General features: G+C 36.4%; 103 protein-coding genes (1 of these 103 cut by a window edge). 47 read left to right on the top strand and 56 right to left on the bottom strand.

Annotation, left to right across the window (positions count from 1 at the left end; genetic code table 11):
* Both OMO38_RS03890 and OMO38_RS03885 read right to left on the bottom strand, forming a co-directional pair.
* On the bottom strand, nt 1-1,451 hold the 5' portion of the coding sequence (locus OMO38_RS03890) for a TAT-variant-translocated molybdopterin oxidoreductase (protein WP_264748909.1). 1,594 nt of this gene lie to the left of the window's left edge; 1,451 of the gene's 3,045 nt are visible here — the first part of the coding sequence; the start codon lies at nt 1,449-1,451; the stop codon falls past the left edge of the window.
* 23 nt (nt 1,452-1,474) lie between these two features.
* The gene (locus OMO38_RS03885; protein ID WP_264748908.1) at nt 1,475-2,833 is read right to left on the bottom strand and encodes a c-type cytochrome; all 1,359 of its coding nucleotides are present in this window, start codon (nt 2,831-2,833) and stop codon (nt 1,475-1,477) included.
* A 183-nt stretch (nt 2,834-3,016) separates the two neighbouring features.
* Between OMO38_RS03885 and OMO38_RS03880 the strand changes: the two genes are divergently transcribed.
* A complete protein-coding gene (locus OMO38_RS03880) occupies nt 3,017-3,547 on the top strand; it encodes an SPOR domain-containing protein (RefSeq protein WP_264748907.1) in 531 nt (176 codons plus the stop codon).
* A gap of 55 nt (nt 3,548-3,602) precedes the next feature.
* Here OMO38_RS03880 and OMO38_RS03875 read toward each other — a convergent pair whose 3' ends face one another.
* The 5 genes from OMO38_RS03875 to OMO38_RS03855 form a co-directional block, all read right to left on the bottom strand.
* Nucleotides 3,603-4,877 (bottom strand): DUF6080 domain-containing protein, encoded by a 1,275-nt coding sequence (locus OMO38_RS03875; protein ID WP_264748906.1) that lies wholly within the window; start codon nt 4,875-4,877, stop codon nt 3,603-3,605.
* A gap of 84 nt (nt 4,878-4,961) precedes the next feature.
* The gene (locus OMO38_RS03870) at nt 4,962-6,503 is read right to left on the bottom strand and encodes a protein adenylyltransferase SelO (protein WP_264748905.1); all 1,542 of its coding nucleotides are present in this window, start codon (nt 6,501-6,503) and stop codon (nt 4,962-4,964) included.
* A 76-nt stretch (nt 6,504-6,579) separates the two neighbouring features.
* Entirely contained in the window at nt 6,580-8,961 is a 2,382-nt protein-coding gene (locus OMO38_RS03865; protein WP_264748904.1) for a transglycosylase domain-containing protein, read from the bottom strand.
* A gap of 6 nt (nt 8,962-8,967) precedes the next feature.
* Nucleotides 8,968-9,429, bottom strand: coding sequence for a gliding motility lipoprotein GldH (locus OMO38_RS03860; protein ID WP_264748903.1), 462 nt, complete (start codon nt 9,427-9,429; stop codon nt 8,968-8,970).
* Complete coding sequence (locus OMO38_RS03855; protein WP_264748902.1) at nt 9,422-10,882, bottom strand: PSP1 domain-containing protein; 1,461 nt, start codon at nt 10,880-10,882, stop codon at nt 9,422-9,424. The genes OMO38_RS03860 and OMO38_RS03855 overlap by 8 nt, the downstream gene beginning before the upstream one ends.
* A 279-nt stretch (nt 10,883-11,161) precedes the next feature.
* On the opposite strand from OMO38_RS03855, the gene OMO38_RS03850 reads away from it, so the two are divergent.
* From OMO38_RS03850 to OMO38_RS03825, 6 genes are all read left to right on the top strand, one after another.
* On the top strand, nt 11,162-12,400 hold the full coding sequence (locus tag OMO38_RS03850) for an OmpP1/FadL family transporter (protein ID WP_264748901.1): 1,239 nt from the start codon (nt 11,162-11,164) through the stop codon (nt 12,398-12,400).
* Between the two features lie 9 nt (nt 12,401-12,409).
* Nucleotides 12,410-13,942, top strand: a complete 1,533-nt coding sequence (locus tag OMO38_RS03845) for an SGNH/GDSL hydrolase family protein (RefSeq protein WP_264748900.1) — start codon at nt 12,410-12,412, stop codon at nt 13,940-13,942.
* 84 nt (nt 13,943-14,026) lie between these two features.
* Entirely contained in the window at nt 14,027-14,965 is a 939-nt protein-coding gene (locus tag OMO38_RS03840; protein WP_264748899.1) for a ribose-phosphate pyrophosphokinase, read from the top strand.
* Between the two features lie 54 nt (nt 14,966-15,019).
* Nucleotides 15,020-15,661 (top strand): 50S ribosomal protein L25/general stress protein Ctc, encoded by a 642-nt coding sequence (locus OMO38_RS03835; protein ID WP_264748898.1) that lies wholly within the window; start codon nt 15,020-15,022, stop codon nt 15,659-15,661.
* 163 nt (nt 15,662-15,824) lie between these two features.
* Nucleotides 15,825-17,045 carry an aminotransferase class V-fold PLP-dependent enzyme gene (locus OMO38_RS03830; protein ID WP_264748897.1) on the top strand — a complete coding sequence of 407 codons (1,221 nt, stop codon included), beginning with the start codon at nt 15,825-15,827 and terminating at the stop codon, nt 17,043-17,045.
* Between the two features lie 47 nt (nt 17,046-17,092).
* Nucleotides 17,093-18,208, top strand: a complete 1,116-nt coding sequence (locus OMO38_RS03825) for a retropepsin-like aspartic protease (RefSeq protein WP_264748896.1) — start codon at nt 17,093-17,095, stop codon at nt 18,206-18,208.
* 194 nt (nt 18,209-18,402) lie between these two features.
* Here the strand turns inward: OMO38_RS03825 and hemE are convergent, their stop codons facing one another.
* From hemE to hemA, 6 genes are all read right to left on the bottom strand, one after another.
* Nucleotides 18,403-19,434: a uroporphyrinogen decarboxylase gene (gene hemE, locus OMO38_RS03820; RefSeq protein WP_264748895.1), complete on the bottom strand. Its 1,032-nt coding sequence runs from the start codon at nt 19,432-19,434 to the stop codon at nt 18,403-18,405.
* 43 nt (nt 19,435-19,477) lie between these two features.
* Nucleotides 19,478-20,158 (bottom strand): uroporphyrinogen-III synthase, encoded by a 681-nt coding sequence (locus OMO38_RS03815; RefSeq protein ID WP_264748894.1) that lies wholly within the window; start codon nt 20,156-20,158, stop codon nt 19,478-19,480.
* Between the two features lie 157 nt (nt 20,159-20,315).
* Nucleotides 20,316-20,978 (bottom strand): peptidoglycan recognition protein family protein, encoded by a 663-nt coding sequence (locus OMO38_RS03810; RefSeq protein WP_264748893.1) that lies wholly within the window; start codon nt 20,976-20,978, stop codon nt 20,316-20,318.
* A 5-nt stretch (nt 20,979-20,983) separates the two neighbouring features.
* Nucleotides 20,984-21,565 carry a DUF1287 domain-containing protein gene (locus OMO38_RS03805; RefSeq protein ID WP_264748892.1) on the bottom strand — a complete coding sequence of 194 codons (582 nt, stop codon included), beginning with the start codon at nt 21,563-21,565 and terminating at the stop codon, nt 20,984-20,986.
* A gap of 169 nt (nt 21,566-21,734) precedes the next feature.
* A complete protein-coding gene (gene hemC / locus OMO38_RS03800; RefSeq protein ID WP_264748891.1) occupies nt 21,735-22,643 on the bottom strand; it encodes a hydroxymethylbilane synthase in 909 nt (302 codons plus the stop codon).
* Complete coding sequence (hemA, locus tag OMO38_RS03795; RefSeq protein ID WP_264748890.1) at nt 22,630-23,904, bottom strand: glutamyl-tRNA reductase; 1,275 nt, start codon at nt 23,902-23,904, stop codon at nt 22,630-22,632. Before hemA ends, hemC begins: the two co-directional genes overlap by 14 nt.
* A gap of 226 nt (nt 23,905-24,130) precedes the next feature.
* On the opposite strand from hemA, the gene OMO38_RS03790 reads away from it, so the two are divergent.
* From OMO38_RS03790 to OMO38_RS03765, 6 genes are all read left to right on the top strand, one after another.
* Nucleotides 24,131-25,156 carry a rod shape-determining protein gene (locus OMO38_RS03790; protein ID WP_050378070.1) on the top strand — a complete coding sequence of 342 codons (1,026 nt, stop codon included), beginning with the start codon at nt 24,131-24,133 and terminating at the stop codon, nt 25,154-25,156.
* 28 nt (nt 25,157-25,184) lie between these two features.
* Nucleotides 25,185-26,039 (top strand): rod shape-determining protein MreC, encoded by an 855-nt coding sequence (gene mreC / locus OMO38_RS03785; protein ID WP_264748889.1) that lies wholly within the window; start codon nt 25,185-25,187, stop codon nt 26,037-26,039.
* A complete protein-coding gene (locus OMO38_RS03780; protein ID WP_264748888.1) occupies nt 26,032-26,538 on the top strand; it encodes a rod shape-determining protein MreD in 507 nt (168 codons plus the stop codon). The genes mreC and OMO38_RS03780 overlap by 8 nt, the downstream gene beginning before the upstream one ends.
* Nucleotides 26,535-28,562, top strand: a complete 2,028-nt coding sequence (locus OMO38_RS03775) for a penicillin-binding transpeptidase domain-containing protein (RefSeq protein ID WP_264748887.1) — start codon at nt 26,535-26,537, stop codon at nt 28,560-28,562. Before OMO38_RS03780 ends, OMO38_RS03775 begins: the two co-directional genes overlap by 4 nt.
* Complete coding sequence (gene rodA / locus OMO38_RS03770; protein WP_264748886.1) at nt 28,559-29,806, top strand: rod shape-determining protein RodA; 1,248 nt, start codon at nt 28,559-28,561, stop codon at nt 29,804-29,806. Before OMO38_RS03775 ends, rodA begins: the two co-directional genes overlap by 4 nt.
* Before the next feature lie 132 nt (nt 29,807-29,938).
* Nucleotides 29,939-30,520 carry a pentapeptide repeat-containing protein gene (locus tag OMO38_RS03765; RefSeq protein ID WP_264748885.1) on the top strand — a complete coding sequence of 194 codons (582 nt, stop codon included), beginning with the start codon at nt 29,939-29,941 and terminating at the stop codon, nt 30,518-30,520.
* Between the two features lie 281 nt (nt 30,521-30,801).
* Here the strand turns inward: OMO38_RS03765 and OMO38_RS03760 are convergent, their stop codons facing one another.
* Complete coding sequence (locus OMO38_RS03760; RefSeq protein WP_264748884.1) at nt 30,802-31,491, bottom strand: C40 family peptidase; 690 nt, start codon at nt 31,489-31,491, stop codon at nt 30,802-30,804.
* A 340-nt stretch (nt 31,492-31,831) separates the two neighbouring features.
* Nucleotides 31,832-34,027, bottom strand: a complete 2,196-nt coding sequence (locus OMO38_RS03755) for a glutamine synthetase III family protein (RefSeq protein WP_264748883.1) — start codon at nt 34,025-34,027, stop codon at nt 31,832-31,834.
* A gap of 316 nt (nt 34,028-34,343) precedes the next feature.
* Between OMO38_RS03755 and OMO38_RS03750 the strand changes: the two genes are divergently transcribed.
* Together OMO38_RS03750 and OMO38_RS03745 are read left to right on the top strand one after the other, a co-directional pair.
* Nucleotides 34,344-36,833 carry a toxin-antitoxin system YwqK family antitoxin gene (locus tag OMO38_RS03750; RefSeq protein WP_264748882.1) on the top strand — a complete coding sequence of 830 codons (2,490 nt, stop codon included), beginning with the start codon at nt 34,344-34,346 and terminating at the stop codon, nt 36,831-36,833.
* A gap of 398 nt (nt 36,834-37,231) precedes the next feature.
* On the top strand, nt 37,232-38,923 hold the full coding sequence (locus OMO38_RS03745) for a DUF6909 family protein (protein ID WP_264748881.1): 1,692 nt from the start codon (nt 37,232-37,234) through the stop codon (nt 38,921-38,923).
* A gap of 94 nt (nt 38,924-39,017) precedes the next feature.
* Here the strand turns inward: OMO38_RS03745 and OMO38_RS03740 are convergent, their stop codons facing one another.
* Nucleotides 39,018-39,947, bottom strand: coding sequence for a hypothetical protein (locus OMO38_RS03740; protein WP_264748880.1), 930 nt, complete (start codon nt 39,945-39,947; stop codon nt 39,018-39,020).
* Nucleotides 39,948-40,285: 338 nt separating this feature from the next.
* Between OMO38_RS03740 and OMO38_RS03735 the strand changes: the two genes are divergently transcribed.
* Together OMO38_RS03735 and OMO38_RS03730 are read left to right on the top strand one after the other, a co-directional pair.
* Nucleotides 40,286-40,762: a DinB family protein gene (locus OMO38_RS03735; protein WP_264748879.1), complete on the top strand. Its 477-nt coding sequence runs from the start codon at nt 40,286-40,288 to the stop codon at nt 40,760-40,762.
* A 169-nt stretch (nt 40,763-40,931) separates the two neighbouring features.
* Nucleotides 40,932-42,773: a M1 family metallopeptidase gene (locus tag OMO38_RS03730; protein WP_264748878.1), complete on the top strand. Its 1,842-nt coding sequence runs from the start codon at nt 40,932-40,934 to the stop codon at nt 42,771-42,773.
* Nucleotides 42,774-43,083: 310 nt separating this feature from the next.
* On the opposite strand, the gene OMO38_RS03725 is transcribed toward OMO38_RS03730, so the two are convergent.
* From OMO38_RS03725 to OMO38_RS03715, 3 genes are all read right to left on the bottom strand, one after another.
* Nucleotides 43,084-43,686, bottom strand: coding sequence for a hypothetical protein (locus OMO38_RS03725; RefSeq protein WP_264748877.1), 603 nt, complete (start codon nt 43,684-43,686; stop codon nt 43,084-43,086).
* Nucleotides 43,687-43,818: 132 nt separating this feature from the next.
* On the bottom strand, nt 43,819-44,307 hold the full coding sequence (locus OMO38_RS03720) for a hypothetical protein (RefSeq protein WP_264748876.1): 489 nt from the start codon (nt 44,305-44,307) through the stop codon (nt 43,819-43,821).
* A 21-nt stretch (nt 44,308-44,328) separates the two neighbouring features.
* Nucleotides 44,329-45,162, bottom strand: a complete 834-nt coding sequence (locus OMO38_RS03715) for a M23 family metallopeptidase (protein ID WP_264748875.1) — start codon at nt 45,160-45,162, stop codon at nt 44,329-44,331.
* A gap of 108 nt (nt 45,163-45,270) precedes the next feature.
* On the opposite strand from OMO38_RS03715, the gene OMO38_RS03710 reads away from it, so the two are divergent.
* Together OMO38_RS03710 and OMO38_RS03705 are read left to right on the top strand one after the other, a co-directional pair.
* Nucleotides 45,271-46,029: a type III pantothenate kinase gene (locus OMO38_RS03710; RefSeq protein WP_264748874.1), complete on the top strand. Its 759-nt coding sequence runs from the start codon at nt 45,271-45,273 to the stop codon at nt 46,027-46,029.
* Nucleotides 46,030-46,035: 6 nt separating this feature from the next.
* Nucleotides 46,036-46,572, top strand: a complete 537-nt coding sequence (locus tag OMO38_RS03705) for a GNAT family N-acetyltransferase (RefSeq protein ID WP_264748873.1) — start codon at nt 46,036-46,038, stop codon at nt 46,570-46,572.
* On the opposite strand, the gene OMO38_RS03700 is transcribed toward OMO38_RS03705, so the two are convergent.
* The 6 genes from OMO38_RS03700 to OMO38_RS03675 form a co-directional block, all read right to left on the bottom strand.
* On the bottom strand, nt 46,569-47,000 hold the full coding sequence (locus tag OMO38_RS03700; RefSeq protein ID WP_264748872.1) for a nucleoside deaminase: 432 nt from the start codon (nt 46,998-47,000) through the stop codon (nt 46,569-46,571). The two genes, OMO38_RS03705 and OMO38_RS03700, sit on opposite strands and share 4 nt — an antisense overlap.
* Before the next feature lie 54 nt (nt 47,001-47,054).
* Nucleotides 47,055-47,621 (bottom strand): DUF3575 domain-containing protein, encoded by a 567-nt coding sequence (locus OMO38_RS03695; RefSeq protein ID WP_264748871.1) that lies wholly within the window; start codon nt 47,619-47,621, stop codon nt 47,055-47,057.
* A 55-nt stretch (nt 47,622-47,676) separates the two neighbouring features.
* Entirely contained in the window at nt 47,677-48,306 is a 630-nt protein-coding gene (locus tag OMO38_RS03690) for an energy transducer TonB (protein WP_264748870.1), read from the bottom strand.
* Between the two features lie 45 nt (nt 48,307-48,351).
* Nucleotides 48,352-49,275, bottom strand: coding sequence for a helix-turn-helix transcriptional regulator (locus OMO38_RS03685; RefSeq protein ID WP_264748869.1), 924 nt, complete (start codon nt 49,273-49,275; stop codon nt 48,352-48,354).
* A 143-nt stretch (nt 49,276-49,418) separates the two neighbouring features.
* Nucleotides 49,419-50,477 carry a patatin-like phospholipase family protein gene (locus OMO38_RS03680; RefSeq protein ID WP_264748868.1) on the bottom strand — a complete coding sequence of 353 codons (1,059 nt, stop codon included), beginning with the start codon at nt 50,475-50,477 and terminating at the stop codon, nt 49,419-49,421.
* Between the two features lie 344 nt (nt 50,478-50,821).
* Nucleotides 50,822-51,592 (bottom strand): XRE family transcriptional regulator, encoded by a 771-nt coding sequence (locus OMO38_RS03675; RefSeq protein ID WP_264748867.1) that lies wholly within the window; start codon nt 51,590-51,592, stop codon nt 50,822-50,824.
* 61 nt (nt 51,593-51,653) lie between these two features.
* Here OMO38_RS03675 and dinB point away from each other — a divergent pair, with 61 nt between their 5' ends.
* Nucleotides 51,654-52,802: a DNA polymerase IV gene (dinB, locus tag OMO38_RS03670; RefSeq protein WP_264748866.1), complete on the top strand. Its 1,149-nt coding sequence runs from the start codon at nt 51,654-51,656 to the stop codon at nt 52,800-52,802.
* Nucleotides 52,803-52,821: 19 nt separating this feature from the next.
* Nucleotides 52,822-55,890: a DNA polymerase III subunit alpha gene (locus OMO38_RS03665; protein WP_264748865.1), complete on the top strand. Its 3,069-nt coding sequence runs from the start codon at nt 52,822-52,824 to the stop codon at nt 55,888-55,890.
* Nucleotides 55,891-56,337: 447 nt separating this feature from the next.
* On the opposite strand, the gene OMO38_RS03660 is transcribed toward OMO38_RS03665, so the two are convergent.
* Together OMO38_RS03660 and OMO38_RS03655 are read right to left on the bottom strand one after the other, a co-directional pair.
* Nucleotides 56,338-56,949 carry a YdeI/OmpD-associated family protein gene (locus OMO38_RS03660; RefSeq protein WP_264748864.1) on the bottom strand — a complete coding sequence of 204 codons (612 nt, stop codon included), beginning with the start codon at nt 56,947-56,949 and terminating at the stop codon, nt 56,338-56,340.
* Nucleotides 56,950-57,102: 153 nt separating this feature from the next.
* Nucleotides 57,103-58,236, bottom strand: coding sequence for a serine hydrolase domain-containing protein (locus OMO38_RS03655; RefSeq protein WP_264748863.1), 1,134 nt, complete (start codon nt 58,234-58,236; stop codon nt 57,103-57,105).
* An 83-nt stretch (nt 58,237-58,319) separates the two neighbouring features.
* On the opposite strand from OMO38_RS03655, the gene OMO38_RS03650 reads away from it, so the two are divergent.
* Nucleotides 58,320-59,618, top strand: a complete 1,299-nt coding sequence (locus OMO38_RS03650; RefSeq protein ID WP_264748862.1) for a M48 family metallopeptidase — start codon at nt 58,320-58,322, stop codon at nt 59,616-59,618.
* Nucleotides 59,619-59,672: 54 nt separating this feature from the next.
* Here OMO38_RS03650 and OMO38_RS03645 read toward each other — a convergent pair whose 3' ends face one another.
* A complete protein-coding gene (locus tag OMO38_RS03645) occupies nt 59,673-61,199 on the bottom strand; it encodes a hypothetical protein (protein ID WP_264748861.1) in 1,527 nt (508 codons plus the stop codon).
* Between the two features lie 287 nt (nt 61,200-61,486).
* On the bottom strand, nt 61,487-63,028 hold the full coding sequence (locus OMO38_RS03640; RefSeq protein ID WP_264748860.1) for a glycine--tRNA ligase: 1,542 nt from the start codon (nt 63,026-63,028) through the stop codon (nt 61,487-61,489).
* A 245-nt stretch (nt 63,029-63,273) separates the two neighbouring features.
* Here OMO38_RS03640 and OMO38_RS03635 point away from each other — a divergent pair, with 245 nt between their 5' ends.
* From OMO38_RS03635 to OMO38_RS03620, 4 genes are all read left to right on the top strand, one after another.
* Entirely contained in the window at nt 63,274-64,155 is an 882-nt protein-coding gene (locus OMO38_RS03635) for an alpha/beta hydrolase (RefSeq protein WP_264748859.1), read from the top strand.
* A 44-nt stretch (nt 64,156-64,199) separates the two neighbouring features.
* On the top strand, nt 64,200-64,328 hold the full coding sequence (locus OMO38_RS03630) for a hypothetical protein (RefSeq protein ID WP_264748858.1): 129 nt from the start codon (nt 64,200-64,202) through the stop codon (nt 64,326-64,328).
* 24 nt (nt 64,329-64,352) lie between these two features.
* On the top strand, nt 64,353-65,048 hold the full coding sequence (locus tag OMO38_RS03625) for a pseudouridine synthase (protein WP_264748857.1): 696 nt from the start codon (nt 64,353-64,355) through the stop codon (nt 65,046-65,048).
* Between the two features lie 325 nt (nt 65,049-65,373).
* On the top strand, nt 65,374-66,411 hold the full coding sequence (locus OMO38_RS03620) for a quinone-dependent dihydroorotate dehydrogenase (RefSeq protein WP_264748856.1): 1,038 nt from the start codon (nt 65,374-65,376) through the stop codon (nt 66,409-66,411).
* Between the two features lie 402 nt (nt 66,412-66,813).
* Here the strand turns inward: OMO38_RS03620 and OMO38_RS03615 are convergent, their stop codons facing one another.
* Nucleotides 66,814-67,248, bottom strand: coding sequence for a winged helix-turn-helix transcriptional regulator (locus tag OMO38_RS03615; protein WP_264748855.1), 435 nt, complete (start codon nt 67,246-67,248; stop codon nt 66,814-66,816).
* A 250-nt stretch (nt 67,249-67,498) separates the two neighbouring features.
* Between OMO38_RS03615 and OMO38_RS03610 the strand changes: the two genes are divergently transcribed.
* Complete coding sequence (locus OMO38_RS03610; protein WP_264748854.1) at nt 67,499-68,464, top strand: zinc-dependent alcohol dehydrogenase family protein; 966 nt, start codon at nt 67,499-67,501, stop codon at nt 68,462-68,464.
* Between the two features lie 92 nt (nt 68,465-68,556).
* Nucleotides 68,557-69,177 (top strand): NADPH-dependent F420 reductase, encoded by a 621-nt coding sequence (locus OMO38_RS03605; RefSeq protein ID WP_264748853.1) that lies wholly within the window; start codon nt 68,557-68,559, stop codon nt 69,175-69,177.
* A gap of 49 nt (nt 69,178-69,226) precedes the next feature.
* Here the strand turns inward: OMO38_RS03605 and OMO38_RS03600 are convergent, their stop codons facing one another.
* On the bottom strand, nt 69,227-70,471 hold the full coding sequence (locus tag OMO38_RS03600) for a DUF445 domain-containing protein (RefSeq protein ID WP_264748852.1): 1,245 nt from the start codon (nt 70,469-70,471) through the stop codon (nt 69,227-69,229).
* A 146-nt stretch (nt 70,472-70,617) separates the two neighbouring features.
* Here OMO38_RS03600 and msrB point away from each other — a divergent pair, with 146 nt between their 5' ends.
* The 3 genes from msrB to OMO38_RS03585 all read left to right on the top strand — a co-directional run bounded on the left by msrB (nt 70,618) and on the right by OMO38_RS03585 (nt 73,655).
* Nucleotides 70,618-71,103, top strand: coding sequence for a peptide-methionine (R)-S-oxide reductase MsrB (gene msrB / locus OMO38_RS03595; protein WP_264749123.1), 486 nt, complete (start codon nt 70,618-70,620; stop codon nt 71,101-71,103).
* A 127-nt stretch (nt 71,104-71,230) separates the two neighbouring features.
* Entirely contained in the window at nt 71,231-71,986 is a 756-nt protein-coding gene (locus OMO38_RS03590) for a murein L,D-transpeptidase catalytic domain family protein (RefSeq protein WP_264748851.1), read from the top strand.
* A 97-nt stretch (nt 71,987-72,083) separates the two neighbouring features.
* Entirely contained in the window at nt 72,084-73,655 is a 1,572-nt protein-coding gene (locus tag OMO38_RS03585) for a hypothetical protein (RefSeq protein WP_264748850.1), read from the top strand.
* Between the two features lie 70 nt (nt 73,656-73,725).
* On the opposite strand, the gene fabF is transcribed toward OMO38_RS03585, so the two are convergent.
* From fabF to OMO38_RS03540, 9 genes are all read right to left on the bottom strand, one after another.
* On the bottom strand, nt 73,726-74,967 hold the full coding sequence (fabF, locus tag OMO38_RS03580) for a beta-ketoacyl-ACP synthase II (RefSeq protein ID WP_264748849.1): 1,242 nt from the start codon (nt 74,965-74,967) through the stop codon (nt 73,726-73,728).
* A gap of 138 nt (nt 74,968-75,105) precedes the next feature.
* A complete protein-coding gene (locus OMO38_RS03575) occupies nt 75,106-75,531 on the bottom strand; it encodes a PaaI family thioesterase (RefSeq protein WP_264748848.1) in 426 nt (141 codons plus the stop codon).
* On the bottom strand, nt 75,524-76,147 hold the full coding sequence (locus OMO38_RS03570) for a TetR/AcrR family transcriptional regulator (RefSeq protein WP_264748847.1): 624 nt from the start codon (nt 76,145-76,147) through the stop codon (nt 75,524-75,526). The genes OMO38_RS03575 and OMO38_RS03570 overlap by 8 nt, the downstream gene beginning before the upstream one ends.
* Nucleotides 76,148-76,275: 128 nt before the next feature.
* Nucleotides 76,276-76,692: an OsmC family protein gene (locus OMO38_RS03565; RefSeq protein WP_264748846.1), complete on the bottom strand. Its 417-nt coding sequence runs from the start codon at nt 76,690-76,692 to the stop codon at nt 76,276-76,278.
* Nucleotides 76,693-76,831: 139 nt separating this feature from the next.
* Nucleotides 76,832-79,525: a TonB-dependent receptor domain-containing protein gene (locus tag OMO38_RS03560; RefSeq protein WP_264748845.1), complete on the bottom strand. Its 2,694-nt coding sequence runs from the start codon at nt 79,523-79,525 to the stop codon at nt 76,832-76,834.
* A 110-nt stretch (nt 79,526-79,635) separates the two neighbouring features.
* Nucleotides 79,636-79,992: a hypothetical protein gene (locus tag OMO38_RS03555; protein ID WP_264748844.1), complete on the bottom strand. Its 357-nt coding sequence runs from the start codon at nt 79,990-79,992 to the stop codon at nt 79,636-79,638.
* Nucleotides 79,993-80,014: 22 nt separating this feature from the next.
* Nucleotides 80,015-80,674 (bottom strand): hypothetical protein, encoded by a 660-nt coding sequence (locus OMO38_RS03550; RefSeq protein WP_264748843.1) that lies wholly within the window; start codon nt 80,672-80,674, stop codon nt 80,015-80,017.
* Nucleotides 80,675-80,762: 88 nt separating this feature from the next.
* Complete coding sequence (locus OMO38_RS03545; protein WP_047443171.1) at nt 80,763-81,449, bottom strand: response regulator transcription factor; 687 nt, start codon at nt 81,447-81,449, stop codon at nt 80,763-80,765.
* 64 nt (nt 81,450-81,513) lie between these two features.
* Nucleotides 81,514-83,061: a sensor histidine kinase gene (locus tag OMO38_RS03540; protein ID WP_264748842.1), complete on the bottom strand. Its 1,548-nt coding sequence runs from the start codon at nt 83,059-83,061 to the stop codon at nt 81,514-81,516.
* Nucleotides 83,062-83,259: 198 nt separating this feature from the next.
* On the opposite strand from OMO38_RS03540, the gene OMO38_RS03535 reads away from it, so the two are divergent.
* A complete protein-coding gene (locus OMO38_RS03535; RefSeq protein ID WP_264748841.1) occupies nt 83,260-83,757 on the top strand; it encodes an SRPBCC family protein in 498 nt (165 codons plus the stop codon).
* 102 nt (nt 83,758-83,859) lie between these two features.
* On the opposite strand, the gene OMO38_RS03530 is transcribed toward OMO38_RS03535, so the two are convergent.
* From OMO38_RS03530 to OMO38_RS03515, 4 genes are all read right to left on the bottom strand, one after another.
* Complete coding sequence (locus OMO38_RS03530; protein ID WP_047443168.1) at nt 83,860-84,201, bottom strand: hypothetical protein; 342 nt, start codon at nt 84,199-84,201, stop codon at nt 83,860-83,862.
* 55 nt (nt 84,202-84,256) lie between these two features.
* Nucleotides 84,257-86,302 carry a S9 family peptidase gene (locus OMO38_RS03525; RefSeq protein ID WP_264748840.1) on the bottom strand — a complete coding sequence of 682 codons (2,046 nt, stop codon included), beginning with the start codon at nt 86,300-86,302 and terminating at the stop codon, nt 84,257-84,259.
* 157 nt (nt 86,303-86,459) lie between these two features.
* Nucleotides 86,460-87,200 carry a uroporphyrinogen-III synthase gene (locus OMO38_RS03520; RefSeq protein ID WP_264749122.1) on the bottom strand — a complete coding sequence of 247 codons (741 nt, stop codon included), beginning with the start codon at nt 87,198-87,200 and terminating at the stop codon, nt 86,460-86,462.
* Nucleotides 87,201-87,212: 12 nt separating this feature from the next.
* Nucleotides 87,213-87,881 (bottom strand): DUF4271 domain-containing protein, encoded by a 669-nt coding sequence (locus OMO38_RS03515; RefSeq protein WP_406567274.1) that lies wholly within the window; start codon nt 87,879-87,881, stop codon nt 87,213-87,215.
* Nucleotides 87,882-87,957: 76 nt separating this feature from the next.
* Between OMO38_RS03515 and OMO38_RS03510 the strand changes: the two genes are divergently transcribed.
* The 4 genes from OMO38_RS03510 to OMO38_RS03495 are packed head-to-tail and all read left to right on the top strand — an operon-like array spanning nt 87,958 to nt 91,297.
* Nucleotides 87,958-88,674, top strand: coding sequence for a polyprenol monophosphomannose synthase (locus OMO38_RS03510; RefSeq protein ID WP_264748838.1), 717 nt, complete (start codon nt 87,958-87,960; stop codon nt 88,672-88,674).
* Complete coding sequence (locus OMO38_RS03505) at nt 88,671-89,039, top strand: DUF4296 domain-containing protein (RefSeq protein ID WP_264748837.1); 369 nt, start codon at nt 88,671-88,673, stop codon at nt 89,037-89,039. Before OMO38_RS03510 ends, OMO38_RS03505 begins: the two co-directional genes overlap by 4 nt.
* Nucleotides 89,040-89,041: 2 nt before the next feature.
* Complete coding sequence (tgt, locus tag OMO38_RS03500; RefSeq protein ID WP_264748836.1) at nt 89,042-90,175, top strand: tRNA guanosine(34) transglycosylase Tgt; 1,134 nt, start codon at nt 89,042-89,044, stop codon at nt 90,173-90,175.
* A 9-nt stretch (nt 90,176-90,184) separates the two neighbouring features.
* Nucleotides 90,185-91,297, top strand: coding sequence for an LptF/LptG family permease (locus OMO38_RS03495; RefSeq protein ID WP_264748835.1), 1,113 nt, complete (start codon nt 90,185-90,187; stop codon nt 91,295-91,297).
* Here the strand turns inward: OMO38_RS03495 and OMO38_RS03490 are convergent.
* Nucleotides 91,291-92,004, bottom strand: coding sequence for a biotin--[acetyl-CoA-carboxylase] ligase (locus tag OMO38_RS03490; protein WP_264748834.1), 714 nt, complete (start codon nt 92,002-92,004; stop codon nt 91,291-91,293). The genes OMO38_RS03495 and OMO38_RS03490 overlap by 7 nt on opposite strands.
* 86 nt (nt 92,005-92,090) lie before the next feature.
* Between OMO38_RS03490 and rsfS the strand changes: the two genes are divergently transcribed.
* The 5 genes from rsfS to OMO38_RS03465 all read left to right on the top strand — a co-directional run bounded on the left by rsfS (nt 92,091) and on the right by OMO38_RS03465 (nt 96,727).
* On the top strand, nt 92,091-92,459 hold the full coding sequence (rsfS, locus tag OMO38_RS03485) for a ribosome silencing factor (protein ID WP_129535260.1): 369 nt from the start codon (nt 92,091-92,093) through the stop codon (nt 92,457-92,459).
* Between the two features lie 16 nt (nt 92,460-92,475).
* A complete protein-coding gene (gene ftsH, locus OMO38_RS03480) occupies nt 92,476-94,458 on the top strand; it encodes an ATP-dependent zinc metalloprotease FtsH (RefSeq protein ID WP_264748833.1) in 1,983 nt (660 codons plus the stop codon).
* Nucleotides 94,459-94,591: 133 nt separating this feature from the next.
* Nucleotides 94,592-95,173 carry a lactate utilization protein gene (locus OMO38_RS03475; protein WP_264748832.1) on the top strand — a complete coding sequence of 194 codons (582 nt, stop codon included), beginning with the start codon at nt 94,592-94,594 and terminating at the stop codon, nt 95,171-95,173.
* A gap of 24 nt (nt 95,174-95,197) precedes the next feature.
* The gene (locus OMO38_RS03470) at nt 95,198-96,070 is read left to right on the top strand and encodes a phosphatidate cytidylyltransferase (protein WP_264748831.1); all 873 of its coding nucleotides are present in this window, start codon (nt 95,198-95,200) and stop codon (nt 96,068-96,070) included.
* 3 nt (nt 96,071-96,073) lie between these two features.
* Nucleotides 96,074-96,727, top strand: coding sequence for a phosphatidylserine decarboxylase family protein (locus tag OMO38_RS03465; protein WP_264748830.1), 654 nt, complete (start codon nt 96,074-96,076; stop codon nt 96,725-96,727).
* Nucleotides 96,728-96,895: 168 nt separating this feature from the next.
* On the opposite strand, the gene OMO38_RS03460 is transcribed toward OMO38_RS03465, so the two are convergent.
* From OMO38_RS03460 to OMO38_RS03445, 4 genes are all read right to left on the bottom strand, one after another.
* Nucleotides 96,896-97,243: a DUF1801 domain-containing protein gene (locus OMO38_RS03460; RefSeq protein WP_264748829.1), complete on the bottom strand. Its 348-nt coding sequence runs from the start codon at nt 97,241-97,243 to the stop codon at nt 96,896-96,898.
* A gap of 21 nt (nt 97,244-97,264) precedes the next feature.
* Nucleotides 97,265-99,103, bottom strand: a complete 1,839-nt coding sequence (locus OMO38_RS03455; RefSeq protein WP_264748828.1) for an ABC transporter ATP-binding protein — start codon at nt 99,101-99,103, stop codon at nt 97,265-97,267.
* A gap of 50 nt (nt 99,104-99,153) precedes the next feature.
* Nucleotides 99,154-100,080 carry a M28 family peptidase gene (locus OMO38_RS03450; protein ID WP_264748827.1) on the bottom strand — a complete coding sequence of 309 codons (927 nt, stop codon included), beginning with the start codon at nt 100,078-100,080 and terminating at the stop codon, nt 99,154-99,156.
* 322 nt (nt 100,081-100,402) lie between these two features.
* Nucleotides 100,403-100,792, bottom strand: a complete 390-nt coding sequence (locus tag OMO38_RS03445; RefSeq protein ID WP_264748826.1) for a DUF4293 domain-containing protein — start codon at nt 100,790-100,792, stop codon at nt 100,403-100,405.
* A gap of 145 nt (nt 100,793-100,937) precedes the next feature.
* Here OMO38_RS03445 and rho point away from each other — a divergent pair, with 145 nt between their 5' ends.
* Nucleotides 100,938-102,803: a transcription termination factor Rho gene (rho, locus tag OMO38_RS03440; protein WP_264748825.1), complete on the top strand. Its 1,866-nt coding sequence runs from the start codon at nt 100,938-100,940 to the stop codon at nt 102,801-102,803.
* Between the two features lie 416 nt (nt 102,804-103,219).
* Entirely contained in the window at nt 103,220-103,816 is a 597-nt protein-coding gene (locus OMO38_RS03435) for a superoxide dismutase (RefSeq protein ID WP_264748824.1), read from the top strand.
* Nucleotides 103,817-103,869: 53 nt separating this feature from the next.
* Here the strand turns inward: OMO38_RS03435 and OMO38_RS03430 are convergent, their stop codons facing one another.
* Entirely contained in the window at nt 103,870-104,292 is a 423-nt protein-coding gene (locus tag OMO38_RS03430) for a DUF6146 family protein (RefSeq protein ID WP_264748823.1), read from the bottom strand.
* A 44-nt stretch (nt 104,293-104,336) separates the two neighbouring features.
* Entirely contained in the window at nt 104,337-105,536 is a 1,200-nt protein-coding gene (locus tag OMO38_RS03425; RefSeq protein ID WP_264748822.1) for an endonuclease/exonuclease/phosphatase family protein, read from the bottom strand.
* 209 nt (nt 105,537-105,745) lie between these two features.
* Between OMO38_RS03425 and OMO38_RS03420 the strand changes: the two genes are divergently transcribed.
* Nucleotides 105,746-108,490: a TonB-dependent receptor gene (locus OMO38_RS03420; RefSeq protein WP_264748821.1), complete on the top strand. Its 2,745-nt coding sequence runs from the start codon at nt 105,746-105,748 to the stop codon at nt 108,488-108,490.
* A 10-nt stretch (nt 108,491-108,500) separates the two neighbouring features.
* Nucleotides 108,501-110,564 carry a DUF5689 domain-containing protein gene (locus OMO38_RS03415; RefSeq protein ID WP_264748820.1) on the top strand — a complete coding sequence of 688 codons (2,064 nt, stop codon included), beginning with the start codon at nt 108,501-108,503 and terminating at the stop codon, nt 110,562-110,564.
* Between the two features lie 137 nt (nt 110,565-110,701).
* Here the strand turns inward: OMO38_RS03415 and OMO38_RS03410 are convergent, their stop codons facing one another.
* From OMO38_RS03410 to OMO38_RS03390, 5 genes are all read right to left on the bottom strand, one after another.
* Nucleotides 110,702-111,172 carry a DUF6702 family protein gene (locus tag OMO38_RS03410; protein WP_264748819.1) on the bottom strand — a complete coding sequence of 157 codons (471 nt, stop codon included), beginning with the start codon at nt 111,170-111,172 and terminating at the stop codon, nt 110,702-110,704.
* A 58-nt stretch (nt 111,173-111,230) separates the two neighbouring features.
* Nucleotides 111,231-111,983, bottom strand: coding sequence for an LOG family protein (locus OMO38_RS03405; protein WP_264748818.1), 753 nt, complete (start codon nt 111,981-111,983; stop codon nt 111,231-111,233).
* Nucleotides 111,984-111,989: 6 nt separating this feature from the next.
* Nucleotides 111,990-112,703, bottom strand: a complete 714-nt coding sequence (locus tag OMO38_RS03400) for a nucleotidyltransferase family protein (protein ID WP_264748817.1) — start codon at nt 112,701-112,703, stop codon at nt 111,990-111,992.
* A 65-nt stretch (nt 112,704-112,768) separates the two neighbouring features.
* The gene (locus OMO38_RS03395; RefSeq protein WP_129535241.1) at nt 112,769-113,179 is read right to left on the bottom strand and encodes a RapZ C-terminal domain-containing protein; all 411 of its coding nucleotides are present in this window, start codon (nt 113,177-113,179) and stop codon (nt 112,769-112,771) included.
* 114 nt (nt 113,180-113,293) lie between these two features.
* The gene (locus OMO38_RS03390) at nt 113,294-114,325 is read right to left on the bottom strand and encodes an aminoglycoside phosphotransferase family protein (RefSeq protein ID WP_264748816.1); all 1,032 of its coding nucleotides are present in this window, start codon (nt 114,323-114,325) and stop codon (nt 113,294-113,296) included.
* A gap of 50 nt (nt 114,326-114,375) precedes the next feature.
* Here OMO38_RS03390 and xrtF point away from each other — a divergent pair, with 50 nt between their 5' ends.
* Together xrtF and OMO38_RS03380 are read left to right on the top strand one after the other, a co-directional pair.
* Nucleotides 114,376-114,906 carry an exosortase family protein XrtF gene (xrtF, locus tag OMO38_RS03385; protein ID WP_264748815.1) on the top strand — a complete coding sequence of 177 codons (531 nt, stop codon included), beginning with the start codon at nt 114,376-114,378 and terminating at the stop codon, nt 114,904-114,906.
* A complete protein-coding gene (locus tag OMO38_RS03380; RefSeq protein WP_264748814.1) occupies nt 114,893-115,339 on the top strand; it encodes an exosortase F system-associated membrane protein in 447 nt (148 codons plus the stop codon). The genes xrtF and OMO38_RS03380 overlap by 14 nt, the downstream gene beginning before the upstream one ends.
* The last annotated feature ends 4 nt before the right edge of the window (nt 115,340-115,343 follow it).

The following is a 115,343-nucleotide window of genomic DNA, read 5'->3' as shown; positions in this document are numbered from 1 at the left end:
TTTCCGTTTTTCCAAACCAATAGAGATTCTTCGATCTGTCTTGATTTGTAAATTTTCTGGATCGTTGGCTGCATCAATGAATAAACTCCAGACTGAGGCTCAATATCACCCCAAGATTCTAGCCAGTTAGCTACCGGAATTACAGCTTTCGCTGCCTTATACATTTCGTTTTTCTTGTCTGCAACAGCAATAACGTAAGGAACTTTAGTCAAAGATTTTTTGAAATCCTGTCCTTTGTGGTGAGAATAAATTGGGTCAACATTGTTTGTAATTAAAACACCAACCTGTCCACCATTCACCCAACCTAGAAATTCCTGGAATCTTACTTTATCAAACTCTTTAAGGAAGTTTGCTTTACCAGTGAAAGCTACTGAACCTAATTTTTGGTTGATTAAGTGAGCTAAAACCTGAGCACCTTTAGAACCGTCAGCGAAAACAACAGCTTTGCTGCCTTTTGCTGACAATTCTTTAGCAAGCTCGTTAGCTAATTTATCTGAAGAGCCACCTGCAACGATTGCGTTATAAACTTCAACCAAAGTTTTGTTTACAGCACTTGGCTTTAATCTGTATCTAGAATCTGCATTAGCACCAGTTAAAGACATGTTTGATTCCACTTGGATGTGTCTCAACATGTTTGCTCCCGGCTTTCTTGCTGCAGCATAAGAAGTTTCTAAACTTGCTGCATTGTATTCTCCTAAGAAATCTGCCTGGAAAGCAACCACCAATTCAGAACCTTTAAGGTCATAAACAGGTAAAGCTCTCTGTCCGAATACTTCCTGTGCAGCATCCAAAGAAGCGGCGTAAGGAATTGCATCGTAAGTTACCAGTTCAGCGGTAGGATATTTAGCTTTAAATTCAGCAAATAATTTTTTGAATGTAGGCGAAGCAAAAGAGTGAGATAATAAGACAATTCTTTTACCTGAAGCTTTAGCTTCTTCTAAACCTTTGATTACGTAATCATCTACTTTATCAAAAGTTTCGTCTTTACCTTCAAACTTAGGCTGCTTTACTTTATCGTTATCATAAAGAGAAAGTACACTTGCCTGAGCTCTTGCGTTAGTTTTACCTAAATCACCTGCTGCCGGGTTCGGATCAATTTTGATTGGTCTTCCTTCTCTGGTTTTAACTAAAACGCTTGCGAAATCGAAACCGTCAAAATATGTTGAAGCGTAATAGTTAGGAACTCCCGGAATAATATCATGCGGCTTTACCACATAAGGAATTGTTTTGATTACCGGTGCCTCACAAGCTGCTAAAGTAACTGCTGCAGTAGAGAAACCTAATAACTTCAAGAAATCTCTTCTTGTTGTACTAGCATCACTTTTCTCAGCATCACCTAAGAAATCTTCTACCGGAATTTCTTCTTGGAACTCTTTAAGAGCCAGCTTACCGTTTAGGGAAGGGTCTTTAAGTTCGTGAATACTTCTAAATTGTATTTTGTTTGAAGCCATTTATACTTCTGATTTTTTAGTTATTAATAATGACATTTACCACACTCAAGACCTCCAATCGCATCTACAGTAATCTTACCGCCATCCTGAGGGTATTGCTTCTTAAGCTTTTCGTGTAGATTCTTGAAGTATTCTTTATTATAACCGTTGTTCATATCAATTTCAGTCGTTCTGTGACATTCGATACACCATCCCATAGTGAAGTCGTTTGCCATCTGTACCACATTCATTGTATCAATTTTTCCGTGACATGCTTTGCATACAACATCAATTTTGTTGTCTGGATTCTTTTTGTTGAAAGAATTGATAATCGCCTGTTCACCTGCTACAACGTGTTGTGAGTGGTTGAAGTAAACGAAGTCTGGCATATTGTGAATTCTTGTCCATTCTACAGGAGATGTTTTACCTGTATACTGTTGTTTTTCAGAATCCCAACCAGTGTGCTCGTAAATCTTTTTGATTTCGCCGTCATAGAATGCTTTGTCTTTTCCTGGCTCAAGGTACTTACCGTTGTATTCAGAAATTGTTCTGTGACAGTTCATACAAACGTTCATGGAAGGAATTTCAGAAACCTTACCGTATTTAGCACTTGAGTGACACAATTGACAGTCGATTTTATTTTCGCCAGCGTGAATTTTGTGAGAGAAGTAGATAGGCTGTTCAGGCTTATACCCTTTGTAAACACCGATCCACATGATCCAGTTCCATACTCCGTAAGTCGCTAATATAGCCAAAACAGCTAGAAGACCTTTACCGATGTAGTGGTATTTCTCGTAGATTTCGCTGAAAGATTTTACTCTGCTTTCGTTAAGACCTGCTAAATCTTCAGACTGACCCATTTTCACAAGCTGTCTAAGTTTGACTAAGATCCAAACCAATAAACCGGCAATTGCCAAAAGCGAAATGATTACAATGCTTGAAGTAGTGTTGTTAGCCGGTGCAGCAGTCGCCGCATCAGCAGTAGTTCCTGCTGCAGCTTCTGGAGCTGGTTCCGGAGCCGGAGGATTAGTTGTGTACGCTAAAATATCATCAATATCCTTGTCTGCAAGATTAGGAAAGACCTGCATTTCAGTCTTATTGTACTTTTCAAAAACTTCATTGGCGTACTTGTCGCCAGAAGCTCTGAGTGCTTTGTTGTCTTTAATCCACTTGTGAAGCCATTCTGTATCCAGTCCCTGCTCAGACTTAAGTCTTTCTACCACACCTTTCAGTGCCGGTCCTACAACTTGTTTGTCTAAAGCGTGACATGCTGTACAATTTGCCTTAAAAAGTTTCTCACCATTTTTAGGATCGCCGTCTTGCCCGTAAATTGAAGCACTTGTTGATAGCAATAAACCTATCGCAATCAGCCCTTTTTTATAATGCTTTCTCCAACTAATCATTTAAATTATCTTATGTTAGTAAATATTGAAACTGTAATCAATCCCGCAAAAATAATATTTTTAACAGGAATTTAACGGTATAACTAAAGGGGAAAATGTCATTAACGTTTAATTTGTAATTATTCTAAATAACTATGGTTGCTGTATTTTTAAATTATTCTAAATTTGCAGAAACAAGTTTAAATGAGAAATTTCATTAAAATATTTTCGATACTTTCTATCTTTGGTTTTTATACCATTGATGCCCAACAGGTTGTAAAGAGAGATACTTTATCCGGTACAGAACTGGTAATGACGATGGACTCGCGTGTGAGTGACGCGATGAGCAGTTTGGAGGAAAAATGTGCAAGAGTTGCAGTCGTAAAATCTGTAGATAATGACGATGTTCCTGCAAGACCTGCCAAGATTTTTGTGCCTAACAGAGAATTGACGAATGCAGAAGTTTGCCGTAAGAATCCAAGGATTTTAGGATTTAAAATTCAGATCACTACAGTGAAAAGTAACGATGAAGCCAACGAAATCAAAGCATATTTCAGAAAGAGATTTCCAAATTTGAAAGTTGAGACAGACGCGTCCCTGAGACCGAATTACAAGATTTTGGCAGGAAGTTATTTTACAAAGCAAAGTGCCGCTTCGGATCTTTCAAGAGTGAGAGAGTATTTCAAATCTGCAGTTGCAGTACAGTACAGAATTTTCTGTGCCGAAGCTAAGTAGGTTTTTACAATAAAATAAAAAAAGGGCTGAGAAATAAATTTTCTCAGCCCTTTTTTTAGATATAATATTTGTTTAGAAAATCGAAGAAATCAATCATTCTGTGGTAATTGTTCAGCAGTAAATAAACAGTCAAAATCCCGGTTGTAGCGGTCAGGAAAGATAAGGTTTTTGGTGAATTGCCATAGGCGAAAAACAGCCAGCCCAACAGAAGTGGATATACAAAAACGTAGTGTCCTCCGTATATGTAAGACGTATGCAGGCCAAACCTAAAGATGCAGTGAATAGCAATATCCACCAGGAAAGAAAGTACGAGAATCTGCACCAGTTTGTTTTTGAAATTCTTACAGTAGCTCCATAATGCAAGTCCTAAAATCAGTGCGATGAAAACATAGGCAAGCGCGGTAGAGTAGGTCTCCATGAAGATGGCTTTAAAGTAAAAACCTTTCATATTATGTTTTTCGCGGATGAAAAAACTTGGGAAAAGAATATTTCCGCCAAAAAAATAGGAATAAATCATATCCCAGGTTGGTGTCGATTTCACATTGGAGAACTTTTCGTACTGTTCGCCTGATTTTGAAAGTATGTTTTGATATTTAAAATCGATTCGGTTCAGGTATAAAAGAACAAAAACACCAACGGAAAGGACTACTCTGAAAGCTGCATTTCCAAATTTTTTCCAGCTTTTAAACAGTCCTTTTTCGAAGATAACTGGAATGAAAATTTTCACAATATTCGTTACGGTTAATCCTCCGATTGTCACTCCTGCCAGTACTAAGGCTGATCCGGCAATTTTACCGTCCTTTTTAAATTTTATTGCTGTATAATGATTAAACAAAACCAACAGAAACAAAGTGTAAGTATAGGTTTCCGGAGTGAATGAAAGAAGGATATTTGTTGAAAATAAACTGAAAAAGAAGACAATCAGGAGACTGATCAGCAGTGGAAGTCGGATAATATTTTTCAGATATTTATAGACCTGAACCAAACTTAAACTGATGATGAAATTACTTAACCAGGCCAAAATCAGTCTGAAATTTACATCCGTTTTTCCGTTTGTGAAGAGCAGAATAGAATCCTTCATCCAGTTGAAAAAATAATATGACAGAGGATGTCTTTCAAAGCTTCCGCCTGTAGTGACAATCGCTTTATTATCAAAACTGAAATATGCATCCCAAGGAATTCTGCTGTCGAAAATAATTCTGTAATTGACCGCAATATAAGAACCCAAAATTCCGTAGACTGATAAAAAGAAGATGAAAATTCCTAATTCTACAAACGTGGAAGGAAAAAGAATTTTAAAAAAGTTTAAAAATTTTGATTTTATAGACACCGTTTTAATTTTGTGCAAAAATAAAGTAAAAAACTCACCAATGAAGATGAGTTTTATATTTAATTCTATTATTTTCCTACGGTTTTAAGAGCTGCAGGAAAGCATTGAGCAGCCGGAAATGTCATCGTAATTTGAAGGTCTTTTAGCCGAAAATTCGGGGTAAATTTCTTGGTAAGGATTTTCTAAAGCTTTGGTTAATTTTTCCAGCATTTCAGTTTTGCCCTCGTTAATTTCTTCAATACATTCAAATAAAAGATAGTTTCGCAAAAGAAATTTTGGGTTGTTGTTCTTCATTAAATTTACAGATTCGTCTTTCTCAATCGTATTTTTTTTCAAACGTAACTGATATTGTCTGATGAAATCTTCAAGTTTTCTTACTTTTTTTTCATCTAAAATGGTATACGAGATTTTTTGAAATTCTGTTTTTAGATCAGAAACAGTATCAATTTTCTCAATCAAATTAAAAAACAGAGTATAGTCTAACTGAAGTTCCTGCATTAATCCCTGCCAATTAGTGAAAAATTCTTCGTCATTTTCTTTCACTCCATCAAAGCCGAATTTTCGGGAGAGCATGGCGTCATGGGCTTTCCAGAAATAAGTTCCGTAAGAATTCAAAGTTTCTTCCAGGAATTTTTCATCTTTGATCAGAGCAAAAAGTGCATTGGCGAGTTGCCAAAGATTCCACTGTGAAATTTGTCCCTGTTTGCCAAAAGCATATCGTCTTCCCGGAAGATCTGTGGTATTTGGGGTGAAATTAAGATCATATTCATCCATCATAGAAAACGGTCCGAAGTCAATCGTTAATCCTAAAATCGACATATTATCGGTATTCATAACACCGTGTACAAAACCAACTCTAAACCATTCCACCATTAAATCTGCAGTTTTGGTGCAGACCGCTTGAAAAAAGTCTTTGTATTTCTGTTCGCCTTCGGAAGTAATTTCAGGAAAATAATTTTTGATGGTGAAATCTGTCAGTTTCTGTAAAGTATCAATTTCCTTTTGTGCAGACATCAGTTCAAAATGACCAAAACGCAGGAAGCTTTCGGCTGTTCTTACTACAACGGCTCCTTTTTCTTCCTGTGGATTACCACTGTACATCATATCCCGAACTACATTTTCACCTGTAAAGCTTAAGCTTAAACCTCTGGTTGTTGGAATACCAAGATGGTGCATGGCTTCACTCATCAGATACTCTCTTACGGACGATCTCAAAACTGCTCTTCCATCTGCATGTCTGGAATAGGGTGTCGCTCCTGCGCCTTTCCACTGAATCTCAGTTTTCTGTCCTTCAGGATTTTGTATTTCTCCGGCAATAATTGCTCTTCCGTCACCCAATTGTCCTGCCCAGTTTCCAAACTGATGTCCGGCATAAGCTGTTGCGTAGGTTTTTATATTTTCAGGTAAATTATTTCCGACAAGAAAATCAAGATCAGTATCATTGAATTTTTCCAAACCTATTTCTTCAGAAAGTTTTTCATTAAAGACAATCAGCTTCGGATGATCAAATCCTACAGGATCAATGGTTGAAAACAAAACTTTTGGGGTGTTTCTCTGTATTGGATTTTTAGAAAAATCTCCTGGGAAATTTTCGAGAAAAGGTTGTTTGATATTCTTAAGATTCATAATTCAAATATATTAAAACAGAGACAAAAAAAGACCTTTCAGTGATTGAAAGGTCTTATAATAATTATTAAAGAATTTATTTATTAAAATCTATATCTTCTCCCGTATTCAGGTTTTCATTGACGTTTTCGTCCTTTTTACCTGCATTATTTTTAGGTGTGGGATCAGCCGGTCTAGGATTTTTGATCTGATCAATAGTCTGTAAACCACCATCATCACCGTAACCGCCACCAAGCCCCTGAAGATTGGTACAGCCATCTTTCCAGTCGCCTGGTTTTACAAATTTATCATCTGTAGAAATTTTCAGAGATTTGTCTGCCCATACTTTTTTCATATAGATTGCCCAGATTGGCAATGCCATTTTAGCACCCTGACCTTCACCGGTTCCGTAGAAGTGAGTTGCTCTGTCTTCCCATCCAACCCAAGCGCCAGTTGCCAGTTTCGGTGTAATCCCCATAAACCAACCGTCTGAGTTATTTTGGGTAGTTCCTGTTTTACCAGCAATCTCCACATCCTTAGAGATTCCTTTTCTTCCCAATTCACCGGAAGCTGTACCAAATTGTGCCACACCTTTCATCAATTCGATCATGGTGTATGCATAATTAGGGTTCATTACTTCTTTAGGTTCTGCATTTACTTCTTTTATTACTCTACCGTTGGCATCTTCAATTCTCCAGATCATTTCCGGTTTATTGTAGTTTCCGTAGTTGGCAAATGTACTGTAAGCACCCACCATTTCGTAAATGGTAATATCTGATGATCCCAAAGCCATTGGTAAGCTTGTAGAAATTTCCTGTGTAACGCCTAAGTCTCGAGCAGTCTGAATAACACTTTGAGTACCTGTCATCTCAGCAAGTCTCAATGCCACGGGGTTTTGTGATTGCGCCAATGCATCTTTCAGTGTAAGCATTCCTCCTCTTCCCGGAACGTGATAAGTACCTTTGTTGAAGCTCGCGTTAGATATTGTAGAACAAGGTGTTAAACCTAATTTCATAATTGCAGTAGCATATACAAATGGTTTAAATGTAGACCCTACCTGTCTTTTTCCCTGTTTGATGTGATCATACTGGAAGTGCTGCCAGTCGATACCACCAACCCAGGCTTTTATTTCACCTGTTCCCGGAACTACAGACATCAATCCGGCCTGTGCAATCTGCTTGTGCCATCTGATAGAATCCCAAGGAGACATTTCAACTTCCTCTTCACCAGCCCATGTAAAACGTGATGTTTTAATCGGCTTCTTAAATTCCATCATTATTGAATCTTCGGGAACATTGTCAGCCACCAACTGTTTGTAACGACCGGTTCTTCTTACAGCCTGCATCATTACATCATTTGCCTGCTTGTCATTAAGAAAATAAAAAGGTCTGTTTTTTCTTCCTCTCTGCTCTGCATCAAATCTTTTCTGAAGGTCAGTTAAATGTTCTTTGATAGCCTCTTCAGCATATTGCTGCATTTTAGAATCCAGCGTTACGTAGATTTTAAGACCGTCTTTATAGAGATTCAGCTTTTTACCTTTTTCTTTTTCATAATCCTCTAGATATCTGTCAATCTCTTTTTTCAGATAAAACTTATAGTAAGCAGAGTGATTGTCGTTAATATTCTTTATTGGATGATAATCTAAAGTAATCGGCGTTGAAACGGCTTTGTCAAATGTTGCCTGATCAATATATCCTGTTTTTAACATTTGATCTAAAACCACATCTCTACGGGTTTTAGCTCTATCCATGTTACGCATCGGATTGTTCTTGTTCGGATTTTCGAGCATAGCTACAAACATTGCTGCCTCAGGAAGAGTAAGCTCTTTTGTAGATTTATTAAAGTAAATTTTCGCTGCCATCTCGATTCCGTTGGCATTGTATAGGAAATCAAACTTGTTGAAATACAAAGTGATGATTTCTTCTTTTGTATATCTTTTCTCAAGACTTACAGCTACCACCCATTCTTTAAGCTTTTGGAAAGCTCTTGAAATTTTATTCTGAGAAGCTCCTCCTGTAAAAAGTAATTTTGCAAGCTGTTGAGTAATAGTAGATCCACCGCCTCGGCCACCACCATAGACTACCGCTCGCGCTACAGACTGCAAATCAATACCTGAATGTTCTTTAAAACGCTCATCTTCTTTTGCCTGCAAAGCATAGATAATATAAGGCGGAAGGTCCTGATAAGCAATTGGCTGGGTTTTTTCCTTTTCAAATCTACCCAAAACAACACCATCTGATGAGATGATCTGAGATGCTACATAAATGTCTGGGTTCTCCAGTTCTTTTACATCCGGCATGTCTCCAAGAAAACCTTGGGATACCGAAAAGAAAAGTCCTGAAATCCCTAAAACTACTGCAATAAAACCAATCCAGATGAATTTAACCCATCTTTTCCAGGCAGTACTTTTACCATTTTTTTTAGGCGGAAGAGGGAATGTTCTTCCCTTATTTCCTGTATTTTGATTGTTTACTTCCATGTATAATTACGGTTTAGCCGTTTCTACTTTTATACCAATGTCTTCAATTCCCGGTAGATCGTCGTTTCTCATCGCCTGAGTTACCCCGATCTCATAAGTTCCTTTTTCCGGAAATTTATAATTTGTTCTGTACTGAAATAAAGTTTCCTTTGTTTCTCCAAATCCTGTCCCAAGCCACTCGCCGTTTGGTTTTGCCAAAATATAATTTAAGGTGTCTACCTGAGCGGTTTTGCTTTTTGGGTTTTTAAAATTAACAATAAATCTAATATTGCTGTAAGGATAATCATTATTATTCCTTACAACAAATATAATATTTTTAGGATTTTGCGAATCCGTAATTTCAAGTTTAAATTTCTGTTCGGCTTTTTTGCTCCATTTATTATTAATAGGTTTCATCATGACATCTTCACCCGAAGTGCTGCATCCTACTAAAAAAATAAGCATCATTACCCCTAAAATTCTATGCATTGTTGTCTTTTTTGGGCGGAAATTTCTTTTTAAATTTCTTTTTTGGAGGCTGTTGTGGTTTTTGCTCAGCATTAACATTTGCCTCTGCTTTTTCTAACTGAACCTTCGGCTGCTGTGGCTGTTGTTGCTTTGGCGGTCGTTGGTTTGTATTTTGGTTTGGGTTAGATTTCGCGTTCGGGTTTGTATTCTTTGGTCTGTCAGAATTTGCCGGTCGCTCATTTGAAGGGCGATCCGTTTTCTGAGGTCTGTCATTTCTGTCATTCCTTTCCGGACGGTCTTTTCTTGGTCCCTGATTGTTATTCGGTCTGTTCTGATTAGGGTTCTGACCCTGACCCTGATTTCTGTTTTTGTTGAAACCTCCTCTGTTCTTTTTCTCAAATCGATCTACACTGTTCTCCTGGATAAGGTCAACGCTCGGCAAAGCAATATCCGGCACTTTCAACTCCTCCAATGGAAGTATTCTTTCGCCTTTTTTGTTTTGAGCAATGAGTTTTTTTACTAAATCGATATCGAAATCATACCAGGCCATCGAACTGTCAACGTAGGCAAACCACATTTTCTTTTTGAAAACATCGATTTTTATACAGAAAGCTCGTCCTTTTTCTGTATCCAACATCGTAGATGAAGAAGGAAAGTGGCTCAACGCATCCAGATAACTGTCTAATTCGTAATTTAAACAACATTTCAGTTTTCCGCATTGTCCGGCCAATTTCTGAGGATTGATGCTTAACTGCTGATATCTTGCCACGTTGGTATTCACTGATCTGAAATCTGTTAACCATGTAGAACAGCATAATTCTCTTCCGCAAGAACCGATTCCACCGATTTTTGCAGCTTCCTGTCTGAAACCGATTTGTTTCATGTCGATTTTGGTTCTGAAAGTTCCTGCGAACTCCTTAATCAACATTCTGAAATCTACGCGGTTATCGGCCGTGTAGTAGAACGTGACTTTCGATCCGTCACCCTGATATTCCACATCCGTGATCTTCATTTCAAGACCTAACCTGTGAGATATTTTTCGGGCGTCAACCTTTACGGTTTCTTCTTTTTTTCTTGCTTCCTGCCAGACTTCGATGTCTTTTTGGTTAGCCAGTCTGTATATTTTAAGTGGGTCTTCAGTTGAAAATCTTTTCTTTTTCATCTGGATTTTTACCAATTCTCCTGAGAGACTTACCACTCCTACATCGTGTCCGGGGCTAGATTCTACTGTTACTACGCTACCTATATGTAAAGGGATATTGTTTACATTTTTATAAAACGATTTTCTGTCATTTTTAAACCTAACTTCCACAAAATCAAACCGGTTAGATGCCGGGTTTTGTACGTTAGATAACCAATCGAAAACACTTAATTTATAACTATTACCACAGGTATTTACACTTTCACAGCCATTCGCGGATTTCGTTCCGCAAGAATGTGCAGAATCGCCGGATGTTTTGCATCCACAACTCATATATTATAATTTATTTAATCTTGCAAATTTATTGATTTTTATCTTTACACAATTCCAAAAATACTAAATCTTTATTTTGTAAAATGTTTAAACTTAAACGCAAGATAATATATGATCGTATTTATTTTCTAATGTCTTTAATAATAGTCACTTAATGGGGGATTTATAGAAAGTGTTATTTTAAACATAATTTTCTTTTATGAGTTTGTTTAAAATATTAAGAATAATTAACAACTGTAGTCAAAATAATTTTATATTTGGATTATATAATAAATGTCTATGAAAAAAATATTAGTATCAACCGCTTTGTTGGCTGGGGTTCTATCTTATGCAGGAGGCTTTAGGGTTTCTTTGCAAGGGGTAAAGCAATTGGCGATGGCACATACCAGTGCTCATGCTGAAGATGCGAGTGTTGCATTCTTTAACCCTGCCGGTATGTCATTCATTCCTTCGAAACTGAGTATCGTTGCAGGAGGTTTTGGTGCAAGTAACAAAGTTACTTTTCAAAATCTAAATACTTTACAGAGTACAGAAACCGATAATCCTATCGGAACTCCTATCTATGCTGCGATTGCATATAAGCCAATTGATAAATTGTCTGTTGGTTTCAGTTTTTCAACGCCATTCGGAAGTACTATTCAGTATCCTTACGATTGGGAGGGAAGAGAAATGGTACAGAAGCTTGAACTGAAAAGTTTTTATTTTCAGCCTATGGTTTCTGTGAAAATGGCAGATTGGCTGTCTTTCGGGGCGAGCTACATTTATGCTAAAGGACAGGTAAACTGGGACAAAGCAGTTACACAATTTGGAGGTACAGTTAATATCAATGATGAGAAAGCAAGTGGCCACGGTTACGGTTTCGGTTTTTATTTCAGACCAGATCCAAAGTTTGATATGAGTATTGCTTACCGTTCACCTGTTGATATGAAAGCTAAAAAAGGAACTGCTACATTCACAGTTCCTGCACAAAATACTGTTAACGGATTGCTGGGATTAAACAGTGCCGGACAGGACGGTTTTACCGCAACCTTACCATTGGTTGAAGAATATACAGTAGGTTTAACATACAAGGTTACACCAAAATGGTTGATTTCGGCAGATTTTAATTATCACGGATGGGAAAGATACAGCAGGCTGACTTTAGATTTTGCCAATGCCCCGATCGGAAATCAGACCGATGCTACAATTCTGGTTGCTCCTAAAAACTTCAGAAATTCTAAGACATTCAGATTAGGAACACAGTATATGTTTAACGATATGGTTTTCGGACGTTTGGGTGCTTACTATGACGAGTCTCCGTATACTGATGAAAATTTCATTCCTGAAACACCATCTTTCGATTCTTTCGTACTTACCGGAGGGGTAGGGTTTAAGTTCAAGCAATTTGGAGTTGACATTGCTGGAGGTTATGTAATGCCACAGAGCAGAGAGGTGAATAATAAATACTTAGGTTTCTATGGTCAGGCAAAAGCACAAGCATTCTACGTGGGTCTAGGTTTATCTTACAATCCTTTTTAATTTGAAATTATGAAAAAAATAATAATATCTACACTTGCTGTTTCTGCGCTGTTCTTTACAACAAGCTGCGAAACAGATTTTGATACAGACGTACAAGATATCGCCGTAACTAGAGGTGAGGCAGATTTTTCTAACTATGTTTCTTTAGGAAATTCATTGACTTCAGGATACAGAGATAATGCATTATATATTGATGGGCAAAATGAATCTTATCCTAATATTGTAGCTGGTCAAATGAGATTAGCTGGTGGAGGAAGTTTCGTGCAGCCACTGATGGCAGACAATAACGGAGGACTTCTTCTTGGTACAACTGCTATTCAGGCTACAAAACTTTATATTCAGTCTTTTGTAAACGGTTCTCCCAACATTACGAATGTTGCGGCAACACCAACAACAAATATTGCGAATAAAGTAACAGGTGCTCTGAACAATTTCGGGGTTCCCGGAGCAAAATCATTTCACTTAGTAGCACCTGGCTATGGAAACATTGCGGGAGTTTTGACGGGAACTGCAAATCCTTATTACGTAAGGTTTTCTACAAGCGCAACTTCAAGTGTTGTAGATGATGCAGTATTAAAGAAGCCTACGTTTTTTTCTTACTGGATCGGAAATAACGATGTATTAAGCTATGCTACAAGCGGCGGGGTTGGTGTAAACCAAACCGGAAATATTAATCCTGCTACTTATGGAGCAAATGATATTTCTGATCCTAACGTTGTTGCAGCGGCAATCAAAGCAGGTCTTGATAAATTAAAAGTAGGAGGAACAACAAAAGGGGTGATCGCAAACATTCCTTATGTAACATCAATTCCTTATTTTACCACAGTTCCTTACAATCCGCTTACACCGGCAGCTTTAGGCGCAAATCTTACAACTTTAAACACAAGTTTATACGGTCCGCTAAAACAGGCTTTGACAGCTTTTGGAGCGGGGAACAGAATTAATCCGCTTTCAGCAACTTCTGCAAACCCAGTTTTAATTAAAGATGCTTCTCTTACGGATCTAAGTGCACAACTGACTGCAGCACTTACACCATCATTAGGTCTTCCTACAGCAACTGCTTTCGGACAGATCTACGGACAGGCAAGACAAACCACTGCTGAAGATTATATTCTTCTTACAACAAGAGGAGTTATCGGAACTACAGCGCCAGGAGTGCCGTCTTCAATCAATGTGTACGGAATCTCATATCCGTTACAGAATCAGCATGTACTGACTAAAACTGAAGCTACAGCAGTGAAGACCGCAGTAGATGCCTACAATACTTCGATTAGAACATTAGCAGATACTTACGGATTGGCTTTTGTTGATGCAAATAAAAAAATGGTTGAACTTAACGGTCAGTCAGGAATTTCATTTGACGGAGTAAAATACACTGCTAAATTCGTAACAGGAGGAACATTCTCTTTAGACGGTGTACACCTTACGGGTAGAGGTTATGCGATTGTTGCCAATGAATTCATCAAGGCAATTAATTTAAAGTATAAATCAACTTTACCGCAAGTAGATGTAAATAAATATTCGGGAGTTACATTTCCTTAAAATTTAATAAAAATAAAAAACGAAACCACAGGATTGATTCTTGTGGTTTTTTTTTAAATTTGCAAAATCTTTTAAAAAGTAAAAATGGCCGAGCAACAAAGTTATCTATTTTCGACAAGAACTAGTAAGGAGCTAGCAGAAAAAATTGCCCATCATTATGGGAAAGAATTGGGAAAAATCATCATCCAGGAATTCAGCGATGGTGAATTTGAACCTGTGCTTGACGAATCTGTAAGAGGAGGACGTGTTTTTCTTATCGCTTCTACATTTCCGCCGGCAGACAATCTTTTGGAGCTTCTTTTAATGATTGATGCAGCAAAAAGAGCTTCTGCTAAAAGCATTACCGTAGTACTTCCGTACTTCGGGTTGGCAAGACAAGACAGAAAAGACAAGCCAAGAGCGCCGATCGGAGCAAAATTGGTAGCCAATCTTTTAACTGCTGCTGGTGCTACAAGAATCATGACGATGGATCTGCATGCGGATCAGATTCAAGGGTTCTTTGAAATTCCAGTTGATCACCTGTATGCTTCTACAATCTTTGTAGATTACATCAGAGATATGAATCTTGATAATCTGACCATTGCTTCTCCGGACATGGGTGGAGCGAAAAGAGCGAAAAACTACGCAGGTCACCTGGGTGCTGATGTGGTAATTGCTTATAAAGAAAGAAAAAAGGCAAATGTTGTAGAAGAAATGTTCCTGATCGGAGACGTGGAAGGCAAAAACGTAATTCTTATCGATGATATGATTGATACTGCCGGAACGCTTTGCAAAGCTGCCGGGATCTTAATGGAAAAAGGAGCAAAATCTGTTCGCGCAATGGCAACTCACGGAGTGCTTTCAGGTAAGGCTTATGAGAATATTGAGAACTCACAATTGTTGGAAGTTATTGTAACTGACTCAATTCCTGTGAAAACTAATTTGTCATCTAAAATAAAAGTGCTATCTTGCGCCCCATTATTTGCTGATGTTATGAAGATGGTGCACGAGCATCAGTCGATTAGCAGTAAGTTTGTTATCTAATTGATAATTAATCGATTGCAAATTAAAACAAAACAATTTTTTAAATTTTTATAAATGAAATCTATTACAATTCAAGGTACAAAAAGAGAAAGCGTGGGCAAAAAGTCGACAAAAGCTTTACGTGATGCTGAATTAGTTCCTTGTGTTGTTTACGGAGGTGGCGAGCCATTGAACTTCTCTGCATTAGAGAAAGCGTTCAAAGGTTTAGTGTATACTCCTGAAGCACACACGGTATCTATTGAAGTTGACGGACAGGTAATTCCTGCAGTTCTTCAGGATATTCAGTTCCACCCAATTACAGACAAGATCATTCACGCAGACTTCTACAGATTATCTGACGATAAGCCAGTGATTATGGAAGTTCCTGTAAGATTGACAGGTCGTTCTAAAGGTGTTGTAGCTGGTGGTGTTTTACGTCAGTCTTTCAGAAAATTGAGAGTGAAAGCTATTCCTGCAAACTTGCCAGACGAGATCGTAGTTGATATTACTTCTCTTAAAATTGGTAACAAACTTTATGTTGGTACAATCAAAGCTGAAGGTTATTCTTTCGTGCACCCAGACAATGCAGTGGTAGTAGCTGTTAAAATGTCTAGAAATGCAGCTAAAGGTGGCGCTATGGCAGATGATGACGATGAAGAAGAAGTTGCAACAGCTGAAGGTGAAGCTCCTGCAACTGAAGAAGCAGCAGCTGAATAAGAAATTTCTTAATCAAAATAGAAAAACCTGTCAATTTATTTTGGCAGGTTTTTTTGTTCTTAGATGAAATCTATCACTCTATTAATCCGGCAGACTTTTGGATAAAAAGTCGTAAATTTGAGCTGTTCTAAATTAGAACGTTTAATAATAAAAAATATAATAAATGTTTGACATTCAGGAAATAAGAAGTCAGTTTTCTATATTAAACCAGCAGGTGAACGGTAAGCCATTGGTGTACCTAGATAATGCAGCAACATCGCAGAAACCAAATTCAGTTCTTGAAGTTTGGAATCAATACTATACAGAGTTTAATGCTAACGTCCATAGAGGAATTCATACATTGAGCCAGCTGGCAACTGAGGAAATGGAACTTTCGAGAAGAAAAATTCAGAAGTTCATCAATGCTGAACACGATTTTGAGGTCATTTTCACCAAAGGAACTACCGAAGGAATCAACCTGATCGCCTATATTTTAACTCAAAAGCTTAAAAAAGACGACGAAATAATCATTTCTTACCTGGAGCATCACTCGAATATCGTTCCGTGGCAATTGTTATGTGAAAGAACCGGAGCAAAACTTCGTGTTATCCCAATTGATGAAAACGGAGTCCTGCAGTTGGATTATTTAGACGAATTTTTAAGTGAAAAAACGAAAGTTGTTTCCGTAAATCAAGTTTCCAATGCTTTGGGAATTGTAAATCCGATTGAGGAAATTATTGCGAAAACAAGAGCTAATTCAGATGCTTATATCGTAATTGACGGCGCTCAGTCAGCGCCACATTTTAAAATTGATGTTCAGGCTTTAGACTGCGATTTTTTTGTCTTTTCTGGGCATAAAATGTACGCTCCAATGGGAACCGGCATTTTATACGGGAAGCAGGCAGTTCTTGAAGATCTGCCACCTTTCCACGGTGGAGGAGAGATGATTGCAGTTTGCTCATTCGACAGGACGACGTATGCTGGTTTACCTTTTAAATATGAAGCCGGAACACCAAATGTGGGCGGGAATATCGCTCTCGGTGCTGCCGTTGACTTCATCAATAAGGTCGGTCATGAAAACATACAGAATCACGAAAATGCTCTGCTTCAATATGCTCAGAAACATCTGTTGGAAATTGAAGGATTAAAAGTGTATGGTGAAAATGCGAACAGAACCGGAGTTGTTTCATTTAATCTAATTGGAATGGGTATTTCTTCTGATGTCGGAATGATTCTCGATAAAATGGGTGTGGCCGTAAGAACAGGTCATCATTGTACTCAGCCGATTATGGATTTCTTTGATATCGCAGGAACGGTAAGAGCAAGTTTTGCGGTTTACAATACTTTTGAGGAAATTGATCTGTTGGTAGAAGGTGTAAAAAAAGCACAGAGAATGCTTTCTTAATAACTCAAAGACTGTTTATCCGAAGCAGTCTTTATTTTTATACTGTGATGAAATATAAAAATCTTTATGCTCTTGCATTTTTAATCATTCCGTTATTTTTAAGTGCAACGACCATTCCTTTTGAATATATCGACGGGAAAATGATCATTAATGTGGATATTAAAAATAAGAAGCACAATTTTATTTTTGATACCGGTGCTTTAACGATAATTTCTTCTGAACTAAAGGGTTCGTTGAATGCAAAGAAAAGCAATATCATTTTTGAAGCTACAGACGCTAACAACTCCAAATCTACAATGGATGTTTTCTCAACCAATGACTTGAAGGTATCTGATTTGAAATTTAAAAATGTAGATTTTTCATTTGCTGATATTGGTTGGATGGATTCTCGTGCATGTAGAAAAATCAGCGGAATTTTCGGAGCCAATATGATGAACAATAAAGTATGGAGTCTTGATTTTACAGCCAAGACAATTATTATTTCGGATAAAGTTGTTCAAAGTTCTGCACAATCAGTATTAATTCCTTTTTCTGAGGAAAGTTTCACTCATGTTCCAACTATCAATCTCAATATAAGAAGCCAAAATTTCAATGTATTTTTTGATACTGGAGCAGGCTCAGGATTTACGCTCGATTCAAAATCTTATCAATTGGTAAAAGATAATAATTTTCTGACTTTTGAAGGACTTTTGTCGCAGTCCTTGAGTAGCGTGAGTAAAGGAGAAAGGTATCTTGATTTGATGAAAATTGAAATAAGCCAAACTGACTTAGGCAATCAGATTATTGATACCAGTTCAGATTCCCGAAATTTAGTGGGCACGAAATTTATGGAGAACTACCTCATTGAATTAGATTTTATTAACAAAAAAATTGTTCTTCATACAACGGATAAAACTCCAGAATACAATAGTTTCGGAATTGCTTTTGCTCCCGTAGAAAATCATTTAGTTATTGTAAATAAATTAAAAATACCTCAATTGTCAGAATTGAATGTAGGAGATAAAATTATTAAAATAAATAATATTAACACGACCAATATAAATAGTGTTACTTTTTGTCAGGTTAAAAGAACGAGAGACAGTAGCACGATCATCACATTTCAGGTTGACTCTGGAAAAGAATTTAAACTTGAAAAGAAAAATATTTTAGAATATTTGAATTAGAATGATAAAATAAAATCCCTTTCGCAAAAAGTTGAAAGGGATTTTGTTTTATTAATTTGAGCTTAAGTGATATATTTTGTTTGTCATTCCGTAGGAATCTAAACTGTGAATTTTATATAAAACTATTTACTTCTAAGCTTAGATTCCTGCGGAATGACAAAGATGCTGTATAATATCTGTGCTAGATAAAATGATTAATTATTCGGCTTCCAATCCACCACCGCTCTAATAAACGCTTCTGCATTTTCCAAAGGGATATTCGGTAGAATTCCGTGACCAAGGTTGGCAATATATCGGTCTTTGCCAAAACGGTTAATCATCTCGTTCACCATTTTTTTAATGGTTTCAGGAGTGGAATGTAATCTTGCAGGATCAAAATTTCCTTGCAGCGTCATTGTATGATTGGTTAATGTTCTAGCCAATTCCGGTTTAATCGTCCAGTCTACACCCAAAGCAGAAACCGGTGACATCGTCATGTCTTCCAAGGCAAACCAGCACCCTTTCCCGAATACGACAACGTGCGTCAGTGGAGCTAAAGCTTCAACAATCTGGTTGATGTACTGCCACGAGAATTCCTGATAATCCTGTGGAGAAAGCATTCCACCCCAGGAATCGAAAACCTGAACTGCAGAAACACCTTTTTCCACTTTTCTTTTCAGGTAAGCAATCGTAGTATCGGTAATTTTCTGAAGTAACAAATGTGCAGCTTCCGGCTGCTGGAAACAGAAAGATTTTGCAATATCAAACGCCTTACTTCCTTTTCCTTCTACGCAATAACAAAGTAATGTCCATGGAGAACCCGCAAAACCAATCAATGGAATTTCGTTGTCTAATTTAATTAAAGTCAGTTCGATGGCATCAAAAACATAACCTAAAGTATCATTCACATCCGGAACAATAACATTCTGCACGTCTTCCATTGTTCTGATGGGATTATCCAACCACGGACCGACATTTTCTTTCATTTTAAAATCAATTCCCATTGCCTGAGGAACCACTAAGATGTCGGAAAATAAGATCGCAGCATCCAAAGGATATCTTCTGATCGGCTGAACAGTAATCTCAGAAGCCAGTTCGGGAGTCTGACATCTTGTGAAAAAATCGTATTTGTCACGAAGTGCAATGAATTCCGGTAGGTATCTTCCGGCCTGTCTCATCATCCAAACCGGTGGTCTTTCTACGGTTTCACCACGGAGTGCTTTTAAATATAGGTCGTTTTTAATCATAATCTTAGTTGGTAGTTGTTGGTTTTCAGCAGATTGCTTTAAATTAATGATTACTTAAAGCATCTTTGATAATCAGCAACAGGTTTGATAAAGTATTTTTTTTACTTGTAAAAATATCTGATTTTGTATGTTTTCTCAGTTCTTTAGAGGTAGTTTCTCCAATTGAAAAAAGAAGCATATTGTCTAAAGAATTATTTTTCGCAAAACTACGAACTCCACTTGGGCTAAAAAAAACTATTGCATGATATTTTTCAGGTATCACAGGATTGATTTCTTTTGTTGTGTAAACAGTGACTTTCCGGTAACTGATATTTTGCAGTGGAAGGCTTTTATCTAACACATCAATGGCAAGATTTCCACAGAAATGAATAAATTTCTCATGCTGACAATGCTCGATAATGAATTTAGAAAGTGTTTCCGCGTTTTTTAAAACCTTAAAAGTTCCGAAACCGTTTTTCCTAAGCTCTTTTTTTGTTTTCTCACCAACGCAGTAGATTTTATTGTAATTTTTAGTCGCAAAATCTTCGTTTGGTTTAAACTGGTTCTCAAAAAAAGATTTAACGCCATTTAAGCTGGTAAAAATCAGGGAGTGATCTTTTAAATCAAATGCCTCAACGTTCAGATTTTCAATTTGAATTACCTCAACACAGTCAAAAGAGATATCGCCTCCCAATTCTTTGGAAAGCAATTCTGAATCTATGTTTTTGGTAAATAAAATGTTCATTTAAATATTGATCTTTGATAATGCAGAAGCTTCTAACGCAAAGAGCGCAAAGATTTTTTAATACTAACTGTTTTTAAATTCGCAAAACGAAGTTTAGCCGATTCAAAAATAATAATTTGAGGCAAAGACATTTCACTTACCAAAGCCTATAAAGTTTTTAATTAACGGGCTTGTCTTTTAATTTTAAATCAGCGACCTGAAGCCTTACTTTGCTCATAAAATCTTTGCCGGGATCTTCTTTTCCTGTAAAATATTTCGGATCAGATTCTTTCCAGAGATTAGAATTTCTGAAAACTCCGTATTCTGAATGTCCGATTAGATATTCGATCTTGTATTTTTTAGTTAAATATCTTACCAGCTGTGCATTTGCGGCAACTTGCTTTTCTGTCAGTGGCTGTTTTTTACTTCCGATATTTTCCACTCCGATGGCGCAGTAATTTAGGCCGATAGTGTGTCTTGCAAACATGTTGGGTTCCATCAGTTGATAAATCGTGCCATCGCGGTCGACGATGTATTGTGAAGAAACGTTGAGTGTGCTTTGCTTTTTTAAAGTATTTCTGGCGTTCTCAAGATGGGTTTTGTTGAAATATTTGTGGTTGCTCTCTATCGTTCCGCCTGCCGTGTAATGCAGAACAATCATTTTCGGTACAATCGTAGGTGTTTTTTGAGTTAAGCCGTGATGATCTTTCAGATATTCTAAGCTAAGACGAACTCTCTCCTCAGAATAATTGATGGGCTTATTGACAATTTTAAAATCGCTTAGCTGTGCAGAAGAAAAATTTAAGATCAATAAAAATAAAACGCAGATAAGATTCTTCATGAAAGTTATTTTTGATATTGATAATGTCCTGTGATGTTAAATTTAAACAGACAGTCTTCTATCACCTGTCCGCCGCCAATGTTGTGGACGATCAGATATCTTTTCCCATCGGCCGATTTTTTATTGACTACAATTCCGATGTGCGCTAAATTTCCCGGAAGAAGCCATGTTACGATGTCGCCTGGAGCATAAAGTGCCGGGTTAATCTCTGTAGATTTTGATTTCCCGAATTTCGCAAAAAAAACTCTCAGATTGGGAACCCTTCTGTGGTCGATATTGGTATCGGGTCTTTTCAGACCCCAGTTTTTCGGGTATTTGGAAAAGTTTTGCTTCATGTCTTCATGTACTTCCTTCTGAAGATCGATCCCCATTTTCCGATACGCACGAATAACCACGTCTGTACATACGCCTTTATCTGCAGGAACATCACCGTTGGGATATTTTATGCTGAAATAAGTCGGGTCGTAGGTAACTCTGTCTCTGGTTAAACTCAAAGCAGCATCAGATAGTTTTTGGGCAAACTGATTCTGTGCATTTGCCGTAAAAACAAAAAGCAGAATAATGAGAATAGAAAAGTACTTTTTCATCGGCTTGAAACTTTTGAATTAAAAACAATTCTGTAAAGTTCAAAAATTAATTCTAAACACTGAGATACTTTAGACATAAAGAAATGTTAAGATTCGTAAAAATCTCAATTCGCGCGTTTGCCAAACAAATTCTTTAGAAATTATAAATTTAAGTGGTGAATGTTCAAAATTACAGCTGACTTTTAATCTCGGCCATTAATTCTCTTCCGCCATTTTCCAGTACAATGTTGGCAAATTTTTCACCGAAATTTTCTTCTTCATTATATTCAAAGCTTTCGTCGATGGCGATGTAGTTTTTGCCATCAAGTGAGCAGAGGGCTCCTTTAAAACGAATTTGGTTTTCAATTTTCTCAGCAAAAGCACCAATCGGAGCCGTACAGCCACCTTCCAGTGTGCTCAGGAAATTTCTTTCCATCTCTACACATATTTGGGTCTGCTTATGATTGATAGACTGTAAAATTTCGTTGATCTCAGGTTTTTCAGAATGTCCGGCAATGGCAATAACGCCCTGTGCAGCCGCAGGAATCATTACGGGAAGCATCTCGTAGTTGATATCCATTTTCATTCTCTTGATTCCGGCTAATGACAGGATGGTTGCATCGAAGTCCTGCTCTTCCAGTTTTTGTAATCTCGTCTGGATATTTCCTCTGATGTCAAAAAACTGAGTGTCAGGATAATGTTTTGACCAAAAGGCACGTCTTCTCAAACTACTTGTTGCCAATTTCAGCTCGTGAAACTCTTTGTCTTTTGCAGATTGTCTTCTTATTAAAACATCCTGCGGATAATCTCTTTCAAGATGGGCGATCAATTCGATATTGTGTGGAAGCTGTGTAGGGATGTCCTTCAGAGAGTGTACAGCAATATCTATTTCGTCATTCAGCAATGCGATATCAAGATCTCTTGTAAAAACACCTGTTATTCCTAAAGAGTATAATGGTTGATTTAAATTTTTGTCTCCCGAAGAAACGATGGGAGTAATCTCTGTAAGGTAATTGTGGTTCTGTAAGTGCCTCGCAACTTCTCTGGCCTGCCAAAGGGCAAGTGCCGAATTTCTGGTTCCTATCCTAATGCTTTTCATTGAATTCATTATTGGGTTGTTCAACTAATATTTCGTGCATTAATTTACTAATTTCTTCGGCTTTTAGAGGATTATCGATGATATATTTTGCAAAACGATTGGTAATTTTCTGAATCATTTTCTCAGAAAGCTCCATGTCGTTGATATTGATGTACTTATTTTTTCTGTAGAAATTGTGCATCTCATTGCGCTCCATATTTTTTAAGACTGCTTTGAAATGATGAATGTTGGGCGCCAGTTTTCTCTTTTTTTCCCATTCAAGAAAGTCCTTGGTCATTTCCTTGATGATTTTTTCAGCTTTCGGAATTTCTTTTTCCCGTTGCTGGATGGTTTGCTGAATCTGTTTCGAAAGTTCATCCACATCAATTAAAGTCACATGACTCAATTCAGAAACATTTTTATCAACATTATGCGGAATTGAAAGATCAATCACCAGAGTTTCTCTTCCATTTTGAAAATGAGATTTGTTGATGATTGGAGTCTTTGCGCCGGTTGCCACAATCAAAATGTCAGTATTCTCAATTTCCTGATCGAAATCTGCGTAATCAATATTTGGAATATTATATTTTTCTGAAATTTTTGCTGCTGTTTCCTGCGTACGGTTGGCAATTTTAATTTTGGGCTGATATACGTGTTTTACCAAATTTTCAACCGTGTTTTGTCCGATTTCGCCTACTCCGAGAAGAAGGATGTTTTTTTCGGTCAGTTTTTTCTGATTATTTAGAATATAATGCACTGCCGCATAAGAAACTGAAGCTGCTCCGTTGGAAATTCCTGTCTCGTTTTTGATTCTTTTTGAAATCTGAATCGCAGAGTTGATAGAACGCTCAAGATAAGGATTCGAATTCTGTCTTTCTTTTTTAAATCGGGCGTAAGCTTTCTTAATCTGTCCGATAATTTCAAAATCACCGATGATCTGACTTTCTAAACCGGCCGCCACTCTGAACAGATGTTTAAGCGCTTCCTCTTTTGTTAAAATATTGGCAAAAGGCAAAAAATCTGATAGGTTAACACCAATCGTTTTGCAGTATTCTTCAGCCACAAAAAGATAGTTGGATGTCGTTGTATAAATCTCTGTTCTGTTGCACGTGGAAACCACAAAAGCGTCCCCAAGATTTTCGTTATGAATTCGGGTAACAAAGTTTTTGATGTTTTCGTCGAAGAAGGCAAATTTGCCCCTCGTTTCTACATCTGCCTTCTCATAACTCACTGAAAGCACAGCGAAATTTGTCGTCTGATGTATGTTAGAATACTGTATCATAAGCATTGCAAATTTAAGTATTTTTAAATTAAGCCTCTGCTGATATTGTATATGATAAATATCGTGAAAAGCTATAAATAAATGTGCAAATGCCGTAAGAATTAGAGAAACAAAAGGTTAATGAAAAATTTAAATTTTAATAAAATTTTAACCAAATTATATTAACTAAATTATTCATTAGTAGTCTTAAATTTATATCTTTGTAAACTTAAATCAGGACAAAATTATGAGTTTATTCGATATGTTTACGCAAGAAATTGCGATAGACCTTGGAACTGCCAACACGCTTATTATCCATAATAATAAAATTGTTATCGATCAGCCTTCAATTGTAGCGATTGAGCGTTCTACGGGGAGACCGATAGCGGTGGGGGAGCAGGCAAAACATATGCAGGGTAAAACTCATGAAGATATAAAAACGATCCGTCCTTTGAAAGACGGTGTTATTGCAGATTTCCATGCTTCTGAGCATATGATTAAGGAATTTATTAAGAAAATTCCGGGAATCAAAGGCAGATTTATTCAGCCGGCTTTAAGAATCGTAATCTGTATTCCTTCCGGAATTACAGAGGTTGAGAAAAGAGCGGTAAGAGATTCTGCACAGAAAGTAAACGCAAAAGAAGTAAGATTGATTTATGAGCCAATGGCTGCTGCAATAGGAGTAGGTATTGATGTACAGAAACCTGAAGGGAATATGATTATCGACATAGGTGGTGGTACCACCGAAATCGCTGTTGTCGCTTTGGGAGGTATTGTTTGTGATAAATCTGTGAAAATTGCGGGTGACGTATTTACCAATGATATTGCTTATTTCTTAAGAACACACCACAATCTTTATATCGGTGAAAGAACTGCTGAGAGAGTAAAAATCGAAGTAGGTTCTGCTGTTGAAGATCTTGATGTAGATATCGATGATATTCCGGTACAGGGTAGAGATCTCATTACCGGTAAGCCAAAAGAAATTATGGTTGGGTACAAAGAAATTGCTCGTGCTCTGGATAAATCAATTATCAGAATTGAAGATTCTGTAATGGAAACTCTTTCTCTGACTCCTCCGGAACTTGCTGCCGATATTTACAAAACAGGTATTTATCTTGCAGGCGGTGGTGCTCTGCTAAGAGGTCTTGCAGACAGGCTTCACAAGAAAACAGGTCTTCCGGTTTTCGTAGCTGAAGATCCTTTGAGAGCCGTTGTACGTGGTACAGGTATCGCACTTAAGAATATGGATAAATTCAATTTCTTAATTAAATAATTTTAACTTTTTACGACTCTTTATCTGAATGGGATTTTTGCTGAGATTATTTTCAAAGAATGCTCTATTTGTCTTCTTTATCTTTCTGCAAATTATTGCTCTCATTCTTATATTCTCTAAAAATGCAATGCAGAGATCGTGGCTTGCGGGCGAAACTGCTGCTTTCAATTCGTGGGTGTCAGGATACATTGATGAAGGAGTTTCTTATCTGAAACTGAAGCAGACTAACGAAGGTCTCGTAGCGCAGAATAAAGCCTTAATGATTGAGCTGTACGGAAAGCAGGGTGGTAAAAATCCCGTTTTCCGAAAAGTGCATGATACCTTAGGAGGCGGACAAATCTATACATTCGTAGACGGTGAAATTGTTTTCAACAGTATCAACCGACGAAACAATTACTTTACCATCAATCGCGGAAAGCGAGACGGTGTTCTTCCACAGATGGGCGTTATGGCTCCTAAAGGAATCGCAGGAATCGTCATCAATTCTACAGACAGTTATGCTTTGGTACAGTCTGTTTTAAGTGTCAATAAAATCAGAATTAATGCTGCTCTCAAAAAATCAGGGTATTTTGGTACTTTAACCTGGAGGGGCGACAACTCACGCGTGATGCATCTTTCAGATGTTCCTAAATATGTTTCATTAAAAATTGGAGATACGATTATAACAGACGGCAAATCAGCTATTTTTCCTAAAGGCGTGATGATCGGAACTGTAGCAGGATATTCTGTTGACAACCAGACCGGTTTTTGGGATATTTCTGTGGAATTGAGTGAGAAAATGGGCGCTCTGAATAAAGTGTATGTCGTTAAAAATCTGAAGAAAGCTGAAGTGCAGAAAATAAGCGATACCATGCAGGCTGTAATAAAAAAAGAAAATGATTAGCAGAACTTTGTTTACAGATCTTTTGATCATGATGTTTCTTGTGGCGTTACAGATATTTGTACTGAACAGGATTACCTTATTTGGTAAATACACTCCGGTCTTATATCCGGTGTTCGTTATGTTTTATCCTTTTTTTAGAAATAAATTTCAGTTTTTAGCGTTAAGCTTCTTAATAGGTTTGTCTATTGACGCTTTTCTGTATTCGTGGGGAATCAATGCTTTGGCGACGACGGTAATTGCCTATTTCAGAACTTTAATATTCAGAACTTCTACAGATACTTCTACAGATTTCTTCTCGTTTCAATCATTACAGTGGACACAGTTTTTATTGTTCCTCTCTTCAAGTATATTTTTGCATCAGCTTTTGGTGCAGTATGTTGAATTTTTTAAATTCAGCAGAATTTTCGAAATCTTGCTTAATGTGTTGGTAACTAGTGCAATTTCTTTTATATTTATCATAGTTTACGCATTAATTTTTAAAATCAAACAGAAAGTTTGAACACACGCCATATAAAAATCTTATCTGTTCTCATCATTCTTGCTATCATTTTTGTGGCAAGACTTTCTTATTTACAGTTGTTTACGGATCGGTACGCACTCAATGCTGCCAATACTTCAATTAAAACCGAATACGTCATTCCTCAACGTGGAGTTATTTTCGACAGAAACGGAAAAATTATGGTGGGAAACCAGCCTGCTTATGAGATTTCTTTCACTCAGGCATTGATGAAACCTGACTTTGATACCCTGTCTTTCTGCAGTTTAATGAAAATTGATAAAAGAGATTTTATTAAAAAAATTAATTTAATTAAGAAAGAAAAATACTATTCTAAACTGACTCCGATGACTTTCATCAAAGACCTCAGCAGAGAAGAAATTGCGAGAGTTCAGGAGATTATATTTAAATACCCCGCTTTCAGTATTGTTCAGCGTCCGCAAAGGCAATATGAAGTTTCCACATCAGGGAACCTTCTGGGATACACCAGTGAAGTCAATGACAGAGAGATTAAAAAAGATTCTACCTACTATCTTCCTGGTGACCTCATCGGAAAAACAGGAATTGAGAAATCTTACGAAAAGGAACTTCGCGGTGTAAAGGGAATAAAATACATTCAGAAAGATATTAAACTTCGAAATGTAGGTCCGTATAAAAACGGAACCTTAGACCGTGATGTGATCACAGGAAAAGATATCACTTTGACCATCGATTATGACCTTCAGAGAATTGCTGAAGAGATGATGGTAAATAAACATGGGGCAATCGTCGCAATAGATCCAAATAACGGTGAAGTCTTGGTTGCCGCAACCGGACCGGATATTGATCCCAATCTTTTCACCGGACCTAACAAGTCTAAAAATTTATACGCTCTTTCAAAAGATACGATCTACGAAAACAAACCAACGTTTGACAGATCGCTACAGGCAGGTTATCCTCCAGGCTCTACATTTAAATTGTTAACAGCTCTGGCAGCAATGCAGATGGGCGTAATGGATGAAAAAACAATTTTCCCTTGTGGTGGTGGTTTTTATTACAAAGGAAAAAGAATTAAAGGTCACGGTGGAGCAGATCCATTAATCCCTTCTATTCAGGTTTCAAGTAACTGTTTTTTCACCTATGCTTTTATCGCTATCATCAAAAAATATCCGGGAAATCCTTCCAAAGGTGTAGATGAATGGAAAAAGATAATGAGCAGTTTCGGAGTAGGAGAATACTTAAATAATGATTTTGCGGTAGGTGCAAAAGGCAGAATTCCTTCAGGAGATTTTTACGAAAGAAGATTTAAAGCCATTATTAAAGCAAACGGTTCTACGAAAGCCGATTATAAAAATTGGGACGAAATGTCTACCGGAGCCATTTACAACGGGATGGGCCAAGGTGACGTTATGGTAACTCCGCTGCAGTTAGCCAATTATGTTTCTGCTATTGCCAATAGAGGATGGTACTACACTCCACATATTGTAAAATCGATTGACGGTAAACCCAATCCGGATCCCAGATTTAAGGTGAAACATAAAACGCTGGTTGATCCCAAACATTTTGATCCTGTCTTAAAAGGGATGGAAGCTGTGGTTTTGAGAGGTACAGCAAGAGGTCTGAAATCAAATGATTTTACGCAGTTGGCAAAAACAGGAACTGCACAGGTTCCTCAGGGAAAAGATAACTCGATTTTTGTGTTAATTGCTCCTGCAGACAAACCGAAAATTGTTGTAGTTGCCGTAATGGAACACGCCGGATTTGGTGCCACCTGGGCCGGACCCGCATCCACAGTAATTGCCGAAAAATTTATTACTGGAGATCTGAAAAGAGAACAGCTCTATAAAAAAATGGTCACGGCGAGTTTCATGCCTGAATATAAAAGACAGTGGGTCGCAGATTTAAAAAGAAAAGGACTTTATAAAGAACCTAAACCTGATTCTGTAAAGCTTAAAAGAATACAGGACAGCTTAAATCTGATAAAAAAAGCTAAAGAAAAATTAGAAGCTAAGAAGAAAGTTGAATCTAAAAAACCTTTGAAACAATGAAGTGGACAGAAGGAATAGACAAATTAGGTCTCGGCTTATACTTGATGCTCTGTATTTTTGCAATTGCCAATATCTACAGTGTAGATGAAGGCTTAGGGAAAAAACAATTGATCTTTTTCGGAATTTCTTTATTTGTTGGGTTGATTATATTTTTCAGCCGAAGCAAATTTTTCGAAAATATGTCTGGAATCATTTATATTGGTGGGGTTATTCTTCTTGCCGGTCTTCATGTTTTCGGAACTGAAATCTTAGGTCAGAAAAACTGGTACAAATTCGGAAGTTTTACCATGCAGCCTGTAGAATTTTCGAAGATTGGAGTAGCTTTAATGCTGGCTAATTATGTTTCAGGATCTGAATTTAATTTAAAAAACAGAACATCGCTTATAGCAGTTCTGGCCATAATAGGCATTCCTGCAATTGTGGTGCTTTCAATTCCTGATGTTGGTTCACTATTGGTATTTACGGCATTTTTTATCGCTTTATACCGTGAAGGTCTCAGTGGGAAACTCTTTCTCGTTGGGGGACTTTTCGGAATTGTTTTCCTTTTAGCCAATTATCTCAACGATCCTCTGGAATGGAGTCTTTGGTATTTTACATTATTTATTATTGTAGTAGGTGGACTGTGGTTTGCATTTAACGCAGCTTTTCTTCGTAAAAATATTTACACACTTTTACCGGGTGTCGGGATAATTCTGCTATTGGCCGCATTGTCATTCATTTCGCCCGTTATTTTTGAGAAGCTCCCTAAGCACCAGCAGGAAAGGGTTGAAGTTCTCTACAAGGGAGAACGCGAATTCCGTGATACTTCCGGATATAACCTTCTTTATTCTAAAACAGCCATCGGTTCCGGTGGAATGTTCGGAAAAGGTTTTCGTGAAGGTTCCGTAACTCAGGGAAAATTTGTTCCAGAGCAGGAAACCGATTATATTTTTTGTACCGTAGGTGAAGAATGGGGATTTCTTGGCAGTACCATACTTGTTCTATCATACATGGTTTACATTGGGAGAATCTATTACCTCGCAGAAAAGCAGAAATCTACCTTTAACAGAGTTTTTGGGTATTCGTTTGCCTCCATTCTTCTCATGCACTTTTCGATCAATTTAGGCATGGTTATGGGTCTGTTTCCAACCGTAGGTATTCCATTGCCTTATTTTAGTTATGGAGGAAGTTCATTGCTCGCTTTTTCGATGCTGACTTTTATTTTCTTTAAATTGAATTACGCTGATAAAAACAGTCTGGTTTAGAGCTGGGAGTTGGAAGAAGGATGATTGAAAGTGACTTTCTTTCTGGATTTTTTAATTTGAACCTACAAAATCTGCACAATCAGCGGAATCAGATTTCTATTAATATTTCATTATATAAAATCTTTATAGTTGATGAACGAAGCTTACTCGGTAGATCAGAATTATAACCAAATAACTTTTGCTGAAACACCACTACAAACAGGTGAATACGAAAACTGCAGTTTTCAGAACTGTAATTTTGAATACGCTGACCTATCTCAATTTAAGTTTACAGATTGCGAATTTACCGACTGCAATTTAAGCATGACTAAACTGACAGGAACCGCTTTCCGCGATGTCATTTTCCGGGACTGCAAAATGTTCGGAATGCATTTCGATGACTGTAACGAGTTTGGAATGTCGTTCAGATTTGAAGGATGTGCCTTAAATAATTCTGTTTTTTATAAAACGTCCATCAAAAGAACGCTTTTTAAAAATTGCAAACTGATTGAAGTAGATTTTGCTGAATCTAACCTGTCAAATTCTGTGCTGTCGAACTGTGATTTAAACGGCGCGACCTTCGAAAGAACAAATCTGGAGAAGGCCGATCTTAGGTCATCATTCAGTTATACAATTAATCCGGATTCAAACAGGCTAAAGAAGACGAAATTTTCACTTTCTGAAGTTCAGGGTCTCTTACGTCGTTTTGATATAGAAATCGATAAAAACAGCTGATTACAATTATTTAAAACGAAAGTTTATTTGCCATACGAATCATTGGCCGGCTATCTGAGTCCGTTTTAAAAAAAATACCGCTCGGAAAATAGCTTTAATCCCCAATTTATAATCTTATTCAAGGTTTTGGTTAAAGCTAATTTTTGAAGCAAATGCTCAATCAGGCTAATGTGCGATTATGTGTAAGAGTATTTAATGCTTAATGGTAAGCTCCATTTGTAACCAAAAATTAAAGCCATCAAATTTTGATGGCTTCGTTTATATAAATCAATTATTTAAGACTAAAATCTAGTAGAGGCTAAGTTGTTGTAGCTTTCTCCGTTCTCATTGATCACTCTTTTGGCAAACCTGAATTTAGGTCCCCAGTAAGAATCATTCAGTGAAGAGATCATTACTCCTTTTGAAGTGGCTGCGTGGATGAATTTTACCTCTCCTTCTTCAGTTACGTCTTCCACAATTCCTACGTGAGAAATTCTTTTGCCGTGAGAGAAGAAAATTAAGTCTCCTTTCTGAAGGTTTTCTTTGTCGATAGCTTCCCCTTCCTGAGACTGAGATGCTGCAACTCTTGGTAAAGTAAGACCGGCTGCTGCTCCGAATACTGATAATACAAATGCTGAACAGTCGATTCCGTTTCTTGTGGTTCCTCCGTATCTGTAAGGAGTTCCTAAGTACGTTGAAGCTTCTGTTAAGATGTTATCAATCGTCTTATTGTGTTTAATCGCTTTTGCGATTTCAGAATTTTTTAAAGAGGTTTTTGCGTTTGCGATGGCCACTGCTTTTTCAGAGATGAAAGAGTTGATTAACAACTTTTTATCACTCTCGATCTTAGTGTCTATTGCAGCTAGTTTGGCATCTGTTTTGTATTCCTTAGTGTAAGTTGCCGGTTTTGAAACTACGTAATTCGTAACGCATGATTGTAGTGATATTGTAGAAACAAAAGCAACTAAATAAAACAAAACTCTTTTCTTCATATTTTTTAATTTCCGGTTGAAAAAGAAATATTTATTTCTCTAAAGCCCTACAAAAGTAGATATTCCATATAAGACAGCCTCGATATGATTATTGTCATGTTTGTGTTTTAACACATTTTAACATCTAATAGATGTATGTTAAAGAAAAAGTAGCTGCTAAGCGCCTGTTTTGGTGAATGTGGCGTTTTTTTTATTAAGATTTTTTAACATAATATATTTACTTTCCTTTATTAATCGGAGTTCCTTAAAATCACCCAATTAGATTTTTTCTGTTAAAAAGACATAAAAAAAGTCCCCCGCGCAAACGGGGAACCTTCACTAATATGGAACTTTACAGATGTTATCTTGTAAATAACATTTCTCTATATTTCGTCATCGGCCAAAGCTCATCATCAACCATCATTTCAAGATCGTCAGATGCTTCTCTGATCGGATCAAATAACGGAATAACGCTTGTGCAGTATAGTTCTGCCTGCTTTTGGCTTTCAGACGTTGCTTTTGCAGCTTCTCTCGCTTTCATAAGATCTTCAACACCTAATTTAATTTTAGAAATGTTTCCGGAAATCTGTGTGATTAAGCTCATCTGCTCTTTAGCAAGAGTTTTGAATTCTTTATCATCAAAAATTTCTTTAAGACCTCTTACGTTTTCAATCAGTCTGTTCTGATAGTTTAAAGCCGAAGGTATGATGTGGTTTCTTGCAATATCACTTAATACTCTTGCCTCAATATCGATTACTGTTGAATATTTTTCTAATTTAATTTCGTTTCTTGCTTCAACTTCTCTGTGATTGAAGATTCCGATTTCTTCATAAAGGTCAAGGAATTTCTGGTTCATTTCCTGCTTCAAAGCTTCAGGAGTAGTTTTCCAGTTGTTTAAGCCTCTTTTTTCAGCCTCTAAAGCCCAGTCGTCAGAATATCCGTCTCCTTCAAACATAATGTTTTTACACTGCTTGATGTATTCTCTCAATACATTGAAAATCGCTTCATCTTTTTTAAGACCAGTTTCAATTAAAGCATCTACTTCTATTTTGAAATCGCTTAACTGTTTTGCGGCAATCGTGTTCATTACGGTCATAGATTCTGCACAGTTTGCAGAAGAACCTACCGCTCTGATCTCGAATTTATTTCCTGTAAATGCAAATGGAGAAGTTCTGTTTCTGTCAGTATTATCCAACAGAATTTCTGGGATTTTTCCAACTACATTTAATTTAAGATCTGTTTTTTCGTCCGGTGAAAGTTTCCCTTCTGTTACTTTTTCAAGCTCTTCCAAAACTCTGAACAGTTGGCTTCCGATAAATACAGAAATAATTGCCGGTGGAGCTTCGTTTGCACCCAATCTGTGATCGTTGCTTGCAGAAGCAATACTTGCTCTTAAAAGATCTGCGTACTCATGAACAGCTTTAATTGTATTTACGAAGAATGTTAAAAACTGTAAGTTTTTCTTTGGGTTTTTTCCCGGGCTCAAAAGGTTTTCACCTGTATCAGTTGCCAAAGACCAGTTGTTGTGTTTTCCGCTTCCGTTTACACCTGCGAAAGGTTTTTCGTGGAATAAAATGTGGAAATGGTGTCTGTGAGCAATTCTTGCCATAACGTCCATCAATAAAGAATTGTGATCAACAGCAACGTTTACTTCTTCAAACATCGGAGCCAGCTCAAATTGGTTTGGAGCCACCTCGTTGTGTCTTGTAGTAACCGGAATTCCCAGTTTCATACATTCAACTTCCAGTTCTTTCATGAAATTCATGACTCTCGTAGGAATCGAACCGAAATAGTGGTCATCCAACTGCTGTCCTTTAGCAGGAGAGTGTCCTAATAAAGTTTTACCAGTTAAAACCAGATCCGGACGGGATTGATACAATGCTGAATCAACCAGGAAATATTCTTGCTCCCAACCTAAAGTAGGAGTTACTTTCGTTACATTTTTGTCGAAATACTGCATTACGTTTGTTGCAGCCTCGTCTACAGCGTGCAAAGCTCTCAATAAAGGTGCTTTGTAATCTAAAGTTTCTCCTGTGTAAGAGATAAAGATTGAAGGGATACATAAAGTTGTTCCCATAATAAATGCAGGAGATGTAGGATCCCAAGCCGTATAACCTCTTGCTTCAAACGTGTTTCTGATACCACCGTTCGGGAAAGAAGATGCATCAGGCTCCTGCTGAATCAATAAGTTTCCGCTGAATCTTTCGATCGCTCTACCACCTTCGATAGGAGTAAAGAATGAATCATGCTTTTCTGCAGTGCTTCCAGTTAATGGCTGAAACCAGTGCGTGTAGTGAGTAACTCCTTTGCTCATTGCCCAGTCTTTCATAGCTACTGCTACCTGATCTGCAATTAGTCTCTGGATTTTACTTCCTTTTTTAATAGCATCCATGATAGATTGGAATGCTTCTTTTGTTAAATATTCTCTCATTGTGTTTTCAGAGAATACATTTTCACAAAATAATTCTGATAACTTAGCAGGAATTTCTACTGAATTATCTTTTCTAAAGTCCTTGAATGGTAAAGTTTCTAAAGCTTTAAATCTTAAAGTTGACATATAGTGTTGAATTTTATGGCGCAAATTTACGAAAAAAATGAATCGAAAAGAAAATACCCCTAATTTTTTTAGACTATTTGATAAATTGTTTTATTGTGAACTATTAAATACCCCTATTTCAATATGGGGGTTGTTGAGATTAAATTAATTTTTATTTAAAAGAAATATAAAACATTGCGTTGAAGAATAGTTTTGTCTGTTAAAATGCTTTTCAAAACACACTTCAATAATTTCTGCGATGGAAGTTCAACAAATCTTCTGAATATATAAGTACATCATGCTTTAGAATCCTTATTTTTGAATAAATCAAAACCAAATGATAAAAAAATTGATTCTAACTGTTTCCTGCCTTTGCGTGCAGATGCTGTTTTCTCAAAAAGCAGATCCTATCTATTATGACAAAGATTGGGAAGTGACAACGAAGGCAAGTGCTTCATTCTACCGTCCTATGCCGCTGAAGGGAAGTGGCGATCTCGTTTTGCTTCAAGATTTTTATATGAACGGAACACCACAGTTTGAAGGCTATACCTTGAAAGAAAATGAGCATTCCTACGTTGGAGATGTGATCTGGTATGACGCAAACGGGAATGACGAGAATTTCAGACAGTACCGTAACGACACCAACAGCGCTACCTTATTATATTACCACACTAATGGTAAAATCCGCAAAAAAGTTCAGTACAAAAATGGTGTGAAGGATGGTGAAGCCATAATCTACGCAAACGATGGAACGGTTTTAATGAAAGGGATTTATGCAAAAGGTAAACCCGAAAGCGGAAGTTTTGAAAGAGTAAGACAAAGTGATGACTACGATTATAATTCAACTAGTGAAGAAGTTACAGACGTTAAAATTCTGGAGACGACCGAAGGGGTAATGGTTTCGTCTCCGCCTCCGGTAGTTGTTCAGACAACAACTGTTGAACCTCAAAAGGTAGAAATGGCAGTCTATCAAGGTGAAAATCTTTCGAAAAGCACGAAAAACAGAAAAACCGTTTCAGAAAAAATATTTTGGGTCAACTCAAAGCAATTGGCTCAGGAAACGGTTTATGAAATCGGCGCGTATGATTTTAAACCTACTGCTAGAAAAAATTACGATAAAACCGGGAAATTGATTCAGTCTTTAAATGAAACTCAGTTCAAACAATATGGAAATGACATTGAAAACGGCGCTGAATATCGATATTATCTTCAAAATAACTTTGCGACCGGTATTAAGTCTGTTTCAGATTTTAGTAAAGGTGAAAAGTCAGGGAAAGAGATCGTTTATTTTCCAAATGGAAATGTTTCTTTCGAAACCAATTATAAAACCGGATATAAAGAAGGTGTAGAAACCGTCTTTAACGAAAATGGATCTGTGAAAAGCAAAAGAGTGTATAAAAAAAACGAACCATTTAACGGAAATTTCGACGTGAGAGTAGGCGGAATGCTTGTCAATCAAAATTACACAAACGGTATAAGAGAAGGAGAAGCGGTCGTGAAAAATGAAAACGGGGAAGTTGTTGCAAAAGGAATTTACAAAAACGGAAAACCTTTTAACGGAACTTTTATTGAAGATAATGAAAACCGTTCTGACACCTATGAATTAATCAATGTTGAAAATTTTAAAAAAACCGGTCTGCAGAAAGTGTTTGGTTACAGACTGGAGAATTTAGAAAAAACCTACACCATCCAAAATGAAAAACTCAACGGAATCACTACTTTCTATGATGACGGAAAAGTTGTGGGAGCTTTAGAGTATAAAAATGATGAGCCATACAGCGGAACCTTGATTGAAAGTGAGAAAACTTCGGTTTTCAAAAACGGAAAAATTACAGAAGAGACGTATTTTAAAGATACATATAATAAGGATAACATTCGGAAGCAAAAACTGTATGAAAATGGAATCCTCGTAAAGGTTAAAGATTTTTCTTTTGATATTTCAGAAAGGCCACAAAGTTCTTATGAAGGTGTTTTTAAAAATGGCAAACCGTTCTCAGGATATTTTGAAACAGATGATAACCGTGAATTTAAGCAGGTCAATTATTACGAAAATGGGATTCTGAAATTTCAGTATTCAAACGATTATCTGAAAAACATGGATAATTACAGACATCAGAATTACAACATTAAATCAACCTACAAAGAAGGAAAAATAACTGATGGTGTAGAATACAAACTAAATGAAAAGCAGTTTACCACAAAATACTGGAAAAGCGGAGTGTTGCAGGCGTTCGACTGGGATTTGTTTGCAATGCATTATTTTAACAGGCTTCATTTTGAAATGAAAAATAATACGATTGAAATTAGCGATATGCAGGCAAACAGAAAGGCTGAAATTAAAATTGACCCATCCAAAAACACGTTTAACAAACAGCTTTCTATCGATGGAAGAGTAGTTGACGGTACCAGAAAAGATTATTTAGATTCAAAGTATAAAGAAAGCATTATTGTTTATCACGAGAAAGACGGAAAAATTGTCTCAAGTACTGTAAATCCGGTTGATGAATCGATGGAGCCGATGGAAGGAACTGAGTTGTTCTACAAAGTTTATACGATGGTGAATGAAACTTCAGGTCTTCAGGAGAACTTCAATAGGTTGGCAGAGAAAATTTCAGGCAACAAATTTATTGAAGACACCGACGAAAACCGTATCATCACGGGAATTCAGATGGATGCTGAAGGAAAACCCAAAGACGGAATTCTGATTACTCCCACACAAAATAATACGTATACTGTACAATTCTATATGAATAGAAAACTGATGAAAACCGTAGAGAAAGTCACCGTAGAAAAAATGGAGACTATCATTAAGAATATAGATAATTAATCGCAACTGCATTTTGAAGCTTTGTATTTCGGAAATAAGTGAAACGGCATTGTTTAGCTTAGTCTCAATGCTTATTCTCATGAATTCTTTGTGTATCCCTGCGTTTTAAAAACAAAAGCATTTCAAGTATAAATTTTACAATTTCCAAAATTATAAAGTTAGCAACTAAATGCGGTGGAGATCTTGAGGTTAAAATTTGACGCATATTTAAGATCGATTAATGCGTAGAAGCAATATGAATAAAACTTATTCCAAAATTCTTTCTCAACAGAAACGTAAATATTAATTTTAAATCGTTTAAAAATTTAGTTTAAAAGGTAATTGTTTGTTTTAAAGCTTTTTAAATCATTAAAATTATTTTCCGTAACTTAGCAGACTTTTTATAAAAAAATTAATATATGACAAATTCTAGAGCAAGAGAAACCACCGAGGCAATTGAAAGACTATACATTTCTATGAGACACCTGTTTTATAGAGGTTTTTTCAAGCCAAGCGGAGTTTCCGGAGAAAGCATTAGAAGTTTGTTGAAAACGATCAATCCCGAAATTTACGGTACCATGAGCGTTCCAAGCAAATTGGAGCTTGATGGTTTGATGTATGTTTTAGACAGACTTCCGGAAGGTATAGAAGAATGTGCTTTCATTCATCTTACATCAGACGAAGGTTTTGATAAAGGGAGTTTCGAGCCGATTGTTCCCAAAAAGAGAAGAAGAAACTGTTACCGTATCGACGAACATCAGATGAACATTGAAGTTCTTTTGGGGCGTTCAGAAATCTACGATATCCTTACCCACTTAACGTTCTTATTTATAGAAGCCGATAAAATCCGTAATCTCGCATTTATTCAGGATGAAAACTGGAAGCCGACACGTGCTTTCAAAATCATCGAAGAAGTGGTAAAAGGCGAGAAAAAATTCAGCAGAAGAGAAAAAGAAGTCGCACTGATTCATCTGTCTTCTTTAATAGGAAGAACTTTTGATGAGACCTTAAATGCCTACAACACTTTTGGTGACGATGAAAATCCGGACAGATTATTCAAAATCATCTACCATTTAGGAAAAGTGAGTCTGGAAGATGCCAAACAAAGCCGTGAGCGCGAGATTTATTTCAGTGCTATTTTAAAGGAAAGAGTTGGGCATCATTATTTCGGTGAAAAATGGGCTCACAAAGTAAAAGAAGTTTTATTCGAAAACGACCTTCACATGCGTCCGTTACACATTATTTCTGCGAATATGCATTCGGTGAAAAATATGCTGTACAGCAATGATGCTTTAAAGAAAAAAGATCCGAAAGACGTTGATTACAAACTTTACGGAGAAATTTCAGATAAAAAAGATCTTCGCGACAAAGTTTCAAAATACGCTTTGGAAGAAGGTTTAATTTATATCAACGACAAAAGCGGAAGTAACATCGACGTTCAGATCATTGATTTAAGCAAAACCAATCTTAAAAATACGCCATTCGGTCACTTGAAATACTATGGTGACGATGTGATCATGGTTTTCGATTATGCTTTTGGCGAACAGGCCTTTGAGGTAATGGATGAATTGCTGAGACCTTTCGAACAGAAAGGAGAAGTATATATGATGAAAGTAAAATCTGTTTCTATCATGGGGAAAGCGGGAATTCTCGCTGGTGGAAAAGGCGATATTATGATCCCAACTTCGCACATCTTTGAAGGAACGGCAGATAATTATCCGTTTGAAAATGCTCTGAAGCTGGAAGATTTTAAAGATGATGAACTGCAGGCATTCGAAGGACCGATGATTACCGTTTTGGGAACGTCACTTCAAAACAGAGACATTCTTTCTTATTTTATGAACACTTCCTGGAAAGCCATCGGACTTGAAATGGAAGGTGCACATTATCAAAAAGCTATTCAGGTAGCATCGAAAATCAGACATCATATTGCGCCGGATTTATTTGTAAGCTACGCGTACTACGCTTCAGATAATCCTTTGGAAACGGGAGCTACCCTTTCTTCCGGAGGTTTAGGATTAACAGGGGTAAAACCGACGTATCTGATTACTTTAAGAATCCTGGAAAAGATTTTACAAAGCGGAAAGAAAGAAATTTCTTCGAAAAAATAAGTCTGATCACTCAGTATACATTAAACCTTCAAGGTTTCTAAAACCTTGAGGGTTTTTTTGTTATATCGCTAAAGATCTGTGGTTATTCACTGATTTATTCAACGTAAAATTCTTTCAGCATTTTTTCAAAATTGTGAGCACTTTCGTCATTTGCAAAACTATCAATTCTGGCAATTGGGTAGTAGAATGAATAATCAGAAAAATCTTTATTTCTGTATGCTTTTCTTGTTATTTCGAGAAAGTTTATAAAATCATTTTTATATTCCAACTGAAGAAAATCTTCTTTAAGATAGTACAAAATATTTTTGTGTTCTATAATAGGCATCAGATTATAATCCATACTGTTGTAATATAATATTCTTTCGAGCTCATTGTTTTTTGATTTTACATTAAAATAACTATTCGGCAAATGGGATTGGTAACTATGTCTGTACAAAACAACGAAGCTTGGTCTCGATGAATATATCGTGTCATTCCTCAAATTGATTCCGGTATTTTCCTCACTTATTTTTCCATATTTTTTTTCTAAAAAGAATAACTTTTTATCAATTTCTTCTGTCAGATTATAAACTTTTGTATTTGGGTCTTGCTTTAATTTTACAAAGAGATTTTGATCAGTTCTTGTAAGTGAATCCAAACTTTTTATCAGTTGTTGATTGACCGAATTTTTTATTTGTAATCGTTTTAGTTTCTCAAAAAACAGTGTACCCCTATATTCGTCAAATTTACGCTGATTGAAAAATCTTAAACTTGCTCCTTTTTCTAAAAACAATTTCCCCCAATAATTCACTTCTTCCCATCTTTTAGCTTTATTAGCACAAATCAGAGCGTTGTATATTTCTCTACTGAAAATATATTTCTCTTTTTTCAATTCTTCGTAATGGGATAAGGCCTTGGCATTTTCTTTATTGGTAATAGCTCTTTCAGCATTATTAACAACTTTGCTGTAAGAATTAGATCCTTGTGCATTGAAAATATTGATTGCTACAGTAAATAAAATAATAAAGGATAATGTGTTTTTCATTTGTGCTAATTATAATTCCCAAATCTAAATAATATTTCGGATTTATGATAATTATAAAAAAAAGCAAATATCGAAAATAAGGGTGGCTTTAACCATAACAAGTAACTGTGTAAAAGCTTCTGAACTCTAAGTCCAACTTTCAATCTAATGTAACGATTTATTAATCCTGTTGTTTCAATCAATTAACCTTGTCAAGATTAATTAGAATAGATGGTACCGTTTCATTCGTCAATTCGTGGCAATAATCATTTTGCTGTTTTTAAAAAAAATCTGTGAAATCAGTGTAATCTGTGTGAACTCAAAAAATATTATCTTTAAGATATTTAAATGTAAAAGAAATGAGCACACCCTCACAATTAGCCAAAAGATTCCGTGAAGTTGTATTGGATGGAAAATGGATTGCCAATACCAATTTTAAAGATCAACTTTCAGATGTAACCTGGCATCAGGCAAACACGAAAATTGCCGATCTTAACACCATTGCAATGCTCACATTTCACATCGACTATTATATTGCAGGTATTCTCAATGTTTTCGAAGGTGGAAATTTGGAAATCAAAGATCAGTTCAGCTATGATCTTCCACCAATTGAATCTCAGCAGCAATGGGAAGAACTTTTAAATAAATTAGGGAGCGATTCTGAAAAGTTCGCAAAATTATTAGAACAGATGCCTGATTCTAAAATGGATGAAGTTTTTGTTGATGAAAAATACGGAACACATTTAAGAAATATTGACGGAATGATTGAACATGCTTATTATCATTTGGGGCAAATTGCTTTGATTAAAAAAATGATTTTGTTTAAACACAAATAGCACTAATGATTTGTGTAATTAGTGAAGATTCATTCGTGAAATTAGTGGTTTAAAAATTCCCCACAGATCTCGCAGATTTTCACAGATTCCTATGCGCAATCATCTGTGAAAATCCGTGTAATCCGTGGGAAATAAAAATTTACTTACCTTTAAAAAAAATAAATCTTCAATGAAAAAATCGTTTGCAATACTCTTTGCTTTGATCATTTCGCAGTTTCAGGCGCAGCAGAACGCTTATTATCAGCAGGCTGCCCAATACAAAATGGATATTGATGTCAATGCAGAAAAATTTACCTACGAAGGAAATCAGACTTTAAATTATTCCAACAACTCACCGGACGAACTTAATGTCGTGTATTTCCATTTGTATTGGAATGCTTTTAAACCCAATTCAATGATGGACCAAAGAGTTGCCGGACAGGGAAAAAACGGGGATTCGAGATTGCAGAAAGATGGAATTTCAAGACTGGCATCGATCCCGAAGGATCAGGAAGGCGCACAAAATATTCACTGGATCAAACAAAACGGAAAGAATCTGAAGTTTGAAATTCAGGAAACCGTGATGAAGGTTTATTTAAATGAACCTCTAAAACCCAATTCCAAAACCACTTTTACCATGGAGTGGGATGCTGTAATTCCTCAGCAGATCAGACGCAGCGGAAGAAATAACCGTGAAGGTGTTGATATGACGATGTCTCAATGGTATCCGAAAATTGCCGAATACGATTACGATGGCTGGGCAACTTTCGATTATGTGGGAAGAGAATTTCATGCACCGTTTGCGGATTTTGATGTTACCATTAAAATCAACAAAGATTATGTAGTAGGAGCAGGCGGAACGCTTTTAAATCCTACAGAAGTGAAAGGTTACGACGCTTCAGCAAAAATTAAAGCAGATAAAAACAAAGCTACATGGAAATGGTCAGCCAAAAATATGCTCGACTTCGCATGGGCAGCAGACAAAGACTATTCGGTAGAAAGTTTTGATGTTCCGCAAGGCCCGAAAGTGTTTTTTGTATATCAGAAAAATGATAAAACTAAAGTCTGGGGCGAGGCAAAACCTTTAGTCACTAAATATTTCCAGATTATGAATTCCCGTTTCGGGAAATACGCTTATCCATCTTATGCATTCATTCAGGGCGGCGATGGCGGAATGGAATACGGAATGTGTACGATGATCTTAGGTGAAGCAAAAAACATCGAAGACCTGATGGGGCTGATGGTTCACGAAGGTTCTCACTCATGGTATCAGCAGATGCTGGCAACCAACGAGCCTCTGAGACCGTGGATGGACGAAGGTTTTACAAGTTATGCCGAAAGCATTGTAATGCATCAGCTTTTTCCTCCAAAAGACGAGAGACCGAATCCTTTCGTAGATAAGATCAATGCGTACAGAAGTATTGTACAAAGAGGAATTGAAGAACCTGCAGTTTGGTTGGGCGATCATCATGACAACGGTACAGCGTACAGTTTTGCAAGTTATGTGAAAGGCGAATTGTATCTGGTGCAGTTGGGCTATATCGTTGGTGAGCAGAATTTAGAAAAAATAATGAAAGAATATTTTGATCAATGGGCAATGAAACATCCTACAGACAGAGATTTCCTTCATATCGCACAGAAAGTTTCGGGTATGGATTTAAAATGGTTTCATCATTACTGGATCAACACGACCAAGACCATCGACTACGGAATTAAAGATGTGAAGTACGACGCAAAATCTACAACGGTCACTTTGCTGAACAACAGTCAGATTCCTATGCCTATCGACTTTAGCGTGATGACTGCAGATAAAAAGATTATCACCTATTACATCCCAATGAATATGACCCATACCTGGAAGGAGAAAGATGGCTACGGTGATTTTAAAACAGAAAAATACTGGCCGTGGACGCAGAAAGAATATACCCTTACGATTCCTTATACCAAATCTCAACTGTCATTGTTAGGCATAGATTTCAGCCAGAGAATGGCAGATGTAAATCCTGAAAACAATTTTGTTGAAGTGAAATAGTTTGGTTTAAATCAATACATAATCCCCGAAGAGTTTTTCTTTGGGGATTTTGTTTTGTATCAATGCAAACTGCATTTGGTTACAAACAGATGTGTTTGGGTCTTCTGTATGTTGCATTTTGTTTCCCGCAACTTGCGGGAGACTTCATGCAGTTGCATTTTGTTTAAAACAGGTTTGCGGGGGACTTCCTGTGGATGCATTTTGTTTCCCACAACTTGCGGGAGTCTTCATGCAGTTGCATTTTGTTTAAAACGGATGGATTTGGTTTTTACTAAATTTAAAAACCACTAAACTTTACTAAATTGGAGAATTACGGAACCATACTTAAATATCCTTCATCAGATAGTATAAGCTGATAGTGACAAGTTTCGGAAGAGTTGCCATTGCGGTCATTATCATAAGAATGAAACACTTTAACATTGAAAATAGAATCAGATATTTTTTTTGTTTCTACATTCTCACCACCATAACCGGAGTTGTAATTAGAATGAGCTGAAAACATTGAGGTTATTTTGTTGTCTACCTGATTGATGATATATAAAGATGAGTTCTGTCCAATATGAAGACCAAATACCAGGTACTGTTTAATATTGTTATTCTGAACAAATCCTAGAACGTAGAGTGGAATCTCTCCTTTACGGTCAGGAATTTGAAAAAACTCACTTTCCGGGACAAATACTATTTGATCCTTTTTAATTTTTTCAAAATTATCACCGCTATCAAGATAAGAAATGAACGATTGCTCATCTATTTCCTTAAGATTTGGGATGTCTTTTATCTGCTGTAGGGCGTCGTTACTTTTATAATTATAGTAAAATGAATAGTCATTGCAGTTTGACGTTGTTCGTGTTTTTTTGCTGACGCAGCTTAAGTTAATGAGTAAAAGAATAAGTATTGTGAAAGAATATTTCATTGTTTATCATTATCTGTTTGAAATATTAAAAAATATTATATCAAAAATGTGTTAGTAGCTTATAGAAGAGTTCTCTTCAAATTTCCCCAATTATTAATTGTTGAAATGAGTTGACAATCGTGAAATCACTTATTATCTTACCATGAGTTGTATTGTGCCTATCTCGTAATCTGTTTTGGCATTTTTTACTGTTAATGTTATGTTTTCAGATACTTTTGCATCAAGATGTCCGATGTAGAATGCTTCTCCTAAATAATTGTCGTCTTTATCAACGATGATCCAGTTTCGTCCTGCAGAAAGTTGAGTGGGTTCATCCCAAATAATTCTTCTGTAGTTTTCATCTTCTTTGTTTATTGAAAATAAAAAACCATAAAATTTTTGATATGTTGATTGAGTTGAGAAAAATTTTTCATGAAGGTTTTTTATTCTTTTTAAAGAATCCCCCTCAATTTTTAGCTCCAAGTTATTAGATATTAAAGTACCTTCTTTCTTAGATTCTGATAAAGAATTGTAAGAATAATCATGTTCTTGAATAAAGGTTCCCCTAAAAATGATTATGCTTATAATATAGTATAAAGCGGCTATAGAGAGGAATACAATTAGAATAGTTTTAAATCTCATAATAAATTCAATTGGTATTCACTAATACCCTCTCGCATAAGATTTGCCTTCCTCCAAATACTGCACCTTATCCCCATGTCCGGTTTTAAAAAGCGTCTTCACCGTAATTCTGTTCTTGTCTGCCGTCGCACTTGAGATATATACATTAAAGTGGAGGTGTGGCCCGCTGCTCCAGCCGGTATTTCCGCTGTAGGCGATAAATTGTCCTTTCGTTACGCTTTCTCCAAGTTTTACCTGAACACCATTTTGCTCTAAATGATAGTATTGTGCAATCGTTCCATCGGGATGCAATATCGAAACGTAATTCCCGAAAGGTGCACAGCTTCTTGTAGGGCAACTTCTGTTATTGCTCTGTACAATATCGATGACCTTGCCTTCTCGTGCTGCTAAAACTTCCGTGCCCTCGGGCATAATGAAGTCTAAAGAATTTTCATTTTGGTGAGAGAATGTTCCGTTGTATCCCTGATGAATCCACAATGCTTTCCCCTTTCCGAAAGGTAAATCGTAGACATATTGAGTGTCATAATTTTTGATGGTGATGTCGCCCATGTAGGATTGATAGCCTGGCATTTTTTTGATTCCCCAGCCTTTATTTTTATCGGTTACCACGAAATAAGTTACTTTCTGCTTCACCGTTTTAGCAGGAATAACCTGAATGGTTTTAAACAGTTCAGGCTTTTTTAAATTATTAATTTCCGGCTGACCGTTAAAAACTAATGATACGGGATAAATCTCCTGATTGTCGACATAAAATGTGATCGTGTCGCCTTTTCGCTCGTTGTACATTTTGATGTTTTTCTGAGCGAAGATGATCATAAAGTGACTGATAAATATGAGGGTGATAAGTTTTTTCATTGGTATCTGGTGCTTAATCAATTGTTTTTACAATGATAAACCATTTTGCCAAATATTAAAAGGCTCTTTTTATTAAAATTGTTAAATTTACCACCGAAAAGCTATTCAATGAATTCTATCGTAATCAATGTTGGAAACAGCAATATCAGATTTGGCCTTTTTGATGATGAAAACTGTGATATATCATGGGTGATCAATACAAAGCCGTACCGTACAGCCGATGAACTGCACGGTCAGATGCTGATTTTATATCAAACTTATAAAGTTGATCCTAAGAAAATAGAGAAAATCATTATTGGCTCTGTAGTTCCCCAGCTAACCAGGGAAATTACCTCTGCGATAAGAAAAATTCACGGAATTGTTCCGATTATGGTAAACCGCACTACACCTTCAGAAGTTATTGCCAAGTCTAAGCAAATGGGAACGGATATCTACGCCAACCTTGTGGCAGCACATAATATGTACCCCGACAGAAAGAAAATTGTGCTTGATTTCGGAACTGCGCTTACCGCAAGCTGTGTCGCTGAAAACGGTGAAACATTGGGCGTTATCATTGCTCCGGGAATCGTGACTTCATTAAATTCTTTGATTAGCCAAACAGCCCAGCTTCCCGAAATTGAATTGATAAAACCGAAATCTGTCTTAGGTTTAGATACCATCAGCTGTATGCAAAGCGGGATGGTCTATGGTTTCCTCGGAATGGTAGAGGGTTTTATTGACCGTATCAATGATGAGGTAAACGACGACTGTTTCGTTATCGCAACCGGCGGTGTTTCTCATGTTTATAAACCATTAACCGATAAAATACACATTGCAGACAGGCTTCATACTCTCAAAGGGCTTTATTTTTTAGGAAAAGATCTATAAAATTAAATGATGAAGCAATTTCCGGTTTTAGAAACAGAACGCCTTATTCTTTCTCAGTTAAAAGATGAAGATATTCCTTGCGTTGTAAGCTATCTGCAAGATAAAATATTTTCAGACCTTACAACCAATATTCCTTATCCTTATGGTAAAGAAGATGCTGAATTTTGGATTAAAATTTCAAAAGAAGCCTTTGAAAATAATCAAGGATATACTTTTGCAATTCGGAATAAAGATGAAAAAATCATGGGAGCGATTGGCATTCATGATGAAGGTTTTGATAAAGCAGAAATGGGATATTGGTTGGCAAAATCTTTTTGGAATAACGGTTATGTAACCGAAGCTGCAAAAGCTGTTATTCATTTCTGTTTTACAGAATTGAAATATAATAAAATTTTCGCCACACATCTTCCTCAGAATCCTGCGTCTGGTGTTGTAATGCAAAAAGCAGGTATGCAAAAAGAGGCTGTACTTAAACAGCATATAAAGAAAGACGGAGTATATTTGGATGTTTCTCTTTATTCCATTTTCAGGAATGGCTTCTAGCGTTTAGATTTAAAAAACTCTTTTACAATAGAAGAGCATTCATTCTCCATAATTCCGGTGACGATTTCTGTTTTGGGATGAAGGCTTAGATTTTTATTGATAAAGCCGCGCTGCTCATCTCTTGCACCAATCACCACTTTTGAAATCTGCGACCATGAAAGAGCTCCCGAACACATCACGCAAGGCTCTAAAGTGACGTATAAAGTACAGTTGATGAGGTATTTTCCTCCCAAATAATTGGCAGCAGAAGTGATGGCCTGCATTTCAGCGTGAGCGGTAACATCGTTTAAAGTTTCGGTAAGATTATGCGCTCTTGCAATCACCCGATTGTTAGAAACTACTACACATCCAATCGGAACCTCATCTTTTTCGAAGGCAATCTCGGCTTCCTGAAAAGCCATTTTCATAAAATATTCGTCGGTAAACATAAAAAATAAAAGCTTAGTGCAAAACTAAGCTTTTCAGTATATATCTTTTAAAATTTAGAATCGATATCCGATACCGCCCATAATTTTTCCGGTAACAGGCCCAATATCGTAATTGTCAAAATCACCGAATCTTCTTGCGATACCTCCGCTGGCTTCTATTACGAGACGGTCTTTAATGATCCATTTTCCACCAACACCGAATCCTACCCCTACAGTTGTTGTATTTTTTTTAGCATTGTTGATGTAATAATAACTGTTGGTGTAATCATCATACTGATAACTGTAGTACGCATCATTCTGCAAGGTTACCGGAACAAAACCTTCGAAGAAAAATCCTGAAGCATATTTTTTGCCCATATAATATCTGAAGTAGGGTGAAAACTGTTTGAAATCATCCACTTCATCGCTTAAAGTGACCATTGCATTAACCCCGATCCCCATATCTTTATTGATTAATCTTTCGTAAGAAACATTAATCATAGGAACTGCAATTAGTAAAATAGGATCAAGGATGATGTCATTTTTCCGTTCGGAGCCGCTTTCCTGGTTAGAATTAAGTTCCTGAGCACGAAGTGAAAAGATGGTTATAAAAACCGTTAAAATGGTAAAGAGTTTTTTCATGGAATTTTTTTCTCAAAAATAATATTAAAAATGAGATGGCCAAAAAAAAATTCAATCATTCAAGATTTAAAGTTAAAGGAAGCCTGAAACGGTATCTTACAGGATCGCCGTTGATCACCGCTGGAGAAAATTTTCTTGAAAGAGAATACAATGCGATCTCTGCCTGGCGGTTAAAAGTGAAATTATCTCCTTCTGCTCGTACATTGGTGATCTTACCGTTTTTTTCAACCACGAAAGCTACATTGGTTTTTACAGGGTTAGTGTCAGAAAATACGGCTTCGCTGTAAAAAAGATTGGCAACTTCCTGTCTCAAAGCATTAATGCCACCAGGATAATCTGCGTTTTTATCTGTGAAAGGAAAAATTTCGCTGTGATCGGCAGTGGGATTTGGTTTCTTTTCTAAATTAAGATTGCCCAGATCTTCGATATTTCTCACTTTTAGCAAAGCACCCACCAATGCCGTATTCTCAATGCTGTCCATCTTTTTCATGAAGAATAAGAAATCCTGTTTGATGGAAGTTTTAATGATATTATTTGTTTCTGCATCAAATTTTTTCTTGAACTCATTATTCAACATAGTCCGGTGCTGATTGTAATAATTTTTCACCTGCTTAAATTCTTCCGTCTGCTGAGAAAAGCAAAAGGTAGATATGAAAAACAAAAGAAAGAGAAAAAGTGATTTCAATCGTGGATATTTATGTAAATGTAATCAAAAAATGAATATCGAAGTCTATTCATCCTCAGAATAGTTGCCTAGAGATTCCTGTAAATGTTTTTTAATTTCTTCGACTAATTTTTTAGGTTCTAAAACTTTTACTTCTTTTCCGTAAGATAAAATCTCCTGCATAAAGTCGTAAGTAGGATGCAGGAAAAATTCAAAAACAATTTCTTCCGGAGTTTCTATAATCTCCTTCTGAGACTGATGAAGTGCGAAGCTCCGAATGTATTCTCCCTGATGTCTGCTGCATTTCAAGACAATTTTCTGAGGGTTTTGTTCGGTAAGATTCATCACTCCGAAAGCATTTTTAAAATGTTCTCTGAAGTTATACTTGTACTTTTCTCTGAACTTATTTTTATTAACATCCAGATAATTGATTCTGTCTAAACCAAATGACTTTAAAGCTTTGTCTTTGGTGTCTATTGCGATCAGGTACCATCGATCTTTAGATTCTTTCAGCGCCAAAGGATGAACTTTTCTTGAAGTCATCAGCTTATTTTTGTAATTGTAATGTTCAAAAGTCACCACCCGTTTATTACGAATGGCAAAGAAAATTTCATAAAAATGTTCAACACCCGTCGGTTTTCTGCTTTCAAAAAAAATAAAATCTGCAAAATCCGGATGATGATTAACAGCGTTACTTACCTGAAAAGATTCCAGTAATTTCTGATTGTATTCGTCAACTTCCAAAATCGGACGGCTCTCGATGTAGTAACGGTTGTCACCTTTCTTTTTATTGTGAATAGAAAGATTGAATAGATTGGAAATTTCACGGATATCCCGCTGCAAAGTACGGATGGAGTAGCTCTTAATATCTGCATCCTGAAATTCAAAAGAATTCAAAAGATAATCCTCAAGCTGAGAGTACGTTGCGGGAGCACTTTCTAATTTCTTAATAATCAGGGCGTATCGGGTGAGGTAAAAATCTTTTTTCATGGATGAATTTTATATGACAAATATAGTATGTTAGTGCGACAAGATGTGTCGTGTTTTAAAAATTTAAGACAAAAACCGCTCTGATGATGAGCGGTTTTTTATAATCAATAAAGCTTATATCTACTCATTATAAGTAAAAAACCTTATATTTTGTTTCTGATCAGTTTCTGAACAATTTGATTTAAAACTTCTCTGTTATCATCAATATAACTCAATCCGGCCTGTATCAGATTTTCAATATTCGATCTTCTCACGTTATCCATTGCTGGAGAAGCGTTTTTTAATGAAGGATTGATTCTGTAATAATTCTTCTGATTTCTCTGTCCTAAAGTCTGAAACATTTGACACAGCTGATAATCTACGGTTTCAGCATTTGCCGACATCAGAATATCAATAATCGGTGAAACCCAACCCAATTTTCCTGCCTTCTGAAGTTTTTTAAAAGAATAACTTTTAGATTCAATTCCGGTTCCTATAGAAACGATGATCATGTCATTTACTGTCGGATGATTGGCTTTCTGGTGATTTTTCAGCACTTCAGCAAAAGGGATTTTTCTAGCTTCTGCATAGGCGCACAATGCTGGGTTGTTGGCGTACATTCCACCGTCAATCAGACTGAAGATCTGTCCGTACATCGATTTAATCTGTACCGGGCTGAAATACGTGGGCGCGGCAGAAGTAGCCCGGCAAATATCTCTTACATAAAAGTTATCCGTACTCAAACCTGCATTCCAGGAGTTAAACAATTTTGCTCTGCGGTTCTCGATGTCATAGCTGGTAATTAAACACGGTTTTAGAAATTCTTTTAATTCTAAATTTCCGAAAAAGTCGATAAGATTTTTTTCTAAAACACTCTGAGATATTTTTTCGTTAAATAAACCGTACGGATTGATCAGTCTTTCCCAAAATGATACCTGAAAGATGCTTTCTCCCTTTTCTGCGTAGAGTTCTAAACCTTTCTGTATTGAGTGTTTTGCTTTTCTGTTTTCGTCAGGACACAAAATGATCGATGCGATCAAAGCGCCAGTGCTGCTGCCTGCAACCAGATCAAAATAGTCTCCCAATTTTGCGTTGGGATGGTCATGATGCTGTAGTTGCTCCTCTATGTAACGTAAAATAATACAGGTAATAATTCCTCTTATTCCGCCGCCGTCTAAAGAAAGTAAGGTTACTTTTTTCATTGCTTTTTTGGTGATTTTCATTAAAGCAAATGTAGGCTTGGGAAGCGACAGAAGTTGTCGTATTATAATTCGGATTCAAATATATTTTTTTATGTTAAGTATTTTATACGCTATTTTGAAATCCTGTTTTTCAGGTTTTAAGTCAATGTTTTTACTGATCGATAGGGTAAATACTTACCAATTTTTTTCTGTTAAAAATCAAATTAAAATGATTTATAATTGAAGTATTTTGTACTTGTTTGATAAGTTTACGCCTCTATATATTTTAAAACAGTAACAATTTAAAATTCCTTATTTCCCTTTGCAACAAATACGTATTCTGGAAAAATAACGGATATTCCGTTTAATTTTTAGTCTTACTAAAATTATTTAAACATCTTATTTTCCAGATTTTTAATATCCTTCCTCAATTCCAAAAATAAATCTTTCACATTATAATTCTGAGGATGATCTGCTTCAAATTCTTCAGGGAAAATACCGGATGCATACTGCCAGACTTCAACAATATTTTTCAGATCAATATCATACGGATAATAAAATTCATTGTCGGCACTTACGGTAATTAAATTTTCTTTTTTAGCTTTAAATCTTTTATAGGTAATTCCATCATCCAGCGTAATGAAAATGTAGCTTTTGTTTGGTTTTAAATCCTCAATATTTTCAATGTACTTTCCAATAATGTAGGAACCATCTCTGAACGGTGGCATAGAATCTCCCTGCGCCGGAAACGCCCGGTATTTTCCGTTGGTAAGAAACGGTAATGAAATCCGCTGTAAATTTTCGATATATTCAGGATCGCTGTAGCCGGACAAATAACCCATTGATGCTTTCTGTGGAATAATTTCAATGCTGTTGTTTCCTGACTGATCGACGATGATGGGCAGCACAATTCTGTTGTCCGGAAGTTGCAGAATTTCGTCTAACGGATATTTTTTAATATCAACAGTAAGAAGAAGATCAATACTGATATGAAAGTGTTTAGATATATTAATCAATACATCATATGAGGGCTCAGAGCGACCATTTTCATATTTTGAATACCGATCACGACTGAGATTAAGCTTATCGGCAAAACCTTGTTGGGATAAATCTTTCTTAGCCCTTAAAAACCTGATGTTATCTGAAAAAATTGACATTGGGACAAATTGTATCCACAAATATAATAATTTTGGGACAAATAGTATCTAATTTTGTAAAATGAAACGTGCAATTGTTCATATGGATATGGATACTTTTTTTGTGTCTTGTGAAAGACTACAAAATAGAGAACTCAAAGGAATTCCTCTTATCATCGGTGGAGGAGACCGTGGGGTTGTGGCGTCATGTTCCTATGAAGCACGGAAATTTGGAGTCCGTTCAGCAATGCCGATGAGGATGGCGTTAAGGCTTTGCCCTGATGCAAAAGTAGTTAAGGGAGATTATGAACTGTATTCCAGATTATCACATCTGGTCACCGAAGTTATTCAGGAAAGAGTTCCTGTAGTGGAAAAAGCAAGTATCGATGAGTTTTATCTTGACCTCTCCGGGATGGATAAGTTTTTCGGCTGTTATCAGTGGACCAAAGAAATTTCTGCCGCCGTGACCAAAGAAACCGGTTTGCCGATAAGTTTTGCATTGTCCACCAACAAAACCGTTTCAAAGATCGGAACCGGAGAATCCAAGCCTGTCGGGAAGTTAGAAATCAAAGAATCAGAAATTAAACCTTTCCTGAATCCGCTGTCGGTAAAGAAGATTCCGATGGTGGGCGACAAAACGTTTCAGCTTTTATCGAGAATCGGCATTAGAACCATTCAGACTCTGTCGGAAGTTCCTGTTTTGGTTTTACAGCAAATGATCGGCGTCAACGGAAAAGAATTGTGGAAAAAAGCCAACGGAATTGATGAAAATCCTGTTGTTCCCTATTCCGAAAGAAAATCGATTTCCACAGAAAGAACATTCAGCACCGATACTATGGATCTGCTGGAACTGAAAAGACTGATTTCAGGCATGGCAGAAAAATTAGCCTATCAGTTAAGACAGGAAAAATGGCTGACTTCTACCATTGTTATTAAGATCCGCTATGCCAATTTCGATACCGAAACCAAACAGCATAGAGTAGCTTACACTTCTGCTGATCACACGTTGTCGAGAATTGCGCTGGAACTTTTTAATAAAGTCTATACAAGAAGAATGCGCCTCAGACTCGTGGGTTTGCGCTTTACAGATCTTGTACACGGAAATCATCAGATGAATCTGTTTGAAGATACCGAAGAGCAAATGAACCTTTACCAAACCATGGATTATCTTAAAAACCGCTTCGGGGCAGATGCTGTCGGCAGAGCTTCAGGATTTGACTTCGGAAAATAATTTTAAAAATTTTTATACAATGTTTCTCAATTGCCATTCTTTTCACAGTCTTCGCTACGGTACTTTATCGGTCACAGAACTGGTGAGGCAGGCTGAGGAACTGGGAATTAAAGAATTGGTTTTAACGGATATCAATACGATAACTGCTATTTATGAATTTAAAAAAGAATGTGAAAATGTTGGGATAAAACCCATTGCCGGAATTGAGGTAAGGAAAGAGAATAAACTTTTGTATATCGCCATTGCCAAAGAATTCAGCGGCATTGGTGAAGTCAATAAAATACTGACTGCTCACAATTGCTATGGCGTTGAACTTTCTGAAATGGCTCCCGAATTCAAGCAGGTTTTTGTCATTTATCCTTTAAGCAATATTCCGGAAAATTTAAAAGAAAATGAATTTATAGGCATCAGAGAAGAAGAATTGAATTTATTGATTCGCCCTGAATTTAAAGATAAAAGTCATAAAATGGTGGTGTTGCATCCGGTAACATTTAGCACCAAAAAAGAGTACAATCTGCACAGAATTTTAAGAGCCATCGATAACAACACGATTCTTTCAAAACTTAGTGAAGATGATGTCTGCCGAAAGTCTGAGTATTTTACTTCTGAATTAAATTTAATAAAATCATTCGTACACTATCCTGAAATCATCAATAACACCACAGAAATTCTTGCGAAATGTGGTTTTGATTTTACCTATAAAGAACGCGGAAGTACAGAAAATAAGAATAAGAAATACTATTTAGAATCCCGGGAAGAAGATATAGCGCTTTTAAATACGCTCGCCTATGAAGGATTAGAAAAACGATATGGCTTAGAAAATGAGGTTGCCAGAAAAAGGGTTGAAAAAGAACTGAAAGTTATCGGTGATCTCAATTTCTCGGCCTATTTTCTGATCACCTGGGATATTGTGCAGCACAGCAACAAAATGGGCTTTATGCACGTTGGGAGAGGAAGCGGCGCCAACTCTATTGTAAGTTATTGCCTCGGGATTACAGATATTTGTCCGCTCGAGTTGGATTTATATTTTGAACGTTTTTTAAATCTTAACCGTACCGCACCTCCCGATTTCGACCTCGACTGGAGTTGGCAGGATCGTGATGCAATGCTCGAATATATTTTTACAAAGTATGATAAAGAACACGTGGCTTTCTGCGGAACCAATGTAGAGTTTAAATACAAATCAATTTTTCGCGAGGTTGGAAAAGCTTTTGGCCTACCGAAAGAAGAACTGGATATTCTCGCCACAAAATCAGTAAACGAGCATCATTCGGATAAAATTGTAAAACAGGTATATGAATACGGAAAGTTACTGGAAAAATATCCCAATCAGCGAAGTATGCACGCCTGTGGAATTTTGATTTCTGAGGAGCCCATTACTAATTACACCGCTCTCGAGATGCCGCCAAAAGGATTTCCAATCGTTCAGTTTGATATGTATGTGGCGGAAGATATTGGTCTGGAAAAATTTGATATTCTTTCCCAAAGAGGCCTCGGAACTATTAATGACACGGTAAAGCTTATCAAAGAAACACAAGGGATTGATGTTGATATTCGGGATACGACACTTTCAAAAAACGAATCGGTTTGCAACGAATATTTGTCAGTCGGGAAAACGATTGGCTGTTTTTACATAGAATCTCCCGCCATGCGCGGACTTTTGCGGAGATTAAAATGCGAAGATTATATTACACTGGTTGCGGCTTCATCTATTATCCGTCCTGGTGTTGCACAAAGCGGAATGATGCGGGAGTATATTTTCCGGCACAATCATCCCGACGAGTTTGAATATTTCCATCCTATTTTTGAAGAACACCTCAAAGATACGTATGGCATTATGGTGTATCAGGAGGATGTTCTCAAAATCGCACAGTATTTTGGTGGATTAAGCTTAGGCGATGGCGATATTCTGCGAAGAGCGATGAGTGGAAAAGGAAGATCTCTGTCTGCACTTCAGAAAGTGAAAACGCATTTCTTTAAATCATGCATCGCAAAAGGGCATTCTATTGAGCTTACGACCGAAGCTTACCGGCAAATTGAATCTTTCGCAGGATATTCTTTCTGTAAAGCGCACTCGGCTTCTTATGCCGTGGAAAGTTATCAGAGTTTATATTTAAAAGTGTATTACCCTTTAGAATTCATGGTTTCGGTGATTAACAATCAGGGCGGATTTTACCGTACCGAAGTTTATATTCACGAAGCGAGAATGTCGGGAGCGATCGTGCAGAATCCCTGTGTGAATACAAGCGAATTTCAGACGGTTTTAAAAGGAAAAGAAATTTATCTGGGCTTTATGGTTTTGCAGTCACTCGAAACTAAAGTTGCTCAAATGATTTCTGAAGAGCGTGATAACAACGGCTGTTACAAATCTTTGGAAGACTTTATCAAACGCATTCCGATTGGTATTGAAACCATTCAGATCCTTATTTTTATTGGTGCTTTCAGATTTACCGGAAAGCAGAAAAATGAACTGTTGATCGAGGCGAGATTGCTGCTGATCAATTTCAAACCTGAAAATCGAAATTTAATGCTCATCGAAGAACCTGTGCAGGATTATAAACTTCCGGAACTTAAAAGGGAACGCTTTGAAGATGCCTTTGATGAACTGGAAATTATAGGATTTCCCGTTTCCTGCAGTCCGTTTGATTTGCTGGAAACAAAATACCGCGGAGCTGTTTTCGTAAAAGATCTGTTGAAATTTCACAAACGACAGGTTAAAATGCTTGCTTATTTGATTTCGAGAAAACACGTCCCCACCAAAAAAGGATCCATGTTTTTCGGAACGTGGATCGATGTGAACGGAGATTATTTCGATACCGCCCATTTTCCAGATAGTCTGAAACAATACGATTTTCAGGGTGGCGGATGTTATCTTTTGCTCGGAACAGTGGAAGTCGATTATCATTTTCCGACCATCACCATTCACAAGATGGCAAAAATGCCAATGATTCCAGATCCGCGATATGCTTATGACGAACAGAAAAAATATGATGCGCACCGGTTGGTTCGTGAAGACGTCAGCATGACCTCAAGAAAACCTTATCCGCAGGCGCATGAAATCAATTTGCCGAGACAGAAATTCAATTAATGTTTATAGCTTATCTAAAAGTTATTTTAACCACAAAAGTCACAAAAGTTAATGCTGAAATTAAAGTTAATATAGGTTGAAGAGAAGTTAAAATAAGCTTTGGATTTCAATTTTATGAATTTTTTCTTCAAAAAAATCAACTTAAAGAATCCTTTGGATTTTTTTGACTTTGTCGAAAAAGCATTCATCAACTTTGAGGAAATTATTGATTTGCTGTGACGGATTTGTTGTTTAAATAAATGTCCGTTTCATCATAATAAAAAGTCAACAGTTTGTTTGTCATTCCGTAGGAATCTCAACAAACTGAAAATAAAACAGCTTAAATTCCTCCGGAATGACAATCATACTGGTGAAAACTATGTTATTACTGATTAGCGATATCCGATAATATTTAAAAAAGGGTTTCAGGTTAAAAAATATTTTCAAGCCGGTCAGCTTCCGGCTCCATTACTTTTTCTCATACTTCCAGTTTCTCCCTTTTCCTTCTGCGATCCATTCCAAAGCCTGTTCAATTCTTTTAATTCTTGTTGTTTCTGTTTTAGCATCAACAATCCAATTGACATATTCTTTTCTGAATGAGGGTGATGCTTTTCCGAAAACTTCAAGAGCTTTTTTGTTTTGGCTTAAAGCATTTTGAAAATATTTAGGAACTTCAATTTCGGTTTTTGAAGGTGCGGATTTTTTCAATTTAACGCCCATGTCGGTCAGTTCCATAGCTTCGAGAATAATTTTCTTGAGCTGAGGCCGCTTAGGAAGTTCTTCCATTTTGGTAATCTTGCCAAGGCTGAACATGTTGGTTTGTTCGGCATCAGTTTCAAGATTTTTTATCGTCTGCATTTCACCGTGCAGCCAAAATCCCATGCTGCAATATTGTTTAAATGAAACCATTGAGCAAAGAATTTTCCCTTTGTACATAAATGTCGGGAACTTCCACTTGATGGCTTCTTCAATTTCCGGAGAACATTCGTGTACGACTTCTCTGATGAGGTTTAAAATCGGTCTTGCAAAATCAGGTGCTTTTTCAATATACTCATCAACTTTCGGATTGTATTTTTCCATGATTTTAATTTTAATAAAGTTGAAATAGTAAGGACTTTTAGTTTTCGGTATCAGATGCATCTGAAATTAGTGAACTGCTTAAAATGTCTTTAAATATTTCCTTAATTTTTTATTTAAACTTCGTGGTTAACATTTTTAACCTCAACTTCAACCTTAACTTAAAAACTTCACCGTTTCATTCACCAAAAACCTCACCTGATCCGGTCTTCCTCTGTCTGTTTTGGGCAAATTATTATAGCTTCCTGTTCTCACAATCACCATATTATGTTCAGGGACCATGATGATGTATTGCCCTTGAAGTCCGAGAAAATAATAATGTTTAATCGGGTTGTCATTATTGATCCAGAATCCCATTCCGTAAATTTCACTGGATTTTTTGGTCGGGCTTTTCATTTCACTGATGAATTCGCGATTGAGTAATTGCTGCCCATCAAATTCCCCGTCATTCAAAAATAGCTGTCCAAGCTTGGCAAAATCTCTGGAAGTCGCGTGAATACAGCAATAGGTCTTTTCCATACCGCTTTGATCGGTGCTCCAGATGGCATTCTGTTCCATTCCCAGTGGAATCCAGAATTTTTCAGATAAATAACTCGAAAGCGTTTGTCCAATAGCTTTTTTTATCGCAAATCCCAGAAGTTGAGTAGATCCACTTTGGTACTCAAATCTTTCTCCTGATTTTTCTTTAAATTTTCTTGTAAACGTAGCATTGATGAGACTTTTTCCATAATATGCCTTGGCATTGGGACGGAAAGGATTTTTATAATCTTCATCCCAATCTAAACCGGATTCCATCTGAGCCAGATTTTTTAAAGTTAAATTTTCAGCTGATGTTTTGGTTTTAAATTCATCAAAATAATCTGAAAATTTACCGTTGATATTTTTTATTTTTCCTTCCTCCAAAGCTTTCCCCAAAAGCATCACCGTAACAGCTTTTGCCATCGAAAAAGAATTGGTCAGAGAAATTTTGTTATAGCCTTTCCAATACTGTTCGTGCACCAGTTTTCCGTCTTTAATCACTAAGAATGAAGCAGTGTTGCCAATATTCAAATCATCAACTATATTTTTCGGTAGATCGGTTTTGTTGTAATTGTCAGCTTTTACCCAAGGTTTTGGAGATTTCGTTTCAATAACATTTTTACTGAAGAATTTACCATCGTCAATGTGAGCACTGGCTTTGCCTTTCAGATAAGTTTTGGAAATTCCGTTGATGAGATAACCGTAGTCAAGTATGTAGACAATTGCTGTCAACACAATTAAAAATACAATGAAATATGTGAAAATAGCCATAAAAAATGTTCCTGAAACAAATTTAAACTAATTTTAAAATATTGACTGAAAATGATTTATTTTTGTGAATATGTGATGATTTTATGATTAAAAAATTGATGTTCCTCCTGTCTGTTTTTTACGTTGTAACGTGTTTCGGACAAGCCTATAAAGCAATTGATACCGCAGATTATCTTCAGCGAAAAGAATTTTTGAAAACTTTTACTCTCAATACCGATAATCTGATTAAGAAAAATAAAACAGATTATCCGGGACGAAAGGGCAGTGAACTGGCAAAAATCTACAAAGGTTTTGAAAAAGATTTTTCTGAAAAAGTAAAAGATAAAGACTTTGTTTTCAATTCTGTTTTTGATGATAAGGTAAACGGTCTTATTAATGGTTTACGAAAAAATAACAGTCAGATTCCTCAAAATTTAAAAATTCTGATAGCAAGAGACAATACGCCGAATGCCTACTGTTTTGCTGACGGCACTTTTGTAATCAATATGGGGCTTTTCAACTGGCTGAATAACGACGACCAGCTGGCGGCAGTCATTGCACACGAGTTGGGACACAAAATTGCAGATCATACTTTGAAGGCTTTTATCAATTTAATAGATCAAAATCAAACCGACAGATTGGTAGTTCAGAATATCAAATCAAACAAAGAAAACCGCAACAAACGGGCTTTTGATGTTCTGAAAAACAGAGTTTACAAAGAAGGAGTTGAGAACAGAAAGCAGGAAATGCAGGCAGACTCTCTAGGGTATGCTATTTTTAAGAAAAGCAATTTCAAACCGGCGGAATTTGTCAATACTTTAAAAAGACTCGAAGATTTTGATACAATTTCTCCCCGAACATTGAAAGTGGAAACCTATAAAAAATACTTCAGTATTCCGAATCAGGAATTTAAAGAAAACTGGCTTAAAAAGGAAGATTTCTCGCTTTACAATTACAATCACTATAAGCAAAAGCTTGATAAAGATTCTCTACGCTCGCATCCGGAAATTTCATTAAGAATAGAAAACCTGAAAAAGTTCTTCCCTGAACTGAAAAATGAGGAGATAGATGGAAAAGCATCAGAATCTTACACCAAAATCGAAAAAATTGCAAGAATGGAGACTTTACCCAATTTTTACTATTCTGAAGATTACGGAGTAGGAATATACACAAGTCTGCAGTTTCTGCAGGATGGCGAAGAGGAAAAGTATTACAAAGGCTGGCTTGGGAAGTGTTTTTCTAGAATTTACGAAGCACGAAAAAACTATAATTTAAACCGGTATTTAGATAGAGTAGACCCGAAAAATCAAAGTGAAAGCTATCAGCAATTTTTGAATTTCATGTGGAATTTAAGTCTGGATGAAATTAAAAACATTGCAGATTATTATAAAAAAGAATCCTGAAACTTATTAAACCCTCAAGGTTTTTGAAACCTTGAGGGTTTGTATTTTTACTATTTAGTAATTCAATCTTTCCAAACGTACCTTATTAAATTTCTCCTTCTCATTGTACTCACGAAGCAAAATATATCCTTCCTTCGCAACAAACGGTGTAACAACAAAATTATCTTTCTCAGAGATCGGGATCGTTTCCTGCTTAAATTTCCCGTTGATTACGGTGTTGATAAACAGATTCCATTTTTTTTCTTTCGTTACCTGATCTTTCTGATAATCTCTAAAAAAGAAAACAACATCTTTTCCGTCATTTAAGTATTGCGAAAAAAGATAATCGCTGTTGACCCATTTAGATTTTGCTTTTTCAAAAATCTGAACATCTTTTACTTTAAAATCTTTGTCGGTATTGATGTAAACTAAATCTGTAGTTTTGGGAGCGCTATACTGTCCTTCGGGTTTGAATTTTTCGGATAAAATCCCCACACTTCCGTCACTCATGAAATAAACGTCTTTGGTCTGAAGAAAATATCCGCTTTCTACACCTCCATCTGCACTCAATTTAGGAATGTGCGCTGAAAGATCTGGTTTGTAACTGATTGTTTTTAAATCGACATTATAGCTTTTTTTATCCAACATCAGTCGGGCAAAACCTTTATCGCCTTTTTCATAATTTCTGCCTAAATATAGTACTTTATCGTCAAAAGTTTTATCGTTATCAATTTTCTTTCCGCTTGAGTACAGAACATCAATATTATAAATGGTTTCAGGCGAAAGTCCGGTCAATGGCTTGTTGGATACTTCCTTTCCGGTTTTCATATCGAGAACAAGAACAGAAAAGGTTTTGTCATCATCATTTACTTTTCTCAGAATTCCGTAGAGATGATTTTCGTCTCTTTCAAGAACGGTAAGATCAGAAAATACTTTTTTGCTTCCGTCGGTATTATAGCTGTATTTCCAGACTTGCTTTTTATTTTCGTCGAAACGTATGATGCTGTTTTTGTTGACGTATTTTCCGTAATCGTTCAGTTCTACAGCTAGATAACCACCTTCTTTTATTTCCGAAACTGTTGAAACGTAATTGTAACCTTTATCTTTTTTCTCCGCACGGTTTTCCTTTCTTTCTTCTTTAAAAGATTTTGGCTGAGTGATTTCTACAAAAGTTCCGTTTTCCTGATAATCGTAATAAACCTTTGGTTTTACGGTATTGGTTTTAGGATCAATTACCATCGAAACAGGCATTGAAGCACCTTTTGATAAAGCTTGCAACACATTAAAATCGTAAGGCTGAAGTATAATCTGACCTTTAAAATCTACATATCCAAAATAATTCCCAACAATCATGTTGGCTTCGAATTCTTTGTTAGCAACTGGGTTTAGGTTTTTATCTAAAAGCACATATTCGAATTTCTGAGTTTTCTTGTCGGTTTTTCCTAGAGAATACATCGAAACATAGCCGTACAGGTTATCTTTTGTGTCGAAAAGGGCATTCATCCCGATATTTTGTCCGGAAGCTAAAGTCGCAAGATCCTGAGTTTGGGAGAAAGCAAATGTCTGGATAAGACCAAACATCAAAAGAGAAATTTTCTTCATAGTTATTTTTTGAAATCCAAATGTAATGAATTAAAGGATGTTATAAATATGCTGAAGAAAATATTTTTATGTTAAATTTTTATTGAAGATTATTCAATAATTTGACCCTTAGTCATATCAGATTATGAATTAACTTGAGGATGTATTTGAGCAAATGAGTCAAAAACCAAAGATTTAAATTATTGCGGACTGTAGTCCACTCTCATCAAATTTTTGCAGATTGGCTTTAGCCAAAACTTAGGAATATTAAAACATCAAAAAAGCCCTGATTTCTCAAGGCTTCCAATTTATATTTTAGAAAGTAAATTTCTGAAATTCGTTTTCTCATCGATAATCCGTCTCAGTTCAGAAACCGGAACTCTTTCCTGCTGCATTGTGTCTCTGTCTCTGATCGTCACGGTGTGGTCTGTTAAAGAATCGTGATCAATCGTGATACAGTAAGGCGTTCCGATGGCATCCTGTCTTCTGTAACGTTTTCCGATAGCGTCTTTTTCTTCGTAGAATAAATTGAAATCATATTTCAGATCATTGAAGATATTTTCTGCATATTCTGCCAAACCGTCTTTTTTCATCAAAGGAAGAATAGCTGCTTTTACCGGAGCCAAGGCTGGAGGTAGAGATAAAACTGTTCTTTCCGAACCGTCTTCCAAAACTTCGTCTTTCAGACAGTGAGAGAAAATAGAAAGGAATAACCGGTCTAAACCAACTGAGGTTTCAACTACATACGGAACGTAGTTTTCATTTCTTTCAGGATCGAAAAACTGTAATTTTCGTCCTGAATGCTTCTCATGCGCCTTCAAATCGAAATCAGTTCTCGAGTGAATACCCTCAAGTTCCTTAAATCCAAATGGGAAATTAAATTCAATATCTGCTGCAGCATTTGCATAATGTGCCAGTTTCTCATGATCATGGAATCTGTAGTTGTCATTTCCTAAACCAAGAGCTAAATGCCAGTTAAGACGTTTTTGCTTCCACTGTTCGTAGAATTCCAATTCAGTTCCCGGAGCCACAAAAAACTGCATTTCCATCTGTTCAAATTCACGCATTCTGAAAATAAACTGTCTCGCAACAATCTCATTTCTAAATGCTTTACCAATTTGTGCAATACCAAACGGAAGTCTGTGGCGGGATGTTTTCTGTACATTCAAAAAGTTAACGAAAATTCCCTGTGCCGTTTCCGGTCTTAGGTATAGATCCATCGCAGAATCTGCTGACGCACCCAGTTTGGTTCCAAACATCAGGTTGAACTGTCTTACCTCAGTCCAGTTTTTTGAACCGGTATCAGGATCAGCAATTTCCAGTTCTTCAATCAAAGCTTTTACATCAGCCAAATCTTCATTTTCTAAAGATTTTGCCAACCGGGATAAAATTTGTTCTCTTTTTGCTCTGTATTCTAAAATTTTGGGATTCGTCGCAACAAACTGTGCTTTATCGAAAGACTCACCAAATCTTTTGGCAGCTTTTTCAATTTCTTTATTTTCTTTATCCTCGATTTTCGCACAGTAATCTTCCACCAAAACATCCGCTCTGAAACGTTTTTTAGAATCTTTATTGTCAATCAGAGGATCATTAAAAGCATCAACGTGGCCCGAAGCTTTCCAGGTAGTCGGGTGCATTAAGATCGCTGAATCAATACCCACAATATTTTCGTTCAGCTGTACCATCGCTTTCCACCAGTATTGTTTGATATTGTTTTTCAGTTCTGCACCATTCTGTCCATAGTCATAAACAGCTGATAAACCGTCGTAGATCTCACTGGAAGGGAAAATAAACCCATATTCTTTAGCGTGGGAAATCACTTTCTTGAAAACATCGTCTTGCTTTGCCATAAATTTTTCGTCTTACCTGCAAAAATAGTGAAAATGTAGGAAGTTAAAAGCGGGATGACAGAAGTTTTTAATCCTGAAATTATTAGGAGCCGGGAACCTGCTGGTAATTTATCCTGAGCTTGTCGAAGGATTGTATCTTTTTTATGGCGGTCTCCATCAGGGCTAATGACTGGAAAATAAGTTTAGTCATTATTGTCTTTTTTTGAGACAATTTACCGAGATTTGTTTTACTTAAAAATTTCACAATGAAAAAATCCGGTTTTCTATTATTCATTTTTGTTTTGTGTGCTCAGTTTTTACCGGCTCAAGGTATTCCTGAAGGAAAAGTTGTGACACAGTATATTACAGCGAAGACTTTAAAAAACAAGGCCGGAGAAAATGCCAAACGTAGAGTTACTGTTTATTTGCCTCCAGATTACGAGTATTCGTCTAAGAAATATCCTGTAATTTATTACTTACATGGCTTTTTTTGGAGTGACAGTTTGTTGATAAACAACGATAAGATAAATCATATTTTGGATCGGGCAATTTATTTTAAAAAGATAAGATCCGTTATTGTTGTTATGGCTGATCAAAGTACAGTATTTAAAGGAAGTTTTTATGCCAATTCAAGATCATCCGGAAACTGGTCAGATTTCACTTCTATCGAACTCGTCAATTTTATTGATAAAAATTACCGGACAATTGCCAATAAAGAAAGTCGTGCAATATCCGGTCATTCGATGGGTGGAAATGGAGCTTTGAGAAATGCAATTCTTCATCCCGAAGTTTTTTCTTCGGTCTACGCACTTTCTCCCGGAATTTTAGATGCTCGATATTTTGCTTTGACACAAATTGATTTTTACAGAGATTTAGAGAATATTAAAGAGGTCAAAGACTTATCAAAGCCGGAAAATGCAAGAGCAAATATTATTTTCGCCATCGCAAGAGCTTACAGTGGAAACGAAAAAAAGCCACCGTTTTATGCAGATTTTCCATTTTCATTTAAAGATAATCAATTAACTGTTAATGAATCTGTCGTCGAAGACTTAAAAAGAAATTCTACATCAGAACTGCCATTTTCATATTATGAAAACCTAAAGAAATTAAAAGCCATCAAATTTGACTGGGAAGAAATGATGAACTGAAACATATTCCGCCAAGCTGCTTAGCTTTCAGTAAAACTCTGGAAATGTTACATATTAAACACGAAGCAGAAGAGTATATCGGCACCCACGGAAGTGAGGTAAGCAAAAAAAACGGAAGAATAGAAAACCAGATGCTGCCCTATTTTAATGAACATCTCAAATTTGAGGAATAGTGAGAAAACCTCTACTTTTGCCAAATGTTAGAAATTCTTTATCGAGACGAACATCTTATTGCCATCAATAAACCCAGCGGACTGTTGGTTCACAAATCTTTTTATTCCGGAGAGGCAGACACGTATGCGATTCAGGAATTACGAAAGCAAATCGGGCAGAAAGTGTATCCTGTTCACCGTTTAGACAGAAAAACTTCGGGCGTTTTGTTGTTTACTTTGGATAAAGAAACGTTGAGAACCATGAGCGAACAGTTTGCATCGCGTGAAGTCGAAAAGAGATACATCGCCATTCTCCGTGGCTGGGCGAAAGAAGAAGAGACCATCGATTACGATTTGGTAAACGAAAATGAAGTTAAACAAAATGCTGTCACATATTATCGTCGCCTGCAGACTTCGGAAATAGATTTGCCTTTTTTAAAACATCAGACTTCGAGGTACTGTTTGGTAGAAGCCATTCCTGAAACGGGAAGATTCCATCAGTTGAGAAAGCATTTTAAACATATTCTGCATCCAATTTTAGGCTGTAGAAAACATGGCTGTAACAAGCAAAACAAATTGTGGCTTCAGGCATTTGAGATTAACAAAATGACACTTCATGCCCATCAGTTAATCTTTAATCATCCTGTTTCTAACGAAAAAATTATGGTCAATGCCACTATAGATGATGAGTTCAAAAGGGTAGGAGATATTTTAAATTTTGATTTAAGTATTTATCATTGATAATTTAATGGAAATTATTTAAACGCAAAGATTTATTTTCAATATTGCAAGACTTAAGAAAGCAAAAAAGAATCAACGAGTTGATTTTTGAAGCTAACGTTCAAGCTTCGCGAAGCAAATTTATTTGCCTTTGCATCCCTAAAAATAAGAAGCCTATTTAATAAAACTTTGCGTTAAAAATATCTCCCAGATTTTAAATGTTATTTAGTGAAAAACATTTGTACAATTGGTGTTTAATACAACAAATAATCTCCATTTAAATAAATTATCACATATCAAGAATTCATTAATTTGAAAATGAGTATTTTTGTAAAACTTTTTTTCAATGTACAAATCGCTTATTCGCCCTATCCTTTTCAAATTTGATCCTGAAGAAGTTCATCACTTTACTTTTTCGATGCTTAAAAATTTCGGATTTTTAACCAAATTATTCCTTCCAAAACCTATCGTTGACAAACGTCTTGAAAGAGAAGTTTTCGGACTGAAATTTAAAAATCCAGTTGGTTTAGCTGCAGGTTTCGATAAAAATGCGGTTTTATTCAACGAATTAGGCGACTTAGGATTCGGATTTGTAGAAATCGGGACGGTTACTCCCAAAGCGCAGGCTGGAAATCCTAAGAAAAGACTCTTCCGTTTGATTGAAGATGGTGGAATCATCAACAGAATGGGTTTCAACAACGACGGTCTGGAAGCAGCGATTGAAAAACTGAAAGGTAACAAAGGAAAAATCATCATCGGCGGAAACATCGGAAAAAATACCAACACAACCCCTGAAAATTACACTCAGGATTATCTTGACTGTTTCGAGGGTCTGCATCCTTACGTAGATTATTTTGTTTTAAATGTAAGCTGTCCAAACGTCGGAAGCCACGCCAAACTGGAAGATGTTGAATATCTGAGAGAGCTGATTACTGCCGTAAAAGAAATTAATCAAACTAAACCGACCCAAAAACCAATTCTTTTAAAAATTGCTCCGGATTTAAACAACCAGCAATTGGACGAGATTATCGAACTGATTGCAGATACAAAAATCGACGGAATTGTGGTTTCAAATACATCAGTAAACAGAGAAGGTTTAAAAACTTCTGCAGAAACTTTAGCAGAAATCGGGAACGGTGGTTTAAGTGGAAAACCGATTCGTGAGCGAAGCACAAAAATGATTAAATATCTTTCAGAAAAAAGTAACCGCGCATTCCCAATTATCGGTGTAGGAGGAATTCACTCGGCAAAAGATGCGATTGAAAAGCTGAATGCGGGAGCAAGTTTGGTTCAGTTATACACAGGTTTTATTTATGAAGGACCGCAACTAATCAATGATATTAATAAGGAAATTTTAACGATAGCAAGTAGAATTTCGAAGTAACTTGAAAATTTTTATAGAAAATATTGAAAAGCAAAACTGATAAGGTTTTGCTTTTTTTTAGATACCTACAGGCTCTACTGAAATTTCCTTTTTAAATTTTTTTAATCTGAAGAAGTTTTCTGTATTGATAGTCTATTCATTTTAAAACACTATTTATCTCTAATTTTAGAAAGTAGACACTGGAAATTAATCCTTTTTTATAAATAACCAAATAGTATTGTTCATCTACTTACCGTGTAGTTTTTAGGTCGTTACTAAGCTGATAAATATATTAACTGCTTTTTGTATTTCTAAATAGGATGGAAATCTCAACAGGGAAGTTACTTAGATTGACAGTCTTTCCGTTTGTTGTACAACAATTGGAAACTTACTGCAGTGTCTGATCTAATTAAATTAAGAAAATTACATCATTTCTGGAAATGCTTCATTTCTCGCGGTAATCATTTCTGCACGGAGATCTTCAATCGTTTTATTTATATTTTTTTTTATTTTTTCCAGCCAATATTTTGAGCCGCCTTCGAGGTGATAAGTTGATCCGAATTCCATCAGATCGACCATCAGTGGGATTAAATCTAATCCTTTATTGGTAAGATAATACAAAAATTTAGACGCATTTTTTTCTGAAACTTTTTTCATAATTACCCCTTCGTTGGTTAGAAGATTTACTCTGTCTGTCAATACGCTTGGCGCAATGCCTTCATACGCATTCTTCCATTCCAGCCAGGAATTTTTTTTGCTAAAGATCATATCTCTCAGTATTAATAAGGTCCATTTGTCTCCAAATAAATCTAATGAATAGCTTATCGCACAGGTTGATCGTTTTCCAATCTCTTTCATAAAAAAAATATTTTAAGTAATATTAATTTAGTACTACTTTTTTATTTACATTTGCAGTATTAAATTGATACTACAAATTTAAGAAATATTTATTTTAAAGCGCTTTAGAACAAATAGATTTTAGATTGAAGTATTTGAGTTATTTCTATAAATGCTAAAATATTGCTAAGTATCTGTTGCTAAGATTTCTGGGTTACTCTAGATATGACAGGAAAAAATAAAATTAACATCAATCAAAAATTAAAATAAAATGAAAGCAATTCATTTAACAGCCTATGGCGATCCATTAAAAAATTTACAACTTTTAGACATTCCCGAACCCTCCAAACCTGATGTGGGAGAAGTTATTATCCGAATGGAATACAGCCCGATCGATCCCAGTGATTTATTACTTGCCAAAGGGATTTATGCCATACGACCGGAATTACCAGCCGTAATTGGCGGACAAGGAATTGGTATTGTGGAAGAGCTTGGCACTGAAGTTACGAATGTGAAAATAGGTGATCGTGTAAGTTTGCCATTTGGAACTTATGCCTGGTCAGAAAAAGTAAAAGCTAAAGCTGCAGAATTATTTGTTATTTCGGAAGAACTTAACGTACAGCAAGCAGCAATGATTGCCATCAATCCGCCAACTGCTGTTTTACTTTTGGATGAATTTGTAAAACTTTCAGCAGGAGATTGGATAGTCATTAATGCAGCCAATTCCAGTGTTGCAAATACAATTATTACAGTTGCTAAATCTCGTGGAATAAAAACATTGGGCATTGTCAGACGTGCTGATGCAGTTCATACAGCTTTAAAAGCAGGTGCAGATATTGTTTTGGTAGAATCTGAAACGGTTGTAGAAGAAGCGAAAATTGCTACTGATAATGCAAATGTTCGTCTAGGGCTTGATGCGGTTAGCGGAGAAGCTTCCGGAATACTTGCCCAAATTTTGGGTCTTGACAGCCATCTTGTGACTTATGCTGTGCTGAGTCTTCAGCCGATGGTGATTAGTGCTGTCGACATTATTTTTAAACGCATTACACTGCACGGATTTTGGATGTTTCTGCCACAATACCTTCCGAAATTACACAAAGCGAAAGAGGAAGCGGCAAAATTAATTGCAGATGGTAGTCTTAATGTTCCAATTGCTTCAATTTACCGGTTAGATCAAATTGCTGAAGCAGTAGCACATACAGAAAAAGGTGAAAAAGTGTTGCTCAGTTTTGAATAGAACTTAGCAATCAAATTAATAGCGGTTCGAATTAAATCTCGTAAAAAAGATTGAGCCGCTATATTTTTTTATGAATAAATAAAATTTAAGATATGAACATAGGTTTTATAGGTGCAGGTAAAGTTGCATCAAAATTGGGAGAATTGCTGGAGAATGCCGGGCACACTGTGAAATATGGAGTAAGAACTCCCGTGGAAAATAAGTTATCCATTACCGAGGTTACCGGATTTGGAGAAATTATTTTTTTAGCTATTCCGTACGTGTCAGTTGCAGAATTTTTAAGAAATAAAATAAATTTGTTGCAAGGAAAGATTATTGTAGATGTTACAAATCCTGTCAATGAAGACTGGAGTCCAATTTTTTTAGGAGAAGATAGCAGTGGTGAACAAACCGCAAGATTATTGCCAAAAAGTAGAATCGTCAAGGCTTTTAGTACAGTATTTGCCGAAACAATGGAACAAGACAAAATAAACTACAAGGGACTAAAAATGACAGTGTTCATCGCATCTTCCGATGATGAGGCAGCAGAATTGGTCAAAAATCTGGCCGAAGAAATGGGTTTTAACGGTTTAGTTTTAAAGGGAATTGAAAATTCGCGATACATGGATGCTCTTTCCAACATTAATTTAGGATTGGCGCTGAATGGCGGTGGAACTGATTCTGGGATTATTTATTTTCAAAGATCAAAAAACAATAGTTTTAAAATTATCTGAAGCTTTAAGGTATTCAAAATAGAATTATTAACTATCCGCCCTTTATCATTTAAAGAAAAAAATGCGAAATCGTATAAATAATCAAACCCACCAAACCACCTACCAAAGTTCCGTTCACACGGATGAACTGCAGGTCTTTACCAACTTCTAATTCAAGTTTTTCGCTCAGTTCTTTTCCCTGCCAGTTTCCGACGGTGGAGCTGATGAGGTTTCCGGCTTGGTGTGTGTTTTTCAGAATATATTTGTAGGCGGTAACTCTTACCCAATTATCAATTTTATTCTGAAGTTTTTCGTCGGTTTTTAAGTTTTCAGAAAACTGGTTGAGGTTTTTGGTGATGTATTTTTTTAATGATGATTCTTCTTCCTGAAGTTCTGTGCTCAATGTTTTTTTAATGGAAACCCAGATGTCATTCGAGTATTCATCCAGCTTTTGATTGTTTAAAAAATCGTTTTTCATGCTATTAAACTCATCAATCCATTTCGGATCTTCCTTCAAATCATTTGAAAAATCATAAATTTTTTCCGTAATTAAAGTTCTGATTTCGTGATTGGTATCTTCCTCAATTTCACGGAAGAAATCAGAAAGTCCGCTTGCAATTTTCTCAGCTATCTTTTTGTCTACAAACGATGGAATAAAAGAATAACTTCCTTTTTTCACCCTTTCTTTAATCATTTCATCATTTTCGATGAGATATTCTTTGATTTGTTTTGAAAGATTGGTTACTATTTTCTGATGATCATTTTTATCCAGAAGATAAATAATTCCGTTGCCTAAAATTTTATTTAACTGAATATCATCCGTCATCTCGCTCACTTTTTTGCTGATAAAACGGCTGACTTCAGCATCATCGAGTTTATTCAAAATATCCAATATTATGTCAGAAAGATTTTTAATTAAAGCTTCCTGATTTCTCTCTTTCGTCAACCATTCCCCGACAAAATTGGAGATTTTAATTTTTTGTATGTATGGACGGATCGTCTGAGGTGATAAGAAATTTGATACAACAAAACTTCCGAGATTATCACCGAGTTTCTCTTTACTGTTTTCAATCAGATTCGTGTGCGGGATCGGAAGCCCAAGTGGATGACGAAAAAGTGCAGTAACGGCAAACCAATCTGCCAAAGCACCAACCATTGCGGCCTCAGAAAAAGCACGGACGTAGCCAATCCAATGTGATTCGTGAGTTTTCTGCAGGATCGTTGTAATTACAAAAATCACAGCCATCAGAACAAAAAGTCCTGTGGCAAAAGCCTTGTATTTATTGAGTTGTTTTCGTTTCAGTTCATCATTCATAGTCTCAAATTTAGTAAATTTGAAATTGGAAAATGGTATAAAATTAGATGGAAGATGATTGCGGATTAAAATTTGCATTCATCTTGAAGTTTTTAAAACTCATTATGAAATTTTTAATTCCCATATTATTATTAACCTTTCTGCAAATGTGTTCGCAGACTCAAAAACCTGTTAAATCAACTCCTATGGAAAATACTGAAGCAAAAAACAATCCATATTACTCAAGAACTGACCGCACTAAACTGAATGTATCCAATGATGAATGGAAGAAAATTCTTTCTCCAGATCTATACGCCATTGCACGGGAAGCAGCTACAGAAAGACCATTTACCGGAAAATACAATGAATTTGATGAGTTGGGAGAATATTACTGCGCGGTTTGTGGTAATCATTTATTCCGTTCAGATTCTAAATTCTCATCAACATGCGGATGGCCAAGTTTTTTTGAAGCGGATAAACAGGGGACTGCTTACAACCGAGATTCTTCTCATGGGATGGAAAGGATAGAGGTGGTTTGCAAGCGTTGCGATTCGCATTTGGGTCACGTCTTTAACGACGGTCCGGCACCTACGGGAACGCGTTACTGCATGAATTCTGTAAGTTTAGAATTTGTTCCCGACTCAGAAAAATAATTGCTTAGTATCAGATAATCATTACGTTAAACTTTCTTAAATTCAGTTAAACTTTTGAGTTTTTAACTGTTACTCCGTTATGTTTTTATAATTTTGCTCGACCAATTTTTAATTAACATAATATTTAATGAAAGGATTTTATAGCGTATTAGGCATTGTGTACTTGATTTCAACTTCTTTTTATCTTGCTCCCAAAAAAGCAGAAAATTCTAGAAGTACAAAGAACACAGACAAAATAGAAACTATAGTTGAAGCAAAATCTTTAAATACCACCAAAGTGAGTTCTTCTGAAGAACTTTATCAATCTATTTCTTTCGAGAATACCAATAAACTTCAGTTTGATGTTTTTGCAAAAGCATTATTAGGTTTTGAAAATCTTAAAAGAGCAGGCAAGTTAAGCCAGGAAGCTCATTTACTGACGGTGTGCGATTTCTCATTATCTTCAAATGTAAAGAGACTTTGGGTAATTGATACTGAACAGAGAAAAGTTCTATTCAATTCATTGGTTGCTCACGGAAAAAATACAGGTGAAGAATTTGCTACAAATTTTTCCAATACAGAGAGTTCACTGCAAAGCAGCATGGGTTTTTATATCACAGAATCAACTTATAATGGAGACAACGGATATTCTCTGAAGCTATTGGGAATGGACAAAGGCTTTAATGATGCAGCATACAGAAGAGCTGTTGTAATGCATGGAGCCGATTATGTGAGCGAGGAATTTGCTTCGGCACACAAAAGAATCGGAAGAAGCTGGGGTTGCCCTGCCATTCCTAGAAGTTTGACAGAGCCAATCATCAATACTATTAAAGGTAAAAACTGTCTCTTCATTTATTATCCTGATGAAAACTATCTTTCATCTTCGGAATGGCTGAGAGCTTAAACGAATAAATATCAAAACCTTACATTTATTGTAAGGTTTTTTTATGCAGAGCATTTTTATTTTCGAATTTTTTGTTAGTTTTGTTGCAAACAAACAAATGATGATTAGACAAAGTATATTCGCAGCTGCGATAATCAGCACGTGCTATTCTTATGCACAAGTTGGGATCAACAACTCAGACCCAAAAGCAACTCTTGATATCACTAAAAGCGCATCTGGCGTTAGCGGTTTGCTTATTCCAAGACTCACCAATACTGAGGTTACCGGAATGACCATGACCGCTGCACAAAACAGCATGATGGTCTATCTGACTACAGCCGTACCGTTGGCAAGCCGAACGGGAGCTTATATCAATATGGATTCTCCTGCGCATTACTATTACAGCAGCACCGGGAATGTCTGGTTAAAAATTATAGATACCAATACAAAACCTACAGGTCTGGAAAGAATTTCTGCGTCAGCAACCAATTTCGGATGGAGATTTATTGGTGCAACCCCGGCTAACTACGGACCGCTCGGAAAGTATGCCGCTGATTTATCCTGGAACCCGACCAATTTAACAGAATCTTTTCCTTACGTAGGAACGTATGCTGCAGCTTTAGCTGCAACCTCGCTTACATCAGCAGATATGGGAGCTTTAGGACAGGGTTCGTTTGTTACAGGCGCATTTAATTCAGCAAAAGGTGGTTTTTCCACATTATTGGGAGCCTCAAATAAATCTTTAACCAATGCTCATTTTTCAGTGGCTTTAGGTGGTATGAATACGGTTACAGGATTAGGATCTGTCAGCATTGGCGCTCAAAATTCTTCTACCAGTAACTCAGCTATTTCTATAGGATTAAGCAACACTGCATCAGGTGAATCGAGTATAGCAATGGGAATTACTTCTGAGGCAACCAATCAAAACTCTATTGCAATGGGTCAGGCGGCGAAATCTTCGGGTGTGGGATCTGTAGCAATTGGTTCTGCTTCGAATTCTTCAGGTATAAATTCTTTTGCCTTAGGAGCTGACACTAAAGCCAGCGGAAATTATTCTTTTGCCATGGGAAACAGCAGTGAGGCCACAAATACATCTTCATTGGCAATAGGTTATCAGAACAAAGCAACAGGAGAATATGCTACCGCATTAGGACTGGGAACAACTGCCGGAAACCAGGGTAATACTGTAATTGGTGAATTTAATGCAGGCGACGCAAGCCCGGAACCCAACTCATCAATTGACCGAAACAAAAAACTCTTTGTTGTAGGTAATGGTACAAGCAACACCAACAGATCAGATGCTTTTGCTGTACTCCGAAACGGAAAAGTGGGAGTGAACGCTTCTGACTTTCACATCTTATCTCAGGCTAGCGATGCTATTTTGCAGGTGAACGGAAATACAAAAACCAATGGTTTAGTGGCAAATTTTAAATTTGGAACTACAATAAATGCAGATGATTATACAGTTGTTTTAAGTGGTGATGCAACACTTCCGGCATCAACTGCTAACAATAAAGGTAGAATTTTAAATATTTGCAGTGACGGCAATGCAAGAACATTAACTGGTAATATGCAGGACTCTGGTGGAGCATATCCATCTGTTATTCTTGGTACTGCAGGTGGTGGGAGATGCTTTACGCTACAATCGACCGCTGATGCTGGTCGCTGGTGGATTATTAGTAGAAACTAAATTGTGTAATTTAATTATAAAAAATGCCGCTTCAATAATTTTGAAACGGCATTTTTATTTGATCTATAATTTAAGAAAACTTCTTGAAAACCAGCGTCGCGTTGTGTCCTCCAAAACCAAAGGCATTACTCAAAGCGTAATTAATTTCTTTTTCTTTCGCCTCATTAAATACGATATTGATATCTCTGGGAATTCTCTCATCAATACTGTGCATATTAATCGTCGGAGGAATAATTCCATTCTGAATAGCTTTAATAGAAAGAATGGCTTCAGCCGCACCGGCAGCTCCCAATAAATGGCCTGTCATTGATTTTGTTGCACTGATATCTAAATTGGTATTCCCTTTAAATACTTTAGTAATTGCATTCAGCTCAATCAAATCTCCAAGTGGAGTAGAGGTTGCGTGTGGATTGATATAATTGATATCCTCAGCGTTGGCGCCGGCTTCTTCCAGAGCAAGTTGCATCGCTTTGATGGCTCCTGCTCCGTCAGGATGTGGGGCGGTCATATGGTAGGCATCGGCAGTCATTGCGGCTCCCACCAATTCGGCGTAAATTTTTGCCCCACGGGCTTTCGCGTGTTCATATTCTTCAAGAACCAGAGAGCCGGCGCCTTCACCCATTACAAAGCCATCTCTGTCGGCATCATACGGTCGGCTTGCTGATGCGAAATCGTCATTTCTTGTAGACATCGCTTTCATGATAGAAAATCCTCCAACGGATGCCGGAGTAATGGCTGCTTCAGAACCACCGCTGATGATAACTTTCGCTTTTCCCAATCTGATATAGTTGAATGCGTCCATGATGGCAGTATTTCCGGTAGCGCATGCGGAAACGGTAGTGTAATTAATTCCCTGAAGCCCAAACTTCATAGAAATCATTCCAGATGCCATATTTGCGATAAATTTAGGAACGAAAAAAGGATTGAAACGTGGGTTTTCTCCTCCTTTTGCGAATTCCATTACTTCGTGTTCAAAAGTCCACATTCCGCCCTGTCCGGTGCCCCAGATAACGCCGGTGTCGAATGGATCCATCTTTTCAAAATCCAATCCAGAATCCTGAATCGCTTCTGCAGAAGAATACATTGCATATTGAGTAAAGAGGTCGCTTCTTTTTATTTCGTTGTGGGTAAGATGAATTTTGGGATCAAATTTTTTCACTTCACAGGCAAAATGAACCTTGAATTTTTCTGTGTCAAAATGTTTGATTAAATCTGCACCGCTTTTTCCGTTGATGCTGTTTTGCCAAAAATCTTCGACATTGTTTCCCAAAGGTGTTACTGCACCCAATCCTGTAATGACAACTCTTTTCATAAGTTTATGCTGTTATTTTTAAGTGTATGCTATCGTAAGTGTTTCAGAAACTGGTAACGACAGCATAATTAAATTTATTCTTTTTTAAAGGTCAAATAATAGTATCAAAAGTGTGCCTAAATATTGACGGTTTTATGTTTAGTTATTGATTTTAAATAAATTAGAGGTTCCTCTTGCAATCAGGCGAGTTTTATCTTCATTCCAGATTTCGCACTGTGTATTCACAAATTGTTTACCTCTTTTAATGATTTTGGTTTCTGCTATGATGTGATCATTTTCTTTTGCGGTCGAGAAATAGTCAATGGTGTTGTTGACGGTTACGATAAAAGTTTTTTCATTCAGAGAAAACATAGTTGCACCGATGATATCATCCATAATTGCTGCAGTTACTCCACCGTGTAAATTTCCCATAGGATTCAGCCATTCTGGTCTTACAGTATACTGAAATTCAATTTGACCTTCCTCAGCAGAAACTACAACAGGATTTAGCCACCTCATGAATGGAGAAGGAGATTCTGTGAATTCTTTACCAACGAATGCCTGCAGCTGTGCCAGTTTATCCATAATCCCAATTTTTTAATGATGGTGATTTTATCTCTCGGTCGATAATTGAAATTACTCTGTCTAAAGCAAGATTAAGATATTTTTCATCATCTGTAGTTTTTGAAAGGAGAATACCACCTTCAATCAGCATAATGAAAAGGGATGCATATTCTTCTGCACTTATTTTTTTATTAAATTCTCCGGTATCCTGACCTTTTATAATAATTTTTGAAACGGTTTTCTTCCAGTTTTCAAAGGAAATAGCAACCTGCTTTTTAAGATTTGGGAAAGTGTCATCAGATTCTGTTGCCGCATTCATAATCGGGCAGCCTCCGTTCGCGAAAACAAAATGCCAGTTTTTTCGGTAGAAAGCGACAAATGCATACAGTTTATCGAGTAGAGTGGGGAATTCATCGCCAAAAGATCTCAGTAAATTTTTTCCAAGCAGACCGGAATTGAATTTGTAAACTTCTATGGCCAGTTCATCTCTGTTTTCAAAATTTCCATAGATGCTTCCTTTGGTTAGGCCGGTCGCTTCAGAAATGTCGGATAGAGATGTTCTTGTATAGCCTTTGCTGTTGAACAAGGCTGCGGTTTTCTCGATGATGAACTGCTTGGTTTTATCTGCTTTAGACATTTTTACCTAAAAACGGTATGCAAATATAGTAAAAATATACCAATCGGTATATTTTATTTCAAAAATAAAGTCTGAGAATAATTTTGTTCTCAGACTTTATCTGTTTGTTGGTTAATTTTATTTAAAACTTAAGCTAAAGTTGCGTTCAAAGTTATTTCAAAACTAAAAGCCTGGCTTACAGGGCATCCTTCTTCTGCGATTTTAGCGTATTTCTGAAAATCTTCTTCAGAAATTCCAGGAACTTTTGCCGTTAGAGTCAATTCAGATTTAGTGATTTTTCCGATGCTCGGGTCAAGAGTGATGACAGATTTTGTAGTCAGTTCGTCAGGTGTAAAACCTGCTTGAGAAAGTTCTGCGCTCAGTTTCATTGTAAAACATCCTGCGTGTGCTGCTGCCAACAATTCTTCAGGATTTGTTCCTACACCGTCTTCAAAACGGCTGCCGAACGAATATTGAGTTTGATTTAAGGTTGTGCTTTGAGTCGTGATGTGACCTTTTCCTTCTTTTACGGTACCGTTCCAAACGGCTGTTGCGTTACGTTTCATATAATATTTTATGTTTAAAAATTTAAAGATAAAAATACGAAAAAGCATGATGACAACTGTATTAATTTGTTGAAATCATGCTTTATTTTAATTTGAAAATTTGGAAGTGAGATAATTTGAAAATTATGCAACCACCAGATTAAAAACTCACATCCAGTCCTAGATAGAAATTGGCTTTCATTATCGGTGCGTATACCATTCCGCCGTCAAAATAATTTCCGAAAGGATTTCTGAAGTCTACAATTGCATTTTTTTGATGATAAGATGTCAGATTCTCTCCTCCTACATAAGCTCTGATTTTCTGATTGAAATTTCTTGAAATCTGCGCGTTGACGATGGCATAAGATTCCGAATACGTTGGAATTTGGAATTCTGCAGGATTACTTGCTGTATTGGGAAGTCTTTGTTTTCCGACCACATTCAGTGTTGTATCAAAGCTCCAAAATCCTCCTTTTGTATTCTTGTTGGTAGTATACGCAAGATTTACAAATCCTCTGTGCTTCGCCATAAACGGAATTTCTCTTCTTCCATCCATGTAATCTGCCTGTACGTCGTAATATTTGTAGGCCAGTCTAATATCAAAATTTTTGAAAGGGGTAAAATCCCACTGGGTCTGAAATGAATTGGCAAAAGATTTTCCTTCTAAATTATAAAAAGTCAGTTGCTGAGGTGAACGGTCAAGATCTACCAAAACCTGATCCTGAAAATCTGTTCTGAAAAAATCTGCCATTAAGGTTGATTTTCTTCCAAATAATTTGAATTCCTGCTGTAAACTTGCTCCGTAATTCCATGCTATTTCCGGTCTTAATCCATAAATATCTCCGCCATTCTGTAGAATCTGAATATTTCTGTTGGATGCAAAATACTGCTGGTTCTCTGCAAAAACTGAAGCCGTTCTGAAGCCTCGTCCTGCAGATAATCTCAGGATAGTTTGCGGAGTAAAATCATACTTAAAATTTAATCTTGGTGTAAACTGTGTACCTGCCAAATTATGAAAATCAGCTCTCGCACCCGCAACTAAAGTGTATTTCAAACCTGTTAAAGTATATTCTGCAAAAATTCCGGGAACAATTTCGTTTCTTTTGAAATTGTCTGTAAGATAGTCTTCATTGTATGTGTCATACATAAAGCTCGCTCCGGTTTTATACTTGTGGTTTGTATTTCCAATGATGCTTTCAAAAATTAAATTTGAATAATACGTATGTTGCTGTCCGGCGTAATTTCTAAGTCCAAAAAAGCTGTCCTGCTGATGATACACATATTGGTTCATCCAGCCTAAACTCTGATAGGGTTTTCCTTTGAAAACATATCCTGTCTTGTTCCAAACCTGAAATCTTGAGATGTCGATCCCGACTCCGTAAGCAGTTTGTTTGTCCTGTGAAAGTTTTTTATCGAAACCGATCTGTCCTGCAGTTCTTTCGTCCTTCACAAAATTGATTCCGAAATGTGAGCCGAATCCGGAGTGTTCTAAGTCATTAAAATTCAATAAATAAGCTGCATTTAACTGTGTTCCTTTCGGTCGGTCCAGAAAACCGTCGTCATTCATGTCGGTGTCTCCGAAAGTTCCGTTACCGTGAAGAAGAAAAGTTTGAGTCCAGTGATCGTTAATAGGTTCAACGTGCGTAATATTAGCTTCCGCTCTTCCGTTAAAGTCTGAAAACAAATTTAAAGAAGTCTCAGATTTTTCAGAATGTTTGATAAGTTCGGTATTGATTTGTCCTGTAATGCTTTCATAGCCACTGGTCACGGTACTTCCACCTTTTGTCAATTGGATACTTTCAATCCATCTACCAGGAATAAAATTTAAGCCGTAGGCAGAAGCTAAACCTCTGATCTCAGGTAACAGCTCTTTTGTAAGACTCGTGTATTTCTGATCCAGTCCCAACATCTTAAGTTGCTTTGTTCCGGTTACCGCATTACTGAAAGATACATCTACGGTAGCATTGGTTTCAAAACTTTCTGATAAATTACAGCAGGCTGCCTTTAATAATTCTTTAGAATCAATATTAAATACCAGACCAGCTTCTTTTTTATTGATTGACGTTGTTGCTTTCGATACCGATAGTTTAACTTCTTCAATGTTCTTAGCTTTTCCATCGTGCTGATGATTTGGGTCTGAGTGGTCGTGTTTTTCTGAATTCTGCTCCTTAACAGCTTGATCAGAATGTACGTTCACATTCTTTTCTCCAAATTCAGTTTCACGGTCATACAGGCAGCATCCTGGAAGATTTTTGTAAACGTCATCGGTGGTTTTATACTTTTCGTTATCATGTCCCACTTCGGCAATTTTTTTCAAAATTTGATCTGCTGAAGTTTTCGAGGAATCGAAATCCAATGTAACGGTTTGTTTCTCTGCGTTCCAGTCTGCAGATTTTGCTCCTGCAGATTTCGCTGCTTTTTCAATTCTGGCCTTACAAGATTCGCAGTTTCCTTTCACGAAATATTCATTTTCATTTTTAGTATGATCATGATTTTCTGTCGCTGGAGTTACTGTAGTTTGCTCTTCTCTGTTGTAGAGGCAGCATCCCGGCAGTTTCTGATAGTTTTCATCAGTCGCTTTAAATTTTTCATTATCGTGCCCTGCGTCTGCAACTTTTTTAAGTATATCATCAGATGAAACGCTGTCTGAAGTTTCCAAAGTAAGCGTCTGTGAATCAATTGAATATCTCGCTGCATTAGCTCCTGCTTTAAGTGCAGCAGATTCTATTCTTTCTTTACACATTTCGCAGTTACCTTTTACCTGAAACTGGCTTTTATGAAGATTCTGAGCGAAAATAAAGGGGGTAAATAACAGGAATAAGCCAAGGAATATCTTGGTAGTATATGATTTCATTTTGTTTAAAAATTTAGATTAATTGAATTAATGTAACAATCTTCACAACGTAATAGCATAACAATCAGTGGCAGATTGGTATACGGATACATCGGTACATTTTTTTTTAATTAACCTAACTTCGGCGGTTGCCAAATGTCTTTTAAACTGTCTGAAATATGAGGGTCAGAATATTGAAATTCTAATTTTCTCTCCGTTTTGAAAGGAGAATGATTGAAAAATAAAGTCTTTGCGGATAGATTCTCTACGAAAGTATGGCACGTCATACAGAAAGAGCAACAATCGTCATTGCAAGAAGATTTTCCGTCTTTCGAATCGTGACTGTTGTGGTCTTTGTCGCAGCAGCTGTCTGCTTTTGAGTCGGTTTTACAACAGTTTTCCTGTGAGGCCTGAGCATAGAAATTATCTTTAGGAATCAAGAAAATTCCTAAACAAAAGATAATTAATAAGATCTGAATGTGCTTCACAGTGCAAACTTACGAAAAAAAATTATAGTGCCTCGCCAACTTTTTTAGCACAGTCATGCCAAGGCTCGCCATGTGCAGGATTCAATTTTGGTTTCGGACCTGTATTATTTGCTACAGATTGAGTTGCCGGCATTGGCTGCGGAGCCTGTACCTGAGTTGTCTGTGCAGTTGGTTGATTAGCCGCTGCAGGTTTACTGTTTAAAGGCTGTCCCACAGGAATATCGCATCTGTGACCTGGCTGACCGTGAGGAGGGTTCATTCCCGGCGCTGTTTTTACCTGCTTACCGTTTTGATCTATCATTATTTTTCCCGGGCTCACCGCATTTGGGTCTATCTGCACAGAATTGTTACCGTTTACTGTAACATTTTGTGTAGAAGGGCTCGCTGACTGTGCAGGTGTACCGCCAGCTCCGTTGAGTGGCTGACCAACTGGAATGTCGCATCTGTGTCCAGGCTCTCCGTGAGGAGGATTCATTCCCGGTGCCGTAGCAACTGACGGCGAACTTGGTGCAGCAGTTGGAATTCCGGCTTGATTCAGTAATGATGGTTGTGGAGTATTATTCACTGTCGCTACAGATTGCTGAGCTCCAGTTTCGTCTTTTATGTAAGTGGGTTTTTCATCTTTTTTGCATGAAATTACTACCAATCCTGCAACGATGATCCCTAAAAATGTATTTTTCATATGACAGTTAATCGTAAAAAACAAAATTAGCAAAACATTTTCAAATGCTTTGCTAATTTGGATATTATATTGGTATTTTAACGTTTGGTTAGTTCTTAACCAAAAGTCTGAAACCTTCGCCGTGAACGTTAATAATTTCTAAGCCGTCATCATCCTTCAGGAGTTTTCTCAGTTTGGCAATGTATACGTCCATACTTCTTGCAGTAAAGTAATTCTCTTTCTTCCAGATTTTTCTTAAAGCCAGATCTCTCGGCATAAAATCGTTTCTGTGGAGACATAGTAACTTCAGTAGTTCATTTTCCTTAGGTGAAAGTTTGTATTCATTGTCTCCAACTCTCAACTGTCTCAACATTGAGTCAAAGAAAATGTTGCTGATTTTAAACTGTTCCTGCTCTTCATTTTCCAGAGTAGAACTTCTCTGAAGTATCGCCTTGATTTTGTATAAAAGTAATTCAGTATCAAATGGTTTTGTGATATAATCGTCAGCACCCAACTGGTAACCCTTCAATATGTCTTCTCTCATATTTCTTGCGGTAAGAAATATGATCGGTGTATTTTTATCAATTTTTTTTACGTCTTCAGCCAAAGAAAAACCATCTTTTTTCGGCATCATTACGTCGAATATACAGATGTCGAATTCATTTTCGGTAAATTCTTTAAGTCCCTGTTCACCGTCAACTGCCAATGTTACTTCAAAATTATTAATCGAAAGGTAGTCTTTCAAAACAGCTCCGAAACTTTGGTCGTCTTCTACTAATAATATTCTGTTACTCATATCTTTTATTTGTTTAATTATTTAAATTTTTCAATATTGATCAATTATCGTTGACCATTTATCATTACGCCATTGGAAGTTTAATAATAAACTTACTTCCTTTGTCTTTTTCCGAATCTACAATGACCTGACCTTTATGCAGTTCAATGATTTTCTTTACGTATGAAAGTCCCAGTCCCTGTCCTTTTACATTATGGATATTTCCGGTTTCTTCACGGAAGAATTTTTCAAAAATTCTGGTCTTGTTTTCAGTTTCCATTCCCATTCCTTTATCAGAAATTTCAATGACGTACCAGTTGCCTTCGTTTTTAGTTTTCACATCTATTTCCGGTGCTTCGGGAGAATATTTATTGGCGTTATCCAAAAGGTTGACCAGCATATTTGAAATGTGAAATTCATCAATTTTAAAAGTGTACTTGCTGGCATTAAACTCCTGTCTCAATGTACCGTTTCTCTGCGAAACAATAAGTCCGAAAGATTCTGTTGTTCTTTTGATAAGTTCTCTTACATTGGTTTCTTTCAGGAATAATTTTACCTCATTCCTTTCAAGTTTAGACATATTGAGAACGTTCTCCACCTGCTTTTTCATTCTCAGGTTTTCCTGTTTAATAAGGCTGGAATAATATCTTACTTTCTCGGGATTGGTGGCAATTTTGTCATTCGCCAGAGAATCTGTTGCTACTGAAATTGTTGCCAGCGGAGTTTTAAACTCATGAGACATATTGTTGATAAAGTCAGTTTTGATCTCGGCGATCTTCTTCTGCTTCATCATATAATTAATGGAAATAATATAAATTCCCAAAATCGTCAGCAGCGAAAGAAAAGTTCCAAGAAGCATCGGCCAGTTGTTCATTGCCAAAGAATATTCCTTTTTAGGGAAAACTAAAGACAATGTGTAAAGCGTACGGTCTTTGGTATCTGTAAATAGCGGGTAAGAATACGTATTGCCCTCTTTTTTATCTTTAAAAATTTTGTTAACGACGTTGGTTAATTTATTGTTTTTATCCATGACACCATAACCGAAATTGGCAGAAATACCCTTCATACTCAATTCTTTGGTAATGATAGAATCTAATATTTTTGAGTCAACACGTTTGGTGATCGGTAAATTGTTTCCGTTGACCTTCACAAATTCCCTCATTCCCCAGTCGCCGCTTTGGATGTCCTGATTAATCTCAGAAGTTAACTGCTCTCTTTTAGTAGTGTCTTTTTTTATTTTGTAGGCAGCTTCATCCGTGTAAAGGGTAGTCAAACTCAAAGAATCTCCTCTTTTGGAAATGGGAAGTTGCTTTTGCTCAATTAGATTTTTAGAATATATAATAGATCGCTGCGTTCCTGAATCTATAGACTGCTGAATAGTCGTTAATGAAGGTTGCTTATTATTAGCTAAAACATTGTCTCTGAAATTGTCATAATTTTCATTTAAAATCTTATTAACTTCTAAGTCAGAAACTGTTTTGGTGGTATTTTCCAGAGCGGTATACACTTTGTTGGAAAACTCCTGTTCCAGTGCTCCATAGTAACCTTTAAGCCAATAAAACTGCAGTGTAACAAAGACAATTAGTGAGATCGTCATAAACACTGAGATTATTGGGATGAACTTGTTATTCATTGAATATAATAATTTGTAATTACAAATGTTAAAATTAAATATTTTACGACGATATAAACAAAAAATGCGCCAAAAAATTGCATTCATTTTCTTAAAATCGTGTTTTTTAACATTTTTTTACGAATTGTAGGTTTTTTGTTGGGAAATATTTAGTGGTTTCTAAGTTTAAATTTCTAATTTTAAATAAAAATATACCTAATGAGTTCAGAAATTGTTTTTAATAAAGATTTTGATTCTAAAAGTATCTACGTTATGAAAGTTTACGATGCTGAAGTTTCAAAAGTTTGGGATTATTTTACCCAGGCAGAATTGCTCGATCAATGGTGGGCTCCGAAGCCCTGGAAATGTACTACAGAAAATCTCAATTTTGAAGAAGGAGGAATTTGGTTCTATTCAATGAATGGTCCCGACGGTGAGAAAATGTATTCTCAGGTAAAATATGGCGAAATCAATGATGGAAGAAGTTTTGACGGAATCGATGCCTTCTGTGACGCAGACGGAAAAATTGATGAAAGTTTCCCACAGACCAAATGGTTATTAGGATTTACGGGAGTTGAAGAAGGTACAAAGCTGTCGGTCAATATGCATTTTCAGACTGAAGAAGATATGAAAAAGCAATTGGAAATGGGTTTTGAAGAAGGTTTCAAAATGGGTTTAAATCAGTTGGAAGAAATTCTTAATAATCTAAAAATTTGATTTTGAAGTGATTTGAATATTTCATTCTGTTTACTAAATAAAAAGATGGAAAGTAAGTGTACTTTCCATCTTTTATAATGAATAATTTTAAATTGCTCATTTTCAAATCAATTCCTCTTCCTGAAAATAATGAATAATCGCTTTTTTCATCAAAAGCTGTTGCTCGTTAGGTTTCAGTTCCGGAAGTTTTTCCACTTCCTCGAAATGTGGATATCCGTCTTTGTCGTAATGAGAAAATTTGAAGTAACCAAAAGGTTCTAATAACCTGCACACTGCAATGTGAAGAATGTTGAGCTTGTCGTCTTTTGTATATTTTTGTTGTCCGCTTCCCAGTTCCTGAACGCCAATTAAAAATAAAATGGTGTCAATCTGCGGATGCTTCTCTGTGTCGAAATTGATTACGAAAAATTCTTCAACCTTAGCCCATAATTCTGCTTCTGTCATCTTTTAAGAATTTATTTTATTGTGATTAAATCAAAGGTTTTACGTTTGATTTTAATTAAATTTTATGTTCAAGTTTCATCAAAAACGCATATTCCAGTGCGTCTTCCTTTAAGGATTCAAATCTTCCGCTGGCACCGCCATGGCCGGAGCTCATATCGGTTTTAAATAATAAAAGATTATCATCAGTCTTCAGCTCTCGTAATTTTGCAACCCATTTTGCAGGTTCCCAATACTGAACTTGCGAGTCATGAAAGCCTGTCGTAATCAGCATATTCGGATAATCTTTAGCTTCTACATTGTCGTATGGCGAGTAATCTTTCATATAATGATAATACTCTTCATCATTCGGATTTCCCCATTCATCATATTCTCCGGTCGTCAGAGGAATTGTTTCATCGAGCATGGTTGTCACCACATCTACAAAAGGTACCTGGGCAACAATTCCGTTGAATAATTGAGGTTCATAATTAACGACAGCTCCTACCAACAAACCGCCCGCACTTCCGCCCATTGCATAAAGGTGTCTTGATGAAGTATAATTTTCTCTAATTAAATATTTTCCGGCATCGATGAAATCGAAAAACGTGTTCTTTTTGAAAAGCATTTTCCCGTCTTCGTACCATTCTCTTCCCAAATATTCTCCACCGCGGATATGTGCAATGGCATAGATAAAACCGCGATCTAAAAGAGAAAGTCTTACATTAGAAAAACTTGCATCAACCGTGTGCCCGTAACTTCCGTAACCATATAAAAGAACCGGAGTATCGGCTGTTTTTTTTGTGTCTTTATGATAAACCAGAGAAATAGGAATTCTCTCCTCTCCGTCTCTTGAGTCTGCCCAAATTCTTTCTGAAATATAGTTTTCTGCCACAAATTTTCCGCCCAAAACTTCCTGTTGTTTCAAAAGTTTGGTGGTTTTGTCTTTCATATTATACTCAAATGTAGAACTCGGAACCGTAAGCGAAGTGTATCCGTATCGCAGAATCTCAGTATTAAATTCTAAATTTAAACCGATATAAGCGGTGTAAGTTGGATCAGAAAAAGGTAGATCATATGTTTCTCCATTCTTCTCGTTGATGATTTTAATCTGTAAAAGCCCTTCCTCTCTTTCTTCCAGGACAAGATAATCTTTAAAAATCTCAAAACCTTCCAGTAAAACTTCGGCGCGGTGCGGGATTACATCCACCCAGTTTTCCATTCCACAATTGTCGATCTTAGTTTTAACAATTTTGAAATTGGTAGCGTCGTCTGCGTTGGTGATAATGTAAAATTCATCCTCATAATGTTCGACAGAATATTCTAAATCGTCAATTCTTGACTGAATAACTTTCCACTCTGCAAAAACGTTATCAGAAGGGATGAAATGATGCTCATCTGAAATCGTGCTCGAGCTCGCTAGAAAAATGTATTCTAAAGATTTGGTTTTAAAAACATTCACGTCAAAAGTTTCATCTTCTTCATGAAAAATCAAAACATCGTCGGAAGGATTTGTTCCAAGCTCATGTCGGTACACTTTGTATGCACGAAGACTTTCGTCTTTTCTAATATAAAAAACGTGCCTGTTATCATTTGCCCAAACGGCTTTTCCTGTTGTATTTTCTATCTTGTCTGGAAGAATTTCTCCAGTTTTTAAATCTTTAAAATTTAAGCTGTAAATTCTTCTTCCAACATTATCTTCTGAGAATGAAGCCAACTCATTATTCGGGCTTACCGCAACATTAGCCACTTCAAAAAACTCATGACCTTCTGCCAAAATGTTGACATCTAGAATAATTTCTTCAGGATTTTCCATGGTTTGGAATCTTCTGCAGAAAATAGGATATTCTTTACCTTCTTCGTAACGTACGATATACCAGTATTCATTAAAGAAATAGGGAAGAGACTCATCGTCTTTTTTATAACGGGCTTTCATTTCCTCGTAAAGGTCTTCCTGAAAAGCTTCCGTTTCTTTCATCATCGCCTCTTCGTAAGCATTTTCCTCTTCAAGATATTTAATGACTTCAGGATTTTCTCGGTCGTTCATCCAAAAGTAATTGTCAATTCTTTTGTCGCCGTGAATTTCGAGTATATTTTCTATTTTTTTTGCCTGTGGAGCTTTCATCAGAAATTTTTAATTTTAAATTGAATAATTTTTAATGCAGAAAAATGAGCATTTAAAATGATAATTATTCAATATTAATTTTTGTTCAAATTTAATTAAAAAAAAGCCATCTTTCCTTTGATCGAAAAGACGGCTGTATGATTTAAAGTTTTAAAAACTATTTGTGTAAACTTTTAATATATTTTTCAAGAGCCATCGTCATAGATGGGTTTTCTTTTGTAGGAGCCATTAGATCTACTTTTAGACCTGCTTCTTCAGCTGCTGCAGAAGTTGTGGGACCAAAAACTCCGATTTTAGTTTCTTCCTGCTTGAAATTGGGGAAGTTTTGCTGTAAAGATTTGATTCCCTGTGGGCTGAAGAAAATCAACATGTCGTAATCATTAATGTTGATATCTGTCAAATCACTGCAAACCGTTCTGTACATAATTGCTCTTGTCCACTGAATATTTGCTGAATCCAAAGTTTTCGGAATATCCGGGCTTAATACGTCAGATGACGGGAGTAAATATTTTTCAGTAGGGAATTTCTTAAACAGAGGCAAAAGATCTGCAAAATTTTTCTCTCCAAAGCTGATTTTTCTCTTTCTGTAAACGATGTGTTTTTGAAGATAATTTGCGATAGCTTCAGACTGGCAGATGTATCTCATCGTGTCAGGAACAGAAAATCTAAGCTCTTCTGCTAACCTGAAGTAATGGTCTACTGCATTTTTACTGGTAAAAATAATACCCGTATACTGCGTTAAATCTATTTTCTGAGTTCTGAGTTCTTTGTTGTCAACTCCTGCGACGTGGATAAAAGGACGGAAATCAATCTTTATTTTTTCCTTCTTTGCAATTTCCAAATACGGAGAAGACTCACTAGGTGATGGTTGAGAAACCAATATAGACTTTATTCTCATCATGTACTTTTATTAAATAAATAATAACTTCCATAGCAACAAAAGAGGTGCTATTTGAAGCGTGCAAATATACAAAAATTTATAATACCATTTTTGGGGTAAGATGTTGTTTCTGTGAAATAAGTAGAAAAAAATCTTGAAAATAAAAACAAACACAAAAAAGTAAAAATAGTATACAAACGCATTATTTCTGTCGATTGGGAAATAATAGTGGGTTACACAGAGTGTTATGATTAAAATAGAGAGGATAAAGTTGAATTTTGTAGAGGTAAAATAAAATATAGTCCACTTTTTCCCATCGCCTATACTTTGGTAGAACAAAAAGCCGAGAGCAGTTCTCAGAAAGTAAAATAATGAAACTGCAGTCAGGCTGTACCCAAATTTGTTCATTTGATATCCGAAAATCTGCAGTTTTGCAGCGTATTCGGGTACCACCGGAACGTATTGTGAGATTAATACTGCCAAACTTAGGATGATGACGCATGATGTAATGATCCAACTCGGCAGGTTATTGCTCGAGTCAAAGTATTTCTGAAGAAGAAAATCTTTCAGGTTGGCTTCTCTTTCTATGACGTTCATCATAAAGATGTAAAGGAAGAGGCATCCTATCAATATAAAAACTACCCAATCATTACTTTCGGGTATTCTTATTTGGTTGGTAAAATCTTGAGATTGTGGCAACGGGTAATTTTTTGCAAAATTATAGATTATTTTGTATAAAATAAAAAGCTTAAATAACTTATCTTTGCAAATTGAAATGAAAAAACTCGTCATCATTCCAACTTACAACGAAAAGGAGAATATCGAAAAGATAATTTCTGCTGTTTTTGCATTGGATCAAGAGTTTCATGTTTTGGTTGTAGATGATTCTTCGCCCGACAAAACGGCAGATATCGTCAAAGAATTACAGAAAAAGCATCCTCACACCCTGCATTTGTCAATAAGACACATCAAAGATGGATTAGGAAAAGCCTATATCCATGGTTTTAAATGGGCATTGCAAAACAACTACGACTACATTTTTGAGATGGATGCAGATTTTTCTCACAATCCCAACGATTTGCCTAAACTCTTTGAAGCTTGTCTCAACGCAGACATGGCGGTCGGTTCAAGGTATTCTAAAGGTGTTAATGTTGTCAATTGGCCAATGGGAAGAGTTTTGCTTTCATATTTCGCTTCAAAGTACGTGAGATTTATTCTCGGGTTATCTATTCACGATACGACAGCGGGCTTTGTGTGTTTTTCAAGAAAAGTTTTAGAAGAAATCGGTTTAGATAATGTAAAGTTAAAAGGTTACGGCTTTCAGATTGAAATGAAATTCAGAACTTTTAAAAAAGGTTTTAAAATCGTAGAAGTCCCAATCATTTTCACCAACCGAGAATTAGGCGAAAGTAAAATGAACGGCGGCATTATTCATGAAGCTGTTTTTGGTGTTTTAAATTTAAAATGGAAATCAATTATCAACAGGTTATGAGAAAGATAATTGCGCTTTTTACGTTCTTATTTTTGGTTTCCTGCAACGAATACATTGACAAACCAAAAAATCTCCTCGATAAAAGTACGATGTCTGAGGTCATGGCAGATTTAGCTATGAACGATCAGGTGACTACAGTATTTCAGGGTAAAAATTTAGAAAGCGGAACTAGATATATCCTAAAAACCCATAATATAAAAGCTGACGATTTTATAGAAAGCTATAAATATTATGTAGTGAAAGGAAAAATGGATCAAATTGTGGATGACGCAAAGGAAATTCTCTTAGAGAAAGATCCAAAAGCAAAAGGTTTTGTGGAAGGCAAATCTAAACCCAACACAAAACTTCCGAAATTAGAAAGATAAAAATGCAGCAATTTTTTAAAATAGAAAAAACTTCGCAGGGAAAAGCGAGAGCAGGAGAATTGGTAACAGATCATGGCGTTGTACAGACTCCGATTTTTATGCCGGTAGGAACTGTTGCAAGTGTGAAAACCGTACATCAGCGAGAGTTAAAAGATGATATTAAAGCTCAGATTATTTTGGGAAATACCTATCATTTATACCTTCGTCCCGGCATGGAAGTGATGGAGGAAGCAGGAGGTTTGCATAAATTTATGAACTGGGATCTTCCTATTCTTACCGATTCAGGTGGCTTTCAGGTTTTTTCACTTTCGGGGACAAGAAAAATGTCCGAAGAAGGCGTAAAATTTAAATCTCACATCGACGGAAGTGTACACTTATTTACTCCGGAGAAATCAATGGAAATTCAGAGACAGATTGGTGCAGATATTTTTATGGCTTTTGACGAATGTGTTGCATATCCCGCACATTACAATCAGGTAAAAAAATCCATGGAAATGACCCACCGCTGGTTAAAAAGGTGCATGGACTGGAATGAGCAAAATCCTGAATTATACGGTTACAAACAAAGATTCTTTCCAATTGTTCAGGGTTCTACCTATTCAGATTTAAGAAAAATTTCTGCGGAAGTTATTGCCGAAGCAGGTGCTGAAGGAAATGCCATTGGAGGGCTTTCTGTCGGCGAGCCTGAAGATGAACTGTACAGAATTACTGATGAGGTGACCGATATTCTGCCTAAAGATAAACCAAGATACTTAATGGGAGTAGGAACTCCATGGAATATTTTAGAATCAATCGGTTTGGGAATCGATATGATGGATTGTGTGATGCCTACCAGAAATGCCAGAAATGCAATGCTTTTCACATGGCAGGGTGTGATGAATCTGAAAAACGAGAAATGGAAGAAAGATTTTTCGCCATTGGATGAGTTTGGGACAAGTTTTGTTGACAGAGAATATTCTAAAGCATATGTGCGTCACTTATTCGTTTCAAAAGAGTATTTGGCAAAACAGATCGCTTCTATTCATAATCTAGCATTTTACTTAGATTTGGTAAAAGTTGCAAGAGAACATATTTTAGCTGGAGATTTCTACGAGTGGAAAAATTCTGTAGTGCCTGTTTTAAGACAAAGACTGTAAAATTTTAGGATGTTTAAAATTGTAGACGGATATATCATTAAAAAATATCTTGGAACCTTTGGTTTCATGCTGATTTTGCTGTCTACAGTGGTTTTGGTAATTGATGTTCAGCAGAAAATTCCGAGAATTGAAAATGCAACAGCAATTGATCCGAAATTAGATTTAACCTATTTTCTAATCCATTTTTATCCCTTCTGGATTATTAATCTTGTCGTTACATTTCTGGCAATTCTGGTTTTTATTTCGGTGATTTATTTCACGTCTAGAATGGCAAATAATACCGAGATTGTTGCAATTATCAGTAGTGGTGCAAGTTTTCACAGATTTGCAAAGCCTTATCTGTTTACATCATTATTTATTGCTTTGATATCGCTTACGGTGAATCATTTTGTGCTTCCGTGGGCCAATATTAAAAAAAATGAGCTCGAAGCCTACACGTACAATGCCGCCAATAAAGAGAAAATACTAGGTACGGCTCCTGTTTCTGCGCAATTAAGTAAAACCGAATATATCTTCGTGAATTCGTGGAACAAACGTGAGAAAAGAGGTTACGGATTTGTTTATCAGAAATTTAACAAAGACAGAAGAATGGTCTACGAACTTAAGGCCAACGATGCATTTTGGGACGCTGAAAAAAAACAGTTTGTACTCAATACTTATTTGGAAAAGACCATCAATAAAGATGATACTGAAAAACTGGGACAGGGTTTTGAGCTTAGAAAGAGTTACGGACAGGCTCCGGAAGAATTATTTCCAAACGAACTTTTAGGACAGAATAAAACCACGCCCGAGCTTATAAAATTTATTGACAGAGAAAAAGAAAAAGGAAACAGCAACCTGAATGCGCACCTCAATGAATTTCATCAGAGAACTTCAATGCCTGTTTCTATTATTTTGCTGACGTTTTTAGCACTGTCGCTCTCTTCCCAAAAGAAACGAGGTGGTCTGGGAATTAACCTTGCACTGGGAATTTCCCTGGCGTTTGTATTTGTGTTTTCTTTTGAAGCTTTAAAAGTTGTTTCAGAGAACAAAAGTATGTCTCCGGCGTTGGCGATGTGGTTTCCCAATATTATCTTTTTTCCGTTGACCTTAATTCTCTACATCAGAAGAGCCAATCAGTAAAGAAGTTTTATTTCTTTGTGATAGAACGACTGTAATCCATCTTCGAATTCAATCCAGATTTCACCTTTCTCATCAGCTTTTCGGATGATGCCATTTTGTCTGTTTCCGCCAATCTCGAAAACGGAGATTTCATCTTTTCTGAATAAGTTTAAATTAAAATCACCCAGAACATTGCTTTCGGAAGTGATGTGTTTAAATTTTCCGACTAAAAATTCGTGCAGATTCTCCGTGAAATTTTTTAAGTCAAGTCTTTCTCCAGTCTGTGTAAAAACAGAACCAGCATTAGAAATTTCATCAAATTTTTCCTGTAAAATGTTGATTCCTGCTCCTATGATAAAGTACTGTTCACCATTGATTTTTTTCTTCTCAATTAAAATGCCGGCAATTTTTTTATTCTTCAGGATGAGGTCGTTCGGCCATTTAATTTTTACGGGTTTTTGAGTCAAATTGGCAATGTAGTTCCGAATTGCTATCGCGGTATAATAATTGAACATAAAATCGGTGAGTGTAATGTTCTCTGTTTTTACAGCTAGTGTGTAAGCGAGATTCTCCTCAGGTCTGGAAGCCCAGCTGTTTCCATACTGTCCTCTTCCTTTTGTCTGATTAAAAGTATAGAGACCGACAAAATTTGAATGTGGGTAAAGTAAAACCTGAGATATTTCGTCATTAGTAGAAGAACACTCTTTTTGATAAAACAGTTCACTCATTTAAGAAAACTTTAAGACATTAAGACCCTAAAAGTAAGGTTAAAGTAAAAGAAAAACAATAAATTTGCAGATTATAGTATATTTTAATGAACAAAACAGTAGAAAAGCAAGCGCTAATAGATAAAATTGTAGAAGCTATCCAGGATGTAAAGGGTGAAGACATTATGATTTTCGACCTTTCAAAAATTGAAAATTCGGTAGCAGAAACATTTATAATTTGTAGTGGTAACTCAAATACACAGGTTTCGGCATTAGCTGGAAGTGTAGAAAAGAAAGTAAGAAACGATCTTCAGGACAGACCTTGGCACGTTGAAGGTACAGAAAACTCAATGTGGGTCTTGGTAGATTATGTAACCGTTGTCGTACATATCTTCCAAAAAGAAACTCGTCAGTATTACGATATTGAAGAACTTTGGGGTGATGCAAAAATCACCAAAATAGAAAGTGAAGTATAAATTTTAAAAGTATTAAATGAATAATAAAGGATTTAACTGGTTTTTCCCAATCGCAATAATTGCCCTTTTGTTATTTTTCGGCTCAAATTTTTTGGGTGACAACAATGCAAAAACTATTGACGAAGATGCTTTCTTCAGAGAAATGCAGACAGGAAAAGTTCAGAATGTGTTGATTGATAAGCAGGCGCAGAAAGCGGAAGTATTTTTAACACAAGCTGCTAAGACAGCGACCGTAAAAAAAGAAGATAAAGCAAATCCTTTTTCAAATTTAGGTATGTCTTCAAAAGCTGATTATAGCCTGAAATATGGTGATCTACAGCTTTTTTTAGAGAAATTTGAAACCATTAAAAAAGATAATCCAGCGATAAAAACTTCTAAAGATTATGCTGAAGGAAAAAGTCCGTTCACGGAAATTTTGTTCTCAGCTTTAATCTGGATAGCAATTTTAGGATTATTCTATTTCATCCTTTTCAGAAAAATGGGAGGCGGTGGAGGCCCTGGAGGACAGATATTCTCTATTGGTAAATCTAAAGCCAAATTATTTGACGAAAAAGAAAAAATTCAGACAACATTTAAAGATGTTGCAGGTTTAGAAGGCGCTAAAGAAGAGGTGCAGGAAGTGGTAGATTTCCTGAAAAACTCTGAAAAATACACGAAATTGGGAGGTAAAATTCCTAAAGGTGTACTATTGGTTGGCCCTCCGGGAACTGGTAAAACGTTATTGGCGAAAGCTGTAGCAGGTGAAGCTAAAGTTCCTTTCTTCTCATTGTCAGGTTCAGATTTTGTTGAAATGTTTGTTGGGGTAGGAGCTTCAAGAGTAAGAGATTTGTTTGCTCAGGCAAAAGCAAAATCTCCTGCAATCATCTTCATTGATGAGATTGACGCAATTGGACGTGCAAGAGGTAAAAACAATTTCTCAGGCGGAAACGACGAAAGAGAAAATACATTGAACCAGTTGCTTACAGAAATGGACGGTTTCGGAACCGACGTGAATGTAATCGTAATGGCGGCAACCAACAGAGCTGATATTTTGGATAAAGCATTGATGAGAGCTGGCCGTTTTGACCGTTCAGTTTATGTAGATCTTCCGGAATTGCATGAAAGAAGAGAGATTTTTGATGTTCATTTAAGGAAGATCAAACTTGATGAAAGTATAGACAGAGAATTCCTGGCAAAACAGACTCCTGGTTTCAGTGGTGCTGATATTGCAAATGTATGTAACGAGGCAGCATTGATTGCAGCAAGAAACAGTCATGAATTTGTAAATAAACAGGATTTCTTAGACGCCGTTGACAGAATCATCGGAGGTCTTGAAAAGAAAAATATGGCAATCAAACCTTCTGAAAAGAAGAGAGTAGCTTTCCACGAAGCAGGTCATGCAACGATCTCTTGGTTGGTAGAGCATGCTTCGCCACTGTTGAAAGTAACCATTGTTCCTAGAGGACGTTCATTAGGTGCGGCTTGGTATCTTCCGGAAGAAAGACAGCTGACGACTACTGAGCAGATGTTAGATGAAATGTGTGCTACTTTAGGAGGTAGAGCGGCAGAGCAGGTTATATTTAATAATATTTCTACAGGTGCGCTTTCAGATCTTGAAACAGTAACTAAAAGAGCGCAGGCTATGGTTACGATTTACGGACTGAGTCCTAATATTGGTAATATTTCTTACTATGACAGTTCAGGACAGTCAGAATACAACTTTGGAAAACCGTATTCTGAAGCTACTGCATCTAAAATTGATACCGAGATAAAAACAATTATCGAGCATCAGTACGAAAGAGCAGTGAGAATCTTAAGTGAGAATAAAGATAAACTGAATGCATTGGCAAATAAACTCTTAGAAAAAGAAGTGATTTTCCGTGAAGACCTTGAAGATATCTTCGGTAAGAGAGCTTGGGATCCCGAATTGACAGAGAGACCGGTAACCAATACCATTCCTTTACATGAAAAAATAGAAGAGAGCGAAATTCAGGCACCAGAAAGTCCTGCTCAGCTTTAAGATATTTATATTCAATTGAATACAGCCCGGTGATTTTTTAATTGCTGGGTTTTTTCATTTTATAGCGATATTATTAGAAAAAATTCTAATTAATTTTCTATTTTTGTATTAAGTTGACTAAAAATACATTAAGTTGAGTTTATTTAAGAGAATTGTAAGCAAACTAACTAATCAGCCTGAGGAAGAAGACAAACAAAGTCTGGAGAAGCTAGGAGATTCGCTGAAAAATGCTGATCTTGATTATAAGTTTGCCCAATTGTTTACCCACTCAGGAGGTTTCTTTAATTATTGCGCTGATGAAGCTGAAGCTTTGCAGACGTTGAACCAGATCCTCAAAATTGAAGGTGTAAACTCTGTGTTTTGTTGTGATAAAGATCTGCAGAATTTTTTGAATGTTCTGAAAATTTCACATACACCACAGCTAGAGCTCGCAAATGATGCGGCATTTATCACATGTGAGTATCTTATCGCATATGACGGAAGAATTATGCTTTCCCACAATAATATCCTGCATTACCATTCTTCACGGTTACCTTCGAAAATCGTTATTATGGCGAACATTTCCCAAATCGTTAACAATCTTAACGATGCCATGGGAAAAATCAAACGTACAGGAAACATTAAGAATCTTACCTCAATAAGCGGAAATCATTCTAAACTGGATACGGCAGCTAACAATAACACCAAACTGTTTCTATTGTTGTTAGAAGACTAGCATCACATTTCTAAATTTTAAATTTTGGACAAAAATCTTATTCAGAGAACCATTTCGGGGATTGTTTATATTGCAGTCATTATTCTCTGTACTACACCATTGGGAGCTCAGCTTCTGGATTCCATTTCTCCCGGTCTTGTAAAACAGCAGTATCTCTATTACGGACTTATCACATTTCTTTTATTGGTTGGAACTTGGGAGTGTATTAAGATTATGAAATTTGGTGATGGCTATGAAAAATGGATTGTCCTCCCCATAGTGCTGCTGATCTTTTACTTGTTTTCGAAAAGATTTTTTTATCATGACTTTTATTATGACTTCAGGTTGTCAGAGATTCTGGCAATTGCGCTGATTGTCATTGCGGTTGTCACTTTATTTAAATTTACAAGTGAGCTGTATTTTGATAGCGGAAAGCTTATTTTTACGGTCATTTATGTAGCACTGCCATTTTCTTTTGCATTAGGATTGCCAAAATACTCTTCTTACGACAGCAATTTTTCTCTGGAAGTGATTTTCCTTTTTATCTTAATATGGAGCAGCGATACATTTGCATATTTGGTGGGGAAATCTATCGGCAAACATAAGATGGCTCCAAAAATTTCACCTAAAAAAACCTGGGAAGGTTATGCCGGTGGAGTGGTGCTTACCTTAGTTCTTTCTTATTTTGTTGAAATGTATCAGCCACAGCTCAGAGGAAACTGGATGATTGTTGGTTTTCTGATTGCAGCATTTGCTCCGTTGGGAGATTTGGTAGAAAGCCAGCTGAAAAGAACTTTCGGGGTAAAAGACAGCGGAAACATTATTCCCGGACATGGTGGTGTATTAGATAGACTTGACAGTTTTTTAATCTGCGTACCTGTCGTATATTTGTACTTTATTTTAGAAAAATTTATATAACTCATGAAATTACATAAAGAATCGAAAGGAACGATCGTTGTAGCTACCGTGCTTTTTGCAGTTATTGCTATTACGGCTATTTATTTTCTTGAAATGTGGTCGCTTTTAATTATCATTCCATTACTGGTTATTTACAGTTTGGTATTTTGGTTTTTCAGGGTTCCAAATCGGGATATTTTAGATCATACAGAAAACGTTATCGCGCCTGTAGATGGTAAAGTAGTGATGATTAAAGAAGTAGATGAGACCGAATTTTTAAAGGAAAAAGCAATTCAGGTTTCTATCTTTATGTCTCCACTGAATGTTCACATCTGCCGATATCCAGTTTCCGGAAATGTAATTTATAAAAAATATCATCCGGGGAAATATCTGGTAGCTTGGCATGAAAAGTCATCTACTGAAAATGAAAGAACAACGGTAGCTGTAGAAAGCTTAACCAACCATAAGGTGGTGTTCAGACAGATTGCAGGATATGTGGCAAGAAGGATTGTTTTCTACTGTAATGAAGGCGATTCTGCAAAAGCTGGTCACGAATTCGGTTTCATTAAATTTGGTTCAAGAATGGATATTTTTCTTCCCTTAGACACCGAAATTATCTGTAAGATTGGCGATAAAACGAAAGGCGGTATTGATGTGATTGCCCGCATGAAAGATTAATATCAAATTAAAATTATACAAATCAAAAACCGTTTCGAAAGTGACGGTTTTTTTGTGGAAATATTCCGGATTTAAATTTTGAGGTATGGTGAGTGAGTAAGATTGTAAATGTTTGCTCTTTTGCGTAAAATCAAAGTTTTATCGGTTGATGCTTTAGTGATGTCGAGATTATTTAATATGTTGTTTAACCTCGTTTATCAGGCTTAAAATTAATTCAACGGGCAAATCCTCATCCATGTCAACTAACAGGATTTTAAACTTCTTTCTGCCCTCTGAAAGCAACTTCGGGTGGTCTAGCCTATCACCATGATAGAAACTGATATAATGTTTCTGATGTTTTTTGCTGTAATACAGATAACAAAGCATTTTCTTTTTAAATTTAAAAAAGGGAAGACCGAAGCTCAAAGTCTCCGTAATATTCTCAGTATCTGATTCTAATATTTTTTTCCTTAAAAACAAAAGAGTACTCCGTTCAGGTTCGTTAATTCTGAAGAAGTACTCTTGTATAGGATTCATTTTAAACTGAATTTAAAAGATTTAGTCAAAATTTTGAAGCTCCACGAGTTTGTGATACGTTCCTCGTTTTGCTATAAGTTCCTGATGTGTTCCCTGTTCTACGATGTCGCCTTTCTCCATCACTACAATCCAGTCGGCTTTTTGAATGGTTGAAAGTCTGTGGGCAATCACCAGGGAAGTTCTGTTTTCCATCATCTTTTCAAGTGCGTCCTGCACAAACTTCTCAGATTCTGTGTCTAAAGCAGAAGTTGCTTCGTCCAAAATCATAATCGGTGGATTTTTCAGAACCGCTCTTGCGATAGAGATTCTCTGTTTCTGTCCGCCGGAAAGCTTTCCTCCGTCATCACCGATGTTGGTATCATAACCATTTGGCAATTGAGTGATAAACAGATCGGCATTGGCGATTTTTGCTGCAGCTACAACCTCTTCTTTCGTTGCCTCAGGTTTACCCATCAGAATATTGTTGTAAACCGTATCGTTGAACAGTACAGATTCCTGGGTTACCATGCCCAGTAATTTTCTGTAGTCAGTCAGTTTCAGATGTTTAATGTTGGTTTCGTCGATTAAAATTTCACCTTCAGAAACGTCATAAAATCTCGCTAACAGATTGGCAATCGTGGTTTTTCCGCTTCCGCTCTGACCTACCAAAGCAACTGTTTTTCCTTTTGGAATATTAAGATTAAAGTTTTTTAAGATCAAATTAGATTTGTCATAGTAGAATCCAATATCTTTAAACTGAATATGAGCATCAAGATTTTCAATTGATACAGGTTCTGCAATCTCTTCAATCTTCACATCGGCTTCCAAAATTTCCAAAACTCTGTGTAGAGAAGCTTCACCTTTCTGAACATTAGAAATAGAAGACGATAAACTTTTTACGGGAGGTAAAATCTGGAAGAACATTCCTAAAAACACTAAAAAATCTTCCGGAGCTATACTTTGGTCTACAATAATTTGTTTACCGCCATACCAGGCAATAATGAGAAAAGTAACAGAGCCAAGGAACTCACTGATGGGCGATGCCAATTCTTTTTTTCTGCCTAATCTTATCGAGCTGTTAATCCATTTTTGCATAGAACCCATAAAACGGTTATCCATTATTTTTTCTGCACTGAAAATTTTGATGACTTTCGAAGACTTCAGCGTTTCATCTACAATAGAAAATATATTTCCCATTTCGTTTTGAGCTTCATGAGAATCTTTTTTAAGACTTTTCCCGATTAAAGCAATCATAGTTCCCATTACAGGTAAAACCAAAAGAGAAAAAAGTGTAAGTTCTGAACTCAGCCAAAAAAGACTTATCAGTGTGCTAATCAGCATAAAAGGAGCGTTAATTAATTCCACTAAGCTTCCTAGAATATTTCCTTCCACTTCACCTACGTCGTTTGACATACGGGACATCATATCACCTTTTCTGCTGTCTGTAAAAAATGATACAGGCAATGATAAAATCTTGCGATACATGGCGCCTCTAAGATCTTTCGTTACTCCTACGCGGTAATTGATAAGAAGAAATGAGCCTAAATATCTGAAAAGATTTCTCAATAAAAACATAAAAGCTGTGACAATACATAACCAAGCCAAAACATTCAGGGTGCCATAATCATCAACTAAAGTTTGAATGTAATAATTGGAATACTGTTTTAGATAGGAGAATAAATCAACTAAGTCTCCCGAATAAACCGGAGCAGATTTGAAATCTTCACGTTTGATGGTTCCGAAAAGCATTCCCAACACCGGCAAAATTGTTCCTAATGAAGCAATCTGAAATAAAGAATACATCAGATTGAAGAATAAACTTCCGTAAATATATTTCTGATGCGGCCTTGCGAATTTTAGTATTTTTTTATATTCGTTCATTCAATAAAATTGGATAGCAAAATTAATTAAAATATAATGATATGACGTTTTTAATTGAATTTTACTTTGTCATTATACTTCGGGTTGAAATTTTTAGTGTTTAATTTTTCCAATGTCTTCCCGAAATTATTGATCAGCTGCGTAAGATTGTCGAAGTCAACCACATTGATGTCGTCATTTAACTGATGATAATGCTTAATTTTACTCATGTCTGCAGTAGAAATAGAATGAGCAATGATTTTTTTCTTTACAAAACTCACATTGTCTGACCTGTAAAATAGTTGTTCCGAAGCGTAAGGATCGGGATGTATTTTTAAACTGTTCACAGCATATTGATTAAATAATTCATCAAGGTCAGAAAACTCGTCACCGGTGATGAAAACTGCATTTTTACCAAACTCAGATTCTGTAGCCACCATTTCGAAGTTGAAAAGTGCAGCAAGATTGGTATAAATTTTATCTAAATTTTTATCCGTCGAAATTGCGGTTGAACCCAGCATTCCTTTTTCTTCCCCATTGAATGCCATGAAAACCATTGAGAACTCAGGTTTTTTATCTTTAAAATAATCTGCGATGCCGACCAACGTTGTAATTCCGCTGGCATCGTCATCTGCGCCGTTGTAGATGATGTCATCACCTCCTTTTTTGCTCACTCCGATGTGATCAAAGTGCCCGGAAAAGCCCAAAGTTTTGTCAGATTTTCCTTTTTTGATTCCGCAAACGTTGTACGCTGTTTTTCCTTTGTAATTAAAAGGAACGAGATAGGAAGTGCCGGTGCAATAGTCTAAATTGTTTTCTTTGAAAAGTGTAGCGATATAATTGGCCGCATTATCATTTTCAGGAGTTCCTATTTCCCGACCTTTCATATCATCGGATGCGAGGGTAGAGATCACAGTTTTTATTCTTTCAGTTGAAACTTCCTGTGCAAATATGGGTACAGAAAAGAGAGATAAAACAAGGTAGGTTAGTTTTTTCATATTGAATTTTTATTTTAATTGAATCTGTCGAAGTTTTTATTAAAACGTTTCATAGACACTTAAATTATATTTTCCTAGAGATTTGCACATTCGCAGAGTGTTTTGATATTTTTAATTACTTAATTAAGTGAAAAAAATAATTTTGGTTAAATTTAAGTAAATTCTGAACGTAATTTCTTGCTAGTAGGTAGAGCGTAGTCAAACCTCACAGGTTTTTAAAACCTGTGAGGTTTAGAAAATTAAAACAAATATTTAAAATTTTTACATAAAAAAACAGCTCCTTTGCAGGAACTGTTCTTACTCAAAAAAAATCATTGTAAGGTTATCGAAGTCTGTCTACAGATTTTACGAGCCTCTCATCTTTCTTGATAAATACGTTTGCCAAAAACAAACAAATTACCGCAATCAATGGGAAAACTGGCTCAATACCCTTCTCAGGAAAATCAATTCCTCCGGATAAGTTTTGCATCCAGTACACCAATATACCAATCAACAAAGCGTTTATAATGATGCTGATATTATTCAGCATGATCTGTCTTTTTCTGTTTTTAAAGCTAAACAAACTGAAAGCGCCTATCAAAACCAAAACAATGGATGAAATGCTGATGATCGGAGTGTTTCCGAAAACTTCTACATCCTGTCCTGTAATATATAGGAATGCCGCCGCTAAAACTGACAGCAAAATCCAAATAGTCTGTATTCTCTGTAACATAGAATTTTAAATTCAGGAGCAAAAATAACATAAATTTTGCACAATTCAAAAATAAGTGTAGATTTGCAATATACAATGTACTTGAAAACAAAAGTCACCGGACTTACTTTTCTTACTCACAACTAATTACATTTTCACTTTAAATATGTTTAACATAGAAACGTTAAGGTCAAAGTCCGTAACGGAATTGGCTAAAATCCTAAAAGATTTGGGCGTTAAGGTTGCAAGAAACAGCACAGATAATGACAAAATCTTCGCCGTTCTTGATTTTCAGGCTTCTAACCCTAAAGTTGCAAAAGATTACTTCAATACTACAGAAAGCAACACAGAAACTGAAGAAAAACCTGCCACGGCAGAAAAAGTGGTGAAAGCTGCTCCTAAAAAACCAGCACCCAAAAAACCGGCTAGACCAAAGGCTGCCACAGAAATACCAACAGAAGCAGAACCTGCAAAAGCAGAGGAAGCAACAGAAGAAAAAGAAGTTATTGCAGAAGCAATCGTAAAAGAACCTGCCAAAGGCGCTGTAGAAGAAAGACCGGCAAACAATGCTTCTAAACAAAAAAGAAAAAGAGTAACTCCTGCCAATACTTCTGAAGAACAGACTCAGGAAAAAGAGGAAACTCCTACAAATACAGATTCTCAAGCAGCTGCAGCTACTACACAAACGAGAGAAGAAAGACCTAAAAGACCGCAACAAGGTCAAAACCCTAATCAGAAAGGTCAGAATAATCCACAACAAAACGGTGGAAATCCTCAGAATAGAAATCAGAACAATAACCAAAATCAGAATTCTAACCAAAACAATCCTAATCAAAACCCCAACCAGAATCCTAATCAAAATCAGAACAGAAATTCTGAAAGACAGGAAGAAACTGAATCCAGAAAAGAATTCAATTTCGACGGAATGGTGAGTATTGAAGGGGTTTTAGAGATTTTGCCGGACAACTACGGATTTTTACGTTCATCAGATTTCAGTTACATTTCTTCACCGGATGACGTGTATGTTTCTACGGCACAGATTAGAAATTTCGGTTTAAAAACTGGGGATACTGTAAGAGGTATCGTACGTTTACCAAAAGAAGGTGAAAAATACTTTTCACTACTAAAACCAACAGAAGTTAACGGACGCGACTTGGCATTTATTAAAGACCGTGTTGCTTTCGAATATCTTACACCACTTTTCCCGGAAGAGAAATTTAATCTTTCAGGAGACAATTCTACGATGTCTACAAGAATCGTTGATTTGTTTGCGCCTATCGGAAAAGGGCAGAGAGCAATGATCGTTGCTCAGCCGAAAACCGGTAAAACGATGTTGCTGAAAGATATTGCCAACTCTATCGCAGCCAATCACCCGGAAGTTTACATGATGGTACTTTTGATTGACGAACGTCCAGAGGAAGTTACCGACATGGAAAGAAGTGTAAATGCAGAAGTTATCGCTTCTACATTTGATGAGGCTGCAGATAAACACGTAAAGGTTGCTAACCTAGTTTTAGCGAAAGCGCAGAGAATGGTGGAGTGCGGTCATGACGTGGTTATTTTATTAGACTCTATTACAAGACTGGCAAGAGCTTACAACACCGTAACTCCAGCATCTGGAAAGGTGCTTTCCGGTGGTGTAGACGCTAATGCTTTACATAAACCAAAAAGATTCTTTGGTGCGGCAAGAAAAATTGAAAATGGAGGTTCGCTGACAATTATTGCAACTGCGTTAATTGATACAGGTTCTAAAATGGATGAGGTTATTTTTGAAGAATTCAAAGGTACCGGAAACATGGAGCTTCAGTTAGACAGAAAGATCGCCAATAGAAGAATTTATCCTGCGATCGATTTGGTTTCTTCGAGCACAAGAAGAGATGATTTATTGCTGGATGAGGTGACTTCACAGAGAATGTGGATTTTCAGAAAGTATCTTTCAGAAATGAATCCTATCGAAGCGATGGAATTTGTCAACAAAAATATCAGAGGGACTCTGAACAACGAAGAATTTTTAATGTCTATGAATAGATAGGCATACGTTAATATTGTTTATAAGAGCATAGATTTCGGTCTGTGCTTTTTTTGTTATAAATTATTGATAATGGAAAACGTAAATGTTTAATTAGCCACAATGTATGGCTGTTTTTTAGAAGAAAATAGAAACCTGTATTCGTACAGTCGGGCAAAAAGTAAAAAATTGTCAAAGTTTTGAGTGTCTTACAGGCTCAATTAAAAATCTTAACAGTCGACTTTTGCTGTTAGTTCTTTTCCAAATTAAGTCTTTTCAATCACTTTAATTGTCACGAAAAATTGTTATTCTGATTTCAGTAAAATATTCTGACTCTAAATTAAATTATCAATGTTAAAGATTTATTAAAATAATCTGCAATTTTTGATATTGGCTTAAATATTGGCTAAATTTACATATTAACATTAAAAATTAAACTTATGTCATTTGAATTACCAAAATTAGGATACGCGTACGATGCTTTAGAGCCAACGATTGATGCAAAAACAATGGAAATCCACCATTCAAAGCATCACCAGGCTTATATTGATAATTTAAACAAAGCAATTGAAGGAACTGAATTAGAAGGAAAAACAATTGAAGAAGTTTGTAAAACAGGAACTGACAAGCCAGCAGTAAGAAATAATGGTGGTGGTCATTTCAATCATTCATTATTCTGGGAAATTCTTACTCCAGGAGGAAGTTCTACTCCTGTTGGAAATGTAAGCAATGCAATTGAAAACTACGGTGGTTTCGAAAAATTTAAAACTGAATTTGCTGAAGCTGCTAAAACAAGATTCGGATCTGGTTGGGCTTGGTTGATTAAAAATGAAGACGGTTCTGTATCTGTAACTTCTACTCCAAACCAGGATAATCCTTTAATGCCTGTGGCAGATGTAAAAGGAACTCCGGTTTTAGGTTTAGATGTTTGGGAGCATGCATATTATTTAAACTACCAAAACAGAAGACCTGATTACGTAACTGCATTTTTTGATGTAGTAAACTGGGATAAGGTTGAAGAGTTATTTAACAAATAATCATCTTTAAATGAGATAAAAAAAGGTTCAGAATTTTCTGAACCTTTTTTAGTTTAAAACCTTGTGGCATCGGATGCGCCCAGACCACTCATTCTGAGTTTGTATCTCCAATTTACGTATGCAAAAACCTGATACAGTTTGTATTCAAATTTGATCCCATATTTTTCCTGCGAGTCATAATCAATCATTGATTCTATAATGTTTCGGTATCTGCCGGAAGTGTAGTATGAGTTCCATTCGCTGACCAAAAAAGTATTGCGGGTTTTCAAATATGATTCAGAATACTGACTGATTGGTTTTGCAACAGCATTCAAAAAATAATCAAACTGCGTATCGATAACGGTAAGCTCCCATTCGCCATCGTCATTTTTCTCCGGCTTCATTGCAGATTCTTCTTTCTCACTTTTAGGTATCGACTGTGCAAGAAAACTTATCGGGACGAAGGATAAAAATATGATTAAAATTAAATTTCTCATAGAATAAAGTTACACAAAAGCATCCTTCAAAAACTACTTTAGATTTATTTTTTGACATATTCTTTCTGAATTACAGATACTGCCGGAAAGTGGTCGCTGTACCCACCTGTAAATCTGTCACCATCCCACGAACGAAAAGGATAGCCTTTGAACTGTCCTTCTTTATTTACCAAATATGATGGCGCATATATTTCGGCTTTAAATAACGTATAGGTTGAGGTGATTTTTTCTTTAGAATAGAGATTTTTTGAAATGATAATCTGATCAAATAAATTGGGAGCATCTTTATAAGCCAGTGATGCTATGCCTTGCCTGTACAGTTTATACATAAGGTTATAATAAGGCGATGTTTCTGAGAGCTCACTCGGATCACCAACGGCTCCTAAATGTTTTTTTAAACTAGGACTCACAGGATCGTCATTGTAATCTCCCATAGAAATTAATTTGATATTGGGGTATTCCTCTAATAATTTGTCCATTTCATTTTTCAGCACAACTGCAGCTGCATTTCTTTTAGCTTGAGAAATAGCTTCTCCACCACTTCTGGATGGCCAGTGATTCATAAAGACTCCGATTTTTTCACCGTCTAATAATCCAATAACCACTAAAATATCTCTCGTATACTGTCTTCTGCCTTCCTCATTATAGATCTTAATTTCCTTGGTATAAGAATCCTGTACGGTAAATCTGTTTTTCTGATAAATGACTGCAATATCAATTCCCCTGGCATCAAAAGAATTGTAATGGACGATCCCATAATTACTTTTTGCTAAAGCTGGTTGCCTGATAAGATCTTCTATGACTTGCCTGTTTTCAACTTCTATCAGACCACATATGGCAGGATTGTCATTGGTGTACTGCCGACCCAACTCTGAAATTACTTTTGCTTCGTTTGCCAGTTTTTGGTTGTAGTATTTTGTTCCCCACCTCTTTGGGCTGTTAGGAGTGAAATCGTCGGCAAGAACCTGTCTTCTGATCACTTTTTTCCCTATGAGTAATTCATTATTCCATTCACCTTTGTAATCTTCGGTAGTTTCAAGAAATTTTAGTGAATCAATAGGTACGCTTCTGTGAAATTTAGGATGAGAAAAGGGTAGCGTACCATCAATATATTCTGCAGATGCAATCGTGTCCCAAAGATTTTCTACGTTTAAAAATGCGATAGCTGCGCGTTTTACCTGTTTTTGCTGAGCACAGATGAAATATGAATGCATCAGTGCGATGATGATTAAATATTTTTTCATTTTGTGTTTTTTAAATAAATGAGAAGGGAATCTGATCTATTTCTGTGAGAATTAAAATTACGTTTTTTTCACTTCCGTTTCTGATTTTAAGTAAAAATAATTTATTCAATAGTGAATTATTTATAATATTTATTTCAAAACATTTTGTTGTAATGAAAATAATATTAATTTTATTACTCAATTTACACACAAAACACAAACCTATTAATATGATGAAAAAATTATCTTTCATCACGCTGCTGACTTTTTTGCCAGCGTCGTGGTACTTCGCACAGACCACAGTTTTCGCATACGTAAAATCTGCAGACGGCAGTCCAATAGAAAGCGCAGAAGTAGATCTGCAAAATTCTCCAGATGATGTCACTGCTGATAAAATTGGCTACTTTCAATTTGTTGACTTAAAACCGGGGCATTATCTCATTACCATCGCAAAGCAAAATTTCGAATCAAAAATTTTAGAATTTGATATTGTTGCGCATGAAAAAAGAAAAGACCTGGGCGTTATTGTTCTCAACAGTAATCTCACTTCAGAGGCTGGCGTTGTCTTAGTTGATGATTCAGCATCAGATGCTGATGACGGCGGTTCTGCAATGCAGCCGACGGTCGGCCTGTTGAGTTCAGGTAGGGATATATTTCAGAGTATTTCCGCATTTGAGTTAGGAGCTTACTGGTTCAGGCCTAGAGGAGTGGACAACAGGTATGAAGATGTTCTATTTAACGGAGTTTCGATGTCTAAGAATGATGACGGAAGACTTGATTTCAGTAATTGGGGAGGCTTAAATGACATTACAAGATATCCTTATGAAAATGTAGATAATATCACTCCTTCAGAATATGCATTTGGCAACTTGGGTGGCGTTGCATATTATAATACACAAGCCTCCAGTTACCGGAAGCAAACCTCTTTATCTTATTCATTTACAAATAGAAGCTATCTTCACAGAGCCATGGCAACTTATTCTTCAGGACTGAGTAGGAAAGGTTGGTCATTCACAGTTTCCGGAAGCAGAAGATGGGGAAATAATGCTGTAATTGAAGGCGTTTATCAGGATTCTTATGCTTATTTTGCTGCAATTGAAAAAAAGTTCAGTGACAGACATTCTCTCAACCTGACAGGTTTTGGATCGCCGACCTACAGAGCTTCCAACTCACCGAATACGCAGGAGGTTTACGATATCATGGGGAAAAATTACAATTCTTATTGGGGTTGGCAGGATGGCGAAAAAAGAAATTCAAGAATCAGAAAAGTGTTCGAGCCTATATTTATGCTGACAGATTATCTGAAAATAGGAAAAAACTCAAATTTAATTAACACTATTTCTTACCAAATCGGAAATGATGCCAGAAGCAGACTAGACTGGTTTCATGCTGCAGATCCTAATCCTACTTACTACAGAAAGCTTCCCAGTTATGGCCTTTTAAATTCAGACGAATTCCGTGCGCAATCTCAGATCAATTGGGACTTTCTCTACAAAACCAATCATCTGAATCTCAAAAATATGGATGGTACAGATAGAGGTGCCGTATATTCGGTTGTAGAAGATGTCAACAGAGATAAGACGTTCAATTTTGCCTCACATTTTGATACAAGACTTCAGGATAACTGGAAACTCAACATCAATTTTAATTATCAAAATCTCCGTTCTGATAATTTCAGAAGAATCAAAGATTTGCTTGGAGGAAATTTTGCGTACAATCTCAATGCTTTCAACAACGATTCACAGTTTGATGCAGATAATCCTAATGTTCAGGTGAAAGATGGTGACCGTACACAGTATTCTTATGAATTAGTTCGAAGCCAATATTCTTTAAATATTTCTTCTGAGATCGACTTCAGTAAATGGAATATCGCCGCATCTATTTTCACTTCCTATTCTGAAGCGCAGAGAGACGGCCATTACCGAAGTGGAATAACAAGATTTAAAAATAATTCTAAAGGAAAGAGTGCAGTTTACGATGCATTGGATGCAGGTATTAAAGCAAAAGTTACTTATAAAATTAATGGGAAGAATTTCATTGTCTACAATGGAGCGTTCTTCAGTTTGGCTCCAACACTCAACGAAATTTATATCAATCCACGAGTTGTAGATTATGTAACACCAGGAGTTAAAAACCAAATCATTAATTCCAATGATCTGAGCTACATATTAAGAGGTCAGGTTTTGAAACTTCGTCTGTCAGGATATTATACAGTGATCAGCAATTCAACAGAAATTTCAAGATATTATGCCGACGCTACAAATGAGTTGGGAACATCTTTTAATACTTTGGTTAATGAGGCGATCACTGATGTAAATAAAAGGTTCATCGGTTTCGAAATGGGTTTCGATGTCAAAGTGACGCCAACTTTTAATGCAGTTGGTGCGGCCAGTGTGGGAGAATATACATACACGAGCAATGTAAACGTTTCGACTTTTGATGATTTTAATGGTTTTAGAGGAGATGAATTTTGGAAAGGGAAAGCAAATATTAAAGGGTATAAAGTGGCGGGAACTCCCCAAAAAGCATTTTCCTTTGGCTTAAAATACAATTCGCCAAAATACTGGTGGGTAGGTGCGTCTGCCAATTATTTAATGGATCAATATCTTGATTTTTCTGCATTAAATAAAACGCCGTATCTGTACACAGACCCATCAACGAATGATCCATACGAGGGTGTAACCCCAGAATTGATTCAGCAACTGACGGCTCAGAAAAAATTTGATGATCAGTTTATGCTTAATGCAAATGCGGGAAAGTCATTTCTTTTAGGAAAATACAGAATGGGAGTGAGTATTTCTGTCAATAATATTCTCAATAACCGAAATTATATTACGGGCGGATTTGAGCAAGGCAGGCTTGCAAATTTTACCGATGCACTGGAAGATTCCCAGAGAGCGATACCTCATTTCGGGCCAAAACTCTGGTATGACAGAGGTACTACTTTTTTCACAAATGTTTATTTACGATTTTAAAAAATACAGAATGAAAAAAAATAACTTATTACTAAAATACATCCTGATTTTCATTGCTTTTTTGGGAATAATAGGTTGTGTGCATGACGATCACTACGACGAGCCTGATCTGAATCATTATGAGTGTGCCGATTTTACCGCCACAATGACGCTGACACAGCTGAGAGCAAAATATGTCAATACAGTTTTTGCTTTTCCGGATGATTCTCAGGATATTGTCGAGGGCTATGTTTCGTCAACGGATGAGACCGGTAATATTTATAAAACTATATTCATTCAGGATAAAGCGGAAAATCCAACTCAGGGTTTTGTGATCAGTGTCGATATGGTGAGCACTTATACAAAATTTCCCCAAGGTTCTAAAGTCTTTATAAAGTTGGCAGGTTTAGCTTTAGGAACTTACGGAGGAGTTGTGCAGTTGGGAGTGAAAGATCCTGCAGGCACGACGACATCGGTATTGAGAATTCCTGAGAAATTAGTTTCATCAAAAATTTTTAGATCATGCGCTGTCAGAGAAAATATTGTTCCTAAAATTATGACCTGCTCCCAAATGATTTCTGCGAATGATCGGTTTATTGGCTGTTTAATTCAGGTTAATAATGCTGAGTTCGACAGCCGGGTTCTATGCACCAACTTTGCACCCAATGGAGTCACCGTAGACCGAATGATAAAAGATGCGTCAACCACTACGGCAAGAATTGTCAGAAACAGTGGTTATGCTTCATTTGCCAATCAGATTTTACCGTCAGGAAACGGAAAATTCGTAGGCATTTACAGCAAGTACAGTTCTACCTATCAGCTGTATATCAATAAAGTGTCAGATCTTGAAATGAACACATTTCCAAGATTAGATGGTATTACAGCTAATCCCTGTGAATACAGTGATGCAGGTTTAACACCGAAAACTGTGGCTGAGATTAAACAATTAGCAACCGGTCCTTTAAATATCATTACCGGAGATTTTGTTTTGAAAGCGAAAGTGACAGCGAATGACAAGTCCGGAAATTTGTTTAAATATATTTATGCTGAAGATGCAAACGGAGGAATAAGGATCAATATTGACAAAAATGATCTGTTCAATGATGCCCGATTTGCGGTTGGGAAAGAAGTTTATATTAAACTTAAAAATTTATACGTTGGCGCTGTTTCGGGAGAGATTCAGATGGGTACACCATTCAACGGCGCAGTAGGAAGAATTCCTGAAGCCGATATCTACAAATATTTTTTTGATTCAAATAAACCGCTGTCGCCTTTAATTCCTACAGAAAAAACCATTTCTCAGATTACATTTGCTGACGTTGGCCGTTGGATTAAGCTTAAAAATGTACAATTTGCAAACCAGGATCTGGAAAGACCCTACGCAGGTGCTATTCCAACAAACAGATTCGTTGAAGACTGCTTAGGGAATCAGATCATAGTGAGAACGAGCAATTTTGCCGATTTTGCCGGAACAGCCGTTGAATCTGGGAAAGGTGACATCTACGCAATCCTCGGATTTTTCAATGGGACTTATCAATTAACACTCAGAGATCTCTTAGGTGCAGATTTAGATGATGTAAGATGTGACGGTTCGGTCTATGTTACTCTGCCTACTATTTACAGTGATGATTTTACTTCGGGAGGTTTCAGCTCAGATTGGTTAGCAGTGAATGTTGCGGGCGCACAGGTCTGGTCGACTTCCAATACGGGAAATGGTACCAATTATTATGCGATCATGAATGGCTTTAATACTGCAAATACAGCCAATGAAGATTGGTTAATTTCCAAATCAGTAAGTTTAGCAGGCAAAACAAAAGCTGCATTAAGTTTTACCAGTGACGTAAGATATGCAGGTAATTCTCTGCAGGTTTATGCCACAGAAGATTATACAGGGAATCCTTCTACAACCAACTGGATTTTATTACCAGCAACTTTAGACAGCAATAACTTAGCATTTGGAGACTGGAAGGGCTCCGGAAATGTAAGCTTGAATGCTTTTCTCGGTAAAAATATAAGAATTGCTTTCAAGTACACTTCCACACCATTTGCCGCAGCAACATGGGAAATTGATGACTTTAAAATAAAAGCTCAGTAGTAAATGAATGATAAAAAAAGCGAACTGAACGGTTCGCTTTTTTTTATGATTACAAGATATTATTTAGATTGACTTTTACTAAAAGAAAAACCACCGCTGTAAAGCAGTGGCTGTATTATTTAAACTGAAAATTCTTATTAGAAAGAAACCTCATTTACCTCTTTCCCGCGTTGGAAATTCATGGTTTTAAGAGCTCCTTTGTAGGCAATGTTTACCAGATTAATCTGCTTCGGAAATGCGCTTAAAAGAATACTGTTTTTTATTTTTAAGCTGCTGACATCCGAAACGCCTCCGGTTTCAAAATATACCCATACTGTTTCTCCGCTTACCTGACTTCCTGTAAAAGTAAGGGTTTTCGGAGAACCATTAACATACACATCAAAATTGTTGTTGACGTATTTCTTCACTTCGGCCTCAAAACCCGCCGTGCTACGGTTGATTTTAATAGCATCCGAGATATGGCTTGTATTTATCTTTGTTGTGAATTTCAAAGTTTTGCTACCGTCAATATAATCGACTTTAGTCATTGATGAGAAGAAATCCACTGTCATGAAACTCATGAGCGCAAATAATGATAAAATACCCGATATGTATAAAAATTTTTTCATCTTAATTTCTTGATTGTTAATCATCTTGTGAAAGTATTTGGCTCAAATATAATGCCAATTAAAAGTTAACATTAACCGCGTATTTTTCATAGAAAGCCTTAATGTGCTCTACAGCTTCATCAGCACTATCTACCACACGGTAAAGATCAAGATCGTCCGCAGAAATCATTCCATCTTTTAATAAAGTAGCTTTAAACCAGTCAAGTAAACCACCCCAAAATTCAGATCCCACCAAAACAATGGGAAACTTTCCGATTTTATTGGTTTGAATTAAAGTAATGGCTTCCGTCAATTCATCCAAAGTTCCGAAACCTCCTGGCATCACGATAAAACCTTGTGAATATTTTACAAACATCACTTTTCGAACAAAGAAATAATCGAAATTAAGTGAATACATTTTGTTGATGTAAGGATTGAAGTGCTGCTCAAATGGTAAATCAATATTCAGTCCTATCGATTTTCCCTGCGCGTTGAAAGCACCTTTGTTTCCAGCCTCCATAATTCCCGGGCCTCCTCCGGTAATAATACCGAAACCTACTTTCGTAATTTTTTCAGCAATCTCTGCAGCCATCTGATAGTATTTACTCTCAGGTTTTAGTCTTGCAGAGCCGAAAATTGAAACACACGGACCTATTTTAGCCATTCTTTCGTAGCCATCTACAAATTCAGCCATGATTTTAAAAACCATCCAGCTGTCTTTGGTCACGATCTCATCCCATGTTTTTTGTCTGAAACTATTGTGTAATATTGATTCGTTAATATCTAATTCAGGATTTTGTAAACTCTCATCCCTGCTTCCTTCAATTCCCATTGTTTTTTATTTAAAATATTTTTCAGCCTCTATTACAGAAGCTGGCCTTCCCACATCTATCAGTAAGCTGTCATGCAGAAAACCGTGAATTTTTTCGGTCTGCATCAGATCCAGATATTCTTCCATCACGGAAAATTTTCCCGTTCGTTTAATTTTATCAAAAATTACAGGATTGATGCAGTGCACACCGCTAAAAGCATAAGGTTTAAATCCTTTATTAAATTCTGCCAACCGCTGCTCTCCCGTCTGCACATTCAGCCATCCTCTTAAAACCAAATCGTCGTTGAATAATAATTTTCTCGAACTTTCTCTGTCTGATACTGCTAAAGTAGCAAAATCTTTAATCTTCTTATGGTATTCTACTAAATTATTTATATTAATGTCGGTAAGGATGTCAGCATTCATAATAATGAAGTCTTCTCCATGATCAAGAAATCTCTTAGCGAAAACCAAACCACCGCCGGTTTCCAAAAGTTCTTCAGACTCATCTGAAACTTCAATTTTACAATTAAAATTGCCGTTCTTTTTCAGGAAATCTACAATCTGCCCGCCGAAATGGTGCACGTTAATCACGAAATCTGTAATTCCAAAACCCTTAAGATAAGTAATATTTCTTTCTAAAAGCGCGATGCCGTTGACTTTCGCCAAAGCCTTTGGATGGTGATCTGTAAAAGGTTTCAGTCTAGTGCCTTTTCCTGCTGCAAAAATTAATGCCTTCATGTTTATGATTGATAGATGATGAATAATAACCGATAATAAAATAATCTTTTATTGATTATCAGGGATTATCTATTATTTAGTTGATGCTGCTCGTCGTGGTGCAGACTGATTTCTACTTTCTCACCATATTTTTCTTCGATAAAGTGAGCGATTTTAATGGCTGAATATACTGATCTGTGTTGCCCTCCCGTACATCCGAAATTGATCTGAAGATTTTCAAAACCTCTTCCCAAATAATTGTCGATGTTGATGGAAACCATGCTTTTAATTAATTCTAAAAATTTCGGCATATCGGTTTTTGTTTCAAGATATTCCTGAACACCGATGTCGTTTCCTGTTTGAATTTTATATTCTTCCACTCTTCCCGGGTTTAAAATTCCACGGCAGTCGAACGTGAAGCCACCGCCGTTACCGGAATCGTCTTTGGGTATTCCTCCTTTCTTGTATGAAAAACTATGGATGTCTATGTGTAGCATATTTTTTATTTTAAATTTTTTGGTTGATAAATGATGATGGAATATGATTTCAATATAAACGTTTTTTTAGTTGAAGATTGAAAGCATTCCAGTTATTGCATTGAAATCTAAACTTTAAATCTTCTCATCATGGTTCAAAATCTCTTCAATTTTCAATTTTATTTTATCTGAATTTAACTGTCCGATTACTTTATTCAGTTCAGGATAATTTTTCATGTCTTCCCAGTTTTCTGAAAATACCGTAATGTTTTCTATTCCTTTATCAATACTTGCAATAAAATGTTGCTTTCTCTGGATCAAACCACGGAAGCCATAGGCACCGAGAACCTGTAAGAATCTCATTAGTTGAATTGGTTTAACCGAATCTTTTAGTTGAGATTGAATTTCTTTATTTTCAAACTGTTGAAGATAAAATTCCAGCATTCTGTTTTTAAATTCCTCCGGAAAATTAGCTTTAGCCTGAAACAGAAAAGAAATCACATCATACATCAAAGGACCTCTCATAGCTGATTGATAATCGATAAATGAAACTTCATTACGCTCATTTACCATAATATTTCTCGCCTGGAAATCGCGGATCATCAAGCCTTTTGGCTCAAGATTTTCGATGAGGTTGACAAGTTTTTTAAATTCTTTTAACAGTGATGATTTATGATATTCGAGCTCTAAAACATCGGCAACGAAATTTTTAAAGTAGTACAAATCATGCATTACCGGTAAGTCATCATAACTTTCGTATTCAAAAGTTTGGGTGTAATCGATCTGATCCTGCGTTTGAATCTGCAGCTGAAAAAGTTTTTCTAAAGTTTCCTTAACCAAAGATTCAACATTTTCTGACTGCCCTTCTTTGAAAATAATTTCCGAAAGGGTGTCGTTACCCAGATATTGCTGAATGTACATTTTTCTGTCATCAGAAACCTTGTAAATTTTCGGAGTATTTAGTTTTAAAGTAGAGAAGACCTCAGAAAAATACAGGAAACTCTCGTTTTCCAGAGTATTTTCGTTGTAGGTAATGATGTACTTACCGTTTTGATTTTCAGCCCGAAAGTTAACTCTTGCAGAACCGCTTTGAGCTAATGTGACAAATTCAGTTGATTTTTCGCCAAAATGGTTTTCAAAAAATCTTTTTGCGTTTTCAAAAGTCATAATATGGTAACAAATATAGTAATTTACGCCCGAATTTTTATCTTTGCAACATGCTAAAGGACTTTAAGCCTGTTTTAGGAATTCTGTTGCGATTCATCATCATCTACGTGGTGCTGTTATTCGCATATCAGTTTTACCTGAACAGTTTTAAGGCGCAGGGCCTTGATCCTTTTTCCCGTGTTATAGCTGATCATGTCATGTTTATTCAAAATAAACTTAATTATGCGACCCTGTTGTATGATGATGTTGCGAATGAGCAGGTTTATTTTTATGTAAAAAAAGAATATGTCACAAGAATGGTGGAAGGGTGCAATGCGATATCTATAATGATCCTTTTTCTTTCTTTTGTGTTTGCTTTTTTTAAAGGAACTAAAACTTTCGTTTTTGCCACTGCCGGACTTCTTGCCCTTTACATTATGAATGTTCTTAGAATCGCCGGACTGAATATTGTAACCCGTGATTATCCGCAGTACAGTAAAGGAGCCCACGATTACCTATTCCCTGCTGTTATTTATGGAAGTGTAGTGATTCTTTGGCTAATCTGGATTAAATTTTTTGCTTTAAAAAATGAGAATTCTTAGTTGGTTTTTAGTATTCGCAGGACTTTGCGGGCTTGTTGGCGTGAGAATGCTGGAAGATCAGATTTTTTATGATCCGTTTTTAAACTATTTTCATGAGGCGAATAAAAATAGTACTTTTCCTGAATTTGAATGGATTAAGCTGATTGTCGGGCACATATTCAGATTTGTTTTAAACCTGTTTTTTTCATGCGTAATTATTCGCTTTTTATTTAAAAATAAAGAATGGACGGTTCAGGGAGCTATTTTAATCTCTATTATTTTCGCGATCACTTTTCCTATTTATCTGTACTGTATTTACGACAGATTTGAAATAGGATACCTCTTTTCTTTTTATATGAGACGGTTTGTTATACAGCCTCTGATCCTGCTTCTAATTGTGCCTCTGTTTTATTACAGAAGGCAACTGTTATTGAGAAACACTCAAAACGGATAAAAGC

Origin of the sequence: Chryseobacterium kimseyorum, from assembly GCF_025971945.1 — a bacterium.
GTDB classification, from domain to species: domain Bacteria; phylum Bacteroidota; class Bacteroidia; order Flavobacteriales; family Weeksellaceae; genus Chryseobacterium; species Chryseobacterium kimseyorum.
Note: the sequence above shows the minus strand (reverse complement) of the source record. Positions and strands in the feature narration are given on the sequence as shown.

Bases quoted from the DNA above. Each gene is read 5' to 3' on its own strand.
- OMO38_RS03710 (WP_264748874.1), top strand. From the start codon at position 45,271: ATGAATTCTATCGTAATCAATGTTGGAAACAGCAATATCAGATTTGGC.
- OMO38_RS03405 (WP_264748818.1), bottom strand. From the start codon at position 111,983: ATGGGAATTGAAGGAAGCAGGGATGAGAGTTTACAAAATCCTGAATTA.
- OMO38_RS03695 (WP_264748871.1), bottom strand. From the start codon at position 47,621: ATGAAAAAACTCTTTACCATTTTAACGGTTTTTATAACCATCTTTTCA.
- OMO38_RS03780 (WP_264748888.1), top strand. From the start codon at position 26,032: ATGATTAGCAGAACTTTGTTTACAGATCTTTTGATCATGATGTTTCTT.
- OMO38_RS03650 (WP_264748862.1), top strand. From the start codon at position 58,320: ATGATTAAAAAATTGATGTTCCTCCTGTCTGTTTTTTACGTTGTAACG.
- hemE (WP_264748895.1), bottom strand. From the start codon at position 19,434: ATGATTAAAAACGACCTATATTTAAAAGCACTCCGTGGTGAAACCGTA.
- OMO38_RS03490 (WP_264748834.1), bottom strand. From the start codon at position 92,004: ATGAGTGAACTGTTTTATCAAAAAGAGTGTTCTTCTACTAATGACGAA.
- OMO38_RS03740 (WP_264748880.1), bottom strand. From the start codon at position 39,947: ATGAAAAACACATTATCCTTTATTATTTTATTTACTGTAGCAATCAAT.
- OMO38_RS03835 (WP_264748898.1), top strand. From the start codon at position 15,020: ATGAAATCTATTACAATTCAAGGTACAAAAAGAGAAAGCGTGGGCAAA.
- OMO38_RS03725 (WP_264748877.1), bottom strand. From the start codon at position 43,686: ATGAAATATTCTTTCACAATACTTATTCTTTTACTCATTAACTTAAGC.
- OMO38_RS03675 (WP_264748867.1), bottom strand. From the start codon at position 51,592: ATGTCAATTTTTTCAGATAACATCAGGTTTTTAAGGGCTAAGAAAGAT.
- OMO38_RS03840 (WP_264748899.1), top strand. From the start codon at position 14,027: ATGGCCGAGCAACAAAGTTATCTATTTTCGACAAGAACTAGTAAGGAG.
- OMO38_RS03765 (WP_264748885.1), top strand. From the start codon at position 29,939: ATGAACGAAGCTTACTCGGTAGATCAGAATTATAACCAAATAACTTTT.
- dinB (WP_264748866.1), top strand. From the start codon at position 51,654: ATGAAACGTGCAATTGTTCATATGGATATGGATACTTTTTTTGTGTCT.
- OMO38_RS03380 (WP_264748814.1), top strand. From the start codon at position 114,893: ATGAGAATTCTTAGTTGGTTTTTAGTATTCGCAGGACTTTGCGGGCTT.
- OMO38_RS03525 (WP_264748840.1), bottom strand. From the start codon at position 86,302: ATGAAAGCTCCACAGGCAAAAAAAATAGAAAATATACTCGAAATTCAC.
- OMO38_RS03630 (WP_264748858.1), top strand. From the start codon at position 64,200: ATGTTACATATTAAACACGAAGCAGAAGAGTATATCGGCACCCACGGA.
- OMO38_RS03520 (WP_264749122.1), bottom strand. From the start codon at position 87,200: ATGAGAATAAAGTCTATATTGGTTTCTCAACCATCACCTAGTGAGTCT.
- OMO38_RS03865 (WP_264748904.1), bottom strand. From the start codon at position 8,961: ATGGAAGTAAACAATCAAAATACAGGAAATAAGGGAAGAACATTCCCT.
- fabF (WP_264748849.1), bottom strand. From the start codon at position 74,967: ATGAAAAGAGTTGTCATTACAGGATTGGGTGCAGTAACACCTTTGGGA.
- OMO38_RS03505 (WP_264748837.1), top strand. From the start codon at position 88,671: ATGAGAAAGATAATTGCGCTTTTTACGTTCTTATTTTTGGTTTCCTGC.
- OMO38_RS03615 (WP_264748855.1), bottom strand. From the start codon at position 67,248: ATGAAAGAGATTGGAAAACGATCAACCTGTGCGATAAGCTATTCATTA.
- OMO38_RS03680 (WP_264748868.1), bottom strand. From the start codon at position 50,477: ATGAAAATCACCAAAAAAGCAATGAAAAAAGTAACCTTACTTTCTTTA.
- xrtF (WP_264748815.1), top strand. From the start codon at position 114,376: ATGCTAAAGGACTTTAAGCCTGTTTTAGGAATTCTGTTGCGATTCATC.
- OMO38_RS03715 (WP_264748875.1), bottom strand. From the start codon at position 45,162: ATGAAAAAACTTATCACCCTCATATTTATCAGTCACTTTATGATCATC.
- OMO38_RS03685 (WP_264748869.1), bottom strand. From the start codon at position 49,275: ATGAAAAAAGATTTTTACCTCACCCGATACGCCCTGATTATTAAGAAA.
- OMO38_RS03400 (WP_264748817.1), bottom strand. From the start codon at position 112,703: ATGAAGGCATTAATTTTTGCAGCAGGAAAAGGCACTAGACTGAAACCT.
- OMO38_RS03450 (WP_264748827.1), bottom strand. From the start codon at position 100,080: ATGAAAAAACTAACCTACCTTGTTTTATCTCTCTTTTCTGTACCCATA.
- OMO38_RS03420 (WP_264748821.1), top strand. From the start codon at position 105,746: ATGATGAAAAAATTATCTTTCATCACGCTGCTGACTTTTTTGCCAGCG.
- OMO38_RS03730 (WP_264748878.1), top strand. From the start codon at position 40,932: ATGAAAAAATCGTTTGCAATACTCTTTGCTTTGATCATTTCGCAGTTT.
- OMO38_RS03700 (WP_264748872.1), bottom strand. From the start codon at position 47,000: ATGTTTACCGACGAATATTTTATGAAAATGGCTTTTCAGGAAGCCGAG.
- OMO38_RS03755 (WP_264748883.1), bottom strand. From the start codon at position 34,027: ATGTCAACTTTAAGATTTAAAGCTTTAGAAACTTTACCATTCAAGGAC.
- OMO38_RS03825 (WP_264748896.1), top strand. From the start codon at position 17,093: ATGAAATATAAAAATCTTTATGCTCTTGCATTTTTAATCATTCCGTTA.
- OMO38_RS03575 (WP_264748848.1), bottom strand. From the start codon at position 75,531: ATGGATAAACTGGCACAGCTGCAGGCATTCGTTGGTAAAGAATTCACA.
- rho (WP_264748825.1), top strand. From the start codon at position 100,938: ATGTTTAACATAGAAACGTTAAGGTCAAAGTCCGTAACGGAATTGGCT.
- OMO38_RS03540 (WP_264748842.1), bottom strand. From the start codon at position 83,061: ATGAATAACAAGTTCATCCCAATAATCTCAGTGTTTATGACGATCTCA.
- OMO38_RS03655 (WP_264748863.1), bottom strand. From the start codon at position 58,236: ATGGCTATTTTCACATATTTCATTGTATTTTTAATTGTGTTGACAGCA.
- OMO38_RS03645 (WP_264748861.1), bottom strand. From the start codon at position 61,199: ATGAAGAAAATTTCTCTTTTGATGTTTGGTCTTATCCAGACATTTGCT.
- OMO38_RS03705 (WP_264748873.1), top strand. From the start codon at position 46,036: ATGATGAAGCAATTTCCGGTTTTAGAAACAGAACGCCTTATTCTTTCT.
- OMO38_RS03870 (WP_264748905.1), bottom strand. From the start codon at position 6,503: ATGAATCTTAAGAATATCAAACAACCTTTTCTCGAAAATTTCCCAGGA.
- OMO38_RS03625 (WP_264748857.1), top strand. From the start codon at position 64,353: ATGTTAGAAATTCTTTATCGAGACGAACATCTTATTGCCATCAATAAA.
- OMO38_RS03390 (WP_264748816.1), bottom strand. From the start codon at position 114,325: ATGACTTTTGAAAACGCAAAAAGATTTTTTGAAAACCATTTTGGCGAA.
- OMO38_RS03845 (WP_264748900.1), top strand. From the start codon at position 12,410: ATGAAAAAAATAATAATATCTACACTTGCTGTTTCTGCGCTGTTCTTT.
- OMO38_RS03880 (WP_264748907.1), top strand. From the start codon at position 3,017: ATGAGAAATTTCATTAAAATATTTTCGATACTTTCTATCTTTGGTTTT.
- OMO38_RS03550 (WP_264748843.1), bottom strand. From the start codon at position 80,674: ATGAAAAATACATTTTTAGGGATCATCGTTGCAGGATTGGTAGTAATT.
- OMO38_RS03735 (WP_264748879.1), top strand. From the start codon at position 40,286: ATGAGCACACCCTCACAATTAGCCAAAAGATTCCGTGAAGTTGTATTG.
- OMO38_RS03510 (WP_264748838.1), top strand. From the start codon at position 87,958: ATGAAAAAACTCGTCATCATTCCAACTTACAACGAAAAGGAGAATATC.
- msrB (WP_264749123.1), top strand. From the start codon at position 70,618: ATGTGTTCGCAGACTCAAAAACCTGTTAAATCAACTCCTATGGAAAAT.
- OMO38_RS03640 (WP_264748860.1), bottom strand. From the start codon at position 63,028: ATGGCAAAGCAAGACGATGTTTTCAAGAAAGTGATTTCCCACGCTAAA.
- rsfS (WP_129535260.1), top strand. From the start codon at position 92,091: ATGAACAAAACAGTAGAAAAGCAAGCGCTAATAGATAAAATTGTAGAA.
- OMO38_RS03815 (WP_264748894.1), bottom strand. From the start codon at position 20,158: ATGAACATTTTATTTACCAAAAACATAGATTCAGAATTGCTTTCCAAA.
- mreC (WP_264748889.1), top strand. From the start codon at position 25,185: ATGGGATTTTTGCTGAGATTATTTTCAAAGAATGCTCTATTTGTCTTC.
- OMO38_RS03635 (WP_264748859.1), top strand. From the start codon at position 63,274: ATGAAAAAATCCGGTTTTCTATTATTCATTTTTGTTTTGTGTGCTCAG.
- OMO38_RS03605 (WP_264748853.1), top strand. From the start codon at position 68,557: ATGAACATAGGTTTTATAGGTGCAGGTAAAGTTGCATCAAAATTGGGA.
- OMO38_RS03850 (WP_264748901.1), top strand. From the start codon at position 11,162: ATGAAAAAAATATTAGTATCAACCGCTTTGTTGGCTGGGGTTCTATCT.
- OMO38_RS03545 (WP_047443171.1), bottom strand. From the start codon at position 81,449: ATGAGTAACAGAATATTATTAGTAGAAGACGACCAAAGTTTCGGAGCT.
- OMO38_RS03415 (WP_264748820.1), top strand. From the start codon at position 108,501: ATGAAAAAAAATAACTTATTACTAAAATACATCCTGATTTTCATTGCT.
- OMO38_RS03810 (WP_264748893.1), bottom strand. From the start codon at position 20,978: ATGAAGAATCTTATCTGCGTTTTATTTTTATTGATCTTAAATTTTTCT.
- OMO38_RS03435 (WP_264748824.1), top strand. From the start codon at position 103,220: ATGTCATTTGAATTACCAAAATTAGGATACGCGTACGATGCTTTAGAG.
- OMO38_RS03460 (WP_264748829.1), bottom strand. From the start codon at position 97,243: ATGAATCCTATACAAGAGTACTTCTTCAGAATTAACGAACCTGAACGG.
- OMO38_RS03395 (WP_129535241.1), bottom strand. From the start codon at position 113,179: ATGCTACACATAGACATCCATAGTTTTTCATACAAGAAAGGAGGAATA.
- OMO38_RS03855 (WP_264748902.1), bottom strand. From the start codon at position 10,882: ATGAGTTGTGGATGCAAAACATCCGGCGATTCTGCACATTCTTGCGGA.
- OMO38_RS03665 (WP_264748865.1), top strand. From the start codon at position 52,822: ATGTTTCTCAATTGCCATTCTTTTCACAGTCTTCGCTACGGTACTTTA.
- OMO38_RS03425 (WP_264748822.1), bottom strand. From the start codon at position 105,536: ATGAAAAAATATTTAATCATCATCGCACTGATGCATTCATATTTCATC.
- OMO38_RS03885 (WP_264748908.1), bottom strand. From the start codon at position 2,833: ATGATTAGTTGGAGAAAGCATTATAAAAAAGGGCTGATTGCGATAGGT.
- hemC (WP_264748891.1), bottom strand. From the start codon at position 22,643: ATGAAAAGCATTAGGATAGGAACCAGAAATTCGGCACTTGCCCTTTGG.
- OMO38_RS03610 (WP_264748854.1), top strand. From the start codon at position 67,499: ATGAAAGCAATTCATTTAACAGCCTATGGCGATCCATTAAAAAATTTA.
- OMO38_RS03570 (WP_264748847.1), bottom strand. From the start codon at position 76,147: ATGTCTAAAGCAGATAAAACCAAGCAGTTCATCATCGAGAAAACCGCA.
- OMO38_RS03745 (WP_264748881.1), top strand. From the start codon at position 37,232: ATGACAAATTCTAGAGCAAGAGAAACCACCGAGGCAATTGAAAGACTA.
- OMO38_RS03590 (WP_264748851.1), top strand. From the start codon at position 71,231: ATGAAAGGATTTTATAGCGTATTAGGCATTGTGTACTTGATTTCAACT.
- OMO38_RS03565 (WP_264748846.1), bottom strand. From the start codon at position 76,692: ATGAAACGTAACGCAACAGCCGTTTGGAACGGTACCGTAAAAGAAGGA.
- OMO38_RS03750 (WP_264748882.1), top strand. From the start codon at position 34,344: ATGATAAAAAAATTGATTCTAACTGTTTCCTGCCTTTGCGTGCAGATG.
- OMO38_RS03410 (WP_264748819.1), bottom strand. From the start codon at position 111,172: ATGAAAAAATTTTTATACATATCGGGTATTTTATCATTATTTGCGCTC.
- OMO38_RS03620 (WP_264748856.1), top strand. From the start codon at position 65,374: ATGTACAAATCGCTTATTCGCCCTATCCTTTTCAAATTTGATCCTGAA.
- OMO38_RS03760 (WP_264748884.1), bottom strand. From the start codon at position 31,491: ATGAAGAAAAGAGTTTTGTTTTATTTAGTTGCTTTTGTTTCTACAATA.
- OMO38_RS03530 (WP_047443168.1), bottom strand. From the start codon at position 84,201: ATGACAGAAGCAGAATTATGGGCTAAGGTTGAAGAATTTTTCGTAATC.
- OMO38_RS03805 (WP_264748892.1), bottom strand. From the start codon at position 21,565: ATGAAAAAGTACTTTTCTATTCTCATTATTCTGCTTTTTGTTTTTACG.
- OMO38_RS03860 (WP_264748903.1), bottom strand. From the start codon at position 9,429: ATGCATAGAATTTTAGGGGTAATGATGCTTATTTTTTTAGTAGGATGC.
- OMO38_RS03430 (WP_264748823.1), bottom strand. From the start codon at position 104,292: ATGAGAAATTTAATTTTAATCATATTTTTATCCTTCGTCCCGATAAGT.
- OMO38_RS03720 (WP_264748876.1), bottom strand. From the start codon at position 44,307: ATGAGATTTAAAACTATTCTAATTGTATTCCTCTCTATAGCCGCTTTA.
- OMO38_RS03660 (WP_264748864.1), bottom strand. From the start codon at position 56,949: ATGGAAAAATACAATCCGAAAGTTGATGAGTATATTGAAAAAGCACCT.
- OMO38_RS03495 (WP_264748835.1), top strand. From the start codon at position 90,185: ATGTTTAAAATTGTAGACGGATATATCATTAAAAAATATCTTGGAACC.
- rodA (WP_264748886.1), top strand. From the start codon at position 28,559: ATGAAGTGGACAGAAGGAATAGACAAATTAGGTCTCGGCTTATACTTG.
- ftsH (WP_264748833.1), top strand. From the start codon at position 92,476: ATGAATAATAAAGGATTTAACTGGTTTTTCCCAATCGCAATAATTGCC.
- OMO38_RS03535 (WP_264748841.1), top strand. From the start codon at position 83,260: ATGAGTTCAGAAATTGTTTTTAATAAAGATTTTGATTCTAAAAGTATC.
- OMO38_RS03585 (WP_264748850.1), top strand. From the start codon at position 72,084: ATGATGATTAGACAAAGTATATTCGCAGCTGCGATAATCAGCACGTGC.
- tgt (WP_264748836.1), top strand. From the start codon at position 89,042: ATGCAGCAATTTTTTAAAATAGAAAAAACTTCGCAGGGAAAAGCGAGA.
- hemA (WP_264748890.1), bottom strand. From the start codon at position 23,904: ATGATACAGTATTCTAACATACATCAGACGACAAATTTCGCTGTGCTT.
- OMO38_RS03790 (WP_050378070.1), top strand. From the start codon at position 24,131: ATGAGTTTATTCGATATGTTTACGCAAGAAATTGCGATAGACCTTGGA.
- OMO38_RS03465 (WP_264748830.1), top strand. From the start codon at position 96,074: ATGAAATTACATAAAGAATCGAAAGGAACGATCGTTGTAGCTACCGTG.
- OMO38_RS03600 (WP_264748852.1), bottom strand. From the start codon at position 70,471: ATGAATGATGAACTGAAACGAAAACAACTCAATAAATACAAGGCTTTT.
- OMO38_RS03830 (WP_264748897.1), top strand. From the start codon at position 15,825: ATGTTTGACATTCAGGAAATAAGAAGTCAGTTTTCTATATTAAACCAG.
- OMO38_RS03455 (WP_264748828.1), bottom strand. From the start codon at position 99,103: ATGAACGAATATAAAAAAATACTAAAATTCGCAAGGCCGCATCAGAAA.
- OMO38_RS03560 (WP_264748845.1), bottom strand. From the start codon at position 79,525: ATGAAATCATATACTACCAAGATATTCCTTGGCTTATTCCTGTTATTT.
- OMO38_RS03445 (WP_264748826.1), bottom strand. From the start codon at position 100,792: ATGTTACAGAGAATACAGACTATTTGGATTTTGCTGTCAGTTTTAGCG.